Raw genomic sequence first — 87,402 nt, 5'->3', positions numbered from 1 at the left:
GCTCCTGGAGGGCCAGGACTTCCCCGGGCGACGTACAGGTGAGGAAGGGCGCCAGCAGTTCGTCACGGCTGGAGGAGAAGTCGGGCCAGCCCGGGGGCACGGCCTGCCCTCCGCACGAGGGCGGCTCCTGCGGGGAAGGCCCCGCGCTGGCCACCTCGGACGCGGGCGCCTCGCCCACGCTCACCAGGGCCGCGTCCGGGCCCAGTCCACGGGCGCTGCGGCGGCGGTGCAGCCGCTCCTGCGCGCCCGGCTCGGCGGAGAGGGCGTGCTTGCCCAGCTCGGTAGACGCAAGAGGGGAGGGGGCCTCGAGCGGGGACGCAGTCGCCGCCGTCTCTCGCAACGCGGAGAAGGCGCGGGAGCCCTCCGAGGTGCTGCCGCCCTGTCTCGGCGCCAGCGTGACGCAGCCGGTGGAGAGCAGCACAGCCCCCAGCAGCGCCGCCCACCTGGACGCCCACGCCTCAGCGCGCATGGTCCACCCCCAGGCCCAGCGAGGCGAAGGCACCCGGGCCCGATGCCCCATCAGTTACCTGGGCGTAGCGCTCCACTCCCCCCACATCGCCGCCTGGCAGCAGCGCCAGCCCGGTGGCCTCCAGGCGCGCCAGGTAGCGCCACGTGGCGTAGGCAGCTGGCAGGGGAGACTCGCTGTCGGGCGAGGGAGAATCCATTGCCCCGTCCAGCGCTGGACAGAGGCACAGCGGCAGCACGGCCCACGGGTGAGTCCTCATCGTGCGCGCCCTCCGGAAACACCCCAAGCGGCGGCGTCCAAGCAAGCAATACCCGCTCACTCCGGCAGGACGACTATCACACACGGCAATCACCTGCCTTCTTTCCGGGCAGGCCAGGCACGCGCCATCTTCTTGGGCGGTTGTGCTTCCAAGGGGCCCCGGGAGGGACTGAGGCCACGCGCTCGTCATACGAGAGGCGCTTGTCACGAAGTGAGGCGCCACGCCCGGGAGTGAGTCCCGGCCCTCCTGCCCGGCTGCTGGGGGGCTGGGAGGCGAGGCGCATGCCTCTCGGCCGTCCGGTTGCGGCCCTGGACTTTCCCGGGGGGCGACGGGGGTTGGGAGTGCGCGATTTCGTAACCGGAGGATGTACGGAGTGCCCAAGGCAATCGTCTTCGAGGTGGATGGGACGCTGGTGGACACCCACGTGCTGCGCGCGCGGGCCTGGCAGGAGGCCCTGGCGCGCTACGGCCGTCAGGTGCGCCTGCCCCGGGTGCTCGCGCAGATGGCGCGCATGGGGGACCGGTTCCTCTCCGTATTCCTCCCCGAGGACGAGTACCTGCGCTACGCCGACGAGCTGGCGAGCTTCTACCGGGCGCTCTTCCACGAGGAGTACCTGCACAAGGTGCGGCCCTTCCTCGGGGCTCCCGAGCTGCTGAGGCACCTGCGCGAGGACGGCTGGCGCATCGCCCTGGCCTCCACCGCGGACCCGGACGAGCTGGAGCACTACATCGAGCTGCTCGGGGTGGAGGCGCTCATCGACGCGCGCACCACGGACGCGGAGGTGGACCGCAACCGGTTGCACGAGGAGATTCCCGCGGAGGCCGTCCGGCTGCTGGGGCTCGATGGGACCGACGACGTGCTGGCCATCGCGGCGCTGCCCTGCGATGTCGAGGGCGCCGTGCGGCTGGGGATGCGGTGCGTGGGGCTGGTGTGCGGCGGCTTCACGGACGAGGAGCTCCGGTCCGCGGGGGCCATTGGCGTGTTCGGCACGCCGAGGGATCTGCTCACGCGCTACGCCGAGTCGCCCCTGGCGGCGGTGGGTTGAGCCGGGCCCCTCGCGGGCACCCGGCTCCCGTTCTGCTCAGGCGGCCTTGGCGGAGTCCTCGGCCTGCACCGTGCCGTCTCCCGAGCCGCCCGTGCGCGTCATTCGGCTGTAGAGCGACAGGGAGGGGTCGAAGAGGAACTTGAGCCACAGCGCCGTCCACGACGTGTGGTAGTGCAGCGAGTCGTAGAACTCGGGGGCGAGCTTGCGCACCTGGGGCAGCCGCGTCCAGGGCACGCGCATCACGTCGTGGTGCTCGTTGTGGTAGCCCACGTTGAAGGCCACCCAGTTGAGCGGCCCGTAGTACGAGTACGTCTCCTGGGGCGCCTTGACGAGGAAGTGCTCCTGGATCCACCGCGCGCCCAGTGGATGCAGGCCGATGGCGAAGATGGACGCCAGGAACATGTAGACGAGCGCGCGAGGCCCCAGCAGCGCCCAGACGCCCGCGATGAAGGCGATCTGGATGGCGAAGTTGGCGATGTACCAGCCATCGACGAGCGGGATGCGCTTGAGCCGCGACACGCGCATGGCCTGGAAGGCCCAGAAGTTGAGCTCCCAGAAGGCCTTGCCCCAGAACGAGTTGCCGATCAGCTTCGCCTCGAAGGGCGTGGCCAGGTCCGCGTCCAGCTCCGGGTCCCCCTGGAAGCGGTGGTGGATGAGGTGGTACTTGCGGAAGGACGCCGCCGCCGGGAAGAGGATGGGCAGGTTGGTGAAGAGCTGCAGCACGGCGTTGAGGCGCGGGCTGCGGAACACGAGGTTGTGGGTGCACTCGTGGATGAGCACCCACAGGCCGTGGTCGATGAAGGCGCCCACCAGCCACGCCGTGGCCAGCAGCGCCCACCACGGCGAGTCACGCAGGGCCCAGGCGATGGCCACCTGTCCCCCCACCAGCAGCAGCACGAAGAGGGCCGTGATGGGCGTGGGGCCGCACAGGTCCTTGATCTCGGGATGGGCACGCAGGATGGCGCGGGCCCGCTCCAGGTGGGGCTCCTTCTCCGTGCTACGGGCAAACTCCAGGGGGCGCGACGGACTCAAGACGCTTCCTTTCGGTCGTACGAGCGGGGGGCGGCGCAGCTTGGCACAGCCCTCCCGCTCGACGCCACGCGTCATATCACCGGCCCTCACTCCAGTGTGAAGCTCTGGGCCTTGGCCTGGGTCTGCACCGAGTCGAGGATGGCCTTGTCGAGCGTGTTCTTCCCCTCGGCGGCCAGCTCCTTCTGCTTGCCGGCCAGGTACTGCTGCCGCTCCTGGCTCAGCTTCTGGATGCGGGCCTGCAGCTCCGCGCGCTCCTTCTCCTTGGCCTCGAGCACGGCCTTGCGCTCCTCGGCGCTCTTGCCGCGCAGCTCCTCGGTCAGCTCCTCGTCCTTGAGCGCCTCCAGCTTCACCTTGCCCTGCTTGGTGCCGTCCACCAGGTCCCAGCTCGAGTTGTCGTAGAGCCGCGAGGCCTTGGACATGGCGCGCGTGGTGGCGCTGACGGCGTTGCCGCTGGCGTTGACGTCCTGGGCTTCCTGGCGCTTCTTGGACTCCGCGCCCGCGCGCCCGTAGCTCAGGTACGTCTTGTTCAGCTCCACGCCCAGCTTCGCGATCTCCTCGTCCTGGGGCGCGGCGATCATCGCGACGGCCTGGTTCTGGTCGATGTTGAAGGGCTGCCCGCCCGCGAAGCGCGCCGCCTCGGCCCAGCCGCTGTTCGCGCCGACCTCCGGGGGGCCGCAGTGGATGGTGTTCACCATGATGCCGTGCTCCTTCGCCGCGGAGATGGCCGTGCGGAACGCCACCGGCCCCTGGCTGAAGGGCTCGTTGCCCGCGATGTAGATGAGCTTCAGGTCCTTCTTGGACTTGCTCCACTCGAGCTGCTGCGTGGCCTTCTGGATGGCCTGGCCGCAGAACTCGCTGCCGCCGTTCGTCTTCAGGGCGAAGAGGTGCTCGGACACCCGGTCCAGGTCCGTGGTGAGCGGGACCACCTGGCGGATGTAGCCGCTCTCGGCGGAGAGCGTGTCGTTGCCGTACTCGTAGAGGGCGATCTCCAGCCGGGCCTGCTGGCCGTCCCGCTGGGCCTTCGCGAAGGCATTCACCACCGTCCACAGCTGGCGCTTGGTCTGCTCGATGAGGCCGTCCATGCTGCTGCTGGTGTCCAGGAGCAGGGCGATCTGCACCCTGGGCGCGGAGCTGGCCGCCTCGAGCGCCCCGGGCGTCACGGCGGGGCGGTTCTGCTGAGGGGCGGATTTGGTGGCGGGGGGAGACTCCGCGAAAGCGGAACCGGGCAGTGCCATCAGGCCGAGACACAGGAGCGAGTGCTTGATCATGGACGCTTCCACGAACGGCCCCGGAAAAGGTTTTATACCACCTGGACCTGGAGTTCGGCCCGGGGGAGGGGCTGGTGCTCCATCCCCATTTCTACCCGTACGTGGGTGACGGTGGCCGTGCGCTGACGGAGTCCACGCATCCCCTTCCGGGATGTGAGTGATGTCTCCTCTCCGTCCTATACTTTTCAGCATCCAAGACCTAGCGTCAAAGGTTTACAATGGAGGGAATGGATGCGAAATCGACGAAGTATTTCCGCCTGGGGCGCTGTCGCGCTGGGCCTGTTGCTCGTCAGCTCCGCGTCGGCGGCTCCCGCGTGGAACTACGGTGTCTTCGATGACGCCTGGCACTACGCCTGCGTCACGGGGAACTACGAAGTCCTGACCAAGGCCCAGGCCGGCTACTACGGCGACTCCTCGACTCCCAAGGTGGGCGACGTCTACTACGTCACCGCACGCCTGGCGGTGATTGGGAACGCCTGTTCCGGAGGTGCCCAGGTCTCTCCCGAGTTGCTTCTGCCGCCTCAGACGGTGCTCGCGATCAGCACGCAGAATCCCGTGCGCTGCGTCTACACCGAGATCTCGACTGGTGCGCAGTCCGAGCTCCCTCGCTCCGAGTGCCCGCAGACGCCGTACCTCGGGCCGAATGGGGGCCACGTCTTCTACCAGCCCCAGAACACGACCTTCCCCGTTCCCTACGGGAAGATGTTCGAGCTCTGGGTCCCCTTGCTGTCGAAGAAGACGCTGAGTGGCTCTTCCACCAACGAGTACTTCCGGGCCGCGATCAAGGTCATCACCGACTCGACGTATACCCAGTTCCCCCGGATCGGGGTGTTCGTCTTCCCGAACCCGCCGGCGATCTCCTACCCGAGCCCCTCCACCCTCACCCTCGGTGACACGACGGCCAGGACGGCTGGGAGACTTTGGAACCACTATACCCAGGGCAACGCCTACGCCGACCTGGGCACGAGCACCTCCTACGGACTCCCCGGGAAGGGCCCGTTCGCGATCGGTGACCATGACTGGGCCGATATCAACATCGACTGGTCCGGCCTCTCGCCCGGCACGACCTACCAATGGCGCCTGCGCTTCGTCTCCTCGACCGGGGTGACCACCTTCGGGGCGAACCAGACGTTCACCACCACTGGGAGCGCGACCGCCAGCTACCCGCTCGCGATCTCCGTCACCTCCGGCGGCTCGGTCAACGTGTCACCCAACCTCGCCAGCTACCCGGCCGGGAGCACGATCACCCTCACCGCGATCCCAGACACCGGCTCTCGCTTCAGCGCCTGGACGGTCGATGGAGTCCCCGCGGGTTCAGGCAACCCGCTCGTTCACACGGTCACCCAAGCCCACTTGATCAAGGCGACGTTCTCGACCGTTCCCCCAGGGACGGATGGAGGAACCGGCCCCGCTCCGGATGGAGGAACCGGCCCCGCTCCAGATGGAGGAACCGGCCCCGCTCCGGATGGAGGCTCGGGCTCGCCGCGTGATGGTGGCACGGGTGGCGGAGGCGGAGTTGCTCCCGACGAGGGCACGGGCGGCTGCGGCTGTGGCAGCTCGCCGGGCTCGGGCGCTGTCCTCGCGCTCATTCTCCTTGGAGGGCTGTTCCGCGGTAGCCGCCGCGAGACGTGAGCACGTCCCTCCCACCCGAGAGGTGGGTGGATCCTCCACCCAGCCTCCCGGTTCCCCGGTCAGGGACTCCCCCTCACCCGTCAACCGCTACTGACAGGCGATTCCCGGCAGGCCCCGGTACGCGCCCTGCGAGGTCCACCGCGTGTAGGGCGTGCCGCACGAGCCCGCCTACGGGTCATCGATGCCGTAGTTGGGCACCCAGTTCTCGAAGTGCGCGTGCTGGTCCCCGTGGGCGTGATGCGCCCGAGCGTGCAGGAATGAGTGCCCCGATGAGTGCCCCGGCCTCCGCGCTCCGCCTCAGGAGAGCCCCAGGTGCTTCATCCGCGCGTAGAGCAGCGCCCGCCGGATGCCGAGCAGCCGCGCCGCCTGCGCACGGTTGCCCTTGGCGCTCTCCAGCGCCCGCTCGAGCAGCCGCCGCTCCAGGCGCTCGAGGTTGCGCGTGAGATCCAGGTCGGAATCCTCGGGCAGCGGCTCCTGCGACGCCGCGCCCCTCGGTTCGAAGTCCGCCACGTCGAGCACCTCGGCGGTGGACATGACGCAGGCGTTCTCCACCGCGTGGAGCAACTGGCGGACATTGCCGGGCCAGTCGTAGCTCACCAGGTGCCGCATCGCCGCCTCGGACACCGCGCGCCGCTGGGCGCTCGCCCGGCGCAGGAAGGCGTCCACCAGCAGCGGAATGTCCTGCCGCCGCTTGCGCAAGGGCGGCACCTCGATACGCACCACGCCCATGCGGTAGTAGAGGTCATCGCGCAGCGAGGCCTGGGGCGCCCCCGGCGTCACCGGACGCGAGGTCGCCGCCAGGATGCGCGCCTGGGAGACGAGCGGCTCGGTACCTCCCACGCGCTCGAAGCGCCCATCCTCGAGCACGCGCAGCAGCTTGCTCTGCAGCGCCAGGTCCATCTCCCCCATCTCGTCCAGGAAGAGGGTGCCCCTGGCGGCCAGCTCGAAGCGGCCCTCGCGCCGGAGCGTGGCCCCGGTGAAGGCGCCCTTCTCGTGTCCGAACAGCTCGCTCTCGATGAGGGAGGGGGACAGCGCGGCGATGTTGACCGCCACGAACGGCTCCGCCCGCCTCGCCGAGTGCGCGTGAATGGCCTGGGCGACGAGCTCCTTGCCCACGCCGCTCTCGCCCGTGATGAGGACCGGCACGTCGCTCGCCGCCGCCCGGCCAATGGCCTTCCAGACCTCCAGCATCGCGGGGCTCGAGCCGATGAAGGTCCCCTCCGAGTGCCGCTCCACCCGGGCCACCGGAGGCGTGCGCACGGCGCGGGCCACGCTCGCCAGCAACACCTCGAGGTTGAACGGCTTGGTCACGTAGTCGAAGGCCCCCTCCTTCATGGCGCGGATGGTGCGCTCGCTGTCTCCGTACGCGGTGGCCATGATGACGGGGACCCCGGGCTTCATCCGCCGCAGCTCCGCGAGCAGCGCCAGCCCGTCTCCGTCCTTGAGGCGGATGTCCAGCAGCACCGCGTCCGTTCTTCCCTCCTGCAACAGGCGCAGCCCCGCCTTCACCCCGTCCGTCGCGCGCACGGCATACCCCGCCTCCTCGAGTGTCGAGGCGAGCGCCTCCCGAATGGTCCGGTCATCGTCGATGACGAGGATGCAGGGCACGTCAGGCATCTGAACCTTCCATGGGGAGGGTGACGACGAAGCGCGTCTCACCCGGCTCCCGGTGATAGGCGAGGCTCCCCCCGTGGGCCTCCACCAGGCTGCGAGACAGGAAGAGGCCCAGTCCGGTCCCCTCCGGCTTGAGGGTGAAGAAGGGCTCGAAGAGCTCGCCCTCGCGCTGGAGGGGAACGCCTTCGCCCCGGTCGACGACGATGAGGCGCACCTGCTGCTCCGAGCGCTCGAGGTGGATGCGCACCTCGGCTTCCCGCGGGCTGGCTTCAATGGCGTTGCGAACGAGGTTGTCGAGCACCCGGATCATCTGCTCGCGGTTGGCCATGCAGAGGGCGGAACCCTGGCGCACCAGCCTCACGCGCCGCTCCCGCGCCAGGGATTCGGCCGCACGCAGCCGCTCGTCGGCCAGCGCCCCGAGGTCCACCAGCGCCTTGGTGGGCGCCACCTTGCGCGCCACGAGCAGCAGCGAGCCGACCACCTGATCCAACCGCTCTATCTCCTGGAGGCAGGTGGCGATGTCTCCCTTCGAGCGCTCATCGAGCCGGCGGCGGAGCATGGTGTCCAGCAGCAGCTTCATCCCCGTGAGGGGGTTGCGCACCTCGTGGGCCACGCCCGCGATGACCCGTCCGAGCGACACCAGGCGCTGCTCCTGTCCGAGACGGCGCTCCAGCAACCGCTCCCGCTCCTGCGCCGCGATGAGTCTGTGCGCCATCGTCCGCAGCCCCTCCGCCAGGCGCGCGAACTCCTCCGCCCGAGGCCGTGGCACCTCGGTGTGGAGATTCTGGGCGAGCCGCTCCTGGGCCTGCAGCAACTGCGCGGCCCCCCGCCGCAGCAGCCACAGCGCCTCCGCGGTGAGTCCGACGAGCGCCAGGGTGAGGACACCGATGAGGCCGACGTGGACCGCCCACCCGGCCCCCGTGCCCTCCCGAGCACGGTTGGGCAGCCGCACGAGCGCCCAGGCCGCCACCGGGCGCGCGGTCCCCAGGACGGAGATGAAGAGGACGTCCTTGGGGGCGGTGAAGCGCCCGTGTTCCAGGTGCCCGGCTCGCTGGGCGCGGCACGCCTCCTCCACGGCATGCTGGTCCAGAGGGAGCAACCGGTGGGGGCGGTTGAAGACATGCGCATGCGGCCCATTCGCGAGCCTGGGGTCCGGCTCGGAGATGGGCGGCGCCACGGTCTCGGTGAGCAGCAGCGTGCCATCACTCGCGCAGTAACCCGCGCTCGCATCCACGAGCGGGGCCAGGAGCGAGGCGACGAAGCTCCGCAACCGCGCCTGCTCCGCCGGAGCGCTGGCCGCCAGCTCGAGCGACGGGTTGGCCTCGAGCTGACCCGACAGGGCCTCCACCACGGTATCGGCCTGGGCGAACGCGGCCTTCGCCCTCTCCGTGGCGCTCTGCGCACGCAGTTGCAGCACCGCGAGCGCCGCCGCGCCGAGCGCGATGACGGCGAGTCCGAGCACCAGAATGAAGCGACGGCGAAGCGACATCTGACCTGGAGCACCATAGCCCGCGGGCCCCCGTGTCCAAAAGCGTACGCTCCGGGTACACCTGCACGGCCTGGGTACAACGGCGGATGCCCTAAAGGGTTGAAACCATTGGAAGTCCAGGTGGCATGGAACCTGCGAAGGGCTGGCTCGCGCCCCCAGGAGGCGCCCCCTCCCTCAGGAGTCCCAAGTGAGCCGTCCCTTCGCATCCAGGTTGCTGCTATCGGCGTCGGTTGCCGCGTTGTACGCGTGTGGTGGGTCCACCCCCTCGACGCCCATCTCCGTCCCCGCGCCGCCCGAGGGAGACAACACCTACAAGTGCGTCACCGCCGCCCAGAAGTTCCTGGAGAGCCTGGACGGCACCCAGAAGAGCGAGGTCCGCTTCGACTACGACGACTCGGCCCAGCGCACCCGCTGGTCGAACCTGCCGACCGGCGGCTTCCAGCGCAAGGGCGTGAAGCTGGGCAGCATGACGCAAACGCAGCAGCAGGCCACCTTCGAGCTGCTCGCCACCCTCCTCAGCGCCAAGGGCTACCAGCAGGTGGTGGACGCCGTGAACGCCGACGAGGTGCTCAAGAGCACCACCACCGGGGGGCCGTTCACCTTCGGCAGGGCGGAGTACTACATCTCCATCCTCGGGACTCCATCGGCCACCAGTCCGTGGAGGGTGCAGTTCGGCGGGCATCACATGGCGCTCAACGCCACCATCGTGGGCGCCGACATCACGCTCGCCCCCAGCCTCACCGGGGCGCAGCCGGCCATCTACACGGCCAACGGCGTGACGATCCGCCCGCAGGGGGGCGAGGTGGACAAGTCCTTCGAGCTGATCAACGCCCTCGGCCCGGAGCAGCAGCAGAAGGCCATTCTCGGTGCCAGCCCCATCGACCTGGTGCTCGGGCCCGGCAAGGACGGCAAGACGCTCACCTCCGAGGGCATCAACGCGAGCGAGCTCACGGCCGGGCAGCAGGCGCTGCTGCTCGCGCTCATCCAGGAGCGGGTTGGCCTCCTCAATGACGAGGACACCGCGGTGCGGATGGCGGACATCCAGTCGCACCTGGCCGAGACATACCTCGCCTGGTACGGCCCGGTCACCCCGGGCAGCGCGGCCTACTTCCGGGTGACGGGACCGACCCTGTTCATCGAATACTCGCCCCAGCAGATGGGCGGCTCGGCGGTCAATCACACGCACGCGATGTACCGCGACTTCGCCAACGACTACGGCGCCGGGTACCTCGAGTGAGCGCCCGGCTCGCCATGAGGTGGGAGGACCGGCTGCCGGGGAGCCTGCTGTTCGCCCTGGTGCTGCTCCTGACCGCGCCGGCCGCCGCGCACCCACAGCACCATGGGCAATCCGCCTACCTCACCCTGGGCCGCGACCAGGTGAAGCTGGAGCTCGACATGAGCCCCGGCACCCTCGTGGCCGGCCAGGTCGCGCGGTTCATCGACGCGGACGGAGATCAACACCTCTCCGAGGTGGAGCAGCGCGCCTATATCGATGCGCTGCTCGAGGACCTCTCCCTCTCCGTGGATGGCCAGGCCTTGACCCTCGTCCTGGCGGATGCCCGGTTCCCATCCGCCAGCGTCCTGGCGGCGGGCGAGGCCCAGATGAACTTCACCTTCACCGCGCGGCTGCCTGCCCTGGAGACCGGCCAGCACCGCATGGTTTTCCGCAACGATCACCAGTTCGTCGAGAGCTCGTACCTCGCGCACGTCTTCTCCAACGAGGAGGCACTCGTCATCCACGAGCAGACGCGCGACGCGCTCTACCAGCAGCTCTCCCTCGAGTATGAGCTCGAGCCCCCCGTGCCCGGCACCTTGCCGGCAGCGCCCTACGCACGGGCGGGTGCCATCCTGCTCGGCCTGGTCCTGCTCGCCGCGCTGGGCGGTCTCGTGGAACGGATGAGTGCGAGGGCCCGGCGCTCGAGCTCCAGCGCCTGAGATGGCCGCTCCCGGACGTCCATTTCAATGTTTTCCCACCCCCCTGGTCCCGCCTCCGCGTGACCATTTCCCAAGAAGAGAGAACACGAACATGCTCACCTCCTCCCTGAAAACCCTGTCGGGCGCTCCGGCCATGCTGTGCGCCTTCGTCCTGGCTTCCTCCACCCCGGCGCTCGCGCAGGATTGGTCCTATACCTATGCCCCGACGACCCAGGCGCAGGTCACCAATCCCTACTGGGGCCCGCAGGCGATGAACAGCGGCATCAACTTCTACCCCAATATCTGGGGTCCCAAGAACACCGCGCGTTCCACGAGCGATCTCGGCACACCGCTGCGGATGTCCTTCCAGATCCAGAGCCGGGCCACGGCTTCCTGGAGCGTCGATTTCCAGGCCAACGGCCGGCTGTCGTCCTCGAGCCCGGCGGCCTTCTTCGATGCCAACGGCAATTACATCAACCCCAGCTACATCAAGGCCTATCCGCACAACAAGTCCACGCATGGCATCTACGTCTGGGAGGGTGGAACCAAGAATTTCCGCTCCACCTGGGATCACGGCATGAGCTCGACCAACTGGTCCGCCGCCTCCTACAACGTGATGTGGGAGCTGCGGCTGAGCGACATGAACAACGCCAACCCCTACATCGTGCAGATCGAGATCCTGCGTTCCAACCATGGCAATGACGGCACGCCGGATACGCTGATCGATGGCCGCTATTGGAAGAAGGGCTCCTTCACCACCTACGGCTCCACTCCGGTGTATACCTTCACCATGCAGAACTCGGAGATCTCCGCCAACACGCGGCGCACCGTGGCGGTGAACTTCATGCCCTTCCTGCAACACCTCACGAACATCGGGACGCCGCGCACGACCTGGAATCACAAGGTGGACGATGTGAACGCCGGTATCGAGGTGATCCGCGGCGAGCCCGGTACGAAGTTCACCACCTACAGCTACGGCATCGGCATCTGGGACAAGTAGTCCCGCTACATCCGCGGAAGCAGCGCGGGCGGGGCCGTCGCGGATTGCGCACCCCCGCCCGCCGTGAGCGCACCCGGCTCCAGCGCTTCCCTCGGAGCGGAGACGCTCATTCGAGCAACAGCTGCAGCGGCCACGCTGCCCCCATCTCTGGCCGCGTCTGGCTCAGGGCACGGCCCTGGGCAGGGGATTGGCTGCCTTGAACGTGCTGTAGCTGGTGATCAGGTTGCGGTAGTCGGGGATGTGGTTCGAGAACAGCGCGCCCAGACCCTCGACGTCACGGCGCCAGTCGCGGTGCAGCTCGCAGGCAACGGCGAACCACGTCATCAGCTGCGCGCCCGCCGCGGACATCCGGTCCCAGGAGGAGTGGCGGGTGATCTCGTTGAACGTGCCCGAGGCATCCGTCACGACGAACACCTCGAAGTCCTCGGCGAGGGCCGACAGCGCCGGGAAGGCCACGCAGACCTCCGTCACGACGCCCGCGATGATGAGCTGCGTGCGCCCGGTGGCCTTCACCGCCTTGACGAAGTCCTCGTTGTCCCAGGCGTTGATCTGCCCGGGGCGGGGGATGAACGGCGCATCCGGGAACTTCTCCTTCAGCTCCGGAATGAGCGGGCCGTTGGGGCCCTGCTCGAAGCTGGTCGTCAGGATGGTCGGGAGCTTGAAGTAGGCCGCGAGGTCCGCCAGGGCGAGCACGTTGTTCTTGAACTGGTCCGGGTTGAAATCGCGGACCAGTGACAGCAGACCGGCCTGGTGGTCCACCAGCAACACCACTGCGTTGTCCCTGTCCAGACGGCTGTAGGGCTTGCTCATTTTTTCTCTCCTCGGGGTTGTGGGTTCGCCGCCGTGGCGGCGTGTCGTGATGAGAGGAGTATGCGGCGGCGCCGGTCAGCCCGTTAGCCACTGAAGGCGGTAAGGACTGTTCCACCCATTGGACAGTGTGGTTGTTTCCTGGCCGCTGCCTCGAGCGCCATGCTTGCCTGCTCCTCTCCTGCTGGGAGGACCAGGAGTGGGGGACGGGACGCTTCGTCGCCGAGCGCTTCGCGCAGTCCCGCTCCGTCATGCTGGGCGTGCGCTGATGCCGGCAACCCGCCTCCTTGACCCCTCTGTACGAGGCGCCTTTACTGGGGGCCCTCACAGCGCGGGCGGATCCTCCATGAAGAAGCTCCGCATCATCCATTTCGATGTCTCCCAGGGCGAGTCCACGCTCATCAGCCTCCTCGCTCCGGGCAGCGACACCCACGTGCTCATCGACGGGGGCAGGAAGTGCCGGGGCCAATATGTCGTCCGGTGCCTCGAGCGGCTCGGCGTGACGAGACTGCACTTCGCGGTATGCACCCACCTCGACAATGACCATCACGAGGGGCTCGTTCCGGTCATCAGGTCCGGCACCATCACCGTGAGCAAGCTCCTGGTCCCCAAGTTTGGCTACAACAAGGAGAAGTTCGCCGGACTGAATCAGGCCTGCGAGGATTCCGGTGTCGATTGGGAGGTGGCCACAACGGATGAGCTGCTGATCGATGATGATGAGTGCGAGCTGAAAATCATCCACGTCGGCACTCCCGAGCTCAAGGACGACAATGTCGCCAGCATCGCCTGCCTGCTGCGGATGAACTCATTCGTCTACTACACCGCGGGAGACCTCACCTCCGGGATTGAAGACAAGCTGGATGACCTCTCCAAGCACGTCTGTGCCTTCAAGTGTGGCCACCATGGAGCGGAGACGAGCACCTCCGAGGACCTCGTCGACAACATCAAACCGACGGCGGCCTTCATCTCCGCGGGGCGCCACGTCCATGGCCACCCCCGCCAGGAGATCATCAAGAACCTCTGTGACTCGAATTCGCTCCAGCGCTTCTACTCGACCAATTGCGTGAATCCCCGGAAGGGCTTCATCGGTGGAGCCACTGGCTCGTTCGAGTCAAAGGGAATGGTGTGCAGCAACCGCAACCAGGGCGTCCTGGGCCACATGGTCCTCTACACGGATGACAAGCTCAGCAAGAACCACGACGGCGCCAAGGTGAACTTCTTCGTCCTCCGCCCACCGTCCAGCGAGATCGGAACCACCTGGCTCGCCTACAAGCATGTCTGCGGTAACGCGAAGCACCGGCCCAAGGAGGTGCTGCCCGGCGGAATCGTTCACCTCGGCGCCTCACAGCTTCCGGAGTTCCGCCTTTCGGCGTTGTCTCCGAGCCTCAACACCAAGAAGCTGAAGCTGGGGACCGCCTTTGATTTCAACACCTTCTACGACGACTATGCGGTGAACAAGGATCCGGAGCTGGCCCCGTCGAGCCCCATTCACAACTTCGTCGAGGACCCGGTCAACTTCAGTGTGACCGAGAACAAGAAGAACAAAGGCTCGAATCCGACAGTGACGGGCACCACCGTCAGCAAGAAGAGGAAGCTGCACGAGATGCAGCATGCGAGCAAGCTGAAGCGCACGTCCGAGTGCATTGGCTGTGCGCAGAGCCCGAAGCAGGTGGATGGCGATTTGATCAAGTGCGAGCACGGAGAGGAGTGGTTCCTCTGCGAGGACTGCGAGGACATGTTCTCTCCGGGCTTTGACTGTACGCGGCTCTGAATCGCTTGCATCGAGGCCGAGGCCCGGTCTCTGAAACCACCCCTTCTAGAACCGCCAGCCCGCGCCGAGCAGCAGTCCCAGCGCCTCGAACTTCTGGGGGGCGTCGGGGCTGGTGGTGGTGGGGACATACAGCGGCGAGCTCGCACGGCCTCCGTCCAGATAGAGCCTCGGACGCAGGCTGATCTCCAGGTGCTCGGCGGCCACCACCATCACCGAGCCCTCCAGGGCGAAGCGCACCGCCACCCATTTGCTCGTGTCTGGAATGTAGGAGGCCTCGGTGAGCAGGCCCAGGCCCGCCTCGAACCGGATGGGCGGCGGGCCGAAGCCGAACGCTCCACTGACGTAGGCCGCCGTGTCGAAGTCCGGAGGGCTCACGCCGCCGGAGAACCGCACCGACTCTCCGTAGGACACCCGCACGCCCGAGCGCAGCCGCAGCTCCTTCTCCTTCCAGTGCATCAGCGACGGAGACACCGCGAGCTCCAGGCCCCCCGAGGTGATGCCCACCAGCGAGTAGAACGGAACCGGCTGGTAGGCGATGGCACTGTCCAGGGCGAGCTTGGTGGCCATCCCGAAGCCCAACTGCTGCGAGCGCGGCTGCTGGTGCGTCAGCTCGGTCACCGCGTCCCCGAAGACCTGACGGAACTTGCCCTGGAGCGCCGAGGCCGTCTGCCCCTTCAGCAACCCCGAGCGGAACACATACCCGCGCGTCGCGAGCGCCTCCGTGAAGCGCTCGAAGTTGTTGCTCAGCGACAGCGTCGGGTCCTTCCGCATCTTCCGCGAGACGGCCATGAGCGAGAGGACATTCTGGCTCTCCTCCGTCTGGAGCTGGCTGCACGCGGGCAGCGTGGCCGGCTCGTCGGCGACGGACTGCTCGAAGGCGAGGAAGCACGCGAAGAGGGGCGAGTCCACCCCCACCGTCGTGGGCGGCGCCTCGGGGTTCGCGTGGGCCAGCTCCTGGAAGAGGATGCGGGTGTCCGACTCCTTCGACACGAAGTGCCACGCATCCACCATGCCCCGGTGGAAGTCGAAGGTGCGGAAGTCCTCGTCCAGGAAGGCGCTCATGGCCAGCAGGTACTCACCCGCCAGCGGCGCATGGCGCACCGGCACGTCGATGCGCTCGCGGATGTCCGGCTCCGTCTCCAGCGTGTCCATCAGCTGCGCGCTCATCGCCGTCCCGGCGAAGCCCGCCAGCAGGTCCTCGTAGGTGGCCAGCAACCCGGGGCCCTCGAAGGGCTGCGTCTGCTCGGGCGCCCACTTCCAATCCACGGCGTTGGGATCGAAGTAGAGGATGCGGTGGCTTCCCCGGAGCGCGGGCGTCTCCCACTGCGACATCCGCAGCGCCAGATCCAGCGGGTTGTTGTTGTAGATGCCGCCATCCGCGAACCGGGCCGTGTTGTCCTCCACCCACTTGCCCGTGCGGGTGTCGAAGTAGCGGTGGGCGATGACGCGCGGCTCGAAGGCGGTGGGGAACGCGCCCGAGGCCGCCACCATGTTGAAGACGTTGTCCACGGGAATGGGCCCCCCCTCCGGCTGGGCCAGCCGGGGATAGAACGTGGAGTAGGGCGCCTGGGCGTCACACCCCGGGAAGGGGCAGAACTCGGGGGCCCGCTGGGCGTCTCCCTGCGCGGTGAGCAGGAACTTCTCCGTGAACCGCGCCAGCCGGAGCTGCTCTCCCGAACGGCTGCGGATGGTGCCGGACTGGGCGAGGTCGATCTCCCGGCCCTGGAGGCGCGTGGTCGTCGCGCCCAGGGAGAACCGGCACTTCCGCCAGCCGTCAGGGTCCAACGTCTTGAGCCGCTCGATGGCGTCCATGACGGGCTTGGACGAGAAGGTGTGGTCGGTGCCCACGCTCCCCGGCTGCAGCAGCGTCTCCAGCGCGAGCGTGTTCCACGTCTGGAAGAAGAGGCTCTTGCTGGGAATCCGCTCCGGCGCGCGGCAGCCCGCGTACGCCGAGAGCAGGGCATTCACCGAGCCCGCCGACGCGCCCGTGACGATGGTGAAGCCGCCCGGCGGATCATCCGGCAGCTCGACGCCGAGCGAGCGCAGCGAGTCCCGGTTCTCGGAGGGAATCGCGCGCAGCACCCCGGCGCGGTCATGGAGGAACAGCGTGTAGTAATAGAGGAAGCCGGCCTGGTACGAGCCCAGGCTCACGCCGCCGGAGACGACGAGGGCGGGAGGCGCGCCGACCCGCTGGCCGAACCGGTGGATTCCCTGGAGCAGCTGCTCGTTCAGGAGCTTGGAGAGTCCCGGTCCCTGCTTCGGGAGCGCACCTGGCGACGGCTGCTCGAGCGTCCGAAGCGTTCCGAGGAGCTCCTCGAAGAGGTGCGGGTTGTCGCGGATGAGGTCCGGGAGCTCGGCCTGGAGCGCCCGGGCTTCCGTGGCGAGCGCGTCTCCTCGGAGCGAGGGGCCCACGAGGCCCTCCATCCGGGCCCCGTGTTTCTCGACGGCCTGGTGGGCGGCCTTCAGCTCCGCCTCCAGGTGGGTGGCGATCCGCGAAGGATCCAGAGGTGCCGGCGGTGCGGCGGGCGCCGCGAACGCTGGGAAGATGGCGAGCAACGCCACGGCGCAGCCCACCCGAGAGAAGATGGAATTCATGAGCCCTCGCAGCCTAGCAGCGAGTGCCCACGGGAGGCGGCCTGGCCGGAGGGCGTGCAGGCGCCTCGCCCTTGACGCGATGCGGCTCTCCAGCGGCGCCAGCGCGGCGGGTCCGGTCGATGATAGTTTCACGGGCGCAGCCGGTTCTTCTCGGGGACTCGTGAGGCGGCGGTGAACGGGGCCGCGCCCGTGCGGCGGCCAGGGGGAGGGTATGACACAGCAGCCGCCACCTTCCGGGAACCTGCCCACGGCAAGGGACCTGGAGCTGTACGCCGCGGGGGCGCCCCCCGTGCCGAGGTTGTTGCTGCCCGCCGGCAGCGAGGCCCTGGCCATGCTCGTGCGCCGGGGCTTCCAGCCCTCCGTGGCCCCGTTGGATCTGCCCTTTCCGGCGGACCTCGAGGGCGAGGCGGCCGAGAAGCTGGCGGAACAGCTCGGCCACTACTCCTTCCGCCTCTTCCTCCGGGGCGCCATCCTGCGGCGCGGCAGCTTCCTGCCCACCGAGGCCACGCGCTACGTGGGGGCCGCGCAGGCGGCGAAGACGGCCGAGACGCTGGTGGAGCTCGGGCTCGCCGAGCGCGAGGAGGGCGGGCGCTACCGCCTGCGCCACCCGGCCCACAACTTCGGCGGCACGCTGGAGTGGTACGTGGCGCGAGAGCTGCGCGGGCGGCTCGGCTTCGACGTGGCCGTGGGGGTGAAGTTCCACGCGCCCGAGGTGGGGGGCGATCTGGACGTGGTGGCCGCGGCGGAGGGCCGGCTGCTCTACCTGGAGATGAAGTCCTCGCCGCCCAAGCACCTGGCGTCCGACGAGGTGGGCGCCTTCTTCCGGCGCGTGCGCGCGCTGCGCCCCCACCTGGCCATCTTCGTCATGGACACCGCGCTGCGCCTGTCCGACAAGGTGCTGCCCCTGCTCCAGGCCGAGCTGAGCACCCAGCCGCCCCCACCGCCCCGGCGCGTGGTGCGCGAGGTGTGGGCGCTGACTCCGCATCTCTACGTCGTCAACGCTCGGCAGGATTTGATGGGCAACATCGCCACCGCCATCGCCGAGGGGCTGCGGGCGCTTTCGCCACCCGCTCCCTGAGACCCTCACCCCGACCCTCTGCCAGAGGGAGAGGGAGTCAGCGCTCCGCCGCGGCCTGCTGCTGGTGGCTCACCACGCGCTCGGCCTGCTTGCCCACCAGCTCCGAGTAGTGGTCATGCCGCGTGACGAAGCTGCCCAGGCCGGAGGAGGCCGAGCGCAGCTCCACGATGAAGCCCTGCATCTCCGCCTGCGGCACGTAGGCGGTGAGCACCTCCCAGCCCGGTATCTCCGGGTGCGTGTCGAAGCCGAGAATCTGTCCCCGGCGGCTGGTGACGAGCCGCTGCGCCCGGGGAATGGCCTCGTTGGGCACGTGGATCTCCACCTGGAGGATGGGCTCGAGCAGCACCGGCTCCAGCTTGGGGAGGACCTCCACCATGGCCAGGCGCCCGGTGGTGCGGAAGGCCTGATCCGAGCTGTCCACCGAGTGGTAGGTGCCGCCGGTGAGGGTGACCTCCACGTCCACCACGGGGAAGCCGAGCGGCCCGCGTCTCAGGCCGTCCTTCACGCCTTCCTCCACCGCGGGGATGTACTGCTTGGGCACGGCGCCCCCCACCACGGCCGAGGTGAAGCGGAAGCCCTCTCCGTGTGGCAGCGGCTTCACGTCCACCACGACGTCGCCGAACTGCCCGTGTCCACCGGACTGCCGCTTGAAGCGCGCATGGTGCGAGCCCGTCTTGCGGATCGTCTCCCGGTAGGGGATGGGCAGCGGCTTCGTCACCACGGGGACGCGCATGCGCGCGCGCAGGTGCTCGAGGGCCTGACGCAGGTGCAGCTCGCCCTGTCCGCCGAGCAGCAGCATCTGCGTGTCCGCTTCCTGGTCCACCGACAGGGAAGGGTCCTCCTCCACCAGCCGGGACAGGGCGCTCGTCAGCTTCACGTCATCCGTGCGCTTCTCGGCGACGATGGCGAGCTGGTGCACCGGCGGCGCGGCCAGGGGCCAGCCCTTCGGCGTGAGCGTGCCCTGGGCATCGGCGAGGTCTCCCGTGCGCAAGGCATCCACGCGGGACACCGTCACCACCTCGCCCTCGCGGGCCGTCCCGGCGGCCGTCTGCTTCGTCCCGTGCACCCGCTGCACGCCGCCCACCCGGCTGTTGGCCAGCGTGTCTCCCTCCTGCAGCCCGCCCCGCCAGACGCGCACCATGGTCAGCTTGCCCACGTGCGGCTGGTGCTGGGTCTTGAAGGACTGCACCAGCATGGGCATCTCGCTGGGAATGCCCAGGCGCTCGCGCGTTTCCTGCACCGTGGGGGCCTCGTGCCGCAGGCCCTTGAGCAGCCGCTCCAGGCCCAGGCCCCGCTCCGCCGAGCCCAGGAAGACGGGCACCAGCCGGTCCTCGCGCAGCGCCCGCTCCAGCTGCCCGTAGAGGGCTTGCGGCGGGGGAATCACGTCCTCGAGGAGCTGGGCGAGCAGGGCGTCATCCAGGTCCGCCAGCCGTTCAATGAGCTCGCGCCGTGCCGTCTCCTCGCGCGGCTTGTCCGAGTCCGGAAGGGAGACGAGCGCGGGCTTGCCTTCCTGGCCCTGGCCCCAGGCGCGCTCGCTCACCAGGTCCACCACGCCCACCAGGTGCCCGCCCTCGCGCAGCGGTATCTCCCGCATCACCAGCGGCCGGGAGGAGACGGCCTGGAGGGCCTCGAGCACCTCGCGCACCGGCGAGCCACCCTCCTCGAGCACGTTGAGGAAGAGCAGGTGGGGGATGCGCCGTGCATCCAGGAAGGTGAAGAGGGGCGCGAGGGCCGCGGCGCGCTCGGGCGAGGCGTCGCACACCACCACGGCCGCGTCGCTCACCATGAGGGCGTGGCGCGCCTCCTGGGTGAACTCGGGCGCGCCCGGGGTGTCGATGAAGGTCCACTCCTCTCCGAGGAAGCGCGTGTGGGCCACGGACAGCTCGAGCGTCATGCTCCGTCCGGTGGCCGCACCGCCGCTTCCCGGTGTGCGTATTTCCTCCGCCCCCGTGGACCTCAACAGCGACTCGAACAGGGTCGTCTTTCCCACGCCCTGGGGTCCTACGAGGGTGACGACTCTCGGCGACGCGGGATGTTTCATCACCTGGCCCTCCTGCAGGCACGTCTGCTCCGCGGGACAAGGTGGGTCCCGTCCCCATGCACGGGAAGCACCGTCCCCAGCGTGGGCGAGGGCCTTCCTCCATGCTCGCTCGTGACGTCCGGTGGGCGACGCCGGTCTCGTCCTCGCGGGAGTGACGGGCGGGCACGTCCGCCGGGCCCGGGCCCGGGCTAACGGGTGAGGCGCGGATCCACGCTGGCTCCCTCATCCGTGCGCATCGGAATCCACCAGCGCTCGCCACCGGAGAGCCCCTCGCGCGAGCTGTAGAGCACCGCCATCACGCGGCCCAGCAGGTTCTCGCGCGGCAGCAGTCCCCAGACGCGGCTGTCCGCCGAGTTGCCCCGGTGGTCCCCCAGCACCAGGTAGTGCCGCGGCGGAATCACCACCTCGTCCATCCCCGGCCCCTGGTACGGCTCGGGGTGCAGCGCGTGCTTCGCGCCCGGAAGCAGCTCGAGCCGCGCGCCGTCCCCGGTCTGCTCCTGGGCCACCGGCTGGCCGTTGAGCACGAGCGCCTCACCATCGAAGGCGATGCGGTCCCCCGGCAGCCCCACCAGCCGCTTCACCATCACCTTGCCGTCAATGGGCGAGTCGAAGACGACGACGTCCCCCCGTTGGGGCTCCGACTCGGTGAGCCACGTGTGGGTGAGGGGGATGCGCAGCCCGTAGGCCCGCTTGTCCACCGCCAGGTGGTCCTTGATGGCGAGCGTCGGCTCCATGGAGCCGGAGGGCACGTGGTAGTGGTCCGCGAAGCTGGCACGCCCCACGAACAGCACGCCCAGCGCGACGACATCCAACAGGTACAGCTTCCATCTGGGGCGGCTCGGCTTCGTCTCCTCGGGGGAGCCCATGGCGTTCTCCTCTGCGGGGCTTTCATTGTACGCCCGGCGGGACCGGTCATTGCTTCGATGGGGCAGCGGGCCCCCTACTGCAGCCCCAACTCCTGGTCCCAATCATAGAGCTTCTCGAGCAGCTCCGACGTGCACGCACCGGACACGCGCTCGAAGGAGGCCGTGTCGAGCCTGGTCAGGCGCTCACGCTGGAAGACGGGGTCGGCCAACACCTGCCGGTGCTTCAGGTCACGCCCGGCGGCAAGGGCCCGGGGCATCTGCCGGAGAATGGCCTCCAGGCAGTCTTCCCGCGTTGCCCGCGCCATGCGCTCCGCCGCACCTTCCAGACGTGCACGTACCGGGCCTTCCCGCTCCGGGCACCACGCGTCCATGGCCCAGCCACAGGCGTCCACCATCAGCTCCTCCAGGGTCTGGGCCGCACCCGGTTTCTTGAAAAGATAGCGCGCGCAATCGAGGGGGTCCCAGAAGCGCAACACCGCCTCCAGGCGCCGCGCCGTGCGCTCCGCGCTCACCGGGCCCATCCGCGCGAGTGTGAAGAACAGCGCACCCCAGGCGGTCTCCAGAAAGGATGCTTCATAGGCATCTCTCACGGCCGATGAGTCCTCCCACTGCAGCGCTTCCCACACCTCTCGCAAGACATCGGACACCCTGTACAGGCGCCAGGCCGGGTGTTCATGCTGGAAGTCCACCACCCCCTGCGCCACCACCACTTCACCCAGGGGCACTTCCAGCAGCTGCCGGGGCGCGGGGAAGGCTCCTTCCTTCCGATACTGCTCGGCGCACCGTAGCCCCTCCCGCTTCACCTTCTGCTGGACCGAGCGGGAGGTGCCATGCAGGAAGGCGGGGAGTTGCAATGAAGCGGTTTCTCCGGGCGACATGGGACCGTCCTAACAAACCGGATCCTCAGTGAGAAAGGGGCATGTTCGCGGCCGCGGGCACCTGGGCCGGCGGTGCGGCGGGGGCGGGTCGTGCTGGAAAGGGGATGACCTGACCACCCCCCTGGGCGGGCGGTTGCCGCGCTCCGGTAGTCGAGCCCATCCGGCCCATGATTGCCCCCCAGAGCACCACCCTCGCGGCCTCGCCGACGAGGTCGATGACAAGGCCTACGGCCCCGCTGACGGTGGCGAGCTTCTCGCGCCGGCTGATCATGTCCTCCACTGCTTTTTCCACCCATCCGCCATACTGTCGCAACTCCTCCACCGAGAGGTCCGTCCACTGCCCGGCCTCGTACGCCGCCGCCTCGGATTCGAAGCGTTGCTGGCTACGCGTCCATCGGTAGAGGACGACTCCCGGTTCGGACGTCCGCCACTCCAGCCGCCAGATGTATTGGCCCCGCGCGAAGCGAACCAGGATTTCGCCGTGGAAGTCCGTGCCACCCGTGAAGTGCCTGCCGACCAGGATGGTCCGGTTCAGTGCTGTCAGGTAGGTGCGCGCCTCCTCGCGGCCTTCCAGGAGACCTTGCTCGTGCCAGGGTTTGATCTCGAAGAGAACCCGGCGTGTGATGTCCGTGATGTCCGGACACAATTTGCGCTCGTCTGATCGCAGGAGGGATGCCCTTCCACTGCCTGTGTCGCCAATGATGGCGGCGATGGGCTCCTTGTTGTAGTAGGCCCGCGTATCCGGGTGATTGACGCCGTACATATGTGCAATCAACCGGTGGGACGCACCGCCGAGGAAGAGTTGCCAGGGCATGCGCGAGTCCGGATTGCGTCCGGGGACATTGTAGCCCTGAACCGTCGACCCGCAGGCCTGCCCACCCGCTGCGGACCCGGTGGTTTCTTCCACCACCGCCGGCCCCCCGCTCATCGCCGCGAAGGTTCGCGGTGAGGACGCGGGAATCAAGGGCGAGCGAAAGCGTGATACCTCCGGCTTCCACATGGGCGGCGGTCCACCGGAGGTGGTGGTGCACCCGGTCAGCAGCGTGACGAACACCAGGAGGGCCCCATGCCTCGTGGCCTGGGACATGGACCGACACCAGACAGCGGCATTCATGGGCAACACTCCCCGTGCTCCACCTCGCGGAGCCAGGGAGAAGGAGAACCCGGAAAACGGAGCATGACCATGGCCGCTCCGGTGTGGTTCTCCGAGCCCTCCCGCCCGCTGCGGTCGGTCTCATGACAGCAGCGATAGCGCTGTGCTCTTGGTACGGTGCTTCGCGTGGAGCGGTGGTGTAGCCCGCTCCCGCTGCCTGGCCATACCTCCCGAGGTGTAGTGAGGGAGGGCGGGTGGACGGCCTACCTTCCGGGGCGTTGCAGTCCGGAGAAAGGCCACTGCCATGTCCAGGGAGTCCCGAAGTCCAGGGGAGGGGGTCGGTACGCCAGGTGAAACGCAACGCATGTGCTCATGGGAGGTGCCGCAGTGGGGGGCCGCCGGGATGCTGGCGGTGCTGGTGCTCCTGATGCAGGCCGGGTGTGCGACGGGCTACCCGTTGGGTGGAGGCCTGGCGGGGAGTCATCGCTACCGGCCGTTGAAGCCCTCGGAGAGCCCGGAGGCCAGGGAGCGAATGGACCCTGCCCGCTCCAAGGCCGAGACCCTCACGGGTTTGCTCGTGCGAGCCGGAGTGCCCTCCACCTCGCTGCCCGGGGACGGACGCACCCTGTCTCCCGCGCAAGCGCTGGAGGTGCTCCCCTCCCTGCTGTCCACGCCGGTGACGCCGGGCCACTTCGCTCCCAGGCGCATGGCGGCACACCTCCTGCTGGAGGTGGCGGCGGGCTCATCCCCGGTGTCGCTCGACGAGCTGCATGCGCGCATGCGCCGCTTCGGCCAACTGCTGGTGCTCCGTCCGGATGGCTACCTGGTGAAGCCCGACACGGGGGGGGCCGTGCAGAAGGCGGGCGAGGTGGCCCTGGCGGACGACGGCACGCTGCGCGCGGGCCCCTTCGAGGTGGGCCCCTTCTACGCGATCGAAAGCGGGCGGCTCTTCCCGGTGGATGGACGCCTCGAGGTGCCGCATGGGGTCCGCCCCGCCGGTCTCTACGTGCCGGATGACGGAGTCACTCCTCGAGGCGCGGACAGCACGCGGAAGCAGGCCGGTCAGCAGGCGGGCAGGGTGGGCTGGTTTCGTGTCCGCTGGCACGTGGCGGACTCCCGGAGGGTGGCCATCCTCGAAAAACTGTTCCAGGAGAACCACATCGAGGACATCGAGATCGTCTACACGCCGCCGCGGCCTTGAGCCTGGGCCTTCTCGAGAGCCAGGCTGCGCGGATCCGGGGCCTGTGGCATACAGGGGGGGCCATGTCCGACCCCCTCCACGTCCGGCTCGAACAGCTCAAGGCCCTCGGACCTACCGCCGAGGCCCTCGCCACCGGTGAGGCCCTGGCCACCGAGCTGGCCATGCAGGGCCAGCCGCTGCGCTCCATCGCCGTGTGCCGGGTCCTCCTCCAGCTCGAGCCGGCCCACACGCGCACCCCCCAGCTGCTCGCGGACCTCTACGCGAAGCCCTCCGCCTCGCGCCCCGCCGCTCCCACCCCGGGGGCCAGTGCCCTGCCGCGCGTGCCCCTCTTCTCGGAGCTCGCCCGCGAGCCCTTCATGTCCCTCATCAGCGTACTGGAGCTCCGCTCCTTCGCTCCCGGACAGCACCTCATCACCGAGGGCGAGATGGGCCGCTCCTCCTTCGTCCTCGTCGAGGGCAAGGTGGACGTGGTGCGCAAGATGGACGCGGGCGAGCTGCGCACCCTGTCCTCGCTGAAAGAGGGCGAGTTCTTCGGGGAGATCGCCCTCGTCTCCGAGAGCCCCCGGCTCGCCAGCGTGGTGGCCGCCCAGCACGTCCTGGCGCTCGAGCTCCACCGCACGCGCATGGATCGCATCGCCTTCAAGTACGCCGCCGTCGGCAACATCGTGCAGGCCTTCTACCGGGAGCGGCTGCTGGCCAACGTCCTGCGCAGCCATCCCGTCTTCTCCGCGCTGGCCCCCGCGCAGCGCGAGTCACTGGCCCACATCTTCGAGCTGCAGACGGTGGAGGCCGGGCGCGTCCTCATCGAGCAGGGACAGCGGGGCGATGCCCTCTACCTCCTGCTCAGTGGCCAGTGCACGCCGCTGTTCCGCCGCCCCGATGGGCAGGAGACCGCCTTCCCCCCGCTGCGCGAGGGCGATGTCTTCGGTGAAATCTCCCTGCTGCTCGGCCAGCCCGCCACCGCCACGGTGCGCGCGCAGACGCCCTGCCACGTGCTCCGGCTGGGGCGCGAGCCCTTCGAGCGGTACCTCTCCAGCCAGCCCGGCATCCGCGCCGCCCTCATGCGCCTGGGCACGGAGCGGCTCCTGCACATCTCCAAGCTGCTCGCGGGCGGCCGGGCCGTGCACGAGGGCGACTCGCGCGTCTGATTCTCAGCTCCCGCCGCGCGCTTCCAGCCACTGCCGCACCAGCGCGGGCACTCCCTCGCGGATGGTGGGGTAGCGGAACTGGAAGCCCGTGCCGTGCAGGCGCGCGTTGGACAGCCGCGCCTCGCTCGTCAGCGAGTCCGTCACCACCGGCCCCAGCAACAGCCGGCACACCCACCGGGGCAGGAACACCTTGCGGTACGAGACGCCCAGCGTCTCGGCCGCCACCCGCGTCAGGTCCCCGAAGGTCACCGGCTGATCATCCACCACGAAGTAGCGCCGGCCCACCTCGCCGTGCTCCAGCAGGTGCAGCAGCGCCCGGGCACAGTCGTCCACGTGGATGGGGGACATCTGGTGCGTGAGCGTCTCCTTCAGCCCGAAGAGCCGCCGGCCCGCCTTCAACGGCACCAGCGCGTACTCCACGAACCAGGAGCCCAGCCCGTACACCGAGCCGGGATAGGCCTCCACCATCGGCAGCCCGCGCTCCAGGTACCGGGGCAGGGACTCGATGGCGGGCGCGATGTACGGGCCCCACCCCGTGGGCCTCGGCGTGGCGTCCTCCGTCACCAGGTGGGGGCCCTGGTCTCCGTAGTAGCTGGTTCCCCCCACGTAGAGCACCCGCTTCAACGTGCCCGGCTTCAGCGAGTCCAGCAGCAGCGAGTCCATGCGCAGCCGCTGCTCCCGGTAGGCCTCGGCCCGCTGGTGCGTCACCCGGGCCCCGAAGGTGAGCGGCTGCGCCAGGTGCACCACCTCGTCGCTCGCCGCCGCCTCCTCCTGCCACGGTCCCGGGGTGAGCAGATCTCCCAACACCACCGAGACTCCCTCGTGCCTCCACCGCTCGGCGGCCCGCGCATTCCGGGTGAGCACCCGCACCCGGTAGCCCGCCTCCAACGCCAGCGAGACGAACCGCGTGCCGATGAACCCCGTGCCACCCGTGACGAACAGACGCTTCACCGTGAGTCCCTCCACTCCCTGTCCCCCTCGGCTCAACGCTTAGCGCACCCGGGCACATGGCGGAAGGCTCACCCGGCCTCTCAGCGGGCGACGGTGCAGACTCCCCCTCCGTTGAGGTGCGCCTGATCCACGACGCTCTGGGTGACGAACTCCTGGAGCGTCCGCACCGTGTAGGCGCCCGGCTCGTAGACGACCGGCTTGCCCGCGCTGTCCTTCAGCTCGCCCCCGTCCAGGCCCCGCAGGTCCAACAGCCGCTGTCCGGCCAATCCCTCGGGGGTGATGACCCGCGCCGCGTCCGCCGTGGCCGCGAAGGCGTCGAAGCGCAGCTCCACCCCCCGGTGTGTCCCGAGCCGGTCATAGAACATGTGCTCGGCGTGGATGGTGACCTCGGCCTCCGCCACCGAGCCCTCCGGCACCACGATTCCCAGCGTCCCGTCCACCCCGTTCACGCAGTCCACCATCCGCGCGTCCACCGGGAAGCCCATGCGGAACGTGTACACGCCCACGCCTCCCTTCACCGCCACCCCCTCCACCCAGTAGCTGTAGCCACGCTCGCGCATCATCGCCAGGTCCTCCGCCGAGACGCCGCCGTCCGGCAGCCGCGTGTCCTCCCTCGGCGGGCTCACCCGGAAGCCCACGCTCCAGCGCCCCGCCGTCAGCCCCTTCAGCTCCGTGAGCGGAATGTCCCCCTTCTGCACGTCCACCAGCACGTGCTCGCCCGTGGCTCGCCTCTCCCCCGCGGCCGAGGTGAGCGTGAAGTCCCCCAGTGACACCAGGTACTTCGTGAACTGCACCGACCAGCCGTCCTGGAAGAGGTGGCTCGGATAGCCCCGCTGGGTTCCGTCTCCTCCGCTCATCGTCACGCGGACGTCGCCTTCGGCCGCTGGTTCGCATGACGCACCCGCCAGCGCAAACCCGACGAGCACCGCGCGCCACGGCATCCTGGACTTTGATTCATGGAAACGCATGTATCTGGGAGTTAAATGTAACCCGGTTGCAAGTCAAGCCGGGGGTGGTGTATCCCTCCGGCCCTCCCCGAACGAGGTCTTCCCCCTTGATGTGGATTTCCAGTCTGGTGCTCCTCCTGCTGAGCGCCACGGCCGAAGCCCCCGTGTCTCCCCCCGTCCCCGTGGAGACCGCTCCCGCCGTCATGCCCGCGGACGCGCCTCCCCTGGACGCCCCCGTCACCGTGCTGCTGCGCCTCACCATCGACGAGGCCGGCGAGGTGTCCCGCGTGGACGTGCGCGAGTCGGCTGGGAGTGTGTTCGATCGGGCGGCGATGGAGGCCGCGCTGCGCTGGAGGTTCCAGCCCGCACGGCGTGGGGATGCGCCCATCGAGGTCCAGGCGGATGTTCCCGTCACGTTCACGCCGGCGGTAGACCCTCACCCCAGCCCTCTCCCAGAGGGAGAGGGGGCGACGACGGGCACGACCCAGGGGACGGATACCCTCACCCCGACCCTCTCCCGGGGGGAGAGGGAGAGGAGTGCCAGCGAGGCGGCCTCGGGGGAGGGGACTTCCAGCGAGAAGTCTCCTGCGAAGGAGCCTCCTTCGTTCGCGACCACCGTTCGGGGTCAGGCGGCTCCGCCTCCTCCCGCCGCCGTCGGGGATTTTCACATCCCCATCGGCCAGCTCGCCGATGTGCCTCGCAACTCCGCTTCGGACCTCATGTTGCTCGCCCCGGGCGTCATGCTCGCCAACCACGGCGGCGAGGGCCACGCCGACACCATCTTCATCCGCGGCTTCGACGCCGGTGAGGGCAAGGACGTCGAGTTCCGCCTCAATGGTGTCCCCCTCAACGAGGTCTCCCATGCCCACGGCCATGGCTACGCCGACACCTACTTCATCATCCCCGAGCTCGTGGACTCGCTGCGCATCACCGAGGGCCCCTATGACCCCGCCCAGGGGGACTTCGGCGTCGCCGGCTCCGTCGAGTACCAGCTCGGCCTGAAGCGCCGGGGCCTCACCGCTTCCGCCAGCTACGGCAGCTTCGCCTCGCGCCGGCTCTCCCTGGTGTGGGGCCCTCCCGAGTCCAGTGAGGCCAACTTCGTGGGCCTCCTGCTGCGCCAGGGCCATGGTTTCGGCCCCAACCGCGCCTACGCCAACGCGGGCGCCATGGCCCAGGTGGAATTCCGCGTCGGCGAGGACACGCGCCTGCGCCTCTTCGGCACCAGCTACGCGGCTCGCTTCTCCTCGGCGGGCGTCGTCCGCGAGACGGATGTGGTGGACGGCCGCATGCCCTGCGCGCCCGGCGCGGACTCCCAGTTCTTCTGCCTCCATGATCCCAACCAGGGTGGGGCAGGGCAGCGCCACATCCTCTCCGCCGAGCTCCAGTCCCGGCTTCGCCGCGGCGGACGCTTCGTCCAGCAGGGCTTCGTCGTGCTGCGCCAGATGCGCATCCGCGACAACTTCACCGGCTTCCTCAACGACGTGCCTCCCGTGGGCGAGCTCCCGCGCGGCGACAACACCGAGCAGTCCTACCGCGGCACCACCGTGGGCCTGCGCGGGCGCTACTCGCCGGGCCTCACCTTTCTCGGCCAGCCGCAGCCCCTGGAGCTGGGCTACCTCGCGCGCTTCGATGATGTGCTCACCCGCGCCCGCCGCCTGCGCGACAACGGCGGCGCCCCCTACGCCACCCTCTTCGACAACCAGGTGCGCACCACCAACCTGGGCGCCTATGCCTCCCTGCGCCTGGCTCCGCTCTCGTGGCTCACCCTGCGCGGCGGCCTGCGCCTGGACACCTTCCTCTTCGGCGTCGAGGACCAGAACCGCCCCGCCTCCGATCGCCAGGGAGAGCGCATCCCCGAGGAGTCCATCGAGGCCTACGGCTTCTTCGCCAGCCCCCGCCTCACCGCCGAGGTGCGGCTGACGCCCCGGCTCACCTGGCTCACCAGCGCGGGCCTGGGCGCGCGCTCCAGTGACGCGGCCGCGCTGTCCGACGCGGAGCTCGCCCCCTATGCCCGGGTCTCCGCGGCCGAGACGGGCCTGGGCTGGCGCCTCGCGGGGGACGGGCACGCGTATGACCTGGAGGTGCGCGGAGCCTTCTTCGCCACCCGCGTCTCCCAGGACCTCGTCTTCGACGAGACGACGGGCCGCAACCAGCCCGTGGGCCCCTCGCAGCGCCTGGGCGCCTTCGCCACCGCGCGCTTCACCCTGGAGCAGCGCGTGGACGTCCAGGCCAGCGCCGCCTGGGCCCACGCCACGCTCCCCATCCCCGGGGCCCCCCAGTGGAAGCTGTGGGAGGGCACCGTCATGCCGTACATCCCCCACCTCCTCGGCCGGTTGGATGCCTCCGTGCGCGGTGACATCACCGTGTCCGGCCAGCCGGTGGGGTGGAACCTCGCCCTGGGGCACAGCGCCATCGGCCCCAAGCCCCTGCCGCTCGACCGCTACAGCGAGCCCATCTTCCTCTTCGACGCCGCGGCCCGCGCCCGGTGGAAGTGGATGGAGCTGGGCCTGTCCGTGGAGAACCTGCTCGACGCGCGCTGGCGCGAGGCCGAGTTCAACTACGTGTCCAACTTCCGCGGCCCCGACGCGCCCGCCTCGCTGCTGGCCACGCGCCACTTCGCCGCGGGAGCCCCCCGCACCTTCCGCGCCACCTTCACCCTCTACCTGGACCTCCAGGACGAGGAGACTCCATGAGCCCTCTCTTCCGCACCACCCGCCGCGCCTTCACCACCCTGCTCGGTACCGCGCTGCTCGGCGGTGGCTCCGCCTGCGGGCTGTCCGGCACGGGCGGCCGCGCCATCGTCTTCCGCATGGGCCTGCGCACCGCCCTCGCCCCCGGCGAAACGCAGCCGGGCCACTTCACCACCGACACCGGCTGGCGCGTGGCCCTCACCTCCGCGCGCATGGTGCTCGGCCCCATCTACCTCTTCGAGAATCCCTCGCCCCTTCAGGCCGGCTCCACAACACGGTGGTGGCGCCGCGTGAGCGACGTCCTCGTGCCCACCGCCCACGCGCATGACTCCTTCTTCGCGGGCGGCCGGGTGCTGGGCGAGTGGGACCGTGAGGTGGTGTTCGATCTGCTGGGCGAGGGGGGCGAGACGCGGGTGCTCGGACGCTCACCGGGCATCGCCGGCATGGCGCGCTCCTTCTCGCTGCTGCTCCAGCCTCCGTCCCGTGCGCTGGGCGCGGAGGCGGCGCCGCTCGAGGGACGCTCGGTGGTGCTGGAGGGTACGGCCTCGCGCGACGGGCGCACCCTGGCCTTCCGCGCCGCCCTGGACTTCCCCCCACCGGTGGAGCTGCAGCGCGTGGAGTTCGTCCCCATCGAGGTGGAGCTGGACGACGAGGGCCTGTTCGTCGTGGAGCTCCAGCCACACCGCTGGTTCGAGGGCACGCTCTTCGAGCGCCTGGAGGTGCCACCCGGAGGCGCGGCGGTGGCGGTGCCCCCGGAGAGCCAGGTGCACCGCGCGCTGCTCGTCAACGTGCGGCGGCACACCGCCTTCACCGCCGCCTGGGAGTGAGCGCTACTTCGCGTAGCGCTCGAGGATGAACTCGAGCGCCGCGCTGGAGGTGGCGCCGAAGCGCAGGTAGTAGAACCGGTCTCCCTGCGTGACGGTGAAGCGGGCCTGGTGGGTGATGCCGGGGCACACCGCGGCGGTGGGGCTCACCTCCACGGGCACGTCCACCGCGTCCAGCTCGTCCCAGACGCCCACCGGGACATCCTGGTTCAGGAACAGCACGATGCGCTCGTCCTGGTCCGGCTTGGAGACGAGCTCCGTGTAGCCCACGTGGGAGCCCGCGTCCGCCTCGGGGAGCGTCAACCGGTAGCGCGTGTGGCCCACGTCCGTCGGCGGCGGGAAGCCGAACGGCGGCATCTTGGCCGCGGCCGCGAGGGACTCCGCGGTGCTCACGAGCGAGTGGGCGCAGGCGTGCTCGAGGTCGCCGTTGCGCTTGCCCGTGGTGAAGTCCAGCTTGCCGTCACCCAGGAAGGTGCTGGCCTCCAGCCGGTTGCCGGCGGCGGCGCTCCGCAGCGCGCTCAGGTCCAGCGCGTACGTGGACTCCTCCTCCAGCGGAGGCCCCCCTTCCTCGGGCGCCGTGAGGGTGAGCGTGAGCGTGAGGCCGTCCGGCGACCACTGGCCCGTCAGCGGGCGCGGCGCGAGCGTGGTGTCGGTGCGGTTCACCAGCGTCACCTGGTTGAAGGCCGGCTCCATGGCCTCGGTGAACGTCACGGAGAGCACCTTGCGGAAGTACGCGCCCGGGCGGCTCGCCTCGGCGTCGTAGTACATCTCCACCGGGTAGACGCCCTGGGCGCCCTCGGCCACGCTGGCCGACGCGACGGCCGCGCGGGGCCGGTCCGAGCCGGTGTGGAAGTCCAGCTTGCCGTCGCCCAGCAGCGCCGTGCCGTCCAGCGCGTTGCCGGCCACGTCCTGGAAGCCCTTCAACTCCAGCGAGTGCGCATCGTCATGGCCGAGCCCGGTGACGGGCACCTTCAGCGTGTTGCCCGTCCAGGTGGGGGCGCCGAGCTTCAGCCCGCTCGAGGGCACCAGCGTCCCGGTGTCCGGCTTCATGGGCTCGCTGAAGGTGATGGACACCTCGGTGGTGGCGCCGGGGAGCACGGCCTCCGCGCGCTCGGCGGGGGAGGTGGCCGTCACCGTGGGGGCCCGGGTGTCCGCTCCCGGAGCGGGCGGCGGGGGGGGCTCGTCGTTGCAGGCCGTCAGGGCCAGGGCGCAGGCGGTGAGCAGGGCGGTGCCAGGGATGGGTCGCATCGTTCGGGGTTCCTCTCGCGTGGGGGTGGACATGGCACCGGGGCGGCCCCGGAGAGGGGACCGCCCCGGCTCACGGGCTCACGCCCGCTTCGGTCGGCAGGGGACTAGTTCGTCAGCGAGCCGTTGCAGTTCTCGTCCACGCTGTTGCCGAGGATCTCCGTGGCCGAGGGGTTGATGCTGGCGTTGGCGTCGTTGCAGTCGAAACGCTGGGTGATGTAGCCGGACGGCGGCACGCACGCGGTGAGCACGGAGACGCTGCTGTTGCCCCAGGCGTCGTTGTCCGCGTCCTGGTAGTAGCGGATCCGGTAGTCCTCGACGCGCTCGGCCAGCACGCCCACCAGGTTGCCCGAGGCCGTGCCCAGGTCCACCTGGTAGTCCGTGGTGGTGCTGGCCAGGTCATACACGTCCACCGTCACCAGCCCGCAGCCCGAGACGGACACGCTGTGGGTGAGCGCCGGGCTCAGCGGGGTGGCGCCATTCTTCACGGTGAGGGTGTTGCCCTGCGTCCGGTAGAAGGCCCAGGAGCCCGCGGTGGCCGGACGGAACTTCACCGTGCCCGTGGCGCCGGCCGGCAGCGTCACGTTGTACTGCTTGTGCGCGGTGTTGATGCTGGGGGTGCTCGCGGTGAGGCCGCTCGTCGCCGTCACCGCGATGTGGTCCGCCGCGTTGTTCGAGTGCGTGCAGGAGTGCGAGGTGATGCTGGAGCCCAGCGCCGTGCAGCCGGCCTCCAGCGGGGCCTCCTGCTCCGAGGGGAGCTGCTCCTCCTCGAGCGCCGGGCCACAGGCCGCCAGCGACAGGCCCACGAGCGCACCACAGACGTTCCGCATCGTCATCTTCATGGTTGAACCCTTTCCGTGTGAACCGGGAGCGGCGCGGCGCCATGCGCCAGCACCACGTGCTCCCCGGCACCCGCACTGATGACGTAAACGCAACTATGTTGCAACTGTTGTCGCGGTGTTTTTACGGCAGGTGCTCGATGACGAGGCCCAGCTCGGGCAGGGGCGTGGGGCCGAACGTGACGGTGTACTGGACCTTGTCCGTCAGCTCGTAGCCCACCATGTGCACCAGGCCTCCCTGGCACACGCCGTCGCGCAGCGCCTCGGGGATGGGGGAGGTGGCGGCCACCTCGAGCACCTTCGTGCCCTCGCGCACGGCCAGGGGGACGCTCGCGTCGCTCAGGTAGGCGATGAAGTCACCGGTGGCGTAGGCCTTGAAGGTGAAGGTGCCCACGTACTGCCCGCCCTCGGGGCGCAGCTTCACCGTGTAGTGCGTGTGGAAGGAGTCCACGCGGGGCAGCCGGTCCACCGCCGCCGTCACCGTGGCGAAGGGGCCATTGCCGACGTGCCAGCACGCATGCTCTCCGTTGTCGCCGAAGTCGAAGCCGTCCCTCGGCACGTAGTCGGGGTCCGGCAGGCACGACAGGTCCTGCTCGGACGCCATGTGGCCGCGGTCGCAATGGCACCAGTCCCCCGTGGGCTCCCGGTGGATGTGGCCGTTGGGCGCGCACGGGTCCGTCTGCTCCTGGGGCTGCTCGTCGGGAGTCCCGGGGTCCGGCTCGGGGGGACGGCCGCAGGCGGCGAGCACCGCCGCGCTGGCGGCCAGGGCGAGGAATCGGCGGAGAGGACGCATGCCGATTCCTTGCCGTATCCCGGTGGAAAATGCAACAGGGATACATCAGCACGGACGCGGGGGGTTATTCCGCGTCCTCGTGCGCCGCTTCCTCGATGACGAGGGTGAACTGGGAGTTGCGCTCCGCGCGGGCCTTGAACTCCAGGCGGTACTCCACACCGGCCTCGAGCTCCGCCACGACGGCGGTGCGCAGGCTGCCGCACGCCTCCTCGGGCACCTGGACGCGGCACTCCCGCGCCACCTCGGTGGTGCCGTTGAAGATGCGCAGGCCGCGCTGGCGCGACAGGAGGAAGGCATACTCGCCGGACTCCTCGGGCAGGAAGGTGACCGCGCCGCCCCAGCCACCGGCGGAGGCGTTGGCCGGCAGGGTGATGGTGTAGGCGATGTGCGGCACGCTGACGTCCACGAACGGATAGGTGCCCAGCGGCGCGGCGGACACGGCCTGGAAGGGCCCGAAGTCCCCGTGCACGCACGCGTGCTCGGCGACTTCAATCAGCTCCGTGGCCTCGGGCTCCGGACAGGCCGCGAGCAGCGTGTCCTGCCGCTCCTCCAGCGAGGACGGCTGGGGCTCGGCCTCGGTGGTGTTGCCGCAGCCGGTGAGCAGCAGCGCGAGGCCGGAGGCCAGCAGGCTCTTCTGGAACAGGTTCTTCATGGTGGGACTCCTCTTGGGGGAATGGGGATTGCCGTGGGTAGACAGGCGGCGGCTACTGCACGTGCGCGTCGTGGGCCAGCTCCTCGATGACGAGGGTGCCCTGGGCGTAGTGCGCCTTGTGGGTCGTGAACTCCAGGCGGTACTCCACGCCGGCCTCGAGCGCGGCCACGGCGGCGACGCGCAGGCTGGAGCACACCGTCTGGGGAACCGCCATGGCGCACTCGACCGGCACCTCGGTGGTGCCGTTGAAGATGCGCAGGTGGGGCGCGGTCGACCCCAGGAAGACGAACTCGCCCGTCTCCTCGGGCATGAAGTTGACGGCGCCGCCCCAGCCACCCACGGAGGCGTTGGCCGGCAGGGTGATGTTGTAGGCGATGTGCGGCACGCTCACGTCCACGAACGGGTAGGTGCCCAGCGGAGCGGCCGTCACGGCCTCGAAGGGACCGAAGTCACCGTGCACGCACGCGTGCCCGGCCACCTCGAGGATCTCCTTGGCCTCGGGCTCCGCGCAGACGGCCAGGGACTGCTGGCGCTCCTCCAGGGACGGCTGGGGCTCGGCCTCGGTGGTGCTGCCGCAGCCGGTGAGCAGCAGCGCGACGCCGGAGGCCAGCAGGCTCTTGTGGAACAGGTTCTTCATGGTGTGACTCCTCTTGGGGGTAGGGGACTGCTGGGTTGACACTGGGGGAAGGCGGCTTCAGGGGCGCGCCGGGGAGAGCACCGCCCAGGACACGACGACCTCGCCGGAAGGCAGGTGCTCGGGAGGCAGTTGCAGGTGCCGCCCCACGTCCCCGAGCTTCAGGCCGGGCACCCGCTGCCGCGCCTCCTCATGGGAGGCCGCGTCCGGGAAGGTGACGCGCGCCACGCAGCCGGCGGCGTAGCAGCGTGGCGGCTCGGCCTGTACGGGCAGCACGTTCGCTTCAATGGTGGTGCGCCAGGTGTCCAGCGCCACGCGGGCCCCGCGAGTCCACGGCTCCTGGCTCTCCCCGGACGCGTGGAGCTCGGCGAGCACCGCGTCCCGGCGCGCCAGGGGCGTGGCGTAGCCGGCGCGCAGCGCACGCACGACGCGCAGGTGCTGCTCCGGCAGCGTGCGGTGGGCGCGCGGGGACACGGGCCAGGGCCTCGGAGCCGCGCCGGGCACCACCGGGGCGGACTGGCTGGGCGCGAGTGCGGACACCCCCGTGGGAGGCGCGAGCGGCTCGGCGGCGGCCGCTGGGACGGCCTCGGGCGCCGGCGCGGGGGACGGGGCTCGTGCGCCGAGCGCCTCCGCGCCGGCCAGCGGGGGGCTGGCCCGGGGCAGCTCCACCGGGCGGCTCAGCCAGGCCGCCGCGAGCAGCGCCAGCACCAGCCCTCCGATTCCCATGCTCCACACCGTTCGCGCCACCGCGAGTCTCCCGCATGCGCCATCCGTGAGGCGCCAGTGCTTCCGGGCTTTCCCGTCAAAGCGGTATCAATGTGCATCTGCGGGCAGAAGTAATCAAGTTGCATTTGTACTCCGGACACACGTTTCCCGTCCGGGTCCTCGCCCGGGGTGCGTGCGCGGAGGTGGGGGGGGAAGCCGGCCCGGCTCAGTGCTCGTTGAGCACGAGCTTGCGCGCGGCCTGGACGGTGGGCGCGCGGCTACCGCGCCTAGCGGCCCTGCACGTTCCAGGACTCGCGCAGCGTGCTGGGGATGCGGAAGGGGGGCCGTCCGGCGCCGCGGTTCATCCACACCATGCCTTCCACCAGCTTGCGGCCGAACACCTCCGACAGCCGCGCCACCACCCGCGAGTGGTCTCCCAGCTCGTCCGAGGCCCTGCCCAGCATGGCCAGCGGGCCAATCAGGTAGCGGGTCCAGTCCGCGGGCGGCACCTTCAGCATGTCGGCGACCTCCTCGCCGAGGATGTGGCGGATGAGCGAGGCCGCCATCCCATCGAAGAGGTTGCCCGGCGTGACGTGCTCGGCCATCTGGATGAGCGCGCGCGTCATCTCCTGCCCCTCGGGGCTGGCGCGGAAGTGACGCCGCTGGACGGCCTCGGCGAGCGCCGCGCAGTCCTCGATGTCCTCCGGCAGCGCGACCGTCTCCAACCCCATCAGGTGCCCCACCACCTTCCAGCAGTGGAGGTAGGCGTTCTGCTCCTCCCGGGACAGCGTGCAGCCCAGCTTCTCGAGGCCCACGATGACGGCGTACGAGAAATCGACGAGGGTGCCCGCCATGTCCTCCTGGTTGATGGGGTAGCCCCACGCGGGGTTCCACTGCCCGCTCTCCAGGAGGAGGTGGCGCACCGCCGCGTGCATCAGGCGCACCTTCTGGGCGCTGCGGATGCCGCTGCCGCCCGGGGCCAGCCCGTCCGGCGCCAGCACGTCGATCAGCATCTGCGCCGTCTCCATGATGCGGCGGAAGGGATCCGTCACCAGCCGGGCGGTGAGGTGGATGACCTGGACGCCCTTGGCCGCCGCGTAGCTGGCCGGCAGGGCCCCGCAGAAGAGGGAGACGACGGCCTGCGGCCCGTACCGGCCGAACAGCGCCTCGCCGTGACGCACCAGCGCCGGGTCCGCCCAGTCCGGCAGTTGCTCCGTGCGCAGCAGGTACTCGCGGAGCATCTCCGGGAGCTCGCCGGGGACGAGCTGATCATTGCGGATGAGCTGCTTGAGCAGGGCGTTGGCGGTCTCCACCTGTCCTTGCTGGAACAGGTTCTTCACGGTCTCGTCGGCGAGCGGGTCTCCCCGCGTGCGGAAGCCGTCGAGGAGGTCATCGGTCCATCGATTGGCGCGCATGGGCCCGGGCATTCTATCCGGGTGCTCTCGTTTGGCTCGAAATGTGCCGGGGAGCCGGGCGGGCGGGCGTCTGGCTTCCTTCATGGAGGGGGCGTTGCCGCTCCGGCCAGCGGAGCCCCAGCTTTCCTGGAGGCTCCAGCCGCCAGGGAGGGTTGAACGTGGAAACAGAGAGGCCCATCCGTCCACCCGTCGAGCCCGTGAACGACCGGGAGCCGGTGGTGGTGCCTCGCTCGCAGGTGACGGTGAAGACGGTGCTCACCATCTGCGGCACCGTGGTGGGGGTGCTGGCCGCCCTCTACCTGTTCATCCACGGCATCGTCACCCTCACGCTCACCGTGACGGCCATGCTCCTGGCGGTGGCCTTCAACCATGGGGTGCATGGGTTGCAGCAGTGGGGTCTGAAGCGGCCCCTGGCCATCGCCATGGTGATGCTGCTCGTGCTCGGCACGCTCGTGGGGGTGGGGTTCCTCATCATCCCCGCCACCGTGGCGCAGGTGCGGGAGTTGATAGAGCGCCTGCCGGAGCTCAACGAGCGCATGCACCAGACGCGGGTCTTCCAGTGGCTCGACGCGCGGATGGGGCTGGAGCAGCGGCTGGGGGCGCTCGGCGGAAGCGACTCCGGGCTCGTCCAGCGGGCCGTGGACCCGGCGCTGCGCGTGCTTCGAGGGCTGATGGCCGGCGTGGGCGCCTTCGTCACCGTGCTCTTCCTCGTCGTCTTCATGCTGCTCTACGGCGGCCGGGTGGTGCGCGGCGTGCTCGCCGAGTCCCTCCCGGCCCACCGCCAGCGCTACGAGCGGGTGCTGGACAAGGTGTACCAGGCCGTGGGGGGCTACCTGAGCGGGCTGGCCCTCATCGGCGGGGTGAACGCCGTCTGCGCCACCCTCTTCCTGGCCGTCCTCGGCGTGCCCTTCTTCCTGCCGCTCGGAATCCTCTCCGGCCTGGGCAGCCTCATCCCCCTGCTGGGCGCCACCGCCGCCGGCATCGTGCTCGCGCTGGTGGCGTACGCCTCGGGCGGGTTCTGGGACTTCCTGGCGGTGGGCATCTACGTCGTCCTCTACCAGCAGTTCGAGAACCACGTGCTGGCGCCCGTCATCTACAAGCGCACCGTGGAGCTCAACCCCCTGGTGACGCTGCTCGGCATCATCCTCTTCGCCGAGCTGGCCGGGGTGCTCGGCACCTTCCTGGCGGTCCCCATCGTGGGCACCTGTCAGATCGTCATCCGCGAGCTGCTCCTCCTGCGGCGCGAGCGCCTCGGGCTGCCCCTGAAGGGAGACGTGGCGGAGCAGCTCGAGAAGCGCGCCCCCTGGCGCCCGCCCTTCTGGCGCCGGCCCCGCCACGTGTGAGGCGCCCGGTCAGCGCTCCGGCCGGTACATGGCGGCGGTGCGCTGGGCCAGGAAGCCGCGCGGGAGCAGCCTCGCGGCCAGCGTCAGCGTCTGGTTGAGCAGCCCGGGGACGTAGAGCTCCTTGCGGTGGATGAAGGACCGCACCGCGTGCGCGGCACAGTCCGCGGCGCTCATCATCCCCAGGTCGCCCGACTTGAAGCGGTTGGACAGCCCCGTCCTGTCGAGCATCTCCGTGGAGATGCCGCCGGGAGCGAAGACGGTGACGGACACGCCCTGGGGCCGCAGCTCCTGCGTCAGCGCCTGGCCATAGCTGGTGATGAAGGCCTTGGTGCCGCTGTAGGCCGCCTGGTACGGCACCGGGATGAAGCCCGCCACGCTGGAGACGAACATCATCCCGCCCTGGATTCCCCGCTCGACGAGGTAGCGCGCGAAGAGGGTGGAGAGGCGCACCACGCTGGTGACGTTGGTGTTCAGCATGGACTGGAACTCGCTCCACTCCAGCTTCAGCGCATCTCCCCAGTACGCCACGCCGGCGTTGAGGATGACGCCGTGGATGTCCCGCTCGCGCGTGGCCTCGGTGAAGACGCGCTCCACGTCCTCGGGCCGGCACAGGTCGGCCACGATGAAGGTGGCCTGCACGCCGTAGCGCGAGCGCAGCTCCTCGCACAGCGCCTCCAGCCGCTCGCGCCGCCGCGCCACCACCACCACGTTGCCGCCCTGATCCCTCGCGATGGAACGGGCCATCTCCTCGCCCAGTCCGGAAGAGGCACCGGTGACGAGGGTCCAGCGCGTCCGAAGCTCCAGCATCCGATTCATGCCGCGCACCCTAACCCGTCACCGCCGGGAGCGCATGGTCCACGCGCGGGGCAGGGGAGGCGGGGCCTCCACCCGGCCCCCTCCCGGTGGGGAGAGGGCGGGGAGGCCAGGCGGGGAGGGGACTCCCCGCCCGGGGACTTCCGGGGGACTACGGAGCGGCCGGGTCGATCAGGGACATGAGCCAGCCCGCGCGCTCGTGGCCCGACTTGTTCCACTCGGGGTTCTTGCCGCCCACCACCTGCGCGTCGGTGAACGTCGGGGCGCTCGTGGTCGAGCCCGTGCTCATCGTGCCGCCGTAGAAGGTCGGGTGCGTGTTGTCCGACTGGATGTAGTCGTAGCTGGTGCTCGAGCTCACGAAGTGCGTGTTGGCGTCGCGCAGCGTGCCGGCCAGCGTGCCGGTGATGCGGGCCACGTAGGCGGCCTCGCTCTCGCCCTGGACGTAGCGCAGGGCGTCGCGGTCGATCTGCCCGTCACCGTTGGAGTCGTAGTCCGCGCCCATGTAATCGGCGAACGCGTCCGCGCACTGGAAGCCGTACTGGGCCGCCAGGTTGCAGGTGCGCCAGTTGCTCTTGGCCAGGTAGGGCAGGAACTTGGCGCGCTTGTTGATGCGGGTGCCGGTGGCGGAGTCCGTGCAGTTGGTGAGCACGTTGTCCGCGTCGTAGCCCGGATAGTAGATGTTCATGACAATCTTGGCCTTGGCCGCCGTCGCGTACGTGTTGATGGCCTGCATGGCCCTCTCCGTGTACGTGGTGCAGTTGGCCAGCGCCGTGTCCAGGCCGGCGTAGCTGCAGGTGCCCGTCTGGTCCGTGAAGGCAGAGCGCGCCTGCAGGTAGTCGTTGCCGCACATCTCGAACATCACCACGCGGGTGTTGCTCGTCTGCATGTACGAGCGCTCGGCGACGATCTTGTTGTTGTAGATGTCGTCGGCCCTGGCGCCGGACTTGGTGCGGCGGACCACCTCGATGTTGGAGCCGAAGCTCTGCGCCAGGTACTCGCCCTCGACGGCGGGCGCCGCGCGCTTGGCCACGCTGAAGAGGCCACCGTTGTAGCCGGCGAAGATGGAGTCACCGTAGGCCACGACGCGGTACGTCGAGGCAGCGCCACGGTTGATGGTCCACGACGTGTTCTGGTTGATGGTGCTGGCGAGCGCGTCGCCGCCCAGCACGAGGCTGGCCGTGAGCGTCACGGCGAGGGACACACCCTGCCCGTTGAGACGAGAGAACATGCAGACTCCAGGAATCGTGAATTGGGGGTGAAACAGGAGCACGGCTTATTGGCCGGCATCACGGATATAACAGAAAGTGTGTCTGATTCGAACTGCTGGAGACGAATTCGCGCGGGGGCGCTGTATTGCCTGAGGCGTCAATCAATGACAGCCCGCGTCATCCTCTGCGTGACGCGTTGTGCCGCGGCCAGACTGTCATCCATTCACCACTGGACGCCGCGTCCACCCCGCTACTGCCAGGAGATGGCGTACACCACGCGGCCCTGCTTCAGGTCGAGGTGGAGGATGTCCACCTGGCCCTGTTTGGAGACGCGCCGCAGGTACATGTCGAACGTCCCCAGGAGCGCCTGCACGAAGGTGCCCGATTGCAGCAGCGCGGGGGGAAAGCCCTCCAGCACCATCTCGGCGCTGCCGTCGTTCACCGCCTCGCGGCGCGGCTGGTACACGAGCCTCCCGCAGTCACGGAAGGCCTGCTCCCAGGCATAGGCGGTCCACTTCAGCATCGACTGGGGCGTCATCCCGAAGAGCCGCACCGCCCCGTCGAAGAAGGACTGCAGCAGCGGGTAGGTCATCATGCGGTCCGCGAGGCCCGCGAAGAAATGACGGTAGCCCGGGTCTCCCAGCACCTGGTGGAGGGCATCCGACAACCGCATGTTCTGCTCGAGGGGAACCCAGCCCAGCCGCGGGGTGGACTCGATGAGGGGGAGCAACGCCTCCGGGACGAGCGACAACACCTTGCGTTGCTTCTCGGCCGGCAGGTCCCTGGTTACGTCGAGGATCATCCTGGCCATGAAGCCGCGAATGGCGGGCTGAGCGGTCATGACCCGTCCATTCTGGCACACGAGGCGGGGTGCTAGCGCACGAGCCGCAGCGTGCGGTAGCCCGGGATTTCCGCCGCGCGGGCGCGGACCTCGAACCAGTTGTCGCGGTACGGGTGGCCGCCACGCGCGAGCTGCCAGAGCGAGGCGAGCCCGTAGAGGGGCAGGAACAGCGGACCGAGGACGAGGGTCTGCATGACGTGCGCGCGCTCGTGGCGCACCAGGCGGATCTGCCGGGGGCCGTCCGCGCCGGAATAGGTGACCACGGCGCCGAGGGTGAAGGCGGCGATGTGGAAGCGGCGCATGGACCAGTCGAGCGGCCCGCCCGGTTGGACGACGAAGTGGAGGATGCCCTCCTCGTCCACCGACTCGAGGCGGGTGAAGAGCATGGCGAGCATCAGGCCCAGTATCGTCACTGGGAGTGCCCAGACGTAACCGGCGAACCAGAGCACCTTCCTCATGTGTCTCATGATGCCAGCACGCCGGGGGAAACAGGCTGTCCACCAGAGGTGAGCTGGCGGCTTCCGGACAAGCTGGCCCCGGAAGTGACTCGAATCAGGAAGGAGCCCGTGAGAAAGACGGCCTCCCATGGCCGCTAGCGAACAGACTCCCTTCTCGCAGCCTGCCGTACCTCGTCCGGCCGCCGGAGCACGGGGTGCTGGAGGAGGAGCCGGAGGAGCCGGAGGTGGCCCGGACGCCCGCTCCCCCGGCGGTGGTCCGGCGAGCGCGAGGAAGGGGCGTTATAGATTCACCCCGAATGACCGCCCCCCTGGAACAACCGTCTCCCGCCACCGGGGACCTGGACGCCCTGGCCACGCTGCTGCGGGGCCGCCGGCTCGTGGTGCTCACCGGTGCCGGGTGCAGCACCGAGTCGGGCATCCCGGACTACCGGGGGCCCGGCACACGCGCCCGGGCCCGCAACCCCATCCAACATCGCGAGTTCCTCACCAAACCCGAGGTGCGCACGCGCTACTGGGCCCGGAGCCTGCTCGGCTGGCCGCGCTTCTCGTCGGCCCGGCCCAACGCGGCGCACCAGGCACTCGCCGCCCTGGAGCGGGACGGCCATGTGCTGGGCCTCATCACCCAGAACGTGGACCGGCTGCACCATGTGGCGGGCAGCCAGCGCGTCATCGAGCTCCACGGGGCGCTCGCGCGGGTGCGGTGTCTGGACTGTGAGGCCCTCGAGCCCCGGGTGGAGTTGCAGGAGCGTCTGCTGGCCCTCAACCCCGGCTTCGCGGAGCGGACCGCCGAGCTGCGGCCGGACGGAGACGCCGAGCTGCCCGTCGAGGCGGTGCGGGACTTCCAGGTGGCCGTGTGCACCCGGTGCGGCGGGACGCTGAAGCCGGACGTGGTCTTCTTCGGGGACAACGTCCCTCCGCCCACCGTGGAGTCGGCGTTCGCGCTGCTCGAGGAGGGGGACGCGCTGTTGGTGGTGGGCTCCTCCCTGGCCATCTACTCGGGTTTCCGCTTCCTCCAGCGCGCCGCGGATCGCCACATGCCCATGGGCCTCATCAACATGGGCGAGTGCCGCGGGGGGGAGTTGGTGGACGTGCGGGTGGAGGCCCGGGCGGGCGAGGTGCTCCCCTGGCTCGCGGCGGCGCTCGCCACCGGTTGAGCCCGAGTCCTGTTGTGTGACACGGCGCTCCGGTCCAATCTCCCGGGGCCCCGCAACCCGAGAGGACCCGATGCCCGCAGTCATCCGCCCCGCGACTCCAGAGGACCTTCCGGCACTGGCCGCCGCGCTGGCGCCGCTTCCCCTCTTCAAGGCCTATGGCCTGGAGGCGCCGGCCCTGGCGGCCCGCTTCCGGGGCGCGCTGGAGCGGGGCGAGGGCCTGCTCATGGCCACCGACGAGAGCGGCCCGGTGGGGGTCTGCTGGTTCCTCACCCGGGGCACCTTCGGGACGGGGGCCTACCTGCGGACGCTCGCCATCCGGGAGGATCGGCATGGCTCGGGCCTCGGCGCGCAACTGCTCGCCGCGTACGAGGCCGGGTGTGGAGAGCCGTCCGGGGGCTACTTCCTGCTCACCTCGGACTTCAACGAGGGCGCGCAGCGCTTCTACCAGCGGCACGGGTACCGTCAGGTGGGCCAGCTCCCGGGCTTCGCCGTCCCGGGCGTCACCGAGCTCGTCTTCTGGAAGCCACGCGTCAGGGGATGACTTCCGCCACCGCGGGAGGCAGCTCGGGCTGCTCGGTGGGCTGGCACGTGGGCCACGTGTGGTCCTCGAGCAGCGTGCCCACGGTGACGAGCTCGAAGCCCCGCTTGCGCAGCCCCTTGATGATGTCCGGCAGCGCCGTGGCGGTGGCGAAGCGCTTGTGGTTCATGTGCAGCACCACGATGCCGCCAGGGCTCGCCTTGCGCACCACCCAGTCCGTCAGCCGCTTCGCGGTGATGGTGGTGTCCGGATCTCCCGAGGGCAGATCGTAGTTGAGGGTGACGAGCGACGCCTGGGACGCGAGCCAGGCGACCCGCCGGTCCACCTCGCCGAAGGGCGGACGGAAGTACTTGGGGATGCGGCCCGTCAGGTCATAGACGACCTGCTGCGTGCGCTGCAGCTCCTCCAGCACCTTCTGGTCCTCCTTCACCTCGGGCATGTGCGGATGGGAGAAGGTGTGGTTGCCGAACTCGAAGCCCGGGTACTGCGCGAGCTCCTCGAGGCGCCGCGGGTTGGCCAGGGCCCACCCGCCGCCGATGAAGAGGGTGGCCGGCGTTCCCGTCTCCAACAGGGTGCGGATGACGCGCTCGTCATACTCGTTGTGGCGCGTGGAGCAGGCGTCGAAGGTGAGCGCCACCCGCATCCGGTTGCGGCTCCCGTTCGTCACGATGGGCGCCGTCATGCAGGCCGTGGGCTCCGGCGGGGCGGGCACCTTCTTCTGCTGAGGAGGCGCCTCGGGCTCCTCGGGAGGAGTCCAGACACAGGCACTGGTGGCGAGCACCACCAGCGTCAGCAGGGACTGCACGGAAGACCAACGGGCCATGAGTTGCGACGCGCTCCTGTCACCCGCCCGCGGGCGGAGGGAACGGCGCAGGTATAGCGCGGATGGCTCCCGGCTTGCTGGGTATGCAACGAGCAGTGCACCCATGTGACGGGCCGTGTGGCACCCGGAACGGAGGTTTACGGAGTCCTCGAATTCGGGTGCCTCCAGCGGACCTGTGGGCCCCCTTGACTCGCGGGCCGGAGCACGCTCGACGGGGGCTCAGGGCCGCCCGTTGGCGAACAGCGTCAGGCTGAGCGACAAGTCCTGGTGCACGTTGCCCAGGCCCGGGATGTAGCCCTGCTCGCCGAAGGTGCACAGGCCCAGCAGGGGAACGCCCGGCAGCAGCCGCGAGAACGTCCGCAGGCCTTCGTCCACGCGCGGCCCCAGGGCACCCGCGCACCCGGCGCAGAAGATGAGCGCCGCGCCCTTCACGTCCCGCGTCGTCAGGCCGCCTTGGGCCAGCGCCTGGTCGATGAGGTGGGCCACCTCGTTCACCAGGCCCTCGGCGGTCCCGGTCATCAGACACACCTCGTCCCGGGGCTCGATGCGGGCGAAGACGTCCACCGTGCCCCGGTCCGCGTGGACGTGGGCCGGGTGCACCGTCACGTAGTGGTCCCGCTGGCTCACTTGGCGGCGGACGGCGATGGGCCGCAGCGCCGTCTGGGCCAGGATGTTGCCGCCCGAGCGCACCTGGTCATCGATGGCGCCTTCCATCCAGCGCCCCAGCACCTGGGCGGCGGGCTGGCCATCCAGCGTCAGCAGGGTGCGGCCCTCGGCTCCCGTGGCCCGGGCCACGGCGCCCGTGGGGGTATAGGGCGTGCACAGCGCCGTCCCCACCCGCACCTCGCCGAAGAGGCCCAGCAGCGACACCCCCGTGGGGACCGGGCCCGCGTGCGTGAAGACGCTCCACTGTCCGGCGATGGCATGATCCGCGGCGCTGCCTCCCTGGCACGGCACGTCCGGGCACACGCTCGCGATGCCCTCCAGCATCGCCTCCTCCCCACCGGGCGAGGCGTTGAAGAGGATCATCCTCGGTATCCTGCCTCCCGCCTTGCGCACCAGCTCCCGCGCCGCGGCCTCTCCGGCCCGCCGCCCGTCCGCCTCCGTGGAGGAAGCCACGAAGGCCGTTCCCGGTTCGCCGCCCACCAGCATCACCGCCACCGCGCCGTGGCCCTCGTTGCGGACACCGGTGGGCGTGAGCACGCCCAGCGACGTGGTCACCCCATGCAGCGGGACTCCGGACAGCGCCTCCCGGAAGGCGGTGTGGACGCGTGCGGCCTCGTAGTCCACCGTCGCGGTGATGTAGGCCGCCTGGGCGGTGGCGCCTCCGAGCTGGGCGCGCGCCTGCTCCACCGCGGCCTGGACGGCCTTCTCCGCATCCACGGCATCTCCGATTCCGACTCCGATTGAGACCGTCATCTTCATGCCTCCGAGAGGAGCTGCTGGAGCTCGCTCAGCTCCTGGGCCGACAGCAATTGGGGCAGTGCCTGCTCCAGCCGCCGCAGGGCGTCCGGTGGGTCCGGATCATTCGGACCGATGCTGCGGACGTTTACCCCGCTCATCATGATGAGGCGCGCGACGCCGAAGCCGAGCTTGCGCTTTTCAACGTAGGAGGTGATCCGGCTGATCCTGTTGGCCATGGGCTTCGCGGGCGCTCACCGGGAGCGGACGGCAATCTCCGTGAGCTCCTCGTCCGTGAGGGGCAGGGGGTTGGCCTTCATGCTGCTGGCGGCCTTGGCCCGGGTGACGAGCCGTGGCACGTCGGCCTCCGTGAGACCATAGCGCCCGAGGCCCGGCACGCCCAGGGCCTGGCACAGCTCCTTCACCCAGGAGATGCCCTCCTCGGCCCGGGCCTCCGCACGCCCGGTGAGGAGCACCGCGACCTCCTGGAAACGCGGAAGCGCCGGGTGTGACGGAGCGCGGGAGCGCAGTGCGCGCAGGTTCACCTCCAGCGTGGCGGGGAGCAGCGCCGCGCACACCGCGCCATGGGGCGCCTCGTACATTCCCCCCACGGGGGCGGCGAAGCCATGCACCGCGCCCAGGCCCGCGTTGGCCAGGCACAGGCCGCCGAAGAGGCTCGCGAGCGCCAGGTCCTCCCGTGCCGCCGCGTCGGGGCCCTCCAACACCGCGCGGCGCAGCGAGCGCGCCGAGCGGACCATGCCCTCGCGTGCCAGGGCGTCGGTGAGCGGGTTGGACCGGGCCGAGAGGAAGGGCTCGAGGAGCTGGGAGAGCGCGTCCAGGCCGCTGGAGGCGAGGACGGCGGGAGGCGCGCCCGTCAGCAGCTCCGGATCCACGAGCGCCAGGCGGGGCAGCATGAGGGGACTGCGGAGGCTCGCCTTCACCTGGGCGTCCTTCACACCCAGCACCGCGTTGCGCGTCACCTCGGAGCCGGTGCCCGCGGTGGTGGGAATGGCCACCAGGGGTAGGGAGGGCTTCGTCAGCGCCTGTCCCCGGCCCACCACTTCCAGATAGTCGAGCGGGTCTCCCCCGTTGGCGGCCAGCGCGGCGATGGCCTTGCCCGCGTCCAGGGCGCTGCCTCCGCCAAAAGCCACCACCGCGTCGCACCGCGCGGCGAGCGCGGTGGCGGTTCCCTCGCGTACCCGCTCCACGGTGGGCTCGCCCTCCACCGTGAATGTCTCACTGGAGAGGCCGAGCCGGCTCAGCCCCTCGCGCAGCGGCCCGGCGCGCGCGGGATTCCTGCCCGTGACGAGCAGCACCTTGTGCCCGCCCAGGGCCTTCACCGCCTCGGGAAGCTCGGCCAGGCGGCCCGCTCCGAAGACGATGCGCGTGGCGGTGGCGAACTCGAAGCCCGTCATCGCCATCTCACCACCCCGCGTCCTCGGGGAAGCAGTTGACGTACTTCCGGGAGGTGCGCGGCTCGGCCATCATGGGCGCCACGGTGTCCCGCCACTTCAGGTAGTGGGCCGTCTCCTTGTGGGCGGCGGGCGCCTGGGGCGTCTTGTAGGCCTCGACCAGGACGAACCGCGTCGGGTCCTCGGTGTCCTGGACGACGTCGAAGCGGGCGATGCCGGGCTCCTTCACGCTCTCCCGCGCATTGGCCAGCGTGGCCGCGCGGAAGGCGTCGACCGACTCGGGCTTGACGTGGACGTGCACATGGACGACCAGCAGGCTGTTGGGCATGGGCCAAGGATAACCGGGAGACTCCCTCGTGAGTGGGATTCCCCCGGCGAGGTGTCGAACCTTAGGCGTTCGATTCGCCCACCGTCGTACATGGGGCGGCCGTGCCGCTCAGCCCACCGCGCGCACGGGCGGCATGAGGCCATCCAGGAGCGCTTCCATGAGCCGCTCCACCTCCTCCAGCGGCACGCCCTGGATGGTGAGGAAGGTCTTGCCCCCCTTGACGTTCGTCTTGAACTGCACGCGGGCGCTCTGGGCGAAATGCCGCGAGAGGCTCTCGCGCATGAACTCGACGCGGGCCGCGTCCGTGGCGGGCATGGTGGCCCGGGACGGCTGGCGCTTGCCCTTCACGGCCAGCTTCAGGTCCTCCATGGTGCAGTCCGAGAAAGGCTTCCGCACCACGCGCCCGTCTTCCCGCGGGACGTCGATGGGCGTGGCCCCCGGGTCGCCACTCGTGGGCTGGATGTTGGCCACCTTCGCGTAGGTGAGCAGGGTGGTCAGGTTCATCACGCCGTACTTCTTGCACGCCTCCTCGGTGAACTCGCGCGCGATGGCGCCATACCGGCTCAGCGTGGCCTGCGAGAGCGCCTTGATGTGCTGGCTGAAGAAGCTCTGGGCGTTCTCGTACTTGTTCTTCTCCGCGAGCTTGTTGTCCACGGTGTAGTTGTAGAGCTGGCCGATATTGTAGTGACCGGCGTTCCCCTGCTCCAGATAGCTGAGGATGGAGTCCCGCACCTGATCGAGCGTCAGCTCGGGCAGGGTATTGCTTCCGTTCGTCTGTGCCATGATTGCTCCCCCCAATGAGGTGGAACCGCGAGAGTGCGGCTGCGCGGTATCAAGCAACCAGAGGGCCAAGGAGCCGTGCCTGTGTATTCGCGCGCTTACGTGCCAGGGGAGTCCCGGCTCCCGGAGGGCGCGTCCGAGATAGGAGACCCTCGAGATTCCACTTCTCGTCGGCGAGAAGTGAAACGAGGCGGATGCATTCCGCTTCTCGTCGGCGAGAAGTGGAATGGGGCAGGGTAGAGCCAGCGCTTCAGTCCTGCCCGGGATCGATAGCGCGGATCGGCGTCTCCTCGTCAGCGGGTGGCTGAGCGCCGGGGTGGCCGGTGAAGACGAGCGGCGCGGTGAGCGCCTCCTGGTACTCCGTCTCCGTGAGGTCGCCTCCCTCGTACAGCACCGCCAGCAACTCGTTCACGTGCTTCGTCCAGATGTCGGAGAGGGTGCCTCGGCTGCAATACACGTGGTAGCGCACCGGGTTGGGGATGATGGTGGCCAGGAAGGCCGCCTCGCGAATGCTCAGCTCTCGCGCGTCCTTGCCGAAGTAGTGCCGTGCCGCTTCACCAATGCCGTAGAGACCGGGCCCCCACTCGATGATGTTGAGATACACCTCGAGCAGCCGCTCCTTGGGCACCGAGGCCTCCAGTCCCAGCGTGAGGAACGCTTCCTTCACCTTGCGCGCGTAGGTCTTCTCCCGGGACAGGAAGAGGTTCTTGGCGAGTTGCTGGGTGAGGGTGGAGCCGCCGCGCACCTTGTCATCCGCGGGGGCCAGCAGGATGTCGCGCAGCGAGTCGAAGTCGAATCCCCGGTGTGTCCAGAAGGCCGCGTCCTCGCTGCGCAACACCGCGCGCACCAGGACACGAGGAATCTCGGCCCATGGCAGGTAGTCGGGGTTGCTCGGGCCGATGTGCAGCGCCCGCCCGCGGCCCTCGGCCGTCAGGGGCTGGTAGTCGAAGGGCTCGCGCAGCCAGCTGAGGGGCCCCTTTCGGGCCGACTGCTTCAGCTCCGACAGATCCAGCTTCGCCTTCACCTCCCAGTCCCGGCGCTGGAGAATGGGCCCCGAGAGCGCCAGGGAGGCCTGGAACTGGCCCTCCAACCGCGCCAGCTCGGTGCCGGGTACCAGGGCCGCGGGCAGGGCGGCCATGGCCTGTTCGAAGGTGACGGGTTGCAGCTCCGCTTGCACCGAGAAATGGGGCTCTCCGCTCCAGGTGGCCTCACCCCGCACCTCGGCACGTGCTTCGCGCCGCTCGCCCACGGCCAGCCGCAGGGACTCGAGCTCCACGTGCTTCTTTCGCGGCTCCCAGCGCACGCGGCCCTCGGTCGAAAAGGAGAGGGGCCCCACCGGCTCGGGAGCGAGCTGGGGACTGCTCACGGTGAGTCCCGTCATCGCCCCGGAGAAGGTGGTGCCTTGGGTGTCCACCCTCACTTCTCCTTCCAGCGTGCCCCCCTCCATGCGCCAGGGAAGTTCCGCGAGCGACAGCAACGGGCCCGCCGGAATACTCCGTGCCCGCAGCGTCCCCGACACGCCGGACTCCCCGTTCTGGACGGACACCACCGCGGTGCCACCGCCGGGCAGCTCGGCCGTTGCCTCCCATCGGGATGCCTCCGCCTCGCCCGTCCTCCTCACCCGGGCCGAGAGCGGACCCCATTCCACGCGGCCATGGCGCTCGAAGGCCAGGCGCACGTCCTTCATCTCCAGCTCGGGCAGCTCACGGGGAGCGCTCTCCTCCGAGGCAGGGGATGGACGCCGGCTCTGACGCAGCTCGCGCACCCGCTCGACGAGGGCCCGCACCTCCTGCCCCTGTGGCCCGGCCTCCACCTGGACGCCCGCGAGCACCACGCGGCTCGCCTCGACGTGGCCCGACAGCAGGGCCCACCGTCGAAGGTGCACGGTGACACGCGAGACGCGTACCACGGGAGGGCCTTCCGGCCGCGTGCCTGGAATCTCCACCGGCCCCATCGTCACCGTGCCGGTCCACCCGATGTGGAAGTCCTCACCGATGCGCACCGGGCCCAGCCGGGACTCCAACGCGGGCTTCACCCGGGCCAGCACCCGGCTGCGTGCCGCCTCTCCGCGCAACCATGCCCGGCCCATCCCCACGCCCGTGGCGAGCAGGAGGGCGATCAACATCAGGAGGACACGGCCTCGCTTCAAGGGGCGGCGCGGGAGGGACATGAGGCTCGCGCCTCCCTATCGGCAGGAGGCGCGAGGTTCAAGCGCTGGCTCTACCGGGTCGCGCAATAGCCGAAGCTGGTGCTCTCCCCGGGGGCCAGCTCGTCGTTCCAATCCAGACCGCTGAAGGTGGTCTGGGAGCCCGAGTGGGTGTAGAGGGCGCTCCAGGCGTGGTTGAACCTGCCCGCGATCTCGATCGTCACTCGCCAGACGAGCGGGGCCGACCCGGAGTTCGTCACCCTGACGTTGTGGCAGTAACCGCTCCCCCAGTCGTCCTGGACGGACACGGAGACCTGGGCATTGCCAGAAGTGGAGGGCGTGCCGCCACCGCTACCGCCACCCCCGCCACTCCCGCCGCCCGTCCCCGGGGTGGCCGGGCCCGTGGACTCGCCCACGCGCTGGGTGAAGCGCGGCAGCTGCGTCAGGGAGATGAGCAGCTCCGGGATGCTCAGCTGCTGCTTGCGGAAGCTCTCCGTGAGCTGGCCGGCGGCGCAGGAGTCGTTCTCCCCCGAGACGCCATAGCCGAAGCGCAGCCACTGCAGCGAGAAGCAGGCGTGCACGTCCGGGCTGTCCGCCAGCTTCTGCTGGAGCCCGTCCACGCCGGTGAAGGTGCCGTTGGTGGCCGTCGAGGAGAGCACCTCACCGCTCGCATCCACCGGCTGCCCGCTCGGCAGCTGGGGCGCGAAACGGCCGACGCTGTCGAACTGCTCGAAGCCGAAGCCGATGGGGTCCATCAGCTGGTGGCAGGACGAGCAGGCCGCGCTGGTGGAGTGCTCCTGGAAGCGCTGCCGGTTGGGAAGCCCGTCGCTCACCGGAGACAGCTGCACGCTGAGGCCCGGGGGCGGGGGAGGCAGTGGCTGGCACAGCAGGCGCTCGCGGACGAGCTTGCCGCGGCGGATGGGCGAGGAGGTCTGCGGCGTGGCCTGGCTGGCCAGGATGCTGCCGTGGGTGAGGATGCCGCTGCGGCCCGAGCTCTTCAGCTCCCACATGCGCAGGCCGCTGGCGGGCGCCGACGAGGTGGTCACCGGGCCCGACGGCAGGCGGTAGAAGGAGGCGAGCGCGTCCGTGGCGAACGTGTAGTCCGAGGTGAAGAGCTCGGGGAGCCGGCCGCTGCTGTCGTGGACGACATAGTCGAACAGCTCCGTCGTCTCGGCCTTCATGGCGGCGCGGATGGTCGGGCTGAAGTCCGTGAAGGTGGTGTCCTTCTGCACCTGGTGGATGTGTCCCAGGTCCAGCCACTGGCTCACGAAGTGATCGAGCATGGGCCGGCTCCGCGCGGACGCCAGCATCCGGCGTGCCTCGGAGGGGAGCAGCTCCGGCTTGCTGCTCAGGATGCCTGCCTTCGCCTTGGCGAACAGCTCCGCATCCGGCATGGAGCCCCAGAAGAGGTAGGACAGCTCCGAGGCCACCTCGTAGTCGTTCAGCTTGTACTTCCCGTCGCCGATGTGCTCGCCCAGCTCCGTGCGGTAGAGGAAGTGGGGGGACTGGAGCATGGCGGTGATGATGGCCTTGATGCCCTCGGTGTACCCGTTCGTCCCTTCCTCCGCCGCCACGGCCGTGTAGAGCGACTGGTAGCGGAGCTTCTCCGCGTCCGTCAGCGGGCGGCGGAAGGCCCGCAGGCCGAAGTCCTGGATGAACTGCTTCGCGCACGCCTCTCCCGGAGCGCACGAGACGTGGCGGGACAGATTCGTCATGGCCTGCGCGGCGGCCTCCTCGGCGGCGGCGAGCAGCTTGTCCGTCAGCAGCTGGCCCACCGTGCGCTCGTCCGCGCTGTTGTCGAAGCCGTGCACCACCTCTTCCGCGGGCAGGGACTGGCCCCACTGCGAGTCGAGGTAGAGCAGGTCGCGCAGCGTGTTGTCGTACTCGAAGCGGGTGAGCATGCGCAGCCGGCGCCGGGCGTTGGGGTCCGCCTTGCCCGGCTCACACGCCATCACCGCGGAGGCCTCGCAGGCCCCGGCAACGCCATTGACGCGGTCCGCGAGCTGCTGGAGGTTCTCGTAGCGCGTGGTGCCCTGCTCCACGACGGTGCCGCCCCCGTGCCCATTCGGGTGCATGCCCGAGGGCTTGAGCAGGAGCAGGGATTGGCCGTTGACCTTCTCGCGCGCCAGCCCGCGCACCGTCATGAAGTTGGCCTCCACCGCCCCCGGCGCTCCCGGAGGCAGCAGCACCAGGCGGGTGCCCGCCGCCATGCCATCGGACTTGTGGCAGGCCACGCACTGCACGGACATCACCGGCTCCCACACGCGGGTGCGGAAGAACTCCAGGTCATCCGGGCAGCCGGAGTCGGTCGTGCAGGCGGAGAGAAGGGTCGCGGAGAAAAAGAGGGCGCCAAGGGCAGAAAGCTGCCGGGAGGGAAGCACGGGTCTGCCTCCTGATTGCGGGGGGGACTGTCAGAGGGGGAGGGACGCTGTCAGACGAGCCCGTCGAGCGGGCCGTTGGAGCGGTTGGCATCACCGAAGGTGTCGAGCGGAGCGCCCATGGCGTGACAGACCGAGGTGAGCAGCTTCTGGTGCGGGACGCCGCTGAAGCGCAGGTAGCGTCCGAAGCGGAAGGGGCTCTGCGAACCTCCAGCGACGAGGAAGGGCACCGAGCGGCAGTCGTGCATGCGGCTGTCGCCGAGCTCCTTGGCCCACACCACCAGGGTGGAGTCGAGCATGCTGCCCCCGCCCTCCAGGTCCGGGCGGTCCTTGAGGGACTGCAGGAGGTAGGCGAACTGCTCGGCGAACCAGCGCTCGCACTTCACGAGCGCCGCCAGCCCCGCGGTGTTGGAGTCGTCCTTGTGCGACAGCTCGTGGTGGGCCTCGCCCACGCCCAACCAGGTGAACACCTGGGGCGCGACGGTGTGGGACCACTGGAGCGAGGCCACGCGCGTCATGCCGCAGGTGAGCGCGCTCACCATCAGGTCCATCTGCGCCTTGCCCACCGCGGGGAAGTTGGCGTTGGCCATGGCGTCCATGGAGAGGGGGGCGGTGGCGGAGGGGCACCCGGGCAGGGCCACGGGCTCGGTCAGCCCCTTCTCCGTCTGGCGCAGCGCCTCCAGGTGCTGCTCCAGCTTGCGCTTCTCCTCCGCGCCCACGCGCTGCGACAGGTCATTCAGCTCGCCGCGCACCAGGTCCAGCATGCTCTTGCGGCGCCGCAACAGCTTGTCGGCGGTGCCCGTGTCACCTCCGAGCGCGCCAAAGAGGCGCTGGAAGGCGCTGCGCGGGTTGTCCTCGGGGGAGACGAAGACGCCGGGGGCCGAGTAGGACATGCGCGTGGAGCGCGCCGCGCCCCACAGGCTCGTCTGCACCCCGAACTCCAGGGAGCGGAAGCGCGAGCCCTCGCCAATCCTGCTCGCCACGTACTGGTCCACGGACAGGCCCCCGGAGGTGCTCTGCGCCGTGCCTCCACCGGTGAGCATGTTGGCCATGCCCGCCTCGTGGTTGTCCACGTCCACGAAGTTGAGGCCCTCGCACACCAGCAGGTTGGCCAGGTGCGCGTTGAGCGGCTCCAGCATGCTGCCCGCGGGGAAGGAGAAGGCCGTCTCCGTCCCGCTCGGCCGCCAGAAGCGGTGCACCGTGCCATTGGGGGTGAAGAAGACGATGAGCCTCTTGGCCGTCGGCGTCGCCGCGTGGGCCTTCCCACTGAGGAGATTCAGCAGGGGGGACGCCAGCAGCGAGGCACCCAACCCGGCTGTGAACTGCCTTCGCCCGATCCGAATCATGCTCGTCGACTCCGTTCCCGTGGTCCGACTCGGTGGTCCGCGCGAGGCGGGCCGGTGGCAATGACTGTCTGTGACTTCGCGCTGAGACTGTGCGTGTTGTTGCTTGGCCCGGCAATGACAAATCGACCCGCGCTCCCCGGCTTCGGTCACTATCTGAATTCTGTCTGATTCGAGGGGCGTGGGGTAAACACTTACGCGACCGCGTCTACGCGGCAATCCTCAATTACCTGGAGGGCACCGGAAAAGTCGAGGCTTTGTCGGAGGGGGCCCCGTACTTTTCACGGAAAGGCTTGCAAGATTTCATTGAGCGGCGAAATGCGTTTCGCGTGGATGCCAAATTCCTGTCTGGATTCAAAGCGAGTCCCCGCGCGGAGCACACTGTGGGGGAGCCGGGCGTGTGTAAGGCTTTGGCTCTCCACACGCGCAGGTGTGCCGGGGGGTGTGCTCGGGTGCGGCTTCCGCCGCCGGCCTGCTCCCCTCCTTGCCCGGGGGGCCGGCGCCGTCCCGGAAGCCGTGGGACGCGCTTGGTCCTCGCCTTGACATACGCTGAAGGTGCATGATTTGCGTGGAGTCCGAACCCGAAGGGGGAGTCATGCCCAGGCAGGGGTCTCGCTGCTTCCTCGTCGTGAGGGCGCAGGAGTGGATGTGCGCGCTGCCGCTCGAGGACGTCGAGGAGACGATGAGGCCGCTGCCGGTAGCCCCGGTGTCCGCGGCCCCGGCCTTCGTGCGGGGTGTGTCCCTGGTGCGTGGCGCGCCGGCTCCCGTGGTGAGCCTGGCGGCGTTGCTGGGCGGGGCCCTGTCCGAGGGCGGCGAGGGCCGCCGGTTCGTCTCGCTGCGGGTGCCCGAGGGGCGCATGGCGCTCGAGGTGGATGAGGTGCGGGGCCTGCGCTGGATGGAGGAGGAGGGCCTGGACTCGGTGCCTCCGCTGCTGCGCGCCACCGCCAGTGGCCACCTCCAACACCTGGGCTCGTTCGACGGGCGCCTGCTGGCGCTGCTGGGGACGTCCCGCCTGCTGCCCGAGGAGTTCTGGCGCCGCCTGGAGACCGCCTCCGGCCAGGGGGGCGCGTGATCGCCGCGCCCTCCCGCCCGCCGCTCGTCCGCTTCGTCGCGCTGGTGGAGCAGCGCCTGGGCCTTCACTATGAGGAGGGCCAGTGGGGCGAGCTGGTGCCGCTGCTCGCGGAGCGCTCCGCCGCGTGTGGCGTGGAGCGTTACCTGGAGCAGCTGGCCTCTTCGTCCTCACAGGCGGAGTGGAAGGCGCTGGCCGAGCGGCTCACCGTGGGGGAGACGTACTTCCTGCGCCATCCCACCCAGCTGGAGACGCTGGTGGAGCAGGTGCTGCCCTCCTTCCTGCGCCAGACGTCCACCGTCCGCGTGCTGTGCGCCGGCTGCTCCACCGGGGAGGAGCCCTACTCGGTGGCCCTGCTCGCCCGCGAGCGCGGCCGCGTGGACTCCTCCCGGCTGCGGATTCTCGGCATCGACGTCAACCCGCGTGCCATCGCGCACGCCCGCCGCGCCTGCTACTCCCCCTGGTCGCTGCGCGCCGTGCCCAGCACCATGCGCCAGCAGTGGTTCCAGCGCACCCCCGAGGGTTTCGCCCTCCAGCCCCAGGTGCGTGACCAGGTCATCTTCGAGGAGCGCAACCTCCTGGAGGAGGCCTCCGCCTTCTGGGCGCCCAACTCCTTCCACGCCATCCTCTGCCGCAACGTCGTCCTCTATTTCCCCCAGGACGTCATCCGCAAAATCATCGCCCGCATGGCCCAGGCCCTGGTTCCCGGTGGCTACCTCTTCATGGGGCCCAGCGAGACGTTGCGAGGCATCTCCGAGGAGTTCGAGCTGCTGCGCGGCGGCGACGCCTTCTATTACCGCCTGAAGCCTCCCGCGCCGCCTGGTGTCTCCGTGCCCCAGGGCGTGCCCGCGGCCACGCCCCCGGCCATGGTGGCCCAGCGGGTGGTTTCACCAGCGCCAGCGCCCACGCCGCCGCCAGCGCCGGACGGACTGGAGGGGGTGCTGCAGCTGCTCGAGGCGGAGCGCTACACCGAGGCCTGGGCGCTGCTGGAGTCCATGCCCGAGAACTCGAGCCCCAGGGCGCTGCTGCTGCGCGCGGTGCTGCACCTGCACGCCGGACGCCTGTCCCAGGCCGAGCAGCTGGGCCGGCAGCTCGTCGCGTCGAGCTCCACCGAGGCCCCGGCGTACTACCTGCTGGGGCTGTGTCTGGAGCAGGGCGGGGACGAGGCCGGTGCCCGCGGCCGCTACGCCGCGTCCGTGCGCGCGGAGCCCACCTTCGCGCTGGCCCACCTGCGCGCGGGCTCGCTGGCGCGCCGGGCTGGTGACATGGTGGAGGCCCGCGTGGCCCTGCGCATGGCCGTGTCGTTGTTGCCGCAGGAGAAGCCCCTGCACCTGTCGCTCTTCGGCGGAGGCTTTGGCCGCCACGGATTGATGCAAGTGGGTCTGCAGGAGCTGCAGGCCTGTACGGAGATCTCATGAGTCTGCCTCGCTCCCGGACGGCACTGCGGCTGGACGAGCTGCGCGAAGGCTTCGATGCCTCCTTCTCCCGTCCGCCCCCTCCCCGGCAGGAGCCCGGTGAGGCGCTGCTGCGGCTGCGCGTGGGGGGTGCTTCCCTGGCCGTGCGGCTGGGCCACCTCTCCGGCCTCCACCTCATGCCCCGGCTGGTGCGCCTGCCGGGTGCTCCGGCGTCCCTGTTGGGGCTGGCGGGGCTCCGGGGCCAGCTCATCGCCGTGCATGACCTGTCGGCGCTGTTGGGCCTGCAGTCCGGGGAGCCTCCTCGCTGGTTGTTGCTGGCCGGTGGGAGCCGGCGCGTGGGGCTGGCCGCGGCCGGCTTCGAGGGGCAGCTGCGCGCCACCCCGGAGCAGCTGCGCTCCGGTGGGGGCGCCTCCGCCACCCATCCCCTGCTCAACAGCAACGTCGTCCTGCCGGACGCCCCGCCGCTGCCCGTGCTCGACGTGGACTCGCTCGTGAGAAAGTTGCTGGAGGACGCCTCCGGTCCTCAGCAGGGACGATGATGAAGATGGTCACCCAATGGACGTTGCGCCTGCAGTTCACCGCCGCCGTCGTCATGGTGTCGGTGCTCATCTGTCTCTTCGTCTTCCAGGCCATCCGGAGCACCCGGCAGTTCACGGGAACCGCTGTCGCCGTGGAGCACTCGCACGAGGTCATCAACGGCCTGGAGCGCGTCCTCTCCAGCGCCAAGGACGCGGAGACGGGGCAGCGCGGCTACGTGCTCACCGGTGACGACTCCTACCTCGAGCCCTACCGCGACGCGCAGGGCCGCATCGACGCGGAGCTCTCGCGCGTGCGCGGCCTGCTCGCCGACAACCCCGCGCAGCTCCGGCAGCTGGAGGCCTTGAAGTTCCTCCTCACGCAGAAGCTGGCCAGCCTGCGCAACAACATCGAGCTGCGCCGCACCCGGGGCTTCGAGGCCGCCCTGGCCGTCATCAACACCGGTGAGGGCAAGGCGCTGATGGACGACCTCCGCCGTGTGGTGGCGGAGATGCACGAGCACGAGCTGCGGCTGCTCCAGGAGCGGGATGAGCTGCTGCGGCGGGACTCGGCGTCCTTCGAGCGGCTGTTCATGTGGGGCGGCGGCGTCGCCGTCCTCCTGGTGATGGCGGCGGCCACCCTGGTGGGCCTCAGCTTGCAGCAGAAGATCGGCTCGGCCATCTCGCAGGTGCGGGACTCCTCGGCCGAGCTCCAGTCGGCGGCCTCGCAGCAGGCCTCGGGCGCGCGGGAGCAGGCCTCGTCCACCACGGAAATTTCCACCACCGTCAAGGAGCTGTTGGCCACCTCGCGGCAGATCGCCCTCAGCGCGCAGCAGGTGTCCCGTGTGGCGGACGAGACGGCCGGGGCCGCGCGTCACGGAAATGACACGGTGTTGCACGCCCAGGAGGCCATCGACGTGGTGCGCCGCCAGGTGGACGCCATCGTCAATCACATGCTGGAGCTGGGCAAGCGCTCGCAGGAGATTGGCGGTATCGTGGACATCATCAACGACCTGGCCGAGCAGACGAACATCCTCGCCATCAACGCCACCATCGAGAGCGCCGGAGCGGGCGAGCACGGCAAGCGCTTCGCCGTGGTGGCCGATGAGATCCGCAAGCTGGCGGACCGGGTGGGTGGAGCCACCAAGGACATCCGCGTGCTCATCGATGAGATTCGCGCCGCCTCCAACACCACCATCATGGCCACCGAGGACGGCTCCAAGGCGGTGCAGAGCAGCACGAAGCAGTTCACCGACGTGGCCGGCAACTTCCGGCGCATCGCCGACCTGGTGCGCGCCAACCTGGACGTGGCGCGGGAGATCGAGCTGAGCACCCAGCAGCAGACGACGGCGGTGGAGCAGGTGAACACCGCCATCCTCGAGGTGGCGCAGACGGCCCGTCAGGCGGAGTCCACCTCCGCGCAGACGCTGCAGACGGCCACCCGGCTCATCCAGCTTTCCAAGCAGCTCCATGCCATCATCGACTCGCGCGCCTCCGCATGAGCCTGGACAACGACCCCTACCGCTATTTCCGTATCGAGGCCCGGGAGCTCATCGAGCAGCTCACCCAGGGTCTGTTCACCCTGGCCGACGGTGAGGGCGGTGCCCAGATCATGCCGGAGCTGTTCCGCTATGCGCACACCCTGAAGGGGGCGGCGCGCGTGGTGGGGCAGGTGCCGCTGGCGGAGATGGCGCACGCGGTGGAGGACGCGCTGTCGCCCTACCGCAACAGCGGCCAGGCGCTGCCCGTGGACAGCGTGCACGAGTTCCTGCGCCTGGTGGGGCAGATGGCCGAGGCGCTGGACGCGCTGGATGCACCGCCGCCGCCGGCGCCCGCCGCGGAGATGACCGCGTCCGAGGCGGCGGTGGCGGCCGTGGCCGCGGCGGTGGCGGCCCCCGAGGCCCCCACGTCCGAGGTGGTGCGCGTGGAGCTGGCGCGGCTGGACACGCTGCTGGAGGGCCTGTCCGAGGCCGTGGTGCAGCTGGGCGGCCTGCGCGGGGTGGTGGAGGCGCTGGCGCAGGCGCAGCACGGGGCCGACACCCTCGTCGAGCAGCTCACCGCGCCGGTGGCCTCCAACGGCTCGCCCGCGGAGCGCGCCCGGTGGATGTCGCGCGTGCTGTCCGTGACGGAGGGCCTGCGCTCCTCGCTGGTGAAGGCGGGGCGGCAGCTGGGCGGCGGCCTGGGGCAGGTGGAGTCGGAGCTGGGGCGGCTGCGGGACGGGGCCAACACCCTGCGGCTCGTCCCGACGCAGACGCTCTTTGGCCCCTTGGAGCTGGCCGCGCGCGACGCGGCCGCCTCGCTGGGGCGCCAGGTGGAGGTGCGCACCGCGGGCGGTGACATCCAGATTGACGGGCACGTGCTGGCGGCGGTGCGCCAGGCGCTGGTGCACGTGGTGCGCAACGCGGTGGACCACGGGCTGGAGACGCCCGACGAGCGGCGGGCGGTGGGCAAGCCCCCCACGGGCGTCTTCTCGCTGAAGGTGCAGCGGCGCGGTGGGCGCGTCTCCTTCGTGTGCGAGGACGACGGGCGTGGCGTGGACCTGGGGCGGGTGCGTCAGGTGGCGCTGGAGCGCGGCGTGGTCACCCCCGCCGAGGCGGATGCCCTGGACGAGCAGGGGCTGCTGGACTTGCTCTTCCAGTCCGGTTTCAGCACGGCGCGCACCGTCACCGAGGTGTCCGGCCGCGGCGTGGGGTTGGACGTGGTGCGCGACATGGTGCGCCGCTTCAAGGGCGACGTGAGCATCACCTCGCGGCCGGGATTGGGCACCTGCATCACGCTCGAGGTGCCCCTCACGCTGGCCTCGCTGGAGGTGCTGGGGGTGGAGGCGGGTGGACAGCGCATGCTCGTCCCCCTGGAGTCGCTCAGCGGCGCCCTCCACCTGCCCGCGGAGGCCGTCACCTGGACGGGCTCGCGTGCCTCCATCTCCTTCGGGGGCGAGGTGCTGCCCTTCCTCCCGCTGCTGGACGCGATGGGGAACCCGGGCGCGCAGCGTCCCCGCGCCTGGTCCGTGCTGGTGCTCAACGCGGGCTCGGCGGGCCGGGCCGCGGTGGGCGTGGAGCGGCTGCTGGGCATCTCCCGCCGGGTGAGCCGCCCGCTGCCCTCCAGTGTGCCCCCCCTGCCGCTGGTGGCCGGAGCGAGCTTCGACGAGCAGGGCGTGCCCCTGCTGCTGCTGGACGCGGCCGGCCTGGTGCGCCTGGTGCACGCGGGCTCCTCGGGCGGCGTCCCCAAGGCGCGCACCACGCAGAAGCACCTCATCCTCGTGGTGGACGACTCCGTCACCACCCGAATGCTGGAGAAGAGCATCCTCGAGGCCGCCGGCTACCAGGTGGAGCTGGCCGCCTCCGGTGAGGAGGGCATCGAGAAGATTCAACGCGGCGGCCACGCCCTGCTCATCGTCGACGTGGAGATGCCGGGCATGACGGGCCTGGACGTCACCCGGCGCATCCGCTCCATGCCCGCCCTGCAGGGGCTGCCCATCCTCATGGTGTCCTCGCTGGCCACGGACGAGGACAAGCGGCGCGGCCGCGACGCGGGGGTGTCCGCCTACATCGTCAAGGGCGAGTTCCAGCAGCACAGCTACCTGGACACCGTGGCCCGGTTGATTGCCTCCGGACGGAGGCCGGCATGAGCCGCCTGCGGGTGCTCGTCGTCGACGACTCGCTCACGGTGCGCCGCCGGCTGGCGGATGGCTTCGCGCTCGACACCTCGTGCGAGGTGGTGGGCGAGGCGGCCGACGGCCAGCAGGCCTTCGAGCAGTGCCAGCGCCTGCGCCCGGACGTGGTGACCATGGACCTGGTGATGCCCAGGGTGGACGGGCTGCGGGCCACCGAGCTCATCATGGCCCACTGTCCCACCCCCATCGTCGTTCTCTCGGCGGCTGAGAATCGCACCGAGGGCCTGCGCACCATGGATGCGCTGGCGGCGGGGGCGGTGGACGCGGTGGACAAGCCCTCGGGCCTTTTGGACTCCAAGTGGATGGAGATGCTGCTGTCGCGGGTGCGGGTGGCCTCGCGCGTGCGCGTCATCACCCATGTCCGGGCCCGGCTGGAGACGCCCCATGCACCGCCCCGGGTGACGGCGCCCGCCGTGCCGCCGCGCCTGCTGGTGATGGGTGCCTCGACGGGAGGACCGGCGGCCGTGCGCCACATCCTCCGCTCGCTGTCGGCGGGTTTCCCCCTCCCGGTGCTGCTGGTGTTGCATATTACAGAACACTTCGACACCGCGATGGCCGAGTGGCTGGAGGCGCAGAGTGGCCTGGTGGTGCGCAATGCGGTGGATGGGGAGGCACTGCCGATGCCGGGACGGGTGACGGTACGGATGGCGCCGGGCAACCGGCACCTGGTGGTGCGCAGCGGCCGGCTGCGGCTGGTGGACGGGCCGGAGCGGCACTCGTGCCGGCCCTCGGTGGACGAGCTTTTCGAGTCCGTGGCCCGGGAGTTGGGGGCGGCCGCCATCGGCTGCCTGCTGACGGGCATGGGACGGGACGGGGCGGAGGGGTTGGCGGCGCTCAAACGCGCGGGGGCCGCCACGGTGGTGGAGGATGAATCCTCGTGCGTGGTATTCGGCATGCCGCGCGAGGCCATTCGCTTGGGGGCCGCTCAGCATGTGACGGCGCTGACGGAGATTCCCCCCCTGCTGACGGCGCTCGCCCGAGCAGGAGCCAGGGAAGGAACGGCATGAAGGCACGTGTGCTCATCGTGGATGACAGCGCGACGGTCCGGGCGGACATGCGCGGAGTGTTGAGCGCCGCTGGCTTTGGCACCACGCTGTGCGAGAGCCTCGCGGCGGCCCGCAAGGCGTTGAGCGAGGGTGAGTTCGATCTGCTCATCCTGGACATGGTGCTGCCGGATGGCGAGGGCGTGGAGCTGCTGGAGGAACTGCGCCGCGCGCCCCGCACCTCGCACCTGCCCGTGTTGATGCTGTCCACCGAGGCCGCGGTGGTGCAGCGGCTCAAGGGCCTGTCTCACGGCGCCAATGACTACGTGGGCAAGCCGTATGATCCGGCGTACGTGGTGCGTCGGGCCCACGAGCTGACGCAGGTGCCCGAGCAGGATGGCACGCCGCGGCTGGTGTCGGCCGGCAGGCGCCGGCGGGTGATGGTGGTGGATGGCCGCATCGACTTCCGCCACCGCGCCTCGGATGCGCTGCGCAAGGACGGCCACGACGTCATCATCGCCGAGTCCGGTGAGGACGCCATGCGGCTGCTGGAGGCCCAGCCGGTGGACTGCATCCTGTTGGATCTGGAGATGCCGGGGCTGGAGGGGCCGGAGTGGGTGCGCGCCGTGAGGACGCTGCCAGGCACGGCCCAGGTGGCCGTGGTGGGACTGACGGCCGGCTTCGACGCCAAGCTCATCTCCGAGGCCCTGGCGGTGAAGGTGGATGCCTTCTGCTCCAAGACGGAGGACATCGAGGTGCTGCGCGCGCAGGTGCGCACCGAGCTGCGGCGCCGGGCCGAGTCCGAGCAGCAGGCCCAGCCTCCCATGCCGCGCACTCCGTCCGGCTCGTTCCCCGCGCTGCCCCGGACCCCGTCGGGTGCCCATCATCCCGCGATTCCGGCCTCGCACGCGGCTCCGGCGTCGGTGCCGGCCGCCGCTCCCTCGCCGTCCACCGGGGCCATGCCGGGTGCCCTCTTCGAGGCGCTGGTGGCGCGCTGTGGCCTCTCTCCCGTCATCGCCGCGTCCACCATGACGCGCGCGTGCCGCAAGGCCGGAGTGGATCCGCAGCTGCTCACCGCCGCGTCGCTGACGCGGGCGCTGCCGACCATCCGGGACATGCTGCACATCTTCCTGGATGCCCAGGAGGCGGAGCGGCGCATCCAGTCCATCCAGGCGCTGACCAAATCAGACGCGGGCGCCCAGGCGCGCTCGCGCTCCTGAAGTCCGAAGTCTCTGCCCGTCCGCGCGCAGCCGGGCGCGGGCGTGGCTCAGTCCCACCGCGTAGAGCACGGCGAGCGCCGCCAGGCAGGCCAGTCCCAGCCAGGTGTAGCGCCGGATGAGCTCGGACTCGCTCCAGCCATGGACGTCCACGAGCTTGGAGGCGTCGCTCAGCCCCACGCCCTCGATGTGGCCGAAGGGAATCCGTTCAGGGTCGCTCCGGGCGGCCCACCACTGCGAGAAGGCATCCATGAAGGCCGCCGCGCCGATGGCCAGGTAGCCCCAGTGCAGCGAGCCCTGGCGCAGCTTGGAGTGCCGGTGGGCGTAGAGGGTCGTCATGAGGAGGCTGCCGAGCACGAGGCACCCGGCATCGCCTCCAAACGAGATGAGCATCCGGGCCTTGCCGGGCGATAGCACCCCGGTGCCCACGAATTGGAGGACGAGCGCCGTGGCGCCCGCGATCATCAGCAGCCGGCTGCGCGTGAGGTAGCCGCGGAGGCCCGTCGCCGCGAACAGGGTGGCCAGCAGCAGGAAGAGGAAGGTGGAGCGCTCTTCGTCGGTGTGGGTGACCCAGGGGCCGGGGAAGGAGGGAAAGCCGCAGAACCAGGCGGTGACGGCGTGGCCCAGCTCGTGGATCCACATGGAGAGGAAGATGCGCATCAGCCTGCCCCACAGGGGGGATTGCACGAGCAGCCAGGCCACGGCCAGCGCCACGGGGAGGGCGAACAGGCGCAGCCGCAGCTCGCTCCGCGCTTCCTCCTCCTCGCCATGCCAGGACATGCCCGCGGGAGTGAGCGGCACCTGGGGCTCGGCTGGAGCCGGGGGCGCGGGCCGCGAGGCGAGCTGCGCGGCACGGGCCTCCGCCCTGGCATAGAGGACGCCGCACCTCGGGCACTCCGGCGCGAGGATGCGGGGCTCACCACAGCGGGGGCAGACCCTGGGCAGCGGGTTCTCCATCCGCGGGAGTGTACATGGCCCACGCCCGGTGCTCACCGGGCGGGTGGGGGCGTGGGCGGCGCTGTCCCGTCCACGCCATCCCTCCCTCAGTGCAGGGTCTTCTTGAGGCGGCTCAGCCGCTCGTGGGTGCGCTTCTGCGAGGGCAGCAGCTCCATGCGGACGAAGCGGCGGGCCTCGCCGTGCGTCTTGTCCATGTCGCGCTGGTAGTCCGCGAGGCCGTGGTCCTCACCCTCCTCGAGCGCCTGGATGGCGCTCTTCTCACCGAGGAGATCCGCGCCTCCCTGCACCAGCTTCGCGAAGGTTCCCCAGATGCCGGAGCCCTCCACCGGCTTGCCTCCGAGCTTCTCGACGCGCTCGCGGAGGGCTTCCACGCGGTGCTCGTGGTCGTGCATGCAGTCCTCGAGCTGGCTGCGGAGCCGCTCGTCCGACACGTGGCCGATGGCCTGCCGGTAGGTCTCCACCGCCGAGATTTCACCGCGAAGGAATGAGTTGAGCGTCTCCACATCGGTGGTGTTCGCCATGCGCTTGCCTCCTGCAGGAGATGACTCGCGCAAAGGTGATGCTCCCTCGCGGAGCGGCAACGAGCGCTCCCCGGCATTGCCCCGCTCCAGGAGGGCGGAGCAGGGGTTGCCTGCCCGGCAGGGGGCGACGAGGGGATGACACCGCCGTGCACGGGCGCACGGTACGGGGAGGCAGACGCCCCTCCCCGTGGACTCCGTGTCCTCAGCCGCCCTGCGTGGCCGTGGCCGGTGCGCCGCCCTGCTGGGCCTTGGCCCAGAGCGAGAGCAGCTCCGCCTCGCGCTCCGGAGGCAGCCCTCCGCGCAGCTTGCTGCGGCGCTCCTCGGGCTGGCTGTTGAACCACTCGAGCGTGTCCCGGGTGGTGACGACCGGCGAGCGGAACTTCAGCCCGGCCTGCACGGCCCGCGCGTTGCTGCGCCGGTGCATGCCCGCGTAGGACCCGAAGGCCGGCGCCCAGATGGGGAGCGCGCCCTCTCCGTCCTCGCCGTTCTTCTGGAGGAACTCCCCGGACACCCAGGTGAGCTTCGTGTCCTTGCCGGTGATCTCCTTACAGGCCGCGAACATCTCCCCCACGCTCCAGGGCTTCTCCGGCCCCACGGCGTTGAAGACGCCCGTGGTGTTGCGCTCCACCAGCAGCACGAGCCACTCGGCCAGGTCGCGCACGTCGATGATCTGCAGCGGATCCGACGGGCTGCCCGGGGCGAGCATCTCCCCACCCTGCGCGTAGCGCACGGGGAAGTACGTGAAGCGATCCGTGCGATCCTCCGGGCCCACGATGTAACCGGGGCGGACGAGGGTGGTGCGGCCCGGAAGGGCCTTCTCCACGGCCTCCTCGCACGCGCGCTTCAGCCCGCCATAGTTCTCGAAATTCTTGCCCATCGTCTCGACGGTCGGGTCGGCGAGCGTGGCGGTCGCGGCGGTCTCGTCCGCTCCCGGCGTGTCGTTCTTCGCGTAGGCCGAGCCGCTGGAGATGAAGATGTACTGACTGACGTTGGGCGCCAGCAGCGCCGCCGAGGCTCCGACGATGCGCGGGTAGTAGCCCGAGGTGTCGATGACGGCGTCGAACGAGCGGCCCTCGAGCGCCTTGAGGCCCTCGCCCTTGTTCGGGTCTCTATCACCCTGCAGCTTCTCCACGTCCGGGAAGAGCTCCGGCCGGGTCTTGCCGCGGTTGAAGAGCGTCAGCGTGTGTCCGCGCGCCTGGGCCGCGTTGACGATGGCCGGGCCGAGGAAGCCCGTGCCACCGAGGATGAGGATCTTCTTCTTGGTCGCGGCGCGGCCATCTCCGGACGCGGCGCGCATGCCCGGGGCGCAGGCCGTCATCGCGGCCGCGGCCAGGGTGAACTGGAGGAACTGCCTTCGGGACGTGGTCATGGTTGGGTATCGGGGAAGCTGGCCCGGGAAGAGCGGCCGGGCACATCATGGCCCGGTTCCCTGGCGGCTGCCCACGACACCCGGCCGTTTTTTCTATTCCCGGCCGGCCCTCACCCCAGGGGGGAGGGGAACCTGGGAATCGCCGCGTCCACCAGCTCGCCCGCGACGAGGGCCGCGCCCTGGCCCTCGCAGGACTCCCACATGCGCAGGAAGGCCTCGGCCGAGGAGAAGAGGGGATCCATCTGCGCGTCCGTCATGCCCACGTGGACGAGGTCCCGGATGAAGTCCGGCAGCAGGCCGACATGGGCCAGTCCATCCGTGTTGAAGTCGAACTCGCGCGAGCCGGCGCGCGCTTTCGCGAAAGGTACATCCGTGCGGTACAGGGTGCCCGAGTAGGGCAGGGGCGGCTTGTTGCGCTGCAGCATCTGCTGCACGGGCCGCCGCTTCTCGCGCAGCGTGTCGTCCTTCAGCCCGGCGGCGGCGTGGGGCCCGTAGCGGGGCCCCGGCTGCTGGTTGAGGCCGTTGAAGTCGGTGCCCATCGCCACGCCGCCGGAGCCCACCTCGCGCAGCAGCGAGAGGGCGTACTGGTAGGACTGGGCCCACGTCTTGGACGAGCGCGCGCAGTCGTTGTCCACCGTGCCGCCGGGGAAGTCCTTCAGCTCGTGCTGGTTGGTGATGGGGCCCAGCAGCCCGCCCAGCTGGAGGATGCGCCGCGCCTGGTCGCGCGTCTTCATGTACTCGCTGGCGCGCTTGGCCTTGCGGCTCGTCTCGTGGGGCTCGAGGCCCTGCTCGCGGAAGGCGCAGTGCGAGGCGACGACGGGGTAGCGCGACTGCTCGGCCAGGGAGAGCACGTCGTTGGTGCAGCGCTCGGACATGTGCTCCACGTCGAGGATGAAGCCCTGGCGCATGGCCTCGCGCAGGAAGGCCTGTCCCGTGGAGGTGAGCCCGAGCTGGTTGACGTGGCCCTGGCCGGGGGCGTTGAGGGCGTAGCCCTTCGGGTAGTGCGCCCGGCGTGTCAGCTCGTAGAGCATGACGGCCGCCTTCGTCTGCGTCTCCATGTCCTGCCCGAGCCGGAAGCCCACGTCGGAGGCGCCCTGCACGTCGAAGAAGTGCCCGCGCAGGAAGTGGTTGAGCAGGTTGAACTTGTCGTCGTAGACGGCCGCGCCGCCGAAGCTGTTGTTGGCCAGGTGCAGCGGGGTGATCATCCGGAAGCCCAGCTCCTTGAGCCAGCGCAGGATGCGGGGCAGCTGCTCCAGGGACAGGGGCTGCTCGTTGAGGGCCTCGCGGTCCCCCAGGAGGCTGTCCAGCGAGTCCACCTCCACGCCGGCCACCACGGCGAGCTTGCCGGCGGTGATGAGCTGGCGGGCCTGCGAGGCGCTCAGGGCCAGCCCCATCCAGTCCGCGTGCCGCTCGGTGAAGCGGCGCAGCTCGCGCATCTGCTTCTCGATGGAGGACTCGTCCTTGTCGGGGTGGTGGCACTCCTCGGCCAGCAGCTCGTTGTTGACGGCCACGCTGCACAGCAGCCGCAGCCCCCCGTCATGGGCCCGCCGCAGCCAGTCCACGAACATCTGCTGGTGGATGAGGGTGTTGAAGGTGGGCCAGTCCGCATAGGTGCCGTGGCCACAGGGACCATGGCCCAGGCCGCCCTCGATGAAGGCCTGCACCAGCGGCCAGTCCTTGCCGAAGTTGCCGATGCCCCATTTGCCGTGGAGGTGGATGTCACAGCGGGCGAGCGCCTGCTCGATGTCGCCATCCGGGCGCCCGGCGAGCAGGTGCCCGCCAAAGCCCAGGTGCGCCATCAGGTGGCAGTGCAGATCGGCGAATCCGAACACGGGGGACGCCATGGTGAGCCTCCGGGAGTCAGTGCGTTGCGGGGCCGATCAGCCAGCGGGCGCGGGCCCGGGCCACCACCTCGCCGGCCTCGTCGGTGAGGTCGGCCTGGACGTCGTACTCGTGCCGCTCGCCCGCGGCGGCGACGGGGGCGCGGCACTCGGCGGTGATGGGGCCCCGGGCCTTGCGCAGGTAGTCCATCTCCAGGTGGGTGATGATGCCGCGCATGCCCTCGGGGAGGGCGGACATCATCGCCACCCCGGTGGCCACCTCACCCAGGTTCATCAGCGCGATGGCGTGCACCGAGCGCAGGTGGTTGCGCACGGCGCGCCGGTCCCGCATCCGCACCCGGGCATAGCCCTCCTCCAGGGTGAGCACCTCCGGGCGGATGGTGCCCGTATAGGGCGCGAGGTTGCCGAGGAGCTGCCCCATGACGATGCCCCCGCCGGGGGCATGGCGCAGCAGGCTCCATGCGCGGCGCAGGGTCTCGGACGAGGCGAGGTTGCTGAGGGACCGGGTCAGGCTGGAGAGAGGGGACATGGGGCGAGGACATAGCATCCCCGTGCCCTTCGGGAAGGCGCTTCGGTGGCCATCCGTCCTAGAGGATGTAATTGGCGGTACCGCCGTCCACGCGCAGCGCGGAGCCGGTGGTGGCCGAGGCGCGGGGGCTGCAGAGGTAGACGGCCAGGTGGGCCACCTCCTCGGGCGTGGCGAAGCGGCGCAGCAGCGAGGTGGGGCGCTCGTTCTTGAAGAAGTCCGCCTCCGTCTGCTGGAGCGTCCGGCCGCTGCCGGTGGCGAGGTTCTGCACGAAGTCCTGCACGCCCTCCGTCCTGGTGGGGCCGGGCAGCACGGAATTCACCGTCACCCCGGTGCCCGCCAGCTCGATGGCCAGTCCGCGCGACACGCTGAGCTGGGCCGTCTTCGTCATCCCGTAGTGGATCATCTCCTTGGGGATGTTGAGGGCGGACTCGCTGGAGATGAAGAGGATGCGGCCCCAGAGGCGCTCGCGCATGCCGGGCGCGTAGTGGCGCGAGAAGCGCACCCCGCTGAGCACGTTCACCTCGAAGAAGCGCGTCCAGTCGGAGTCCGGAATCTCGAAGAAGGGCTTGGGCTCGAAGATGCCCAGGTTGTTCACCAGGATGTCCACGCTGGGGACGCGGGAGAACACCCGCTGGGCGCCCTCGGCGGTGCCGGCATCGGCGACCACGCCCTCCACGTGGGCGCTGGGAACCTCGTGGCGGATGCGGGCGAGGGCGTTCTCGACCGACTCGGCCTTGCGGCCGTTGATCACCACGCTGGCGCCCTCGGCGGCCAGGCCCCGCGCGATGGCGAAGCCGATGCCGAAGGTGGAGCCGGTGACGAGGGCACGGCGGTCGCGAAGTTCGAAGTCCATGGGGCCTCCTCGGAGGGTAGGGAAGCGAGGAGATTAGGGGGGTGGGGGTGCACGCCCAAGCACCATGTTCGAATGGAAAGCAGTAGGCTGCCGGGTATGCCCACGCGTTCGCTGACCGAGGTCGCGTCTATGCCGCGGCCTACGAGGCGGCCACCGAGGGAACGGGCTCCGGGGAGGCCCTTCCTTCCTCTCCACGCTGAGGCGCTCGCGGCGGTCCGGGTGCCTGCTGGCCGGACGGCCGTGAGGGGCCGAGAGGCACCCCTGGCCATGCCTTCCACGGTGCCTACTTTCGAGAGAACGACCTGAACGCGTTTTCAGATGACGCGGTCCGGACGGCTTCCACGAGAGGACTTCAGCGATGGCACGTGCACGCAAGCAGACCCGGAGCAGCAGCGGACGCGAGGCGCTCCGGAAGAACGGGATGATGGCGCACCTGCTGGACTCGCTCGACGCGGGTCAGGACATCGGCCACTACGGCCGGCTCGTCTTCGCCATGGTGGCGCGGCACTTCATGGACGACGCGGAGCTGCGGGACACGCTCCTGCAGGACCCCGCCTTCGACGAGCGGCAGGCGCTCGCGCTCATCGAGCAGGTGAAGGCGCGGGACTACAGCCCGCCCCGGCGCGAGAAGGTGCTCCAGTTCCAGGCGCAGCAGGAGTTCCCCATCTGCCCCAACGCGGAGGATCCGGACGCCTGCAACGTCTACAAGGACCTGCAGTTCCCGGAGAGTGTCTACGAGCACATCACCGAGTACCGGGAGCAGAAGGCGCACACGCACGAGGAGGACTCCGCGGCGGCCAGGGGTCCCTGAGGACAACCCGGACCAGGGGCTCAGGACCTGGCTGCCAGCCGCTTCTTCACCCGCTCACGGCTCAGCAGCCGGGTCATGTTGCCGCCGTAGATGTCCTGCCGCTCGGCTTCGGTGAGCTTCAGCGCCGCGACCGTTCGATCCGTCTCCGGCGTGAAGATCTCCCCGGAGCGCGAGTCCATGGGCGAGTCGCTGCCGAACAGGACCCGCTCCACGCCGAAGAAGTCACAGGCGAGCTGGATGGTCGCGGGCTCGAAGCCGAGCGAGGCCGTGTCGCAGTAGAACTTCTTGAAGTGCTCGATGTACGGCTGCTCGATGGGCGTCTGGAGATCCACGCCACTGCACTGCTCGAAGGACTCGTAGCAGGCCTGCATGCGCTTGGCGAAGGTGGGGATGAGCGCGCCGTGGTGGTGGGTGATGAGCTTGAGGTCGGGGTAGCGTTGGAAGACGCCGCTGAACACCAGCCGCGCCATGGCCACGCTGCTGTCGGAGACCCAGCCCAGCGTCTGCCAGATGAGGTACTTGGAGAACTTCTCCTCCGGGTAGTCCGCGTGCGACCCGGGCCGGCAGGGATGCAGCCAGAGGGGAACGTCGAGCTGCTCGGCCTTCTGGTAGAGCGGCTCGTAGTCGGGGTGATCCGGAGGCTTGACGGTGGGGCCGACGAAGAGCACCCCTCCCAGCAGTCCCAGCTCCTCCACGGCGCGCTCCAGCTCGGAGACCAGCTCCCGGGGTCCCGCCGCCGAGGGCAGCAGCGCCACCCCATGCAAGCGCCCGGGATGGGCCCGGGCCACGGCGTGCAGTCCGTCGTTGCACAGCCGGGCGGCCTTCACCGACAGCGAGGGATCGTCCTGTACCCCCCGGAGCCCCTCGAGCCAGGGCAGCGGCACCACCACGTTCGACTCGATGCCGTACCTGTCCATCTGCCGCAGGCGCCGGTCCGTGTCCACCAGCGTGGGCGTGTTGGAGAAGAGCTTGCGGAAGACGTGCGGTCCGCCGCTCACGCCCTCCAGGAAGTCGAGGAACCCCGGGGGGCTCAGGTGGGTATAGGCGTCGATCTTCCGGCTCATCGCGAGGTGCTCTCCCGGTGGCGGGTGGGGCGGTGTCTGGCGATGAGCCGCGCCGCCGCGCCGCCGCTGTAGCGCTCGCTGTGGACCAGCTCCGCGCCACACCGGGACATCAGCTCCGAGAACTCGGGGATGCTCAGTTGATGGATGATGCTCTCGGCCAGGTAGCGGTAGGGGGCGGTGTCCTCGACGAAGGGGCTGACGACGTGGGGCATCACCCGCCGCATCCAGGCCGTGTACACGGCGCGCCACACCTCGGAGTCGCGAGGGTAGAAGTGATCGAGGATGATCAGCCGTCCGCCTGGAGCCAGCACCCGCAGCATCTCGCGCATGGCGAGCTCGGCGTCCGGGAAGTTGCGGTACGTGAACGCCGTGAGCACCACGTCATACGTGGCGTCGGGCCGGTCGATGGCGCACACGTCGCCCTCGAAATACGTGCCCTGGGAGTCATGCTTCCGGGCGACGCTCAGCATGCCGGGGGACAGATCCATCCCCTCGATGCGAACGCCCGGGTACTGGCGGCGCAGGAAGCGGGTCGACTCGCCGGTACCACAGCCCACGTCCAGCACGCGCTCTCCCGCGCGCAGGCCCAGGTCCCGGAGTGCCCGCCGGTACCACAGGCTGGTATGGCCGGCGAACACCAGCAGCCGCAGGAAGTCGTAGCGGGGAGAGATGGTGTCGAAGAGCGCGCGGACGTACTCGCGCCGCGGCTCTCCCTGGAGCCGTGCGGCCTGAGCCTCCAACGTCCTGGTCTGTCCTCGCATCGAATGACTCCTCAGCTCGAATGCCGTCCTTCCTCATGAGGCCCAAGTCGACGCACGAATGCAACCGGGCATCATCCGGCGTTGGCTCGTGGGGCCGCTTCGCCGCTCAGGCTCGGGAGAGCGGAGGCAGGTGCTCCAGCAGGCGGCCCAGGTCCGGCTGGAGCTCGTCCGGTGCGGCGGTGGAGAGCGTCCCGGCGTCATGGTTGCCCCAGGTGACGGCGTAGGTGCGCAGTCCCGCCGCCTTCCCGGCCTGGATGTCATGGGTGGTATCGCCCACCATCCACAGACCCTCGGCCGTGCCCAGCGCGGCCAGGGCCCGGTGGATGACGTCCGGGGCGGGCTTGTGCGGGAAGCCGTCGGTGCCCTGCACGTAGTCCAGGGCGGGCGTCAGCCCGAGCGCCTCGACGAAGCGCCGGGCCATGTCCGTGCGCTTGGTGGTGGCGATGGCCAGCCGGTAGCCCCGCGCGCGGAGCGTCCGCAGCAGCTCGACGACGCCGGGGTAGGGGCGCGAGCGGTTGACGAAGTTGCGGGCGTAGTGCTCGCGGTAGACGGTGCACAGCGTGGCCGCGTGCGCGGGCGCGAAGTGCGCGTACATGGCCTCCAGCGGATGGCCGATGAGCGGGCGTACCTCCGCGTCGGTGGGCGCGGGCAGCCCCATGCTCGTGAAGCCGTACTGGAAGCTGGAGATGATGTCCGGCAGCGAGTCCACCAGCGTGCCGTCGAGGTCGAAGACGATCGTCTTGTGCGGGTGCGTCATGGGGGCCAGTGCCATTCTGTGCTATTCGCGGCGGCGATGGCGCGCAAACGCATCCTGGCCCTCGTCACCCTGCTCCTCGCCCTGCTGGCCGCCACCTGGCAGCGCGCCCGGGCCATCGAGCTGCTGCCCCCGGACTTCGACGAGGGCATCTACCTCCCCCTGGCGTACCGCTACGCGGAGATGGTGGCCGGAGGCCGCTGGGGCGAGCTCGTGGCGTACCAGGAGAACTTCGAGCACCCACCCCTGGTGAAGCTCCTGTACGCCTCGGAGTTGATGGTGTCCGGGACGCCCGAGCCGGAGTGGAAGATGGTGCGCGTGGGCCGCCCCATTCCCGAGCCCGCCGTGCCCGTCTTCCGGCAGACGCGCTGGCTGTCCGGGGTGACGGGCATCCTCCAGGTGGCCCTCACCGGCCTGGTCCACCCGGTGGGCGCGCTCCTGCTCGCGTTCGACTCCTACCACGTGAAGTACACCTCGCAGGCCTATCTGGAGGCCGTCCCCGGCCTCTTCGCCATCCTCGCCGTGCTCGCCTTCGAGCGCGCCCGCCGGAGTGCCCGTGAGGCGGGGCAGGGGGCTCCCTTCCAGCTCGTGCCGCTGGCGCTCTCCGGGGCGCTGTTGGGCTTCACGGCCGCGGGCAAGTACCCGTACGCGATGGTGGTCGGGCTGGCCTTCCTGCCGTTCCTGGTGGGTCATGCCCGGGCCCGGTGGCGTGTGTGGGCCGCCTTCGTCCTCCCGGCGATGGCCGTGTTCGTGCTCGCGGATCCGGCGCTGTGGCCGGATCCCCTGGGGCGCCTGTGGGCGTCCATCACGTTCCACTGGAACTACTCGCACAGCGAGCACGTGGTGCGCTCGGCGTTGCCCTGGTACCAGCCGCTCTACCACCTGACACACGCGACCCCCACCCAGTGGCACAAGGGCGTCTTCGCCACCGGCGCCACCGTCTGGGTGCTGCTGCCCCTGGCCGCCATCGGGTTGCCGGCCACGTGGCGCCAGCGCCCCGTGTGGGCCGCCTGGGCCGTGGTGGGCCTCGTGTTCCTGGTGCTCTGGTCCACCAAGTGGGCCCAGTACCTGCTGCTCGTCCTGCCGCCGCTCTCCGTCTGCGCCGGCATGGGGGCGAGCACGCTTTACGGGCTCGCGGCCTCCGTGTGGCAGCGGCGCGCGGCGGGCGGCGAGCAGCCGAGCCGGGGCTGAGGGCCGTTCCCGGGGACGACGCCGGCCGGGCATCCGGGCGGGCACCCGTACCCCTCTTCGGAGAGCATTCGTTTGCATCCAGGCGTTCTCAGGGGTTAGGGGAGGGATGGGTACCCCCATGGCCACACAGACTCGCTACGTGCATCCCTTCCTCCCCGTCTCCCGTGCCGACATGCAGGCCCGGGGTTGGGAGCAGCTCGACATCATCATCGTCTCCGGCGACGCGTACGTGGACCATCCCGCGTTCGGCCCCGTCCTCATCGCGCGCTTCCTCGAGGGCCGTGGCTTCAAGGTGGGCATCATCGCCCAGCCGGACTGGCACTCGGCCGAGCCCTTCAAGGCCCTGGGCAAGCCCCGGCTCTTCTTCGGGGTGGCCGCCGGCAACCTCGACTCGATGCTCAACCGGCTCACCGCGCAGAAGAAGAACCGCTCCGAGGACCAGTACAGCCCGGGCGGGCGCACCAACTGCCGGCCGGATCGCGCCACCATCGTCTACGCCCAGCGCTGCCGCGAGGCCTTCCCGGACGTGCCCATCGTCCTCGGTGGCATCGAGGCCTCGCTGCGCCGCATCGCCCACTACGACTACTGGAGCGACAAGGTGCGCCGCTCCATCCTCATGGACGCCAAGGCGGACCTGCTCATCTTCGGCATGGGCGAGCGCCCCGTCTGGGAGGTGGCCGATCGCATGCGCCGGGGCGAGAAGATGGAAGACATCCGCGACGTGCGCGGCACCGCGTACATCATCAACGACGCGGAGATGAAGGCCCACGAGGCGGACCCGGCCAGGCGCGCCGCGGACCAGAAGGTGGTGGTGCTGCCCTCCTACGAGGAGGCGGTGGCGGACAAGCTGGCCTTCGCCCGCATGTCGCGCGACTTCCAGCTGGAGACCAACCCCGGCAACGGGCGGGCCCTGGCGCAGCGGCACGGCAACCGCGCCGTCTACTTCAACCCTCCGGCGCGGCCGCTGGAGGACGGGGAGGGCAAGGGCGACAGCGCGTCGGTGGCCATGGACGAGCTGTATGACCTGAGCTTCAACCGCGTCCCGCACCCCATGTACAAGGAGCGCATCCCCGCCTACGAGACGGTGAAGCACTCCATCGTGCTGATGCGCGGTTGCTTCGGCGGGTGCACCTTCTGCTCCATCACCGAGCACGAGGGCCGTGTCATCCAGAGCCGCAGCGCCGAGAGCGTGCTGCGCGAGGTGCGGGCCCTGCGGCGCATGGGGGACTTCCGCGGCACCATCACGGACCTGGGTGGCCCCACGGCCAACATGTACAAGCTCAAGTGCAAGAGCGAGGACATCGAGCGGCGCTGCCGCAAGCTGTCCTGCGTGCACCCCGGCGTCTGCGAGAACCTCCAGACGGACCACGGCCCGCTCATCGACGTGATGAAGCAGGTGCGCGCGGAGCCGGGCGTCAAGCACGTCTTCATCGCCAGCGGCGTGCGCTACGACCTGGCCGAGCGCTCCCCCGAGTACGTGAAGGAGCTCGCCGCGCACCACGTGGGCGGCCAGCTCTCGGTGGCGCCCGAGCACGTGTCGCCCCGCGTGCTGGAGAAGATGAAGAAGCCCGGCATCGAGAGCTTCGAGCGCTTCCAGCACATGTTCGCCTGCGCCAGCGAGGAGGCCGGCAAGGAGCAGTACGACATCCCCTACTTCATCAGCGGCCACCCGGGCTCGGCGCTGGAGGACATGGTGGAGCTGGCGCTGTGGCTGAAGCAGAACGGCAAGCGCCCCCGCCAGGTGCAGGACTTCATCCCCACGCCCATGTCCGTGGCCACGGCCATGTACTACACGGGGATGGATCCGTTGAAGATGGAGCCCGTCTACACGGCGAAGGGACTGCGGGAGAAGCGGCTGCAGAAGGCGCTGCTGCTCTTCTGGAACCCCGAGCACTGGCCCCTGGCCCGCGAGGCGCTGCAGCAGGCCGGCCGGGAGGATCTCATCGGCCGGGGGCCGCACGCGCTGGTGCCTCCGGAGACCGCCGCCGAGGCCTCGCGCCGCAAGCAGGCCGAGGCCCGTGAGCGGCAGGAGCGGCGGGCTCGCTGAGCAGCGCCTGGTTGCCCGCCCCCCTGGACTTCAGTCGGGGGGGCCGTGGGCCCAGGGCACCTGCCCGGGGCCGTTGCCACCTTTGGCGGCATGACGGACCTGTTCCAGCTCTTCGCCGTATCCGCGGTGGTGATGGGCATTGCCCAGACCCTCACCAAGGAGCGCATCTTCGCGCCCCTGCGCGAGAGGCTCGGTGGCAAGGAGACCTGGTGCGGCTACCTGGTGTCCTGCCCCTATTGTGCCTCGCACTACGTGGCCTTCGCGCTGGTGCCGCTCACGGGCACCTATCCCATCCAGGTGGTGGTGGGCGGCTGGCCAGGCACGGTGCTGAGCTGGTTCCTCTCCTCCATCCTCGTCACCGTCATCGCCGCCTTCTACCGGGTGCTCTTCTGGTTCGTGGATGAGGCACAGGGCCTGGTGCGCCGGCGCCAGCGGACCGAGGAGGAGGAGATCGCCACCAAGCGGGTGGTGCGCAAGAAGGTGGAGCAGGAGCTCTCCCCCGAGGAGCCTGACGAGCCGCTGCCCCCCGCCCCCCACTGACGGCTCAGGCGCGGCGGCGGTAGAGGCGCTCCTGCACATCCACCTCGTCGTACTCGTTCTCGATGACGGTGTGGCGCAGCGTCTCGCCGCGTCCCAGCGCGAGCACGCCGAAGCGCCGCAGCGACTGGTTGAGCAGCCGGTACACCCGCGACTGCAGCTCCGTGCCGAAGTAGATGAGCACGTTGCGGCAGAGGATGACGTTGAACTCGTTGAAGGTGCCGTCGCTCACCAGGTTGTGCTGGGCGAAGACGATGTTCTTGCGCAGCGAGGCCTTGAAGATGGCGTGGTCGTAGTTGGCCGTGTAGTAGTCGCTGAAGGCGGAGGTACCTCCGGCGCGCAGGTAGTTGGCCGTGTACTCCCGCATGTGCTCCATGGGGAAGATGCCGGACTTGGCCCGCTCCACCACGGCCGCGTTCATGTCCGTGGCGTAGATGCGGCTGCGCTCGTACAGGCCCGCCTCCGTGAGGAGGATGGCCAGCGAGTACACCTCCTCCCCCGTGGAGCACCCCGCGTGCCAGATGCGCACGAAGGGGGCGGAGAAGAGGTGGGGCACCACCTTCTCCCGGAACGCCGAGAAGAAGCTCGGGTCCCGGAACATGGTGGTGGTGTTGACGGACAGGTGCTGCAGCAGCTCCTCCATGGCGGAGGGGTCGTGCAGCACCCGGGCCTGGAGCGCGGAGAGCGTCCCCAGCTTCTGGGCGTGGACCATGTTCCACACCCGCCGCCGCAGCGACATACGGGCGTAGCCCCGGAAGTCCAGGCCGTAGCGCCGCATGATGCCCTCGAGGAGCAGGTCCAGCTCGATGTCCTCGAGGGCATCCTCGCCCTCGACCGCTTCACGCACCAGCGCTTCCTTCATCACCCTGTACCCGCTGCCCGCTCAATCGAGACGGAGGTTACCCGTTGTTGTTGCCGCCACCAGGGTGTGCACGCTCGGCGTTCTTGAACAGCCACACACGCAACAAACTGAGCAGCTGATCCGTCTCCACCGGCTTGGTGATGTAGTCGCTGGCGCCCGCGTCGATGCACTTCTCGCGGTCTCCCTTCATGGCCTTGGCGGTGAGCGCGATGATGGGGAGCGTCTTCAGCTCGTTGACCTGGCGGATGGCGCGCATGGTCTCGTAGCCGTCCATCTCCGGCATCATCACGTCCATGAGGACGACGTTGAGGTCCGGCGTGGCGCGGATGATGTCGATGCCCTTGCGGCCGTTCTCCGCGTAGAGCACCTGCATCTTGTGCTTCTCCAGCACGCTGGTGAGGGCGAAGATGTTGCGCACATCGTCGTCCACCACGAGCACCTTCTTGCCGGCCAGCACCGGATCGCTCTGGTGCACCTGCTTGATCATCGCCCGCTTGTTCTCGGGCAGGTTGGCCTCCACGCGGTGCAGGAAGAGCGCCGTCTCGTCCAGGAGCTGCTCGGGGGACTTGACGCTCTTGATGATGATGGCGTCGGTGACGCGCTTGAGGACCGTCTCCTCCTCCTCGGACAGCTCCTTGCCGGTGTAGACGATGATGGGCGGGGTGTGGCCCTTCATCTTCATGGCCTCGATGAGCTGCAGGCCCGTCATGTCCGGCAGGCCCAGGTCCAGCACCACGCAGTCGAAGTAGCGCTCCTGCATGGCGTTGAGGGCTTCCTGGCCGCTGCCCACCGCGGTCGTCTTCACGTCGCCGTTGCCAATGAGGGTGACGATGCTGTCGCGCTGGCGCTGATCGTCCTCCACCACCAGCAGGTTCTTCACCGGCCGCTCGATGAAGCCCTTGACGCGGGCCAGGGCATCGCCCAGGGCCTCGCGGTTGGCCGGCTTCTGGAGCACCGCCAGCGCGCCCAGCCGCAGGCCGCGGCTGCGCTGCTCCTCGCTCGCGGAGATGATGTGCACCGGGATGTGGCGGGTGCGGCTGTCGTGCTTGAGCCGGTCCAACAGGTTCCACCCGTCGATGACGGGCAGGCCGATGTCCAGGGTGATGGCATCCGGCCGGTACTGGCGCGCCATGGCCAGGCCCGTGTCTCCGCGCAGCGCCACCAGGCCCTTGAAGCCCTTCTCGCGGGCCAGGGTCAGCACGATGCGGGCGAAGACGATGTCATCCTCGATGATGAGCAGCGTGCGGTCTCCCGGCTGGATGTTGCGCCGGTCGTCCTCGACCTCCTCCTCACGGGCCAGCTCCGCGTCCTGCACCGCGGTCTCCACCTCCGCGCGCAGCGCGTTGAGCCGCGCCTCGGTGGTGGCCCGCTCGGACGGCGTGGGGGTGCCGTTGCCGTTGCTCAGCTGCTGCGAGCGGAGCGCGCTGGTGACGGGCACGTACGTCTGCGGCACGAAGAGGGTGAAGGTGCTGCCCTTGCCCGGGGCGCTGGACACCTTGATTTCTCCACCCAGCAGCTTGGCGATCTCGCGGCTGATGGACAGACCCAGGCCGGTGCCGCCGTACTTGCGGCTGGTGGTGCCATCCGCCTGCTGGAAGGCCTCGAAGATGATGCGCTGCTTGTTCTCCGGGATGCCGATGCCCGTGTCGATGACGGAGAAGGCGAGCACCGCGCCGCCCTGGTTGAGCACGGGGTGATCGATGCTCCAGCCGCTGCGGGCCGGACGCACGTCCAGGGTGACCTGGCCTTCCTCGGTGAACTTGAAGGCGTTGGCCAGCAGGTTCTTGAGCACCTGCTGCAGCCGGCGCCCGTCGGTGAGGATGTGCGAGGGCAGGGCCTGGGCGAACTCCAGCTTGAAGCCCAGCTTCCGGTCCACGGCCACCTGGCGGAAGGTGCGCTCCACGAAGTCCTTCAGGCTGTTGAGCGACACCTCGTCCACATCCACGCTCATCGTTCCGGACTCGATCTTCGACAGGTCCAGGATGTCGTTGATGAGGCTGAGCAGATCGCTGCCGGCGCCGTGGATGGTTTGAGCGAACTCCACCTGACGGCCGCTGAGGTTGCCCTCGGAGTTCTCCGCCAGCAGCTTGGAGAGGATGAGGAGGCTGTTGAGCGGCGTGCGCAGCTCGTGGCTCATGTTGGCCAGGAACTCGCTCTTGTACTTCGAGGAGAGGGCGAGCTGCTGGGCGCGCTCCTCGAGGGCCACCTTGGCCTGCTCGATTTCGCGGTTCTTGCGCTCGACCTCCATGTTCTGGACCTGGAGGAGGCGGCTGCGCTCCTCGAGCTCCTCGTTGGTCTGCTGCAGCTCCTCCTGCTGCTGCTTGAGGCGCTCCTCGGAGGCCTGGAGGCTCTTGGCCTGCTGCTCCAGGCGGCGGTTGGTCTCGGTGAGCTCCTGTTGCTGGCTGCGCAGCTCGTCGGCGAGGCTCTGGGACTGCTTGAGCAGCTCCTCCGTCCGCATGCCGGCGGCGATCGTGTTGAGCACGATGCCGATGGACTCGGTGAGCTGATCCAGGAAGGACAGGTGCGTCTCGCTGAACCGGTAGAAGCTGGCCAGCTCGATGACGGCCTTGACCTGGCCCTCGAAGATGACGGGGAGGACGACGATGTTGAGGGGCTTGGCCTCACCCAGTCCGCTGTTGATGCGGATGTAGTCGTCCGGCACGTCCGTGAGGAGGATGCGGTCCTTCTCCAGGGCGCACTGGCCCACCAGGCCCTCGCCCAGCTTGAAGGAGTTGGCGAGGCTCTTGCGCTCCTTGTAGGCGTAGGCGGACAGCAGACGCAGCGCCTGCTGCTTGTCGTTGCCATCCATCAGGTAGAAGACGCCGTGCTGCGCCTGCACCAGCGGCGCCAGCTCCTTGAGGATGAGCTTGGAGACGGTCTCCAGCTCGCGCTGGCCCTGCAGCAGGCGGGTGAAGCGCGCGAGGTTCGTCTTCAGCCAGTCCTGCTCGGTGTTCTTCTGCGTGGTGTCACGCAGGTTGGCGATCATCTGGTTGATGTTGTCCTTCAGGGCGGCCATCTCGCCCTGGGCCTCCACCGAGATGCTCCGGGTCAGGTCGCCCTTGGCCACCGCGGTGGCGACCTCGGCGAGCGAGCGCACCTGGGTGGTGAGCGAGCCGGCCATGGAGTTCACGTTGTCCGTGAGGTCCTTCCACGTACCGGCGGCGCCGGGCACCTTGGCCTGGCCACCCAGCTTGCCCTCGATACCCACCTCGCGGGCCACCGTGGTCACCTGGTCGGCGAACGTGGCCAGCGTGTCGATCATGCCGTTGATGGTGTCGGCGAGGGCGGCGATCTCGCCCTTGGCGACGAGGGCCAGCTTGCGCTTCAGGTCACCGGCGGCCACCGCGGTCACGACCGTGGCGATGCCGCGCACCTGGGCGGTCAGGTTGCTGGCCATGCTGTTCACGTTGTCCGTGAGGTCCTTCCAGATGCCGGCGACGCCCTGCACCTGCGCCTGGCCACCCAGCTTGCCCTCGGTACCCACCTCGCGAGCGACGCGGGTCACTTCGGAGGCGAAGGACGAGAGCTGATCCACCATCGTGTTGATGGTCTGCTTCAGCTCCAGAATCTCGCCCTTCACGTCCACGGTGATCTTCTTGGAGAGATCACCCATGGCGACGGCGGTGGTCACCTTGGCGATGTCGCGCACCTGAGCGGTCAGGTTGCTCGCCATGCTGTTCACGTTGTCGGTCAGGTCCTTCCAGGTGCCGCTGACGCCCTTCACCTGGGCCTGGCCGCCCAGCTTTCCTTCCGTACCCACTTCCTTCGCGACGCGGGTCACTTCGGAGGCGAACGAGGAGAGCTGATCCACCATCGTGTTGATGGTGTTCTTGAGCTCGAGGATTTCCCCCTTCACGTCCACGGTGATCTTCTTGGACAGGTCACCGCGGGCCACGGCGGTGGTCACCTCGGCGATGTTGCGCACCTGGTCGGTCAGGTTGCTCGCCATGGAGTTCACGTTGTCCGTGAGGTCCTTCCACGTGCCGGACACGCCCTTCACCTGGGCCTGGCCGCCGAGCTTTCCTTCCGTACCCACCTCGCGGGCAACGCGGGTCACCTCGCCAGAGAAGGTGTTGAGGTTGTCCACCATCGTGTTGATGGTGTTCTTCAGCTCGAGAATCTCACCGCGCACATCCACGGTGATCTTCTGGCCGAGGTCACCGTTGGCAACGGCGGTGGCGACCTTGGCGATGTCACGCACCTGGGCGGTGAGGCCGCTGGCCATGCTGTTCACGCTGTCGGTGAGGTCCTTCCACGTACCGGCGACCCCACGCACGACGGCCTGTCCCCCCAGCTTTCCTTCCGTACCCACCTCGCGGGCGACGCGGGTCACTTCCGAGGCGAACGACGAGAGCTGGTCGACCATCGTGTTGATGGTGTTCTTCAGCTCCAGGATTTCGCCCTTCACGTCCACGGTGACCTTCTTGGAGAGGTCGCCGTTGGCCACGGCCGCCGTCACCTTGGCGATGTCGCGCACCTGGGCGGTGAGGTTGCCGGCCATGGAGTTCACGTTGTCCGTGAGGTCCTTCCACGTGCCGCTGACGCCTTCCACCTGTGCCTGGCCGCCCAGCTTGCCCTCGGTGCCCACTTCCTTGGCGACGCGGGTCACTTCCGAGGCGAAGGACGAGAGCTGATCCACCATCGTGTTGATGGTGTTCTTCAGGGCCAGAATCTCGCCCTTCACGTCCACGGTGATCTTCTTGGAGAGATCGCCGCGGGCCACGGCGGTGGTCACCTCGGCGATGTTGCGGACCTGGCCCGTGAGGTTCGAGGCCATCTGGTTCACGTTGTCCGTGAGGTCCTTCCACGTGCCGGCGACGTCCTTCACCTGCGCCTGGCCGCCGAGCTTGCCCTCCGTACCCACCTCGCGGGCGACGCGCGTCACCTCGACGGAGAAGGTGTTGAGGTTGTCCACCATCTTGTTGATGGTGTTCTTCAGCTCGAGGATTTCCCCGCGCACGTCCACGGTGATCTTCTGGCCGAGGTCGCCGTTGGCCACCGCGGTGGCGACCTTCGCGATGTCGCGCACCTGGGCGGTGAGGCCGCTGGCCATGCTGTTCACGCTGTCCGTCAGGTCCTTCCAGGTGCCGCTGACGCCCTGCACCTGCGCCTGACCGCCCAGCTTTCCTTCGGTACCCACCTCGCGGGCCACGCGGGTCACTTCGGAAGCGAAGGAGGAGAGCTGATCCACCATCGTGTTGATGGTGTTCTTGAGGGCGAGGATTTCGCCCTTCACGTCCACGGTGACCTTCTTGGACAGGTCGCCGCGGGCCACCGCCGTGGTGACATCCGCGATGTCACGCACCTGGGCGGTGAGGTTGGAGGCCATCTGGTTCACGCTGTCCGTGAGGTCCTTCCAGGTACCGGACACGCCCTCGACCTTGGCCTGGCCGCCGAGCTTTCCTTCGGTACCCACCTCGCGGGCAACGCGGGTCACCTCGCCCGAGAAGGTGTTGAGGTTGTCCACCATCTTGTTGATGGTGTTCTTGAGCTCGAGGATTTCGCCCTTCACGTCCACGGTGACCTTCTGGCCGAGGTCACCGTTGGCGACGGCGGTGGCGACCTTGGCGATGTCACGCACCTGGGCGGTGAGGCCGCTGGCCATGGAGTTCACGTTGTCCGTGAGGTCCTTCCACGTACCGGACACGCCCTTCACCTGCGCCTGGCCACCCAGCTTACCCTCGGTACCCACTTCGCGGGCCACGCGGGTCACTTCGCCGGAGAAGGTGTTGAGGTTGTCCACCATCGTGTTGATGGTCTGCTTCAGCTCGGCGATCTCACCGCGCACGTCCACGGTGATCTTCTTGGACAGGTCGCCGTTGGCCACGGCGGTCGTCACGTCGGCGATGTTACGCACCTGGGCGGTGAGGTTGCTCGCCATCAGGTTCACGCTGTCGGTGAGCTCCTTCCAGGTGCCGGACACGCCGCGCAGCACGGCCTGGCCGCCCAGCTTTCCTTCGGTCCCCACCTCGCGGGCCACGCGGGTCACTTCCGAGGCGAAGGAGGACAGCTGGGCCACGGTGCTGTTGACGACCTGGGCGGTGCGGAGGAACTCGCCCTTGAGGGGCCGGTCCTCGAACTCCAGGGCCATGGTCTGGGTGAGGTCACCCTTGGCCACGGCGCCGATGACGCGGGCCACCTCGGTGGTGGGCTGTGCCAGGTCGGCGATGAGCGAGTTCACCGCCTCCACGGCCGCCTGGTAGCTGCCCACGGCGCCATTGAGCGTGGCGCGCTGGGTGATGCGGCCCTCGCGGCCCACCACGGTGCTGACGCGCTCCAGCTCGTGCACGAGCGCCTGGTTGAGGGTGATGACCTCGTTGAAGGTGTCGTAGATCTTCCCCGTGGTGCCTGTGCGGTCCTCGGGCATGCGGGCGCTGAAGTCACCCTTGCGGAGCGACTGGAGCGTCTTGAGGAGGAGCTTCGGATCGAGCGCGTTGTCGGCGGGCGCCTTATCGGACTGCGTTGCCATGGTGTGGGGCTTCTCCTGTGCTGCTTGTCCGGCGAAGCGGCACCCGTGGGGCGCGCCGTCCACCGTTCACCTGGGGGAAGGGGAGGGGCGGTTTCAGGCCGCCGTACAGAGCTTCTTCAAGACTTGAGACAGGTCGTCGGAGGACACGGGCTTGACGAGGTGGGCGTCGAAGCCCGCCTCGAGCGCGCGCTTGCGGTCCTCGGGGTGGCCGTAGCCGGTGAGGGCCACGAGCCGCGTGTCGGCGCCACCGGCGGAGGCGCGGACGAGCTCCGCCACCTTGTAGCCGTCCAGCTCGGGAAGGCCGATGTCCACCAGGGCCACCTGGGGCCGCTCGGAGAGCACCAGGTCCACGGCGGAGCGGCCGTCGCTGGCCTCCTGGACGCGGTGGCCGTGGAGCTCCAGCAGATCCTTCAGCGTCTCGCGGATGTCCGGGTTGTCCTCCACGAGGAGGATGTGGAGGGGCTGGAGCTTCTGGGAGGCGGAGGCGGCGGCCTTCAACATGCCGGGCAGCGAGAGCGCCGCGGGGGCCTCGGCGGGCAGGGGGAGGCGGACGGTGAACTCGCTGCCCTGGGAGATGCCGTCGCTGCGCGCGGACACGCTGCCGCCGTGCATCTCCACCAGGCTGCGCACCAGGGTGAGGCCCAGGCCGAGCCCGCCCTGCGCGCGGTCGCTGCCGGGGTCCACCTGCACGAAGAGATCGAAGACGCGGTGGAGCATCTCCGGCCGCAGGCCGATGCCGTTGTCGCGCACGCTCAGCACCAGCTCGTCGCCCTGGCGCCCGGCCTCGAGGTGGATGCGGCCGCCGGAGGGCGTGTACTTGGCCGCGTTGTGCAGCAGGTTGGCCACCACCTGCGTCATGCGGGTGGGGTCCACGTTGAGCATCACCACCTCGGAGGGCAGCGACACGGTCAGCTCGTGGCGGCGCTGGGAGACGATGGGCTCGCAGGCCTGCACCGCGCCCTCCACCACGTCCGAGAGCGCGACGAGGACGGGCTTGAGCTCCACCTTGCCGCGGGTGATGCGGCTGACGTCCAGCAGGTCATCCACCAGCCGCGTCATGTGGGCCACCTGGCGGTCCGCGCTGGCGATGGTGCGCTGGATGATGTCGTCCTGCCACATGCGCATGCGGAAGACCTCGAGCGCGTGGCGGACGGGGGCCAGGGGGTTGCGCAGCTCGTGGGCGAGCATGGCGAGGAACTCGTCCTTGCGCCGGTCCGCCTCGCGCAGGGCGCCGATGAGGCGCTCGCGCTCGAGGGCCACGGCGACCTGATCGCACACGCCCTGCATGAGGGACAGCTCGTCGGCGGAGAAGGCGCGCAGGGTGCGCGTGCCGAAGGCCAGTGTACCCAGGACGCGGCCCTGGCTAAGGAGCGGGTAGCAGGCGAGGGCGGCCAGTCCCAGCTCCGGCGCGGCATCCGGGACGGGCCCGTTGGCGGCGGCACCGGCGTCGAGCACCCAGCGCTTGTTCTCGGCGGCCACGCGTCCCGCGACTCCCTGTCCGGGCGTCAGCAGCTCCAGCCGGGGCACCAGGGCCTCGGGGATGCCGGCGTGGGCCGCGAGCTGCAGGGCGCCATGGCCCTCCTGGAAGAGGTAGCCCAGGCAGACCTCGAGGCCCAGGTGCTCGATGATCTGATGGTGGACGCTGTTGAGGAGGGTGCGCCCATCGGGGCCCTTGAGCAGGCGGCTGGCCACGTCCGCGAGCAGCCGCAGCCGGGCGTTGCTCTCGTGGAGGGCGGACTGGGCCTGCTCCTTCTCGTTGACGAGCCGCACCAGCTCCTGGGCGCGCTGCTCGCGGGCCTCGGACACCTTGCGCTCGCGCTCCATCTCCTGCTCCAGCAGGGAGCGCTCGTAGTGGGCGCGGGCCTCGGCCAGCTTGCGCTCGTGCTCGCGGCTCTCCGCCTGCCGCAGCAGCTCCGCCTGCCGGCGCACCTCCTCCGTCTTGCGGTGCAGGTCCAGGAAGACCGTCACCTTCGTGCGGAAGATCTCCGGGACGATGGGCTTGAAGAGGTAGTCCACCGCGCCCAGCTCGTAGCCGCGCGTGACGTTCACCTCGCTGCGGTTGTAGGCGGTGATGAAGATGATGGGGATGTGGCGCGTGCGCTCGCGCATGCGGATGAGGCTCGCCGTCTCGTAGCCATCCATCCCCGGCATCTGCACGTCCAGGAGGATGAGCGCGAAGTCGCGGTCCAGCAGCAGGCGCAGTGCCTCGTCACCCGAGGAGGCGGTGACGATGTTGGCCCCCATGTCGGCCATGAGCACCTCCAGGGAACGGAGGTTGGCCGGGGTGTCATCAACGGTCAGGACGTCTACACGCGAGAGCGCGGGGGGCGAGGACATGGTGGGCGAAGCGGGGTGCGCGCGGGCCGTCCGGGGATCAGACACCCTGCTTCTTTACCGTCTCTCTTCACTGCAACCCAGATCCAACGTGGAGCGCGCTGTCGGCTGACTGACGCCCAGGCAGACAAGCGAGCCGAAAACTGTCTGCCGGAGAACATCTGGAGAGGGGAGACCTGGAGCAGTGACCGGTGGCGGACGGTTGGATGCTCCCCGCCGGGAGGTGGGTGTCCGGGACAACACGGTGGCTGGGTTGGCGGACGATGAAGCCGCCCTTCTTCATAAGGTGAGCATCCGGAAGAACTCGCCCGCCATGCGCCGGCCGTGCCGCGCGAGGTTCGATGCCGTCCCGGAGAGCACGTGGTCGTGTCAGTAGACGATGCAGTCGAACTGCTCGATGACGGCCCTGAGTTTTTCCGGGGTGGTTTCGAGCTTCTTCGCGACGGCGGGAGCGTACTTCGTCAGCGCCACCGTGGACGGCGGCTGGTCGTGGAGTTCGTCCACGACGACACTGCCAAACATACCGGGCCACTTGCCGCGACGTAGCTCTGGAGCCCGTCCGATGGGGTCCAGGAAGGTGAAACAAGGCCATTTGGGAAACCGCAGGGTCTGGGGGTCACACCCCATGAAGCGGCAGCCGTCCAGACGCGCCTCGGAGAAGTCGCAGTCCTCAATGGAGCCCAACTGGTACTCCGGCTCCTTGCCGTACTCGGGCCAGTGCCCGAAGTCACACCCGGACAGCCGCCCCTTGAACCGGCACCCCTTGAGTGAGGCGCGTATCCACTGCTGATGGTTCTTCAGTTCCTGCTTCACCTCGAAGATGCAGTCGGTGAAGCGCACGTCACGAATGAACAGGTTGCTGGCAGCCACCTTCAGCACCAGCGTGCAGTTCTTCAGCGTCAAATTGCGGCCCAGGAAGTAGAGGGTACCTTTGTCCGTCAGCTCCAGCCGCTCGTGTTCCAACTGCTTGTTCTCGTAGAAAACCTTCTTGGCAATCATCCGCCGCCCTTTCAGAAGGTGAGCATCCGGAAGAACTCGCCCGCCATGCGCCGGCCATGGTGCGCGAGGTTCGACGCCGTTGCGGAGAGAATCTCGTCTGCCTCAATACACAATGCAGTCGAACTTCTCGACAACGGCCCTGAGCGCTTCGGGGGTGGTCTCGAACCGCCTGGCAATGGAGGGGGCGTGATAGGTGATGGCCCTGGTGGACGGAGGTCGCGTGTGCAGATCTTCTATGACGACAAGGCCGAAGCGGCCCGGCCACTCGATGCTATTCAACTGACGGCTGTGGCCAATCGGGTCCAGGATGGTGAAGCAAGGCCACTTGGGAAAACGGAGGGTGCGGGGGTCACTTCCCATGATGCGGCAGCCGTCCAGGCGGGCCTCGGAGAAGTCGCAGTCCTCGATGGAGCCCAACTGGTACTCCGGCCCCTTGCCGTACTCGGGCCAGTGCCCGAAGTCACACCCCGACAGCCGCCCCTTGAACCGGCAGCCCTTGAGGGAGGCACATATCCAGTCCTGGTGGTTCGTCAGTTCCTGCTTCACCTCGAAGGTGCAGTTGATGAACCGTGCGCCGAGGATGCGCAGGCGTCTGGCGGGCACTTTCAGGACAACAGTACAGTTGCGCAGCATCAGGTTGGGTCCAAGGAAGTAGAGCGAATCCTTGTCTGTTAATTCCAACCGCTCATTTTCAAACGTCTTGTTTTCGATGAGAACGTTGGTGAGCCACCCCATGGCCGCCCCTTCAGAAGGTGAGCATCCGGAAGAACTCG

The 87,402-nt window shown here is 69.6% G+C and carries 73 protein-coding genes and 1 pseudogene; 26 read left to right on the top strand and 48 right to left on the bottom strand.

The features are described from left to right. Positions 1 to 469, bottom strand: a pseudogene (locus tag VFZ09_RS25920) (hypothetical protein); the annotation flags it as partial. Continuing rightward, positions 459 to 665, bottom strand: a complete 207-nt coding sequence (locus VFZ09_RS25915) for a hypothetical protein (protein ID WP_329730341.1) — start codon at positions 663 to 665, stop codon at positions 459 to 461. The gene VFZ09_RS25915 and the pseudogene VFZ09_RS25920, both read right to left, overlap by 11 nt. 433 nt (positions 666 to 1,098) lie before the next feature. Here VFZ09_RS25915 and VFZ09_RS25910 point away from each other — a divergent pair, with 433 nt between their 5' ends. Further along, positions 1,099 to 1,770, top strand: coding sequence for an HAD family phosphatase (locus VFZ09_RS25910; protein WP_329730340.1), 672 nt, complete (start codon positions 1,099 to 1,101; stop codon positions 1,768 to 1,770). A gap of 36 nt (positions 1,771 to 1,806) precedes the next feature. On the opposite strand, the gene VFZ09_RS25905 is transcribed toward VFZ09_RS25910, so the two are convergent. Together VFZ09_RS25905 and VFZ09_RS25900 are read right to left on the bottom strand one after the other, a co-directional pair. After that, positions 1,807 to 2,802, bottom strand: a complete 996-nt coding sequence (locus tag VFZ09_RS25905) for a fatty acid desaturase (protein ID WP_329730339.1) — start codon at positions 2,800 to 2,802, stop codon at positions 1,807 to 1,809. Between the two features lie 86 nt (positions 2,803 to 2,888). Beyond that, on the bottom strand, positions 2,889 to 4,070 hold the full coding sequence (locus tag VFZ09_RS25900; protein WP_329730338.1) for a vWA domain-containing protein: 1,182 nt from the start codon (positions 4,068 to 4,070) through the stop codon (positions 2,889 to 2,891). 231 nt (positions 4,071 to 4,301) lie between these two features. Between VFZ09_RS25900 and VFZ09_RS25895 the strand changes: the two genes are divergently transcribed. Beyond that, positions 4,302 to 5,702: an InlB B-repeat-containing protein gene (locus VFZ09_RS25895; RefSeq protein WP_329730337.1), complete on the top strand. Its 1,401-nt coding sequence runs from the start codon at positions 4,302 to 4,304 to the stop codon at positions 5,700 to 5,702. A gap of 297 nt (positions 5,703 to 5,999) precedes the next feature. Here the strand turns inward: VFZ09_RS25895 and VFZ09_RS25890 are convergent, their stop codons facing one another. Next, positions 6,000 to 7,319: a sigma-54 dependent transcriptional regulator gene (locus tag VFZ09_RS25890; protein ID WP_329730336.1), complete on the bottom strand. Its 1,320-nt coding sequence runs from the start codon at positions 7,317 to 7,319 to the stop codon at positions 6,000 to 6,002. Further along, on the bottom strand, positions 7,312 to 8,805 hold the full coding sequence (locus VFZ09_RS25885) for a HAMP domain-containing sensor histidine kinase (RefSeq protein WP_329730335.1): 1,494 nt from the start codon (positions 8,803 to 8,805) through the stop codon (positions 7,312 to 7,314). Before VFZ09_RS25885 ends, VFZ09_RS25890 begins: the two co-directional genes overlap by 8 nt. A 187-nt stretch (positions 8,806 to 8,992) precedes the next feature. On the opposite strand from VFZ09_RS25885, the gene VFZ09_RS25880 reads away from it, so the two are divergent. From VFZ09_RS25880 to VFZ09_RS25870, 3 genes are all read left to right on the top strand, one after another. Next, positions 8,993 to 10,042, top strand: coding sequence for a DUF3500 domain-containing protein (locus VFZ09_RS25880; RefSeq protein ID WP_329730334.1), 1,050 nt, complete (start codon positions 8,993 to 8,995; stop codon positions 10,040 to 10,042). Between the two features lie 14 nt (positions 10,043 to 10,056). Further along, positions 10,057 to 10,740 (top strand): hypothetical protein, encoded by a 684-nt coding sequence (locus VFZ09_RS25875; RefSeq protein WP_329730333.1) that lies wholly within the window; start codon positions 10,057 to 10,059, stop codon positions 10,738 to 10,740. A gap of 91 nt (positions 10,741 to 10,831) precedes the next feature. After that, the gene (locus VFZ09_RS25870) at positions 10,832 to 11,719 is read left to right on the top strand and encodes a hypothetical protein (protein ID WP_329730332.1); all 888 of its coding nucleotides are present in this window, start codon (positions 10,832 to 10,834) and stop codon (positions 11,717 to 11,719) included. Between the two features lie 162 nt (positions 11,720 to 11,881). On the opposite strand, the gene ycaC is transcribed toward VFZ09_RS25870, so the two are convergent. Further along, complete coding sequence (gene ycaC / locus VFZ09_RS25865; RefSeq protein ID WP_329730331.1) at positions 11,882 to 12,529, bottom strand: isochorismate family cysteine hydrolase YcaC; 648 nt, start codon at positions 12,527 to 12,529, stop codon at positions 11,882 to 11,884. Between the two features lie 131 nt (positions 12,530 to 12,660). On the opposite strand from ycaC, the gene VFZ09_RS25860 reads away from it, so the two are divergent. Together VFZ09_RS25860 and VFZ09_RS25855 are read left to right on the top strand one after the other, a co-directional pair. After that, positions 12,661 to 12,795 (top strand): hypothetical protein, encoded by a 135-nt coding sequence (locus VFZ09_RS25860; protein WP_329730330.1) that lies wholly within the window; start codon positions 12,661 to 12,663, stop codon positions 12,793 to 12,795. A gap of 77 nt (positions 12,796 to 12,872) precedes the next feature. Beyond that, complete coding sequence (locus tag VFZ09_RS25855) at positions 12,873 to 14,297, top strand: hypothetical protein (protein ID WP_329730329.1); 1,425 nt, start codon at positions 12,873 to 12,875, stop codon at positions 14,295 to 14,297. A gap of 45 nt (positions 14,298 to 14,342) precedes the next feature. Here VFZ09_RS25855 and VFZ09_RS25850 read toward each other — a convergent pair whose 3' ends face one another. Continuing rightward, on the bottom strand, positions 14,343 to 16,892 hold the full coding sequence (locus VFZ09_RS25850) for a patatin-like phospholipase family protein (protein WP_329730328.1): 2,550 nt from the start codon (positions 16,890 to 16,892) through the stop codon (positions 14,343 to 14,345). Positions 16,893 to 17,103: 211 nt separating this feature from the next. Between VFZ09_RS25850 and VFZ09_RS25845 the strand changes: the two genes are divergently transcribed. Next, positions 17,104 to 17,970 (top strand): hypothetical protein, encoded by an 867-nt coding sequence (locus VFZ09_RS25845; protein ID WP_329730327.1) that lies wholly within the window; start codon positions 17,104 to 17,106, stop codon positions 17,968 to 17,970. Positions 17,971 to 18,007: 37 nt separating this feature from the next. Here the strand turns inward: VFZ09_RS25845 and VFZ09_RS25840 are convergent, their stop codons facing one another. The 4 genes from VFZ09_RS25840 to VFZ09_RS25825 all read right to left on the bottom strand — a co-directional run bounded on the left by VFZ09_RS25840 (position 18,008) and on the right by VFZ09_RS25825 (position 22,809). Further along, complete coding sequence (locus tag VFZ09_RS25840) at positions 18,008 to 20,011, bottom strand: elongation factor G (RefSeq protein ID WP_329730326.1); 2,004 nt, start codon at positions 20,009 to 20,011, stop codon at positions 18,008 to 18,010. A gap of 188 nt (positions 20,012 to 20,199) precedes the next feature. Then, positions 20,200 to 20,877 carry a signal peptidase I gene (gene lepB, locus VFZ09_RS25835; protein WP_329730325.1) on the bottom strand — a complete coding sequence of 226 codons (678 nt, stop codon included), beginning with the start codon at positions 20,875 to 20,877 and terminating at the stop codon, positions 20,200 to 20,202. Positions 20,878 to 20,951: 74 nt separating this feature from the next. Continuing rightward, positions 20,952 to 21,755, bottom strand: coding sequence for a hypothetical protein (locus VFZ09_RS25830; protein WP_329730324.1), 804 nt, complete (start codon positions 21,753 to 21,755; stop codon positions 20,952 to 20,954). A gap of 25 nt (positions 21,756 to 21,780) precedes the next feature. Beyond that, entirely contained in the window at positions 21,781 to 22,809 is a 1,029-nt protein-coding gene (locus VFZ09_RS25825; RefSeq protein WP_329730323.1) for a hypothetical protein, read from the bottom strand. Positions 22,810 to 23,212: 403 nt separating this feature from the next. Between VFZ09_RS25825 and VFZ09_RS25820 the strand changes: the two genes are divergently transcribed. Beyond that, positions 23,213 to 24,049, top strand: a complete 837-nt coding sequence (locus tag VFZ09_RS25820; RefSeq protein WP_329730322.1) for a hypothetical protein — start codon at positions 23,213 to 23,215, stop codon at positions 24,047 to 24,049. Between the two features lie 62 nt (positions 24,050 to 24,111). Continuing rightward, complete coding sequence (locus VFZ09_RS25815) at positions 24,112 to 25,197, top strand: cyclic nucleotide-binding domain-containing protein (protein WP_329730321.1); 1,086 nt, start codon at positions 24,112 to 24,114, stop codon at positions 25,195 to 25,197. Between the two features lie 3 nt (positions 25,198 to 25,200). Here VFZ09_RS25815 and VFZ09_RS25810 read toward each other — a convergent pair whose 3' ends face one another. Together VFZ09_RS25810 and VFZ09_RS25805 are read right to left on the bottom strand one after the other, a co-directional pair. Next, a complete protein-coding gene (locus VFZ09_RS25810) occupies positions 25,201 to 26,148 on the bottom strand; it encodes an NAD-dependent epimerase/dehydratase family protein (protein WP_329730320.1) in 948 nt (315 codons plus the stop codon). A gap of 80 nt (positions 26,149 to 26,228) precedes the next feature. Next, positions 26,229 to 27,116, bottom strand: coding sequence for a hypothetical protein (locus VFZ09_RS25805; protein ID WP_414640743.1), 888 nt, complete (start codon positions 27,114 to 27,116; stop codon positions 26,229 to 26,231). An 89-nt stretch (positions 27,117 to 27,205) separates the two neighbouring features. On the opposite strand from VFZ09_RS25805, the gene VFZ09_RS25800 reads away from it, so the two are divergent. Together VFZ09_RS25800 and VFZ09_RS25795 are read left to right on the top strand one after the other, a co-directional pair. Next, positions 27,206 to 29,788 (top strand): TonB family protein, encoded by a 2,583-nt coding sequence (locus VFZ09_RS25800; RefSeq protein WP_329730344.1) that lies wholly within the window; start codon positions 27,206 to 27,208, stop codon positions 29,786 to 29,788. Continuing rightward, entirely contained in the window at positions 29,785 to 30,612 is an 828-nt protein-coding gene (locus VFZ09_RS25795) for a hypothetical protein (protein ID WP_329730319.1), read from the top strand. Before VFZ09_RS25800 ends, VFZ09_RS25795 begins: the two co-directional genes overlap by 4 nt. A 3-nt stretch (positions 30,613 to 30,615) precedes the next feature. Here VFZ09_RS25795 and VFZ09_RS25790 read toward each other — a convergent pair whose 3' ends face one another. The 7 genes from VFZ09_RS25790 to VFZ09_RS25760 form a co-directional block, all read right to left on the bottom strand. Next, complete coding sequence (locus VFZ09_RS25790) at positions 30,616 to 31,857, bottom strand: Ig-like domain-containing protein (RefSeq protein WP_329730318.1); 1,242 nt, start codon at positions 31,855 to 31,857, stop codon at positions 30,616 to 30,618. 104 nt (positions 31,858 to 31,961) lie between these two features. Further along, entirely contained in the window at positions 31,962 to 32,696 is a 735-nt protein-coding gene (locus tag VFZ09_RS25785) for a MopE-related protein (RefSeq protein ID WP_329730317.1), read from the bottom strand. Between the two features lie 121 nt (positions 32,697 to 32,817). Then, positions 32,818 to 33,486: a hypothetical protein gene (locus tag VFZ09_RS25780; protein ID WP_329730316.1), complete on the bottom strand. Its 669-nt coding sequence runs from the start codon at positions 33,484 to 33,486 to the stop codon at positions 32,818 to 32,820. Between the two features lie 64 nt (positions 33,487 to 33,550). Further along, positions 33,551 to 34,138 (bottom strand): hypothetical protein, encoded by a 588-nt coding sequence (locus VFZ09_RS25775; RefSeq protein WP_329730315.1) that lies wholly within the window; start codon positions 34,136 to 34,138, stop codon positions 33,551 to 33,553. Positions 34,139 to 34,190: 52 nt separating this feature from the next. Next, positions 34,191 to 34,775, bottom strand: a complete 585-nt coding sequence (locus VFZ09_RS25770; protein ID WP_329730314.1) for a hypothetical protein — start codon at positions 34,773 to 34,775, stop codon at positions 34,191 to 34,193. A 57-nt stretch (positions 34,776 to 34,832) separates the two neighbouring features. After that, the gene (locus VFZ09_RS25765; RefSeq protein WP_329730313.1) at positions 34,833 to 35,498 is read right to left on the bottom strand and encodes a hypothetical protein; all 666 of its coding nucleotides are present in this window, start codon (positions 35,496 to 35,498) and stop codon (positions 34,833 to 34,835) included. A 266-nt stretch (positions 35,499 to 35,764) separates the two neighbouring features. Then, on the bottom strand, positions 35,765 to 36,892 hold the full coding sequence (locus VFZ09_RS25760; RefSeq protein WP_329730312.1) for an oxygenase MpaB family protein: 1,128 nt from the start codon (positions 36,890 to 36,892) through the stop codon (positions 35,765 to 35,767). A 158-nt stretch (positions 36,893 to 37,050) separates the two neighbouring features. On the opposite strand from VFZ09_RS25760, the gene VFZ09_RS25755 reads away from it, so the two are divergent. Beyond that, on the top strand, positions 37,051 to 38,235 hold the full coding sequence (locus VFZ09_RS25755) for an AI-2E family transporter (protein WP_329730311.1): 1,185 nt from the start codon (positions 37,051 to 37,053) through the stop codon (positions 38,233 to 38,235). Between the two features lie 9 nt (positions 38,236 to 38,244). On the opposite strand, the gene VFZ09_RS25750 is transcribed toward VFZ09_RS25755, so the two are convergent. The 4 genes from VFZ09_RS25750 to VFZ09_RS25735 form a co-directional block, all read right to left on the bottom strand. Beyond that, on the bottom strand, positions 38,245 to 39,051 hold the full coding sequence (locus VFZ09_RS25750) for an SDR family NAD(P)-dependent oxidoreductase (protein ID WP_329730310.1): 807 nt from the start codon (positions 39,049 to 39,051) through the stop codon (positions 38,245 to 38,247). A 148-nt stretch (positions 39,052 to 39,199) separates the two neighbouring features. Next, entirely contained in the window at positions 39,200 to 40,276 is a 1,077-nt protein-coding gene (locus VFZ09_RS25745) for an SGNH/GDSL hydrolase family protein (RefSeq protein ID WP_329730309.1), read from the bottom strand. 230 nt (positions 40,277 to 40,506) lie between these two features. Beyond that, positions 40,507 to 41,097, bottom strand: a complete 591-nt coding sequence (locus tag VFZ09_RS25740) for a hypothetical protein (RefSeq protein WP_329730308.1) — start codon at positions 41,095 to 41,097, stop codon at positions 40,507 to 40,509. Positions 41,098 to 41,129: 32 nt separating this feature from the next. After that, a complete protein-coding gene (locus VFZ09_RS25735; RefSeq protein ID WP_329730307.1) occupies positions 41,130 to 41,555 on the bottom strand; it encodes a hypothetical protein in 426 nt (141 codons plus the stop codon). Positions 41,556 to 41,851: 296 nt separating this feature from the next. Here VFZ09_RS25735 and VFZ09_RS25730 point away from each other — a divergent pair, with 296 nt between their 5' ends. Next, positions 41,852 to 42,709 (top strand): NAD-dependent protein deacetylase, encoded by an 858-nt coding sequence (locus VFZ09_RS25730; protein WP_329730306.1) that lies wholly within the window; start codon positions 41,852 to 41,854, stop codon positions 42,707 to 42,709. Positions 42,710 to 42,779: 70 nt separating this feature from the next. Further along, entirely contained in the window at positions 42,780 to 43,250 is a 471-nt protein-coding gene (locus VFZ09_RS25725; RefSeq protein WP_329730305.1) for a GNAT family N-acetyltransferase, read from the top strand. On the opposite strand, the gene VFZ09_RS25720 is transcribed toward VFZ09_RS25725, so the two are convergent. The 9 genes from VFZ09_RS25720 to VFZ09_RS25680 form a co-directional block, all read right to left on the bottom strand. Then, the gene (locus VFZ09_RS25720) at positions 43,240 to 44,070 is read right to left on the bottom strand and encodes a polysaccharide deacetylase family protein (protein WP_329730304.1); all 831 of its coding nucleotides are present in this window, start codon (positions 44,068 to 44,070) and stop codon (positions 43,240 to 43,242) included. The genes VFZ09_RS25725 and VFZ09_RS25720 overlap by 11 nt on opposite strands. Positions 44,071 to 44,289: 219 nt before the next feature. Continuing rightward, positions 44,290 to 45,489, bottom strand: coding sequence for an FIST signal transduction protein (locus VFZ09_RS25715; protein ID WP_329730303.1), 1,200 nt, complete (start codon positions 45,487 to 45,489; stop codon positions 44,290 to 44,292). A 2-nt stretch (positions 45,490 to 45,491) separates the two neighbouring features. Continuing rightward, on the bottom strand, positions 45,492 to 45,710 hold the full coding sequence (locus VFZ09_RS25710) for a hypothetical protein (RefSeq protein ID WP_329730302.1): 219 nt from the start codon (positions 45,708 to 45,710) through the stop codon (positions 45,492 to 45,494). A gap of 15 nt (positions 45,711 to 45,725) precedes the next feature. Further along, positions 45,726 to 46,892: an iron-containing alcohol dehydrogenase gene (locus VFZ09_RS25705; RefSeq protein ID WP_329730301.1), complete on the bottom strand. Its 1,167-nt coding sequence runs from the start codon at positions 46,890 to 46,892 to the stop codon at positions 45,726 to 45,728. 1 nt (position 46,893) lies between these two features. Continuing rightward, the gene (locus VFZ09_RS25700) at positions 46,894 to 47,211 is read right to left on the bottom strand and encodes an antibiotic biosynthesis monooxygenase (protein WP_329730300.1); all 318 of its coding nucleotides are present in this window, start codon (positions 47,209 to 47,211) and stop codon (positions 46,894 to 46,896) included. A gap of 108 nt (positions 47,212 to 47,319) precedes the next feature. After that, complete coding sequence (locus VFZ09_RS25695) at positions 47,320 to 47,994, bottom strand: hypothetical protein (RefSeq protein WP_329730299.1); 675 nt, start codon at positions 47,992 to 47,994, stop codon at positions 47,320 to 47,322. A gap of 247 nt (positions 47,995 to 48,241) precedes the next feature. Then, complete coding sequence (locus tag VFZ09_RS25690; protein WP_329730298.1) at positions 48,242 to 50,161, bottom strand: biosynthetic peptidoglycan transglycosylase; 1,920 nt, start codon at positions 50,159 to 50,161, stop codon at positions 48,242 to 48,244. 50 nt (positions 50,162 to 50,211) lie between these two features. Next, the gene (locus VFZ09_RS25685; protein WP_329730297.1) at positions 50,212 to 52,518 is read right to left on the bottom strand and encodes a DUF1592 domain-containing protein; all 2,307 of its coding nucleotides are present in this window, start codon (positions 52,516 to 52,518) and stop codon (positions 50,212 to 50,214) included. A gap of 50 nt (positions 52,519 to 52,568) precedes the next feature. Then, positions 52,569 to 53,861 carry a DUF1552 domain-containing protein gene (locus tag VFZ09_RS25680; RefSeq protein ID WP_329730296.1) on the bottom strand — a complete coding sequence of 431 codons (1,293 nt, stop codon included), beginning with the start codon at positions 53,859 to 53,861 and terminating at the stop codon, positions 52,569 to 52,571. A 592-nt stretch (positions 53,862 to 54,453) separates the two neighbouring features. Between VFZ09_RS25680 and VFZ09_RS25675 the strand changes: the two genes are divergently transcribed. The 7 genes from VFZ09_RS25675 to VFZ09_RS25645 are packed head-to-tail and all read left to right on the top strand — an operon-like array spanning position 54,454 to position 62,733. After that, entirely contained in the window at positions 54,454 to 54,930 is a 477-nt protein-coding gene (locus VFZ09_RS25675; protein ID WP_329730295.1) for a chemotaxis protein CheW, read from the top strand. Next, on the top strand, positions 54,927 to 56,345 hold the full coding sequence (locus VFZ09_RS25670; RefSeq protein ID WP_329730294.1) for a CheR family methyltransferase: 1,419 nt from the start codon (positions 54,927 to 54,929) through the stop codon (positions 56,343 to 56,345). Before VFZ09_RS25675 ends, VFZ09_RS25670 begins: the two co-directional genes overlap by 4 nt. Next, the gene (locus tag VFZ09_RS25665) at positions 56,342 to 56,881 is read left to right on the top strand and encodes a chemotaxis protein CheW (protein WP_329730293.1); all 540 of its coding nucleotides are present in this window, start codon (positions 56,342 to 56,344) and stop codon (positions 56,879 to 56,881) included. Before VFZ09_RS25670 ends, VFZ09_RS25665 begins: the two co-directional genes overlap by 4 nt. Next, complete coding sequence (locus tag VFZ09_RS25660; RefSeq protein ID WP_329730292.1) at positions 56,878 to 58,359, top strand: CHASE3 domain-containing protein; 1,482 nt, start codon at positions 56,878 to 56,880, stop codon at positions 58,357 to 58,359. The genes VFZ09_RS25665 and VFZ09_RS25660 overlap by 4 nt, the downstream gene beginning before the upstream one ends. Continuing rightward, positions 58,356 to 60,485, top strand: a complete 2,130-nt coding sequence (locus VFZ09_RS25655; RefSeq protein WP_329730291.1) for a hybrid sensor histidine kinase/response regulator — start codon at positions 58,356 to 58,358, stop codon at positions 60,483 to 60,485. The genes VFZ09_RS25660 and VFZ09_RS25655 overlap by 4 nt, the downstream gene beginning before the upstream one ends. Then, a complete protein-coding gene (cheB, locus tag VFZ09_RS25650; protein WP_329730290.1) occupies positions 60,482 to 61,537 on the top strand; it encodes a chemotaxis-specific protein-glutamate methyltransferase CheB in 1,056 nt (351 codons plus the stop codon). Before VFZ09_RS25655 ends, cheB begins: the two co-directional genes overlap by 4 nt. Beyond that, complete coding sequence (locus VFZ09_RS25645) at positions 61,534 to 62,733, top strand: response regulator (RefSeq protein ID WP_329730289.1); 1,200 nt, start codon at positions 61,534 to 61,536, stop codon at positions 62,731 to 62,733. The genes cheB and VFZ09_RS25645 overlap by 4 nt, the downstream gene beginning before the upstream one ends. On the opposite strand, the gene VFZ09_RS25640 is transcribed toward VFZ09_RS25645, so the two are convergent. The 6 genes from VFZ09_RS25640 to VFZ09_RS25615 all read right to left on the bottom strand — a co-directional run bounded on the left by VFZ09_RS25640 (position 62,698) and on the right by VFZ09_RS25615 (position 68,800). Continuing rightward, positions 62,698 to 63,687, bottom strand: coding sequence for a hypothetical protein (locus tag VFZ09_RS25640; RefSeq protein ID WP_329730288.1), 990 nt, complete (start codon positions 63,685 to 63,687; stop codon positions 62,698 to 62,700). The genes VFZ09_RS25645 and VFZ09_RS25640 overlap by 36 nt on opposite strands. Before the next feature lie 86 nt (positions 63,688 to 63,773). Beyond that, positions 63,774 to 64,208, bottom strand: a complete 435-nt coding sequence (locus VFZ09_RS25635) for a DUF2383 domain-containing protein (RefSeq protein WP_329730287.1) — start codon at positions 64,206 to 64,208, stop codon at positions 63,774 to 63,776. 202 nt (positions 64,209 to 64,410) lie between these two features. Then, positions 64,411 to 65,577: an NAD-dependent epimerase/dehydratase family protein gene (locus tag VFZ09_RS25630; protein WP_329730286.1), complete on the bottom strand. Its 1,167-nt coding sequence runs from the start codon at positions 65,575 to 65,577 to the stop codon at positions 64,411 to 64,413. Positions 65,578 to 65,687: 110 nt separating this feature from the next. Further along, positions 65,688 to 67,421: a membrane dipeptidase gene (locus VFZ09_RS25625; protein WP_329730285.1), complete on the bottom strand. Its 1,734-nt coding sequence runs from the start codon at positions 67,419 to 67,421 to the stop codon at positions 65,688 to 65,690. A gap of 16 nt (positions 67,422 to 67,437) precedes the next feature. Beyond that, on the bottom strand, positions 67,438 to 67,947 hold the full coding sequence (locus VFZ09_RS25620) for a hotdog fold domain-containing protein (protein ID WP_329730284.1): 510 nt from the start codon (positions 67,945 to 67,947) through the stop codon (positions 67,438 to 67,440). 58 nt (positions 67,948 to 68,005) lie between these two features. Continuing rightward, the gene (locus VFZ09_RS25615) at positions 68,006 to 68,800 is read right to left on the bottom strand and encodes an SDR family oxidoreductase (RefSeq protein WP_329730283.1); all 795 of its coding nucleotides are present in this window, start codon (positions 68,798 to 68,800) and stop codon (positions 68,006 to 68,008) included. 358 nt (positions 68,801 to 69,158) lie between these two features. On the opposite strand from VFZ09_RS25615, the gene VFZ09_RS25610 reads away from it, so the two are divergent. Further along, complete coding sequence (locus VFZ09_RS25610; RefSeq protein ID WP_329730282.1) at positions 69,159 to 69,611, top strand: hypothetical protein; 453 nt, start codon at positions 69,159 to 69,161, stop codon at positions 69,609 to 69,611. 20 nt (positions 69,612 to 69,631) lie between these two features. Here the strand turns inward: VFZ09_RS25610 and VFZ09_RS25605 are convergent, their stop codons facing one another. The 3 genes from VFZ09_RS25605 to VFZ09_RS25595 form a co-directional block, all read right to left on the bottom strand. Continuing rightward, entirely contained in the window at positions 69,632 to 70,675 is a 1,044-nt protein-coding gene (locus tag VFZ09_RS25605; RefSeq protein ID WP_329730281.1) for an amidohydrolase family protein, read from the bottom strand. Next, entirely contained in the window at positions 70,672 to 71,436 is a 765-nt protein-coding gene (locus tag VFZ09_RS25600; RefSeq protein WP_329730280.1) for a class I SAM-dependent methyltransferase, read from the bottom strand. The genes VFZ09_RS25605 and VFZ09_RS25600 overlap by 4 nt, the downstream gene beginning before the upstream one ends. Positions 71,437 to 71,542: 106 nt before the next feature. Then, positions 71,543 to 72,208: an HAD-IA family hydrolase gene (locus VFZ09_RS25595; protein WP_329730279.1), complete on the bottom strand. Its 666-nt coding sequence runs from the start codon at positions 72,206 to 72,208 to the stop codon at positions 71,543 to 71,545. A gap of 21 nt (positions 72,209 to 72,229) precedes the next feature. Between VFZ09_RS25595 and VFZ09_RS25590 the strand changes: the two genes are divergently transcribed. The 3 genes from VFZ09_RS25590 to VFZ09_RS25580 all read left to right on the top strand — a co-directional run bounded on the left by VFZ09_RS25590 (position 72,230) and on the right by VFZ09_RS25580 (position 75,968). Further along, complete coding sequence (locus VFZ09_RS25590) at positions 72,230 to 73,381, top strand: hypothetical protein (RefSeq protein WP_329730278.1); 1,152 nt, start codon at positions 72,230 to 72,232, stop codon at positions 73,379 to 73,381. A 118-nt stretch (positions 73,382 to 73,499) separates the two neighbouring features. Then, positions 73,500 to 75,428, top strand: coding sequence for a YgiQ family radical SAM protein (locus tag VFZ09_RS25585; protein WP_329730277.1), 1,929 nt, complete (start codon positions 73,500 to 73,502; stop codon positions 75,426 to 75,428). Between the two features lie 90 nt (positions 75,429 to 75,518). Next, positions 75,519 to 75,968, top strand: coding sequence for a hypothetical protein (locus tag VFZ09_RS25580; protein WP_329730276.1), 450 nt, complete (start codon positions 75,519 to 75,521; stop codon positions 75,966 to 75,968). Between the two features lie 4 nt (positions 75,969 to 75,972). On the opposite strand, the gene VFZ09_RS25575 is transcribed toward VFZ09_RS25580, so the two are convergent. The 5 genes from VFZ09_RS25575 to VFZ09_RS25555 all read right to left on the bottom strand — a co-directional run bounded on the left by VFZ09_RS25575 (position 75,973) and on the right by VFZ09_RS25555 (position 87,364). Further along, complete coding sequence (locus VFZ09_RS25575) at positions 75,973 to 76,812, bottom strand: protein-glutamate O-methyltransferase CheR (protein WP_329730275.1); 840 nt, start codon at positions 76,810 to 76,812, stop codon at positions 75,973 to 75,975. A 52-nt stretch (positions 76,813 to 76,864) separates the two neighbouring features. Further along, complete coding sequence (locus VFZ09_RS25570) at positions 76,865 to 83,296, bottom strand: hybrid sensor histidine kinase/response regulator (RefSeq protein WP_329730274.1); 6,432 nt, start codon at positions 83,294 to 83,296, stop codon at positions 76,865 to 76,867. 93 nt (positions 83,297 to 83,389) lie between these two features. Further along, positions 83,390 to 85,633, bottom strand: coding sequence for a response regulator (locus VFZ09_RS25565; protein ID WP_329730343.1), 2,244 nt, complete (start codon positions 85,631 to 85,633; stop codon positions 83,390 to 83,392). A gap of 366 nt (positions 85,634 to 85,999) precedes the next feature. Further along, complete coding sequence (locus tag VFZ09_RS25560) at positions 86,000 to 86,629, bottom strand: pentapeptide repeat-containing protein (RefSeq protein ID WP_329730273.1); 630 nt, start codon at positions 86,627 to 86,629, stop codon at positions 86,000 to 86,002. Positions 86,630 to 86,731: 102 nt separating this feature from the next. After that, positions 86,732 to 87,364: a hypothetical protein gene (locus VFZ09_RS25555; RefSeq protein WP_329730342.1), complete on the bottom strand. Its 633-nt coding sequence runs from the start codon at positions 87,362 to 87,364 to the stop codon at positions 86,732 to 86,734. Positions 87,365 to 87,402: the final 38 nt, after the last annotated feature.

This window comes from Archangium sp. (assembly GCF_036277355.1).
GTDB lineage: Bacteria > Myxococcota > Myxococcia > Myxococcales > Myxococcaceae > Archangium.
The sequence above is the reverse complement of the archived record's forward strand: the minus strand, read 5'-3'. Positions and strand labels throughout refer to the sequence as shown.

Bases quoted from the DNA above. Each gene is read 5' to 3' on its own strand.
- VFZ09_RS25815 (WP_329730321.1), top strand. From the start codon at position 24,112: ATGTCCGACCCCCTCCACGTCCGGCTCGAACAGCTCAAGGCCCTCGGA.
- VFZ09_RS25890 (WP_329730336.1), bottom strand. From the start codon at position 7,319: ATGCCTGACGTGCCCTGCATCCTCGTCATCGACGATGACCGGACCATT.
- VFZ09_RS25690 (WP_329730298.1), bottom strand. From the start codon at position 50,161: ATGTCCCTCCCGCGCCGCCCCTTGAAGCGAGGCCGTGTCCTCCTGATG.
- VFZ09_RS25610 (WP_329730282.1), top strand. From the start codon at position 69,159: ATGGCACGTGCACGCAAGCAGACCCGGAGCAGCAGCGGACGCGAGGCG.
- VFZ09_RS25640 (WP_329730288.1), bottom strand. From the start codon at position 63,687: ATGGAGAACCCGCTGCCCAGGGTCTGCCCCCGCTGTGGTGAGCCCCGC.
- VFZ09_RS25820 (WP_329730322.1), top strand. From the start codon at position 23,213: ATGTGCTCATGGGAGGTGCCGCAGTGGGGGGCCGCCGGGATGCTGGCG.
- VFZ09_RS25895 (WP_329730337.1), top strand. From the start codon at position 4,302: ATGCGAAATCGACGAAGTATTTCCGCCTGGGGCGCTGTCGCGCTGGGC.
- VFZ09_RS25710 (WP_329730302.1), bottom strand. From the start codon at position 45,710: ATGGCCAACAGGATCAGCCGGATCACCTCCTACGTTGAAAAGCGCAAG.
- VFZ09_RS25850 (WP_329730328.1), bottom strand. From the start codon at position 16,892: ATGAATTCCATCTTCTCTCGGGTGGGCTGCGCCGTGGCGTTGCTCGCC.
- VFZ09_RS25840 (WP_329730326.1), bottom strand. From the start codon at position 20,011: ATGAAACATCCCGCGTCGCCGAGAGTCGTCACCCTCGTAGGACCCCAG.
- lepB (WP_329730325.1), bottom strand. From the start codon at position 20,877: ATGGGCTCCCCCGAGGAGACGAAGCCGAGCCGCCCCAGATGGAAGCTG.
- VFZ09_RS25700 (WP_329730300.1), bottom strand. From the start codon at position 47,211: ATGCCCAACAGCCTGCTGGTCGTCCATGTGCACGTCCACGTCAAGCCC.
- VFZ09_RS25605 (WP_329730281.1), bottom strand. From the start codon at position 70,675: ATGAGCCGGAAGATCGACGCCTATACCCACCTGAGCCCCCCGGGGTTC.
- VFZ09_RS25675 (WP_329730295.1), top strand. From the start codon at position 54,454: ATGCCCAGGCAGGGGTCTCGCTGCTTCCTCGTCGTGAGGGCGCAGGAG.
- VFZ09_RS25570 (WP_329730274.1), bottom strand. From the start codon at position 83,296: ATGGCAACGCAGTCCGATAAGGCGCCCGCCGACAACGCGCTCGATCCG.
- VFZ09_RS25705 (WP_329730301.1), bottom strand. From the start codon at position 46,892: ATGGCGATGACGGGCTTCGAGTTCGCCACCGCCACGCGCATCGTCTTC.
- VFZ09_RS25660 (WP_329730292.1), top strand. From the start codon at position 56,878: ATGATGAAGATGGTCACCCAATGGACGTTGCGCCTGCAGTTCACCGCC.
- VFZ09_RS25845 (WP_329730327.1), top strand. From the start codon at position 17,104: ATGACACAGCAGCCGCCACCTTCCGGGAACCTGCCCACGGCAAGGGAC.
- VFZ09_RS25915 (WP_329730341.1), bottom strand. From the start codon at position 665: ATGGATTCTCCCTCGCCCGACAGCGAGTCTCCCCTGCCAGCTGCCTAC.
- VFZ09_RS25680 (WP_329730296.1), bottom strand. From the start codon at position 53,861: ATGATTCGGATCGGGCGAAGGCAGTTCACAGCCGGGTTGGGTGCCTCG.
- VFZ09_RS25830 (WP_329730324.1), bottom strand. From the start codon at position 21,755: ATGTCGCCCGGAGAAACCGCTTCATTGCAACTCCCCGCCTTCCTGCAT.
- VFZ09_RS25750 (WP_329730310.1), bottom strand. From the start codon at position 39,051: ATGAATCGGATGCTGGAGCTTCGGACGCGCTGGACCCTCGTCACCGGT.
- VFZ09_RS25870 (WP_329730332.1), top strand. From the start codon at position 10,832: ATGCTCACCTCCTCCCTGAAAACCCTGTCGGGCGCTCCGGCCATGCTG.
- VFZ09_RS25735 (WP_329730307.1), bottom strand. From the start codon at position 41,555: ATGAGGAAGGTGCTCTGGTTCGCCGGTTACGTCTGGGCACTCCCAGTG.
- VFZ09_RS25620 (WP_329730284.1), bottom strand. From the start codon at position 67,947: ATGTCCCCTCTCTCCAGCCTGACCCGGTCCCTCAGCAACCTCGCCTCG.
- VFZ09_RS25590 (WP_329730278.1), top strand. From the start codon at position 72,230: ATGGCGCGCAAACGCATCCTGGCCCTCGTCACCCTGCTCCTCGCCCTG.
- VFZ09_RS25565 (WP_329730343.1), bottom strand. From the start codon at position 85,633: ATGTCCTCGCCCCCCGCGCTCTCGCGTGTAGACGTCCTGACCGTTGAT.
- VFZ09_RS25720 (WP_329730304.1), bottom strand. From the start codon at position 44,070: ATGGCCCGTTGGTCTTCCGTGCAGTCCCTGCTGACGCTGGTGGTGCTC.
- VFZ09_RS25725 (WP_329730305.1), top strand. From the start codon at position 42,780: ATGCCCGCAGTCATCCGCCCCGCGACTCCAGAGGACCTTCCGGCACTG.
- VFZ09_RS25800 (WP_329730344.1), top strand. From the start codon at position 27,206: ATGTGGATTTCCAGTCTGGTGCTCCTCCTGCTGAGCGCCACGGCCGAA.
- VFZ09_RS25885 (WP_329730335.1), bottom strand. From the start codon at position 8,805: ATGTCGCTTCGCCGTCGCTTCATTCTGGTGCTCGGACTCGCCGTCATC.
- VFZ09_RS25645 (WP_329730289.1), top strand. From the start codon at position 61,534: ATGAAGGCACGTGTGCTCATCGTGGATGACAGCGCGACGGTCCGGGCG.
- VFZ09_RS25730 (WP_329730306.1), top strand. From the start codon at position 41,852: ATGACCGCCCCCCTGGAACAACCGTCTCCCGCCACCGGGGACCTGGAC.
- VFZ09_RS25765 (WP_329730313.1), bottom strand. From the start codon at position 35,498: ATGGGAATCGGAGGGCTGGTGCTGGCGCTGCTCGCGGCGGCCTGGCTG.
- VFZ09_RS25655 (WP_329730291.1), top strand. From the start codon at position 58,356: ATGAGCCTGGACAACGACCCCTACCGCTATTTCCGTATCGAGGCCCGG.
- ycaC (WP_329730331.1), bottom strand. From the start codon at position 12,529: ATGAGCAAGCCCTACAGCCGTCTGGACAGGGACAACGCAGTGGTGTTG.
- VFZ09_RS25585 (WP_329730277.1), top strand. From the start codon at position 73,500: ATGGCCACACAGACTCGCTACGTGCATCCCTTCCTCCCCGTCTCCCGT.
- VFZ09_RS25615 (WP_329730283.1), bottom strand. From the start codon at position 68,800: ATGGACTTCGAACTTCGCGACCGCCGTGCCCTCGTCACCGGCTCCACC.
- VFZ09_RS25715 (WP_329730303.1), bottom strand. From the start codon at position 45,489: ATGACGGTCTCAATCGGAGTCGGAATCGGAGATGCCGTGGATGCGGAG.
- VFZ09_RS25875 (WP_329730333.1), top strand. From the start codon at position 10,057: ATGAGGTGGGAGGACCGGCTGCCGGGGAGCCTGCTGTTCGCCCTGGTG.
- VFZ09_RS25580 (WP_329730276.1), top strand. From the start codon at position 75,519: ATGACGGACCTGTTCCAGCTCTTCGCCGTATCCGCGGTGGTGATGGGC.
- VFZ09_RS25790 (WP_329730318.1), bottom strand. From the start codon at position 31,857: ATGCGACCCATCCCTGGCACCGCCCTGCTCACCGCCTGCGCCCTGGCC.
- VFZ09_RS25855 (WP_329730329.1), top strand. From the start codon at position 12,873: ATGAAGAAGCTCCGCATCATCCATTTCGATGTCTCCCAGGGCGAGTCC.
- VFZ09_RS25795 (WP_329730319.1), top strand. From the start codon at position 29,785: ATGAGCCCTCTCTTCCGCACCACCCGCCGCGCCTTCACCACCCTGCTC.
- VFZ09_RS25770 (WP_329730314.1), bottom strand. From the start codon at position 34,775: ATGAAGAACCTGTTCCACAAGAGCCTGCTGGCCTCCGGCGTCGCGCTG.
- VFZ09_RS25695 (WP_329730299.1), bottom strand. From the start codon at position 47,994: ATGGCACAGACGAACGGAAGCAATACCCTGCCCGAGCTGACGCTCGAT.
- VFZ09_RS25900 (WP_329730338.1), bottom strand. From the start codon at position 4,070: ATGATCAAGCACTCGCTCCTGTGTCTCGGCCTGATGGCACTGCCCGGT.
- VFZ09_RS25760 (WP_329730312.1), bottom strand. From the start codon at position 36,892: ATGCGCGCCAATCGATGGACCGATGACCTCCTCGACGGCTTCCGCACG.
- VFZ09_RS25630 (WP_329730286.1), bottom strand. From the start codon at position 65,577: ATGACCACGTCCCGAAGGCAGTTCCTCCAGTTCACCCTGGCCGCGGCC.
- VFZ09_RS25805 (WP_414640743.1), bottom strand. From the start codon at position 27,116: ATGCGTTTCCATGAATCAAAGTCCAGGATGCCGTGGCGCGCGGTGCTC.
- VFZ09_RS25785 (WP_329730317.1), bottom strand. From the start codon at position 32,696: ATGAAGATGACGATGCGGAACGTCTGTGGTGCGCTCGTGGGCCTGTCG.
- VFZ09_RS25595 (WP_329730279.1), bottom strand. From the start codon at position 72,208: ATGGCACTGGCCCCCATGACGCACCCGCACAAGACGATCGTCTTCGAC.
- VFZ09_RS25780 (WP_329730316.1), bottom strand. From the start codon at position 33,486: ATGCGTCCTCTCCGCCGATTCCTCGCCCTGGCCGCCAGCGCGGCGGTG.
- cheB (WP_329730290.1), top strand. From the start codon at position 60,482: ATGAGCCGCCTGCGGGTGCTCGTCGTCGACGACTCGCTCACGGTGCGC.
- VFZ09_RS25775 (WP_329730315.1), bottom strand. From the start codon at position 34,138: ATGAAGAACCTGTTCCAGAAGAGCCTGCTGGCCTCCGGCCTCGCGCTG.
- VFZ09_RS25665 (WP_329730293.1), top strand. From the start codon at position 56,342: ATGAGTCTGCCTCGCTCCCGGACGGCACTGCGGCTGGACGAGCTGCGC.
- VFZ09_RS25745 (WP_329730309.1), bottom strand. From the start codon at position 40,276: ATGTTCTCTCGTCTCAACGGGCAGGGTGTGTCCCTCGCCGTGACGCTC.
- VFZ09_RS25625 (WP_329730285.1), bottom strand. From the start codon at position 67,421: ATGGCGTCCCCCGTGTTCGGATTCGCCGATCTGCACTGCCACCTGATG.
- VFZ09_RS25740 (WP_329730308.1), bottom strand. From the start codon at position 41,097: ATGACCGCTCAGCCCGCCATTCGCGGCTTCATGGCCAGGATGATCCTC.
- VFZ09_RS25560 (WP_329730273.1), bottom strand. From the start codon at position 86,629: ATGATTGCCAAGAAGGTTTTCTACGAGAACAAGCAGTTGGAACACGAG.
- VFZ09_RS25600 (WP_329730280.1), bottom strand. From the start codon at position 71,436: ATGCGAGGACAGACCAGGACGTTGGAGGCTCAGGCCGCACGGCTCCAG.
- VFZ09_RS25555 (WP_329730342.1), bottom strand. From the start codon at position 87,364: ATGGGGTGGCTCACCAACGTTCTCATCGAAAACAAGACGTTTGAAAAT.
- VFZ09_RS25635 (WP_329730287.1), bottom strand. From the start codon at position 64,208: ATGGCGAACACCACCGATGTGGAGACGCTCAACTCATTCCTTCGCGGT.